This window comes from Arthrobacter sp. B6 (assembly GCF_001663775.1).
Taxonomy (GTDB): Bacteria; Actinomycetota; Actinomycetes; order Actinomycetales; family Micrococcaceae; genus Arthrobacter.
This window is the reverse complement of the sequence record NZ_KV467168.1, coordinates 2,434,007-2,545,835: the sequence shown is the minus strand read 5'-3', so window position 1 is coordinate 2,545,835 and position 111,829 is coordinate 2,434,007. Positions and strand designations below refer to the sequence as shown.

General features: G+C 63.6%; 88 protein-coding genes, 3 tRNA genes and 3 pseudogenes (1 of these 94 only partly in view). 46 read left to right on the top strand and 48 right to left on the bottom strand.

Annotation, left to right across the window (positions count from 1 at the left end; translation table 11 throughout):
- From AU175_RS11190 to AU175_RS11130, 14 genes and pseudogenes are all read left to right on the top strand, one after another.
- Window positions 1–543, top strand: a pseudogene (locus tag AU175_RS11190) (gfo/Idh/MocA family oxidoreductase); the annotation flags it as partial.
- Complete coding sequence (locus AU175_RS11185) at window positions 540–1,535, top strand: NAD-dependent epimerase/dehydratase family protein (protein ID WP_066288667.1); 996 nt, start codon at window positions 540–542, stop codon at window positions 1,533–1,535. The pseudogene AU175_RS11190 and the gene AU175_RS11185, both read left to right, overlap by 4 nt.
- The gene (locus AU175_RS11180; protein WP_066288664.1) at window positions 1,532–2,698 is read left to right on the top strand and encodes a DegT/DnrJ/EryC1/StrS family aminotransferase; all 1,167 of its coding nucleotides are present in this window, start codon (window positions 1,532–1,534) and stop codon (window positions 2,696–2,698) included. The genes AU175_RS11185 and AU175_RS11180 overlap by 4 nt, the downstream gene beginning before the upstream one ends.
- Window positions 2,695–3,354 (top strand): acetyltransferase, encoded by a 660-nt coding sequence (locus AU175_RS11175; protein WP_066288663.1) that lies wholly within the window; start codon window positions 2,695–2,697, stop codon window positions 3,352–3,354. The genes AU175_RS11180 and AU175_RS11175 overlap by 4 nt, the downstream gene beginning before the upstream one ends.
- A 91-nt stretch (window positions 3,355–3,445) precedes the next feature.
- Complete coding sequence (locus AU175_RS11170) at window positions 3,446–4,639, top strand: glycosyltransferase (protein WP_082979225.1); 1,194 nt, start codon at window positions 3,446–3,448, stop codon at window positions 4,637–4,639.
- Window position 4,640: 1 nt separating this feature from the next.
- Window positions 4,641–6,143 carry a lipopolysaccharide biosynthesis protein gene (locus AU175_RS11165; protein WP_066288656.1) on the top strand — a complete coding sequence of 501 codons (1,503 nt, stop codon included), beginning with the start codon at window positions 4,641–4,643 and terminating at the stop codon, window positions 6,141–6,143.
- Window positions 6,140–7,249, top strand: a complete 1,110-nt coding sequence (locus tag AU175_RS11160; protein WP_066288651.1) for a DegT/DnrJ/EryC1/StrS family aminotransferase — start codon at window positions 6,140–6,142, stop codon at window positions 7,247–7,249. Before AU175_RS11165 ends, AU175_RS11160 begins: the two co-directional genes overlap by 4 nt.
- Window positions 7,250–7,254: 5 nt before the next feature.
- Window positions 7,255–8,355: a glycosyltransferase family 2 protein gene (locus AU175_RS11155; RefSeq protein WP_197497081.1), complete on the top strand. Its 1,101-nt coding sequence runs from the start codon at window positions 7,255–7,257 to the stop codon at window positions 8,353–8,355.
- 57 nt (window positions 8,356–8,412) lie between these two features.
- A pseudogene (locus AU175_RS22615) lies at window positions 8,413–9,009 on the top strand (glycosyltransferase family 1 protein); the annotation flags it as partial.
- 18 nt (window positions 9,010–9,027) lie between these two features.
- Window positions 9,028–9,669: a rhamnosyltransferase WsaF family glycosyltransferase gene (locus AU175_RS22385; protein WP_231938530.1), complete on the top strand. Its 642-nt coding sequence runs from the start codon at window positions 9,028–9,030 to the stop codon at window positions 9,667–9,669.
- Complete coding sequence (locus AU175_RS22795) at window positions 9,666–10,592, top strand: DUF6492 family protein (protein ID WP_066288646.1); 927 nt, start codon at window positions 9,666–9,668, stop codon at window positions 10,590–10,592. The genes AU175_RS22385 and AU175_RS22795 overlap by 4 nt, the downstream gene beginning before the upstream one ends.
- Window positions 10,593–10,681: 89 nt before the next feature.
- Complete coding sequence (locus tag AU175_RS11140) at window positions 10,682–11,962, top strand: O-antigen ligase family protein (protein ID WP_231938529.1); 1,281 nt, start codon at window positions 10,682–10,684, stop codon at window positions 11,960–11,962.
- A complete protein-coding gene (locus AU175_RS11135; protein WP_066288642.1) occupies window positions 11,950–12,855 on the top strand; it encodes a hypothetical protein in 906 nt (301 codons plus the stop codon). The genes AU175_RS11140 and AU175_RS11135 overlap by 13 nt, the downstream gene beginning before the upstream one ends.
- A gap of 32 nt (window positions 12,856–12,887) precedes the next feature.
- Window positions 12,888–14,216 carry a hypothetical protein gene (locus AU175_RS11130; RefSeq protein ID WP_066288636.1) on the top strand — a complete coding sequence of 443 codons (1,329 nt, stop codon included), beginning with the start codon at window positions 12,888–12,890 and terminating at the stop codon, window positions 14,214–14,216.
- Window positions 14,217–14,474: 258 nt separating this feature from the next.
- On the opposite strand, the gene AU175_RS21375 is transcribed toward AU175_RS11130, so the two are convergent.
- The 15 genes from AU175_RS21375 to AU175_RS11055 form a co-directional block, all read right to left on the bottom strand.
- Window positions 14,475–17,195, bottom strand: a complete 2,721-nt coding sequence (locus AU175_RS21375) for a WecB/TagA/CpsF family glycosyltransferase (protein ID WP_082979119.1) — start codon at window positions 17,193–17,195, stop codon at window positions 14,475–14,477.
- 55 nt (window positions 17,196–17,250) lie between these two features.
- A complete protein-coding gene (locus tag AU175_RS11120) occupies window positions 17,251–23,388 on the bottom strand; it encodes a DUF4082 domain-containing protein (RefSeq protein WP_082979118.1) in 6,138 nt (2,045 codons plus the stop codon).
- Between the two features lie 309 nt (window positions 23,389–23,697).
- Window positions 23,698–25,011 carry a M18 family aminopeptidase gene (locus AU175_RS11115; RefSeq protein WP_066288632.1) on the bottom strand — a complete coding sequence of 438 codons (1,314 nt, stop codon included), beginning with the start codon at window positions 25,009–25,011 and terminating at the stop codon, window positions 23,698–23,700.
- A gap of 29 nt (window positions 25,012–25,040) precedes the next feature.
- Window positions 25,041–25,931, bottom strand: a complete 891-nt coding sequence (locus AU175_RS11110) for an intradiol ring-cleavage dioxygenase (protein ID WP_066290973.1) — start codon at window positions 25,929–25,931, stop codon at window positions 25,041–25,043.
- A gap of 62 nt (window positions 25,932–25,993) precedes the next feature.
- Window positions 25,994–26,629 (bottom strand): response regulator transcription factor, encoded by a 636-nt coding sequence (locus AU175_RS11105; RefSeq protein WP_066290970.1) that lies wholly within the window; start codon window positions 26,627–26,629, stop codon window positions 25,994–25,996.
- 53 nt (window positions 26,630–26,682) lie between these two features.
- Window positions 26,683–28,038 (bottom strand): sensor histidine kinase, encoded by a 1,356-nt coding sequence (locus tag AU175_RS11100; RefSeq protein WP_066288630.1) that lies wholly within the window; start codon window positions 28,036–28,038, stop codon window positions 26,683–26,685.
- Window positions 28,039–28,058: 20 nt separating this feature from the next.
- The gene (locus AU175_RS11095) at window positions 28,059–28,961 is read right to left on the bottom strand and encodes an ABC transporter permease (protein WP_197497080.1); all 903 of its coding nucleotides are present in this window, start codon (window positions 28,959–28,961) and stop codon (window positions 28,059–28,061) included.
- A 3-nt stretch (window positions 28,962–28,964) separates the two neighbouring features.
- Window positions 28,965–29,909 carry an ABC transporter ATP-binding protein gene (locus AU175_RS11090; protein ID WP_066288629.1) on the bottom strand — a complete coding sequence of 315 codons (945 nt, stop codon included), beginning with the start codon at window positions 29,907–29,909 and terminating at the stop codon, window positions 28,965–28,967.
- Window positions 29,910–30,095: 186 nt separating this feature from the next.
- Window positions 30,096–31,592, bottom strand: coding sequence for a bifunctional phosphatase PAP2/diacylglycerol kinase family protein (locus AU175_RS11085; protein ID WP_066288624.1), 1,497 nt, complete (start codon window positions 31,590–31,592; stop codon window positions 30,096–30,098).
- A 50-nt stretch (window positions 31,593–31,642) separates the two neighbouring features.
- A complete protein-coding gene (locus AU175_RS11080; protein ID WP_066288621.1) occupies window positions 31,643–32,839 on the bottom strand; it encodes an MFS transporter in 1,197 nt (398 codons plus the stop codon).
- A complete protein-coding gene (locus AU175_RS11075; protein WP_066288616.1) occupies window positions 32,836–33,609 on the bottom strand; it encodes a DeoR/GlpR family DNA-binding transcription regulator in 774 nt (257 codons plus the stop codon). Before AU175_RS11075 ends, AU175_RS11080 begins: the two co-directional genes overlap by 4 nt.
- Window positions 33,610–33,771: 162 nt before the next feature.
- Entirely contained in the window at window positions 33,772–35,511 is a 1,740-nt protein-coding gene (locus AU175_RS11070) for an ABC-F family ATP-binding cassette domain-containing protein (protein WP_066288613.1), read from the bottom strand.
- A gap of 99 nt (window positions 35,512–35,610) precedes the next feature.
- Entirely contained in the window at window positions 35,611–37,599 is a 1,989-nt protein-coding gene (locus AU175_RS11065; RefSeq protein WP_066290966.1) for a penicillin-binding transpeptidase domain-containing protein, read from the bottom strand.
- Between the two features lie 115 nt (window positions 37,600–37,714).
- A complete protein-coding gene (locus AU175_RS11060; RefSeq protein WP_066288612.1) occupies window positions 37,715–39,163 on the bottom strand; it encodes a phytoene desaturase family protein in 1,449 nt (482 codons plus the stop codon).
- Window positions 39,156–40,622 (bottom strand): glycosyltransferase family 87 protein, encoded by a 1,467-nt coding sequence (locus tag AU175_RS11055; RefSeq protein ID WP_066288610.1) that lies wholly within the window; start codon window positions 40,620–40,622, stop codon window positions 39,156–39,158. The genes AU175_RS11060 and AU175_RS11055 overlap by 8 nt, the downstream gene beginning before the upstream one ends.
- Window positions 40,623–40,793: 171 nt before the next feature.
- Here AU175_RS11055 and AU175_RS11050 point away from each other — a divergent pair, with 171 nt between their 5' ends.
- Entirely contained in the window at window positions 40,794–42,323 is a 1,530-nt protein-coding gene (locus tag AU175_RS11050) for a glycosyltransferase family 39 protein (RefSeq protein WP_156642284.1), read from the top strand.
- Window positions 42,324–42,419: 96 nt separating this feature from the next.
- Here the strand turns inward: AU175_RS11050 and AU175_RS11045 are convergent, their stop codons facing one another.
- The 3 genes from AU175_RS11045 to AU175_RS11035 form a co-directional block, all read right to left on the bottom strand.
- Window positions 42,420–42,638, bottom strand: coding sequence for a hypothetical protein (locus tag AU175_RS11045; protein WP_066288604.1), 219 nt, complete (start codon window positions 42,636–42,638; stop codon window positions 42,420–42,422).
- Between the two features lie 577 nt (window positions 42,639–43,215).
- On the bottom strand, window positions 43,216–43,800 hold the full coding sequence (locus AU175_RS11040; protein WP_066288602.1) for a histidine phosphatase family protein: 585 nt from the start codon (window positions 43,798–43,800) through the stop codon (window positions 43,216–43,218).
- Window positions 43,797–45,305 (bottom strand): CCA tRNA nucleotidyltransferase, encoded by a 1,509-nt coding sequence (locus AU175_RS11035; RefSeq protein WP_066288599.1) that lies wholly within the window; start codon window positions 45,303–45,305, stop codon window positions 43,797–43,799. The genes AU175_RS11040 and AU175_RS11035 overlap by 4 nt, the downstream gene beginning before the upstream one ends.
- 207 nt (window positions 45,306–45,512) lie before the next feature.
- Here AU175_RS11035 and AU175_RS11030 point away from each other — a divergent pair, with 207 nt between their 5' ends.
- From AU175_RS11030 to trxA, 5 genes are all read left to right on the top strand, one after another.
- The gene (locus tag AU175_RS11030) at window positions 45,513–46,013 is read left to right on the top strand and encodes an NUDIX hydrolase (RefSeq protein WP_066288597.1); all 501 of its coding nucleotides are present in this window, start codon (window positions 45,513–45,515) and stop codon (window positions 46,011–46,013) included.
- 81 nt (window positions 46,014–46,094) lie between these two features.
- Window positions 46,095–48,200 (top strand): murein biosynthesis integral membrane protein MurJ, encoded by a 2,106-nt coding sequence (gene murJ / locus AU175_RS11025; RefSeq protein WP_066288594.1) that lies wholly within the window; start codon window positions 46,095–46,097, stop codon window positions 48,198–48,200.
- Between the two features lie 173 nt (window positions 48,201–48,373).
- A complete protein-coding gene (locus AU175_RS11020) occupies window positions 48,374–49,927 on the top strand; it encodes an ABC transporter substrate-binding protein (protein ID WP_066288590.1) in 1,554 nt (517 codons plus the stop codon).
- 250 nt (window positions 49,928–50,177) lie between these two features.
- Window positions 50,178–51,134: a thioredoxin-disulfide reductase gene (gene trxB / locus AU175_RS11015; protein ID WP_066288588.1), complete on the top strand. Its 957-nt coding sequence runs from the start codon at window positions 50,178–50,180 to the stop codon at window positions 51,132–51,134.
- A gap of 36 nt (window positions 51,135–51,170) precedes the next feature.
- Entirely contained in the window at window positions 51,171–51,497 is a 327-nt protein-coding gene (gene trxA / locus AU175_RS11010) for a thioredoxin (protein ID WP_066288586.1), read from the top strand.
- Window positions 51,498–56,855: 5,358 nt separating this feature from the next.
- Here trxA and AU175_RS11005 read toward each other — a convergent pair.
- From AU175_RS11005 to rpmH, 8 genes are all read right to left on the bottom strand, one after another.
- Complete coding sequence (locus AU175_RS11005) at window positions 56,856–58,130, bottom strand: ParB/RepB/Spo0J family partition protein (RefSeq protein WP_066288585.1); 1,275 nt, start codon at window positions 58,128–58,130, stop codon at window positions 56,856–56,858.
- A gap of 66 nt (window positions 58,131–58,196) precedes the next feature.
- The gene (locus tag AU175_RS11000) at window positions 58,197–59,264 is read right to left on the bottom strand and encodes a ParA family protein (RefSeq protein WP_269449482.1); all 1,068 of its coding nucleotides are present in this window, start codon (window positions 59,262–59,264) and stop codon (window positions 58,197–58,199) included.
- An 88-nt stretch (window positions 59,265–59,352) separates the two neighbouring features.
- Window positions 59,353–60,003: a 16S rRNA (guanine(527)-N(7))-methyltransferase RsmG gene (rsmG, locus tag AU175_RS10995; RefSeq protein WP_066288583.1), complete on the bottom strand. Its 651-nt coding sequence runs from the start codon at window positions 60,001–60,003 to the stop codon at window positions 59,353–59,355.
- Window positions 60,004–60,024: 21 nt separating this feature from the next.
- Window positions 60,025–60,588 (bottom strand): Jag family protein, encoded by a 564-nt coding sequence (locus tag AU175_RS10990; RefSeq protein ID WP_066288580.1) that lies wholly within the window; start codon window positions 60,586–60,588, stop codon window positions 60,025–60,027.
- Entirely contained in the window at window positions 60,588–61,562 is a 975-nt protein-coding gene (yidC, locus tag AU175_RS10985) for a membrane protein insertase YidC (RefSeq protein WP_066288577.1), read from the bottom strand. The genes AU175_RS10990 and yidC overlap by 1 nt, the downstream gene beginning before the upstream one ends.
- Before the next feature lie 16 nt (window positions 61,563–61,578).
- On the bottom strand, window positions 61,579–61,974 hold the full coding sequence (gene yidD / locus AU175_RS10980) for a membrane protein insertion efficiency factor YidD (protein ID WP_066288575.1): 396 nt from the start codon (window positions 61,972–61,974) through the stop codon (window positions 61,579–61,581).
- A complete protein-coding gene (gene rnpA / locus AU175_RS10975) occupies window positions 61,967–62,377 on the bottom strand; it encodes a ribonuclease P protein component (protein WP_066288572.1) in 411 nt (136 codons plus the stop codon). The genes yidD and rnpA overlap by 8 nt, the downstream gene beginning before the upstream one ends.
- Window positions 62,378–62,417: 40 nt before the next feature.
- Window positions 62,418–62,555: a 50S ribosomal protein L34 gene (gene rpmH / locus AU175_RS21370; protein WP_003800212.1), complete on the bottom strand. Its 138-nt coding sequence runs from the start codon at window positions 62,553–62,555 to the stop codon at window positions 62,418–62,420.
- Window positions 62,556–63,021: 466 nt separating this feature from the next.
- Here rpmH and dnaA point away from each other — a divergent pair, with 466 nt between their 5' ends.
- The 12 genes from dnaA (at window position 63,022) to AU175_RS10920 (ending at window position 76,268) form a co-directional block, all read left to right on the top strand.
- A complete protein-coding gene (dnaA, locus tag AU175_RS10970; protein WP_066288570.1) occupies window positions 63,022–64,443 on the top strand; it encodes a chromosomal replication initiator protein DnaA in 1,422 nt (473 codons plus the stop codon).
- Window positions 64,444–64,968: 525 nt separating this feature from the next.
- Window positions 64,969–66,093, top strand: coding sequence for a DNA polymerase III subunit beta (gene dnaN / locus AU175_RS10965; protein ID WP_066288567.1), 1,125 nt, complete (start codon window positions 64,969–64,971; stop codon window positions 66,091–66,093).
- Window positions 66,094–66,198: 105 nt separating this feature from the next.
- A complete protein-coding gene (gene gnd / locus AU175_RS10960) occupies window positions 66,199–67,083 on the top strand; it encodes a phosphogluconate dehydrogenase (NAD(+)-dependent, decarboxylating) (RefSeq protein ID WP_066288564.1) in 885 nt (294 codons plus the stop codon).
- Between the two features lie 45 nt (window positions 67,084–67,128).
- Window positions 67,129–68,328, top strand: coding sequence for a DNA replication/repair protein RecF (recF, locus tag AU175_RS10955; protein ID WP_066288562.1), 1,200 nt, complete (start codon window positions 67,129–67,131; stop codon window positions 68,326–68,328).
- On the top strand, window positions 68,321–68,878 hold the full coding sequence (locus AU175_RS10950) for a DUF721 domain-containing protein (RefSeq protein ID WP_066288561.1): 558 nt from the start codon (window positions 68,321–68,323) through the stop codon (window positions 68,876–68,878). Before recF ends, AU175_RS10950 begins: the two co-directional genes overlap by 8 nt.
- Before the next feature lie 392 nt (window positions 68,879–69,270).
- Window positions 69,271–71,355, top strand: a complete 2,085-nt coding sequence (gene gyrB / locus AU175_RS10945; RefSeq protein ID WP_066288558.1) for a DNA topoisomerase (ATP-hydrolyzing) subunit B — start codon at window positions 69,271–69,273, stop codon at window positions 71,353–71,355.
- A 59-nt stretch (window positions 71,356–71,414) separates the two neighbouring features.
- On the top strand, window positions 71,415–74,093 hold the full coding sequence (gyrA, locus tag AU175_RS10940) for a DNA gyrase subunit A (protein ID WP_066288557.1): 2,679 nt from the start codon (window positions 71,415–71,417) through the stop codon (window positions 74,091–74,093).
- Window positions 74,090–74,752, top strand: a complete 663-nt coding sequence (locus tag AU175_RS10935) for a DUF3566 domain-containing protein (protein WP_066288552.1) — start codon at window positions 74,090–74,092, stop codon at window positions 74,750–74,752. The genes gyrA and AU175_RS10935 overlap by 4 nt, the downstream gene beginning before the upstream one ends.
- A gap of 98 nt (window positions 74,753–74,850) precedes the next feature.
- Window positions 74,851–74,924 (top strand) — tRNA-Ile (locus AU175_RS10930).
- Window positions 74,925–74,975: 51 nt separating this feature from the next.
- Complete coding sequence (locus tag AU175_RS22380; RefSeq protein ID WP_442855295.1) at window positions 74,976–75,098, top strand: DLW-39 family protein; 123 nt, start codon at window positions 74,976–74,978, stop codon at window positions 75,096–75,098.
- A gap of 72 nt (window positions 75,099–75,170) precedes the next feature.
- Window positions 75,171–75,246: transfer RNA gene (locus tag AU175_RS10925), tRNA-Ala, on the top strand.
- Window positions 75,247–75,317: 71 nt separating this feature from the next.
- Window positions 75,318–76,268, top strand: a complete 951-nt coding sequence (locus AU175_RS10920; protein ID WP_066288549.1) for a DMT family transporter — start codon at window positions 75,318–75,320, stop codon at window positions 76,266–76,268.
- A gap of 66 nt (window positions 76,269–76,334) precedes the next feature.
- On the opposite strand, the gene AU175_RS10915 is transcribed toward AU175_RS10920, so the two are convergent.
- Together AU175_RS10915 and AU175_RS10910 are read right to left on the bottom strand one after the other, a co-directional pair.
- Window positions 76,335–77,210, bottom strand: a complete 876-nt coding sequence (locus tag AU175_RS10915; RefSeq protein ID WP_066288546.1) for a glycosyltransferase — start codon at window positions 77,208–77,210, stop codon at window positions 76,335–76,337.
- 137 nt (window positions 77,211–77,347) lie between these two features.
- Window positions 77,348–78,331, bottom strand: coding sequence for a hypothetical protein (locus tag AU175_RS10910; protein ID WP_066288544.1), 984 nt, complete (start codon window positions 78,329–78,331; stop codon window positions 77,348–77,350).
- A 155-nt stretch (window positions 78,332–78,486) separates the two neighbouring features.
- Here AU175_RS10910 and AU175_RS10905 point away from each other — a divergent pair, with 155 nt between their 5' ends.
- The 3 genes from AU175_RS10905 to AU175_RS10895 all read left to right on the top strand — a co-directional run bounded on the left by AU175_RS10905 (window position 78,487) and on the right by AU175_RS10895 (window position 80,936).
- Entirely contained in the window at window positions 78,487–79,032 is a 546-nt protein-coding gene (locus AU175_RS10905) for a peptidylprolyl isomerase (RefSeq protein ID WP_066288542.1), read from the top strand.
- 9 nt (window positions 79,033–79,041) lie between these two features.
- Window positions 79,042–79,923 (top strand): rhomboid family intramembrane serine protease, encoded by an 882-nt coding sequence (locus tag AU175_RS10900; protein WP_066288541.1) that lies wholly within the window; start codon window positions 79,042–79,044, stop codon window positions 79,921–79,923.
- 545 nt (window positions 79,924–80,468) lie between these two features.
- Window positions 80,469–80,936, top strand: coding sequence for a carboxymuconolactone decarboxylase family protein (locus AU175_RS10895; RefSeq protein ID WP_066288537.1), 468 nt, complete (start codon window positions 80,469–80,471; stop codon window positions 80,934–80,936).
- A 242-nt stretch (window positions 80,937–81,178) separates the two neighbouring features.
- Here the strand turns inward: AU175_RS10895 and AU175_RS10890 are convergent, their stop codons facing one another.
- Complete coding sequence (locus AU175_RS10890) at window positions 81,179–81,793, bottom strand: DNA-3-methyladenine glycosylase I (RefSeq protein WP_066288534.1); 615 nt, start codon at window positions 81,791–81,793, stop codon at window positions 81,179–81,181.
- A gap of 9 nt (window positions 81,794–81,802) precedes the next feature.
- Window positions 81,803–82,057 carry a cell division protein CrgA gene (locus tag AU175_RS10885; protein WP_066290961.1) on the bottom strand — a complete coding sequence of 85 codons (255 nt, stop codon included), beginning with the start codon at window positions 82,055–82,057 and terminating at the stop codon, window positions 81,803–81,805.
- 176 nt (window positions 82,058–82,233) lie between these two features.
- On the opposite strand from AU175_RS10885, the gene AU175_RS10880 reads away from it, so the two are divergent.
- From AU175_RS10880 to AU175_RS10875, 3 genes are read left to right on the top strand one after another with little or no spacing between them, the layout of a single operon-like run.
- Window positions 82,234–83,028, top strand: coding sequence for a class E sortase (locus AU175_RS10880; protein ID WP_066288531.1), 795 nt, complete (start codon window positions 82,234–82,236; stop codon window positions 83,026–83,028).
- A 2-nt stretch (window positions 83,029–83,030) separates the two neighbouring features.
- Window positions 83,031–83,201 carry a hypothetical protein gene (locus tag AU175_RS22005; RefSeq protein ID WP_197497079.1) on the top strand — a complete coding sequence of 57 codons (171 nt, stop codon included), beginning with the start codon at window positions 83,031–83,033 and terminating at the stop codon, window positions 83,199–83,201.
- Complete coding sequence (locus AU175_RS10875) at window positions 83,198–83,839, top strand: anthranilate synthase component II (RefSeq protein WP_066288529.1); 642 nt, start codon at window positions 83,198–83,200, stop codon at window positions 83,837–83,839. The genes AU175_RS22005 and AU175_RS10875 overlap by 4 nt, the downstream gene beginning before the upstream one ends.
- Before the next feature lie 41 nt (window positions 83,840–83,880).
- On the opposite strand, the gene pknB is transcribed toward AU175_RS10875, so the two are convergent.
- From pknB to AU175_RS10840, 7 genes are read right to left on the bottom strand one after another with little or no spacing between them, the layout of a single operon-like run.
- Window positions 83,881–85,830 (bottom strand): Stk1 family PASTA domain-containing Ser/Thr kinase, encoded by a 1,950-nt coding sequence (gene pknB / locus AU175_RS10870; RefSeq protein ID WP_066288527.1) that lies wholly within the window; start codon window positions 85,828–85,830, stop codon window positions 83,881–83,883.
- A gap of 15 nt (window positions 85,831–85,845) precedes the next feature.
- Complete coding sequence (locus AU175_RS10865) at window positions 85,846–87,546, bottom strand: protein kinase domain-containing protein (RefSeq protein WP_066288524.1); 1,701 nt, start codon at window positions 87,544–87,546, stop codon at window positions 85,846–85,848.
- Entirely contained in the window at window positions 87,543–88,997 is a 1,455-nt protein-coding gene (locus tag AU175_RS10860) for a peptidoglycan D,D-transpeptidase FtsI family protein (protein ID WP_066288521.1), read from the bottom strand. The genes AU175_RS10865 and AU175_RS10860 overlap by 4 nt, the downstream gene beginning before the upstream one ends.
- Window positions 88,994–90,391, bottom strand: a complete 1,398-nt coding sequence (locus AU175_RS10855) for an FtsW/RodA/SpoVE family cell cycle protein (RefSeq protein WP_066288518.1) — start codon at window positions 90,389–90,391, stop codon at window positions 88,994–88,996. The genes AU175_RS10860 and AU175_RS10855 overlap by 4 nt, the downstream gene beginning before the upstream one ends.
- On the bottom strand, window positions 90,388–92,124 hold the full coding sequence (locus tag AU175_RS10850; protein ID WP_066288516.1) for a PP2C family protein-serine/threonine phosphatase: 1,737 nt from the start codon (window positions 92,122–92,124) through the stop codon (window positions 90,388–90,390). The genes AU175_RS10855 and AU175_RS10850 overlap by 4 nt, the downstream gene beginning before the upstream one ends.
- A gap of 2 nt (window positions 92,125–92,126) precedes the next feature.
- Window positions 92,127–92,609, bottom strand: coding sequence for an FHA domain-containing protein FhaB/FipA (locus AU175_RS10845; RefSeq protein ID WP_066288513.1), 483 nt, complete (start codon window positions 92,607–92,609; stop codon window positions 92,127–92,129).
- A complete protein-coding gene (locus AU175_RS10840) occupies window positions 92,606–93,349 on the bottom strand; it encodes an FhaA domain-containing protein (protein ID WP_066288511.1) in 744 nt (247 codons plus the stop codon). Before AU175_RS10840 ends, AU175_RS10845 begins: the two co-directional genes overlap by 4 nt.
- Window positions 93,350–93,725: 376 nt before the next feature.
- Between AU175_RS10840 and AU175_RS10835 the strand changes: the two genes are divergently transcribed.
- Window positions 93,726–93,808: transfer RNA gene (locus tag AU175_RS10835), tRNA-Leu, on the top strand.
- 163 nt (window positions 93,809–93,971) lie between these two features.
- Here AU175_RS10835 and AU175_RS10830 read toward each other — a convergent pair.
- Entirely contained in the window at window positions 93,972–94,364 is a 393-nt protein-coding gene (locus AU175_RS10830) for a universal stress protein (protein ID WP_066288506.1), read from the bottom strand.
- Window positions 94,361–95,311 carry a 2-hydroxyacid dehydrogenase gene (locus AU175_RS10825; protein ID WP_066288505.1) on the bottom strand — a complete coding sequence of 317 codons (951 nt, stop codon included), beginning with the start codon at window positions 95,309–95,311 and terminating at the stop codon, window positions 94,361–94,363. Before AU175_RS10825 ends, AU175_RS10830 begins: the two co-directional genes overlap by 4 nt.
- Before the next feature lie 309 nt (window positions 95,312–95,620).
- Here AU175_RS10825 and AU175_RS10820 point away from each other — a divergent pair, with 309 nt between their 5' ends.
- From AU175_RS10820 to AU175_RS10795, 6 genes are read left to right on the top strand one after another with little or no spacing between them, the layout of a single operon-like run.
- A complete protein-coding gene (locus AU175_RS10820; RefSeq protein WP_066288504.1) occupies window positions 95,621–97,180 on the top strand; it encodes an ABC transporter substrate-binding protein in 1,560 nt (519 codons plus the stop codon).
- A gap of 28 nt (window positions 97,181–97,208) precedes the next feature.
- Entirely contained in the window at window positions 97,209–98,138 is a 930-nt protein-coding gene (locus tag AU175_RS10815; RefSeq protein ID WP_066288499.1) for an ABC transporter permease, read from the top strand.
- 8 nt (window positions 98,139–98,146) lie between these two features.
- A complete protein-coding gene (locus AU175_RS10810; RefSeq protein ID WP_082979115.1) occupies window positions 98,147–99,142 on the top strand; it encodes an ABC transporter permease in 996 nt (331 codons plus the stop codon).
- A complete protein-coding gene (locus AU175_RS10805) occupies window positions 99,139–100,236 on the top strand; it encodes an ABC transporter ATP-binding protein (protein WP_082979114.1) in 1,098 nt (365 codons plus the stop codon). The genes AU175_RS10810 and AU175_RS10805 overlap by 4 nt, the downstream gene beginning before the upstream one ends.
- Complete coding sequence (locus AU175_RS10800; protein ID WP_066288496.1) at window positions 100,229–101,254, top strand: ABC transporter ATP-binding protein; 1,026 nt, start codon at window positions 100,229–100,231, stop codon at window positions 101,252–101,254. Before AU175_RS10805 ends, AU175_RS10800 begins: the two co-directional genes overlap by 8 nt.
- Before the next feature lie 20 nt (window positions 101,255–101,274).
- Window positions 101,275–101,982 (top strand): sulfite exporter TauE/SafE family protein, encoded by a 708-nt coding sequence (locus tag AU175_RS10795; RefSeq protein ID WP_231938525.1) that lies wholly within the window; start codon window positions 101,275–101,277, stop codon window positions 101,980–101,982.
- On the opposite strand, the gene AU175_RS10790 is transcribed toward AU175_RS10795, so the two are convergent.
- Window positions 101,957–102,949: a 2-hydroxyacid dehydrogenase gene (locus tag AU175_RS10790; RefSeq protein WP_231938524.1), complete on the bottom strand. Its 993-nt coding sequence runs from the start codon at window positions 102,947–102,949 to the stop codon at window positions 101,957–101,959. The two genes, AU175_RS10795 and AU175_RS10790, sit on opposite strands and share 26 nt — an antisense overlap.
- 56 nt (window positions 102,950–103,005) lie before the next feature.
- The gene (locus AU175_RS10785; RefSeq protein ID WP_066288483.1) at window positions 103,006–104,307 is read right to left on the bottom strand and encodes a glucarate dehydratase family protein; all 1,302 of its coding nucleotides are present in this window, start codon (window positions 104,305–104,307) and stop codon (window positions 103,006–103,008) included.
- A gap of 125 nt (window positions 104,308–104,432) precedes the next feature.
- On the opposite strand from AU175_RS10785, the gene AU175_RS10780 reads away from it, so the two are divergent.
- Window positions 104,433–105,344 (top strand): LysR family transcriptional regulator, encoded by a 912-nt coding sequence (locus AU175_RS10780; RefSeq protein ID WP_066288481.1) that lies wholly within the window; start codon window positions 104,433–104,435, stop codon window positions 105,342–105,344.
- Between the two features lie 101 nt (window positions 105,345–105,445).
- On the opposite strand, the gene AU175_RS10775 is transcribed toward AU175_RS10780, so the two are convergent.
- The 7 genes and pseudogenes from AU175_RS10775 to kdgD form a co-directional block, all read right to left on the bottom strand.
- The gene (locus AU175_RS10775; protein WP_066288478.1) at window positions 105,446–106,141 is read right to left on the bottom strand and encodes a FadR/GntR family transcriptional regulator; all 696 of its coding nucleotides are present in this window, start codon (window positions 106,139–106,141) and stop codon (window positions 105,446–105,448) included.
- 10 nt (window positions 106,142–106,151) lie between these two features.
- On the bottom strand, window positions 106,152–107,279 hold the full coding sequence (locus AU175_RS10770; RefSeq protein ID WP_066288475.1) for an L-talarate/galactarate dehydratase: 1,128 nt from the start codon (window positions 107,277–107,279) through the stop codon (window positions 106,152–106,154).
- A 131-nt stretch (window positions 107,280–107,410) separates the two neighbouring features.
- A pseudogene (locus AU175_RS22790) lies at window positions 107,411–107,597 on the bottom strand (HNH endonuclease signature motif containing protein); the annotation flags it as partial.
- Between the two features lie 44 nt (window positions 107,598–107,641).
- A complete protein-coding gene (locus tag AU175_RS10765) occupies window positions 107,642–108,559 on the bottom strand; it encodes an AEC family transporter (RefSeq protein ID WP_066288471.1) in 918 nt (305 codons plus the stop codon).
- 90 nt (window positions 108,560–108,649) lie between these two features.
- Window positions 108,650–109,978: an enolase C-terminal domain-like protein gene (locus tag AU175_RS10760; protein ID WP_066288469.1), complete on the bottom strand. Its 1,329-nt coding sequence runs from the start codon at window positions 109,976–109,978 to the stop codon at window positions 108,650–108,652.
- A complete protein-coding gene (locus AU175_RS10755) occupies window positions 109,975–111,588 on the bottom strand; it encodes an aldehyde dehydrogenase (NADP(+)) (protein ID WP_066288462.1) in 1,614 nt (537 codons plus the stop codon). The genes AU175_RS10760 and AU175_RS10755 overlap by 4 nt, the downstream gene beginning before the upstream one ends.
- 28 nt (window positions 111,589–111,616) lie before the next feature.
- Window positions 111,617–111,829, bottom strand: the 3' end of a protein-coding gene (gene kdgD / locus AU175_RS10750; RefSeq protein WP_066288460.1) for a 5-dehydro-4-deoxyglucarate dehydratase. The gene runs 702 nt beyond the window's last position; the window shows 213 of its 915 coding nt (coding positions 703–915); the start codon falls outside the window, past its right edge; it ends in the stop codon at window positions 111,617–111,619.

The following is a 111,829-nucleotide window of genomic DNA, read 5'->3' as shown; positions in this document are numbered from 1 at the left end:
CTCGCAATCCTTGACTTTGTCCTTCCCGGCGGCCTTAACCCGACGGAGGTTTCGGCCTTCGGTGCCGACCCGCTGGGGACCGGCAGGGACTGCGTGGGGCACCTGAATTTCCGGCTGCCCAACGATGCCACCGCCCACGTCCACGTGAACTGGCTGAGCCCCACCAAGATCCGGCAAATGGTGATAGGCGGGTCCCTGCGCACCCTGGTGTGGGACGACCTCAATCCCCAGCAGCGGCTGAGCGTCTACGATCGCGGCGTCAGCCTCGACCGGCAGGCCAAATCGGCGGGTGAGAAGAAGACCTCCGCCGTGTCCTACCGGCTGGGGGATACCTGGTCCCCGGCACTTCCGGAACGTGAGGCACTGGGGCAGGTGGTGGAGGAACTGGCCTATTGCATCCACAACAAACGCGAGGCGCGCACAGGCGGTGCGTCCGGACTGCGTGTCCTCTCCGTGTTGGAGGCGGTCACCCGCAGCCTGAGCATGGACGGCCAGGCCGCGCCGGTAGCTGGCTCGGCCGTGCAGCTCGAAGGTGCGCTGTGAGCGAGCTGGAGGGTGCCAACGTCCTGGTGACCGGCGGGGCGGGGACCATCGGCTCAACCCTCGTGGATGCCCTGCTGGTGGCAGGAGTGAACCGTGTCGAAGTGCTGGACAACATGGTCCGCGGCCGGCTGGCCAACCTCGACGGAGCGTTGGAAAGTGGCCAGGTTGAGCTGATCGCGGGGAGCATCAGCAACCGTGACCTGGTGCACGACCTGACAAAGGGCAAGGACCTGGTTTTCCATCAGGCAGCCATCCGGATCACCCAGTGCGCCGAGGAGCCGCGGCTGGCGCTTGAGGTCCTGGTGGACGGGACGTTCAACATCCTGGAAGCCGCGGCCGAGCATCGGGTGGACAAACTGATTGCGGCATCCAGCGCCTCGGTGTACGGCATGGCGGAGGAATTTCCCACCACGGAACGCCACCACCACGCCAACAACGACACGTTCTATGGGGCGGCCAAGTCGTTCAACGAAGGCATGGCCCGCAGTTTCCACGCCACGACGGGCCTGGACTACGTGATGCTGCGCTATTTCAACGTCTACGGTCCCCGGATGGACGTCCACGGGCTGTACACCGAGGTCCTGGTGCGGTGGATGGAAAGGATCATGGACGGCCAGCCGCCGCTGATCTTCGGCGACGGCCTGCAGACCATGGACTTCGTCTACACCTCCGATGTTGCCAGGGCCAACGTGCTGGCAGCCGCCAGCGATGTGAGCCATGGCATTTACAACATCGCCAGCGGTACCGAGACGAGCCTGCTGGAAATGGCCCGCGCGCTGCTCCGCGTCATGGACTCGGACCTGGAAGTTGAGCACGGACCGGCCCGGCTGGTCAACGGCGTGGTCCGCCGGCTGGCTGACACCTCGGCCGCACGGCAGGACCTGGGATTCAAGGCTGAAGTGGAACTGGAAGAGGGACTCCGCGAACTCGTCAGCTGGTGGAAGCCGCTGCGCGACGAGATCGCCGCGACAAGGAAAGTTGGTGCCCGATGAATGCGGAGGCAGTCCTTGCCCGGATCAACGTCATGAAACCTTGGCTCGGTGATGAAGAAGCACAGGCACTGGCCGAGGTTGTTGCCTCCGGCTGGGTGGCGCAAGGGCCGAAGGTCAAGGAGTTCGAGTCTGACTTCAGCGTCTCCCAGGAGGTGCGTCACTCCGTCGCGACCTCCAGCTGTACCACCGCGCTGCACCTGGCCCTGATCGTGGCCGGCATCGGCCCCGGGGACGACGTGGTGGTCCCGTCGCTGTCCTTCATCGCCACCGCCAACGCCGTGACCTACGTCGGGGCGCGTCCGGTGTTCTGCGACGTGGACCCGGCCACCGGCAACGTGACCGCCGAGTCGATCCACGCGGCGCTGACCCTGGACACACGGGCGGTGATTGTGGTTGACCAGGGCGGCGTGCCCGTGGACCTGGACCCCATCCGCGAACTCTGCGACCGGCACGAAATCACCGTGATCGAGGACGCCGCCTGCGGGGTTGGCTCCCAATACAAGGGCCGGCCGGTCGGCACCGGGGCGGACGTGGCTGTTTGGTCGTTCCATCCGCGCAAGGTCCTCACCACCGGCGAAGGCGGGATGCTGACGACGCAGCGGGCGGATTGGGCGGCGCGGGCGCGGACGCTCCGGGAGCATTCCATGAGTGTCTCAGCTACCGACCGGCACGGATCATTGCTGGCCCCGCCGGAGGTCTACCTCGAGATCGGGTTCAACTACCGGATGACAGACCTGCAGGCCGCCGTCGGCATTGTGCAGTTGCGGCGGCTTGCGGCAGTGGTGGAACGGCGCCGGGAAATCGCGGCGGCCTACGTCGCCGGGCTGGCAGGCCTGAAGGGCCTCCGGTTCGTGGCAGATCCGCCGTACGGAACCACTAACTTCCAGTCCTTCTGGGTTGAGGTCCTGCCAGGGTTCCCCGTCAGCCGCGAGGAGTTGCTGGCCCGCCTCGCTGATGCGGGAATCTCTGCGCGGCGGGGAATCATGGCGGCTCACCGCCAGCCGGCCTACCGCTGGCGGGACACCGGCAACGCGGGGCTGCAGCACACTGAGAGGCTGACCGACCGGACACTTATCCTGCCTGTCTTCCACGAGCTGGACGCCGTCAGCATGAACCGCGTGATGAACACGATCCATGCCGCCGCCAACGGGGTGGGCAGGTGAGCGAGCTGATACTGATTGCCGCGAGCGGGCTGGCCCGCGAGGTCCTGGCGATGGTACGCAGCAGCGGCCAGTACGACGTCGTGGGGCTGCTTGATGATGACAAGGAGATGGCAGGCGTCACCGTGGACGGGGCGCCTGTCCTCGGGACCATCGACGACGCACCCAGGTACACCCACGCGTTTGTGCTGGTGTGTCTTGGCTCTGGAAAGTCGCGGGAAGCGGTGGTGGAGCGGCTCAGGGCCATGGGGTTGCATGAGGCGCGGTACGCCACCGCGATCGACCCGTCCGTCCAGTGCCCGGAGGGGTGCCGGGTCGGCCGCGGCAGCATCCTGCTGCGCAACGTGACGCTTACGGCGTCGGTCACCCTGGGCTCACACGTGGTGGCCATGCCGTCTGTAACGTTCACGCACGACGACGACGTGGCGGACTTCGCGACGTTCGCAGCGGGTGTGTCGCTGGGCGGCGGGGTCCGGGTTGGCCGGGCCGCGTACCTCGGCATGAATTCCAGCGTCCGGGAACGGACGTCTGTGGGTGCCTACGCCACAGTGGGCATGGGTGCCGCGGTGCTCAGCAACGTGCCCGACGGCGAGACCTGGGTGGGCGTGCCGGCCCACGAAATCGACCGCGAGACTTTCTCCTTCGGGAACGGGCGATGAGCGCGGCGGTGGAGGTCCGGGCGGACGCCCCCGTACCGCTGCCCGCGCCTGCGGCGCCGCAGGCTGAAGCGGCGAAATGGTGGCCAGACGCATGAGGATTCTTGTCTACCCGCACGAACTGGGCATGGGCGGAAGCCAGATCAACGCCCTCGAACTTGCCGGCGCAGTCCGCGACCTCGGCCATGACGTCTTTGTCTTTGCAACGCGCGGGGTGTTGCTGGACAAGGTTCAGGACCTTCGGCTCCCGTTCATTGAAGCTCCATCCCGCAAGTACGCAGTTGATTTCCGAACTATGCGCATCCTGAATGAAACGGTCCGGGAGCTCAACATCGACCTGGTCCATCCGTACGAGTGGACGTCCATCGTCAATACCGCTTTTGGCCCTGCGCTCCGCTACGGCACGCCTGCCGTGATGACGGTCCTGTCCATGGACGTTCCCGATTTTCTGCCCCGGTACATTCCCATCATTGTGGGCACGCATGGCCTCGCCCGTGATGAAGCAGCGCGACGAGGCCATATTCACGTCATTGAGCCGCCAATCGACACGCAGTTCAACAAAACGGGCGGAATGCACTCCGCCCGCGAACGCCTCGGCCTTGCCGATGAAGACCAAGTCGTCAGTATCGTCGGACGCCTGACCAACGATCTTGGAAAGCTGGACGGAGTTAGATCCGCCATCCGTGTCGCTGACCGCATATCCGATCGCCTGCCCGTCACCCTCCTGGTCGCCGGCAGCGGTGAGGGATCCACGGAAGTGGAGGCCATGGCCAGGGCTGTCAACAGCCGGCACGGTCGGCCGGTTGTCCGCGTGGAAGGTAACGTCCTTGATCCCCGGCCCATCTACGACGCCGCGGACGTGGTACTGGGAATGGGCAGCTCTGCGCTACGGGGAATGGCCTACGCCAAGCCCGTGATAGTCCAAGGTGAATCCGGGTACTGGCGGATCGCCAGCCCCGAGACCGAGCATCAGTTCCTCCACGAGGGATGGTTCGGCAGAGGCGGTCAAGGCGATGCCGACCTCGAACCGGTCCTGGCCACTCTGCTCTCGGACCCCGCACTCCGCACAGCATTGGGGGCATTCGGACGAAGCCTGGTTGAAGAAAGGTTTGGCCTGGCCGGCGCTGCTGACCAGCTTGTTTCCATATACCGGAATCAGATCCAAGCCCCTCCCACCACCATCGCACGGACGCGTTCGCTGGTCCGCTCGGGGTATGAAGTCGCGAAATTCCGCTTTGTTGTCCAACTGCGCGGCAGGTCCACTCCGAGGCCGGCAGCAGGTGGTTAACGTGGAAAAGCCTCAGCCCAGTCTCGTCACGCAGATCGGCCACGGTCTGGCGTGGAGCAGCATCAACAGCCTGCTTCTGAAGCTCGGCACCCTTGCCATTGGCATTGTCCTGGCACGGCTGCTGGCGCCGGAGCAGTTCGGCGTGTTCGCGGTGGCCCTGACAGTCCAGCTTGTCCTTATGTCCTTGGCTGATCTGGGAATGACTGCGGATCTGGTCCGTTCGGCAGATCCAGCCCGGCTGGCCCCAACAGTGGGGACGCTGGGACTGGCGACCGGAGCGATGCTGACGACGACGCTGGCTCTCTCAGCCCAGGGCCTTGCTGACCTGTTAGGCAGCCCGGAGGCCGGGCCAGTCATTCAAGTGATGTCATTTTCGCTTCTCATGGCGGGCGCAGGCGTGGTCCCATACGCTGCCCTCCAGCGACGCTTCGCACAGAAGGAGCTTTTTGGCATTGCGCTGGCTGATTTCACAGTCAGTTCAACCCTTACCCTGATGCTGGTCCTGTCCGGATACGGGGTCATGGGTCTGGCCATCGGACGGCTGGCAGCACAGCTTGTCACGCTCGTGCTGCAGTTTGTCCTCTCGGGCGAGCGAATCCGGTTTGGATTCAACAGGACAGTGGCACCGGGGGTTCTCGCCTTCGGCCTGCCGGTAGCTGGAGCCAACGTGCTGTCGTGGGCCCTCCTCAACGTGGACAACGTAGTCATCTCGCGGCTGGCCGGACCGGTGGCCCTGGGCTTCTACTTCCTCGCGTTTAACGTTTCAAACTGGCCGATGAGCGCCCTTGGGCAGGTTGTGCGTTCCATCTCGATCCCCGCTTTTGCGAGGGTGGCTTCGGGGCGTTCCGATCGAAGCATCGCCGCGGTCATAGGACCGGTGTGGGCAGTGTCGCTGCTGGCAGGGCTGATGCTCGCAGTTCTGTCTGCTCCCCTTGTCGAACTTGTCTACGGCAGCCGGTGGCTTCCCGCCGCCGCCATCCTTGCGTGGCTCGGCATCTTCGGCGCCCTGCGTACCCTGTTTGACCTTTCCGCCTCGTATCTACTGGCCCGGGGTGCGGCGAAGGCAACGCTGATCGTACAGATTGTGTGGATTGCCGGCCTGATTCCAGCTGTTCTCCTGGGGATGCAACTGTCCGGAACAACCGGCGTGGCCGTCGCCCACTTGCTGGCAGCCGTGCTGGTGGTCTGCCCGTCGTACGCGGTGGCACTGCACCACTGCGGTGCAGATCTTCGCTCCCTGGTGACCCGGCTCTGGCCGCCCTTGGCCGCCGCCATTCCTGCCGGTGCTTTGGCGGTGGGAAGCATGAGCCTCACGGCAACCCCATTGACAGCACTAATTGTCGGTGGCGTCTCGGGGACATGCATCTACTCCCTGCTGCTCTTCTCGTGGTTCCGCCGCCAAATCCGCGACACTCTCGCCTTTCTGCCTCGGGGCGACGCACGCCTCGACGTCCCAGACCATCCAGGCCCCAGCCTGGCTGCACCGTCAGGAGGAATGCCATGACCCAGCAACATGTGCCATTAGTTGACCTGTCGCACCAGCAGGCGCAGATCAACGACCTTATCCACGAGGGCTTTAACCGTGTAATTGCGGAATCGAGCTTCATCATGGGTCCGCAGGTCGGCGAATTCGAAGAAGCCTGGGCAAGCTACTGCGGAGTCCCTTTTGCGCTGGGGGTCGGAAACGGAACCGATGCCATTGAAATTGCGCTGCGTGCAGCAGGGGTTGGCCCAGGGCACGAAGTCATTCTTCCCGCCAACTCGTTCGTTGCAACCGCCGGAGCTGTCCAGCGGACGGGGGCAGTCCCCGTGCTCGCGGACTGCGACGAGGACTTCCTGCTGGATCCTGGGGAGGTTTCCGGGAAAGTTACGCCCCGGACCAAGGCTGTGATCGGCGTTCATCTCTACGGGCAGGCCGCCCCGATGGAAACCATTCGGCGTACAGTGCCGGAAGGGATCACACTCGTCGAGGACATGGCTCAGGCCCAGGGAGCGAAGAGGCAGGGCGTCCGAGCAGGCGCTCTGGGTCATGTTGCAGCCACGAGCTTCTATCCAGGTAAGAATCTCGGCGCGTACGGCGATGCAGGTGCCGTGATGAGTAAATCGGAGAAGATCGCTGACCGGGTCCGAAAGCTTCGGAACCACGGCGGCAACGTCCGGTACGAGCACATGGACGTGGGATTCAATTCACGTCTGGACACATTGCAGGCAGTAGTCCTCAATGCCAAGCTGGGCCTCCTGGATCAATGGAACGGTCAGCGCGTCGAGGCTGCGCAACGCTATCAAGAGCTGTTGGGAGACCTTGATGCGGTGAGGCTGCCAAGGGTTGTCCCGGACAATGATCACGTTTTCCACCTCTACGTGGTGCGTGTGCCGGAACGGGACAGGGTACTCCAGGAGCTCAACGCAGTTGGCATTGGAGCTGGAATCCACTATCCGAATCCCATCCATCTATTGCCCGCTTATGCACACCTCGGCCATCAGCGGGGTGCGTTCCCTGTCGCAGAGCGGCTCTCAACCGAGATTATGTCCCTTCCGCTGTATCCCGGAATCACAGCTCACCAGCAGGAACAAGTTGCTGCAGCCCTTCGCCAGGCCCTGGGGAGATGACCTCAGTGCAGAAGACCGCAGAAAGGGCTGAAAGGCGTTTCAAGGTAAAGCCGATGCTTACTCAGTCGAGTATCCCGACTGTATCGGTGGTCATCTCCTGCTTCAATTACGCCCGGTATCTTCCGCAGGCGGTGCAGAGCTGCATCGGGCAGCAGGGGGTAAGCGTGGACGTGATCATCGTGGATGATGCTTCCACGGACGACAGCCTTGCGGTTGCCCGGACGCTCGCCAAAGAGCATCCCAACGTTTCCGTCCTCAGCCACTCGGAGAATGCCGGCCCTGTGCGGGCATTCAACAACGGTGCCCGGACTGCTACGGGTGAGTTTTTGGTGCGCCTCGATGCGGACGATTTGCTGACGCCAGGCTCGCTCAAGCGCGCAACGCTGGTTGCCCAATCCTTCCCGTCCGTGGGACTCGTCTACGGGCATCCCCTTCATTTTTCCGGACAACCGCTCCCCAAGCCCCGGCTCGATGCTACTGCATGGACCATTTGGCCGGGCCTTGAGTGGCTGACCGACCGTTGCCGGACGGGTAAAAATGTCATCACGTCACCGGAAGTACTCATGCGCCGCTCCCTATTGGACGATTTGGGCTACCTCGCTCCGCTGGCGCACAGTCACGACATGGAACTGTGGCTGCGACTTTCGGCTTTCTCGGACGTCGCATACATTCACGGGGCAGACCAGGCCTGGCACCGGGAGCACGTAGCAAGCCTGTCGGCGAAATCAGTGAACGAACTTGTTGACCTTCGAGAGCGGGTTGCAGCTTTTGATGTTCTCTTTGCAGGTCCGGTGGCCGGCAGACTCGAAGCTAACGAACTCTTCGCCACAGCGAAAAAGACGCTGGCGAAGGAAGCCGTGAGGACCGCCCGACATGAACACGACATTGGCGCTCACGACGGGCCGTTCTATGCATATTGCCTGGAGCTCGCGAGGACTCTGGATCCGGGGATCGTCCATACCCATCTATGGAGCAGGCTCAATCGTTTGTCCACAGACCAGCCCATCTCTCCCTCGCTGCGGATAGGTTCGCTTGTCTCGCGCCTATACGGGCGAATCAGATCAGAACTGCAATGGCGCCGTTGGCACCGGAAGGGCGTCTACTGAAATGCAATCAGCATTTATCCTCACCGTGATGCCGTGTTCCCCGCGGGATCTGATCTGATGACTGTCCCTAGCGTGTGGGAGGTTGTCCGGAGAACCCGCGCCACCGGTCCGCGGGACGTCAGCCGTCGCGTTGCACGTCGCCTGGCCGGAAGCCTCACTGCCAAGTTTGACACTGCCGAGTTGGACTTCCCATTGCTGGCGCAGGATATTGCAGATTCCACAAGGCTGTTGTTGGAACCTCCGCTAACCGCAGTCGGGCCAGCGAGGGAGCTGGAATTGGCCGTGCTCTGCACACCTCCCGGACCGGGTTCCGGGGGGCACACGACACTCTTTCGGATGGTGTCTGGCCTGGAAGAACGTGGTCATAGGTGCGCGTTGCTTCTGTATGACCGCCACGGTTCCAATCTGGACGAAGCTACGGCGATTATTCGGCGGCATTGGCCAAAGGTACGCGCCGAAGTCCGTCCTGTACCACCTATCCTCGAGGGCTACGACGGGTGTATCGCAAGCTCTTGGGAGACTGCCCATGTGTTGGCTACGCGCGGGCGCACAGCAATGCACCGCTTCTACTTCATACAAGACTTCGAACCTTACTTCTACCCCCGGGGGAGCCTGTATAGCCTTGCGGAGGACACCTACCGATTCGGCTTGCGCAACATCGCTTTGGGTCACATGGTCGCATCAGCAATCCGTGACAACGTTGGCATTGACTCCGCTTTGGTGCCTTTCGGCTGTGACACCGAGGTGTATAGCCTTCGTAATCTGGGTAAGCGCCGAGGAGTGGTCTTCTACGCCCGGCAGACGGTGGACCGGCGAGGATTCCTGCTTGGCAAACTGGCACTGGAGGAATTCCACCAGAGACATCCTGAGCAGCCGGTCCACATCTATGGGGACCCTGTAACCCGATGGGATGTTCCCCACACCCACCACGGAAAACTTTCCCCCGATGACCTGAGTACGTTGTACAACTCCTGCCTGGCAGGACTGGCCATGTCCTTCACCAACATCTCACTCGTAGCCGAGGAAATGCTCGCCTGCGGAATGAGTCCTGTAGTCAACGACCACCCCTTCGCCCGAAGTGACCTGCCCGCCCAAGGAGTCATCTGGGCACAAGCAACTCCCGGAGCACTGGCTGATGCAATGTCTCGGGCAGTCGAACAGCCGCGATCCTCACGGCAGACCATTACCTTTGCCGGTGCCGCACGGAAGGGCTGGGCGACCACCCAAGAAGGGGTGGCCCGAATCATTGAGGCCGAGGTGGCAGGCCCATTTCGGGGCCCGCGTTCCACAGACAACTTTTTGGTAGGTGAATGATGAAGAGCATCGCCATCCTCACACCGTCATATCTCCCGGACCTTCAAAGCTTCGTTCGCCTGCATGAATCAGTCCTCAGATGCACGGAAGTAGAGACCAGGCACCATGTCATAGTGCCCAGGCGGGACCTGAAGGCATTCCGTGAGATCCGGTCACCGCGGCTGCAGGTGTGGGCAGAGTCGGACTTCCTTCCAGCCAGCTTCCGACCAACCGATCGGCTGGCTGCCCTTCGACGGCGACTCCCGATACTTCCGTCAACGATAAATTGCAGCGCCATCAACCTCCACAGGCCGTGGCCCCCCGTGCGCGGTTGGATACTTCAACAGATACTCAAGTTGTCAGCGGCCACTGAACTGCAGAGCGACGCGGTCGTTATCATCGATTCCGACGTTATCCTGTTACGCCCTATGCCGGCAGCCACTTACTTTCAGGATGATACGGTCCGCCTCTATGAAAAGCCTGGTGCTGTTACCTCCGACCTCGAGCGACACACACGGTGGACCCGGACCGCTTACGACTTGCTCGGAATCCCCTGGCAGGGCGAGTCGAGCTTTCCCGACTATGTCGGGGGCATCGTGTCCTGGGATCCCAACGTGGTTCGTGCCTGCCGCCAAAGGATTGAGTTCGTCACGGAATCCGATTGGGCCACCGCAGTAGCAGGATGCCTGCACTTCAGCGAGTTCATACTTTACGGAACGTACCTGCGGCATTTCGGAACGGAGGGCCAACTCTCGTTCCGTGGATCTTCGACGTTGTGTCATAGCTACTGGTCGCCCTCACCACTCGTAGGGCGCGGGGCGGACTCTTTCCTCTCCGCCTATGATCCTCGTGATCTCGCAGTGCATGTCCAGTCGAACTCCGGGACACCGCAGGACGTTATTGACCGTATAGTGGCGGAGCTCGTCAGTCGGCGTGCATCATGACTTTCCAACGGGCACTGGACAGTGACGCTCCTGGGCCTCCCGCCGTCCTGAAGGTCCTTATAGTCTCAATACTCGTCCTCCCCTCGTATATGGTCATTCCGGCCTTCGGGGCGAGTGGCAGCGTTGGGCAACTGCTCGCCGTCGCGGTGTTCTTGCTCTGGCTGGTCTCCTCGGGGTTTGGCCTGCACGACCCCCTCCCGCACGGACATCCAGGCCGCGCTGCCCTGCTCTTCTGGATCATCGCCTCGTGCGCAAGCTATGCGGCCATGTTCGCAGGGTTTAGCGGGGGTAATGACGACATTCAGCGTGCAGCTGCGGATCGATGGCTCATTTTGATAGTCGCCGGCGCCGGCGTAACTGCCCTGACCACCGAGACACTCAAAACCATCGACGGCGTGAAGTCGGTTGTTCGTTGGGCGATGGGCGGTGCGGTCTTTTGCTGCGTGGTCGCGATCATTCAGTTCACGCTAAGGGTCAACCCCATGGAGTGGATCGCCAGCATGATGGTCGGGTTCCAGGACAATGGCTCTGGCACGGCGTTCCAAAGCCGCGAGGCCTTCATGCGCGTTGCGGGAACGACCATGCATCCGATTGAACTCAGCGTCGTTTGCTCGATGCTGCTTCCCTTGTCGATCTGGTGGGGGCTGTTCGATGAACGAGCGCGCCTCTGGTTGCGCTTCGCCGTGCCACTTCTTCTCTTCGCCGGGAATGTCATCACGGTGTCACGTACCGGTCTTATCGGTCTGGCGATCGCGGCTGCAGTGATCATTCCGTATTTGCCGAAGCTTGCAAGGCAATGGGCTTTCGTGGCCGTGCCGGCGGGAGCGACAGCCCTGTTTCTTTTCGTCCCGGGAATGGTGACCACGTTCTTTTCCTCGGCAACGGCTGGGTCATCCGATTCCTCCATCACTTACCGTACGGACGACTACCCCCTGGCTTGGCAGCTTTTCTTCGAGCGACCCTGGCTGGGACTCGGCCCGGGGACGTGGATACCCACCGATGCAAAGAACATATTCGATAATCAATACCTGCTCACCGTAGCGACCATGGGCGGAATTGGTTTAGCGGCCTTGCTTGCGTACTTCTTGGCGCCATTGTTCGCCGCCCTTACCGCCGCTCACCATGCGGACATCCAAGAGATCCGCGTACTCGGCGGTGCGGTGGGAGCGGCCATGCTTATTGCCGCGGTTTCCGCAGGAACCTTCGATGCCATGTCCTTTCAGACGTTCGCGTTAATTTGCCCGTTCTTTGTGGGGCTCAGCGGGGTCGTCTGGATCCTGGTCAAAAACCAACTATCCGCGCCTCCGCCGGCGGGATCGTCGCCCTCACGGGCAAAAGTGAAAGGTAAGGAAGAACCATGGACCCGTTAACAGTCCTGGCCACTGTCTGGCGCCATAAATGGGTGGCCTTGCCCGTGATCGTCCTGACATGTGTGGCATGCGTCTACGTGTACCTGTTTGCGCCACGAACCTACGAAGCATCAGTATCATATGCGCTGGCCGCACCTGACACGCCCACTGCCATGGAATTGGAGCAAGACTCGGCGCTGGCGAAGTTAAACTCGGATAATCCCTACCTGAGAAGCAACGACAGTTCCTTGTTGGCGCAGGTGGTGATCACCAAACTCACCGATCCAGCGTACGTCGACCAACTCAAGGAAGCCGGGTTCGCGACTAACTACAAGATTGCCCCTGTTGCCAGCCTCGGCATGGGCTTGGTCACGGTCAGCGCTTCCTCTGACGTGGAAACCGAGGCCGTAGCGACGGCCAAACTGGTAGGCGATCAATTCACATCCACCCTGAACTCTGTTCAGAAGATCAATGGCGCAGATGATCGTTACCTCTATACCACCATCCTTGTTCGCGGCCCTGGTCCTGCAAAGGAACTGTTCTCCAATCGGCTGCGCTCCCTCATCATGGTCGGAATCGCCGGCAGCGTCCTACTGTTCGGCGCTGTCTCGGTGGCGCGGTCGGTGAAGATAAGGCGTCAAGGTCGGCGTCCGGATAATCCATCAGGAGAAACGGCCGCTTCCGGGCCCGGTGAGGCACCTGCGCGCGGCAAGCCCGACCCTGAGCCCGAACCTGACCGCACTCTTCAGCCCATGTCACGCCGTTCGACGCGGAAGAGCCAAGCCAGTCCGCCGGTAGAACCAAGCGTTGTTCCGGCTCCAGCAATCGTTAGCGGAGCGGGCGCGGCTGATGGGGCCCGGTCGGGCGAAGCTAGTGAGTTAGTTTCATTTCGCGAAGACGCGCGTGTCAGGTGACGCGTTCTCAGGGGCTATCGGGGAGCAAGATAATGCGAACACGACGAAACCATATTGAACTTATTGTTGCTTTGGCTGTTACGGCAGTCCTCGTTTCTGGCTGCCTGGGGAGTGGTGCTAACGAGCCCGGCAAACTTGCAACTGAAAGAAACGAAGCTGCCGGTCCACGAACATTGCGCCCCATAGACGGGGGTCCGGGCTACTATGGCCAGTTCGACAATCCCTTGCCAACCGCGGCTGATTACTTTCCTACAGGGGTCTGGCTGGAGAGCGTGAAATCCCGGGAGGAAATCAACGTAGACAAGGCCGTCGGAATCAACCTCTACGTTGATCTCACCGCTGACTCGAATCTCGAAATACTGGGCCAGGACGATCCGCATGTCTTGTCGAGCTATCCCTCCGATAAAGACAACGGGGCTGTGCTGGCCGATGAGCCTGATATGTGGGCTGGCCCAGGTGACGCTTTATGGACCGGCAACTGGCCGGGTCAGGGGCCCGCCTGCACTCCCGATGGCACCAAATGTGGATATACCCTGCAGCGCCAGCTTTCAGATGCAGTGGACAGTTCCAAGATGACTTACGCAAACTATGGCAAGGGCGTCACATTTTGGGAGTCGGACGATGAAGCTGCCGTCTTCGTCAATGAATTCCAGGACGTCGTGTCTGCCGACAACTATTGGTTCACCGATCCCAACATTTGCGGGCAGAGTGAAGGCGGCGCGCTGCTCGAAGGGGATCGGGGCTTGGCAGAAAATGAATGCAGGCTCGCAGCGAATTACGGCTGGACTGTTGACCGGGTTCGATCCCTTGTGCGGCCGGCAGGCACCAAACCTGTCTGGGCGTTTATCGAAGTTGGCCAACCGTTCGAAAATTCCATCGAACCGGTGACAAGCGCACAAATTCGTGCGGCGGTTTGGAGCAGTATCATTCACGGGGCAAGGGGAATTGTTTACTTTAACCACAGCTTCGGCGGGGACTGTCGGTCGTTTCACGTACTTCGGGATCCGTGTGGTGAAAAGGTCAGGACGGCGGTCGGTGAATTGAATCGCCAATTGGCTGGGCTTGCACCCGTACTAAATGCGCCCTTCCTCGATGATGCCGTGACACACACGGATGATGTCGACACCGCCGTCAAAGTCCATGATGGCTCTCTCTTCATATTCGCTGGCTCCGCACAAGCATCCGGCCACGAGACACTCTTTGAACTGCCGTGCCTGGCAAAGGGCGGAGGGACCGTCAGTGTGGTTGACGAAGACCGAACGATCATGATGGAGAAAGGATCGTTCCAGGATTCCTTTGAAGACGGAAACTCTGTCCATATATACAAGATCGAAGGAGCCGCAGGGCTTTGCATGCCCTAGCTGGCTTATAGGTCGCGTCAGGGTGTGTGCAGGCGTCGGTGGCGGACGCACTGTGTGGGCAGCGGCGGCGGACGTATATGACGGCTGGCGGTTTGATGGCAGGATCGGAGCACTGTTCCGGGTGGCGCCCACGATGACTTATCCGACCACAGGTAATCCGCCCATCATCTGGCGTCGCTCATCTGCCGTCATTCCAAGAGCATAACCAGCACGTGTGCCGCTGAACGCCGGCCTGTGCGACATGCCGCATGTATTGCTTCAGCCTCGGCTGGAGTCGTCGCGCTCCCAAACGTCGCGGTGACGCGGAGACAAGCGTCCTAGCAGCGCAAAGGCTGTATAGGCGGCCGCATCAATAGCGGAGAAGGGTCCGTGAACGGTCCTGGTGAGTTCGCGCACCGTCTGGCGCGTGTGCGACCCTTCCATCCCGCGCAATTCCGCATTGCCGCGGTACACCCTTTTCAGGGTGGCCAGCAGCGCCCTCGCCGATCGCGGCGTCCTGACTGTCACAGGGGCGCCTTCAAGGATCGCTTTCTCCGTCTCGCTAAAGAGCCGGTCTATGAAGCAGTCATCGGCCGTCACGGCTGGAAAATGTCCAAGTTTGTCATGGCCGGCCCGATTGAGGCCGTAGACACCTGCACCCCATATCGATTGCGAAGTCAGCGGCAGGCGCTGCCGCGCACGGTAATATGCGCGAACGGGCCAGGTCGCGCCGTCGGTGTCATAGACGAAGGTAGGCCTGGCGCATAGTACGGTGCCGCCGCGGGACAACAGTTCGAGGGTGGTGTACAACGCTTCGACGGGTAGCTCGACGTCGGCATCCAGATAAAGCCTGGGCCACCGGGTGGCAGCTGCGTCTCCCGCGTTCAGGGCTGCGACCTTGGATGCCTCCGGCACGTCAATGACATGGACGCCAGGGAATGAGCGTGCAATGGCTGCTGTCGCGTCCTCGCAACCGTTACAGGCAACGATGACTTCCAGCGCACCCGCGGCAACAGAGCCCGAAAGCCCTTCAAGGGTCCGGCGGATCACCGAGGCCTCGTTATGGGCGGGGATGATCACCGCACCCGTTGGAATGCGGCTGTGACAGTCGGCGGGTTCCTCATAGCGGGCGGCGTGCGGAAGCCGGTCCCAACGCTTCTCGCGGGCCATGGCGGCGAGGATTTCCCCGCCGTGTGGCAACGGCGTGCGCAGCAGCGCAGAGAGCAGCACGGCTGCCCGGAATGCACGGGCGTAGCCCATTGGTCGGAACTTGCGGATGTACCTGATCCTGTTGGCGGCCAAAAGCGCGTCCAACGCGGGAGAAGATCCTGACGCTCCCCGGCAGTGGACCATGCGGGCATGGGGCTCAAACCATACTTCAGAGCCCGTTGCGCGCACTCGGTGGAGAAAGTCCGTTTCCTCCGAGTAGAGGAAGTACTCTTCGTCCCAGTTGCCCACCTTCTCCGCGACATCTGCCCTAATCAGCAGAGCGGCCCCTGTTGCCCAATCCACCTTGTGCGGGTGGGCATAACTTTCGGTGTCGAAGTCAATCTCGGACATCCACCCTGGACGCCCAGGCAGCTTGCTCCCCATGACGGCGTCGCCAATTGCCCGGGATACGCTGGGCTCCCGCCGCAGCGACGGGTACACGGTTCCGTCGTCGTCGAGTAATAGTGGAACCACCACGCCCGCTCCGGAGGAAGACATTCGTCCCCTAAGCGCAGCGACCGAGCCAGGTCGAACCCGCATGTCGGGATTGAGCACGAGGTACGCATCTGCCGTGCCCGCCTCGGTCATGGCCGCGTTGATGGCGCCGGCGTAACCCAGGTTTCCGCCAGTGGGGAACGCAAAAACATCAGTCTCGTCGGCCAGCATCCGCAGTGTCGCTGGTGTCGGTGAGTTGTCGGCCACAATCACCTTTATGGACTGGTCTGTGGTTTCTGTCCGCAGGCTCTTAAGCAGCCCGGGAATGTCTTTTTCGCTGTTGTAGGTCACAACAAGCACAGCGACATCGGTATGTTGCGAAACAGGTAGGAAGCTTCCACTGGTTCCAGGAGCTGCGCGAACCCCTGCTTTGAAGGGCCCCGCTGCCGCGATAGGGATGCTGGCATTGCCGTCACTGCGAACGGCTCCGCTGAACCGCCGGAGCCTGACGTAGGCCTCGGGACCATCCACAAGGTAGCGGTTAGCAAGGCGGCGGGGCTCGAGAGCCAGCCTCCACGCCCATTCCATGCCCAGGCGGCGCACAGTGCTTGGTGCCCTCCGGACCCTTCCAGCGAGGAAATCCACAACCGCGCCAAAGGCGAGCATCACCTTGGCACCGGTCAAGTGTCCATATTCAGAGATCCAAAGCTCCTGGCGGGGCTTGCCGAGGCAGACCACCAGGATGTCAGGCCCTGATTCCCGAATCTCGGCTGCCAAGGCTTCCGAGGCCTCGGCATCCGAGAGGGAACTGCGCTCCGGTGCCCACCAGCCGGCTACCTTCAGTTCATGATGAGCGGTCGCGAACCTATCCCTAATCTGTGCATGCACTTCCGGTGTCCCACCCACGAAGCCAACGGTGAGTCCCTTGGCTTCTGCTACGTCAAGGACCGGCCAGATGAGGTCACTGCCAGCAAGCCGGGGCCATGGCCGTCCCGTGATGTTTTCCGCCTGGGTCACCAACGGAGCACCATCGAGGAGCGTCAACCATTCAACCGACGTTTGGCGTTCCAGGGTGTCCTCCCACCGGCTGCCCTGACCAAAGTGCTTTATATGGTCGAGGTTGGCCGAAGCAATGCCGAGGGGCCGTAATCCTTCGTTGACTGCCCTCTCAATGATCAGGTCCACGGCTTCATCGAACTCCAGGAGCTTAACTGGGACGCCCCCAAGCGTCACCCCCTCACCGGCGCCACGCCGTGCTTCACGTTCGTCGGTCTGGCGGGTCAGAGCCGGACGCTGGCGCACCGGCCGCAGCAATGCCGCGTGCTGGAGTCCCCGGAGGGAACCTGACAGGGTCATGTTGCTTCGCCTTTCGTTGGGACTGGGCTAAGAAACGGTGATGCAGTCCGCAGCTCTAGGACCGGTTGAAAACGACATCAACCCAGTAGTTGGTGCTCCTGAAGCTGTCCGTGGGGAAGCCGGTTGTGCCATAGCGGTAGACACCGTTGGCCCCATCAACACCGCTCGCCAAGCCATGAAGGGGAGGGCTGTCGGCGGCGCTGGTGAAGTAGTCCCTGGTTGATGAATAGGAGCCCACGGGCGCGTAGTAGGACACGACGTAGGTGGTGTTGGCCGAGATTGCAACAGGCGAGGAGAACATGGCCTGCTGCCAGCCTGAGCCTGTTTCGCCGGTAAAGGTGACGGAGGCCAACAGAGTCCCCGTGCGTGACCAAAGGTGGCCGACGTGCGTCCCCGTATTGGTGCTGCCCTTGAAGAACCGGACGCCCGTGACCGTTCCGGCTACGTCGGAGCGGAACTTCATGCCCACTTCCACGGCACGTTTATCGTTCGTGTTTGCCGTGGCGGGTACCGACGTCGGACTGAAGACGCTGCAGGGGCATGCTGCGGGCGCTGCCCTGGTGGTGAAACTCCAGGAGAAGGGGGTACTCATGGACGCACCGTCAGCGTTGCTGGCACCACTGACGGTTGCGGTGTAGGCGGTGCTGAACGCCAGCACACTGGCGGGAGTGAACGTGGACGTATTCGTCGCAGCGTCGTGTGCCACCGAACCCGCCACGGCCGTCCCGGCAGCATCCTTGAGCGTAAACACCACGGAGGAACCGGTGACAGCCTGGTTGAACGTTGCCGCCGGCTTCACTCCCTCCGCTACCGCAGTGGCGTTGTTGGCAGGCGAGACTGCCGCCACGGCGGGAGCGGCGCCATCCGGGCTCGTGCTGAACACAACATCCACCCAGTAATTGGTGTTGTTGTAGCTGTCGGTGGGGAAGGCGGAAGCCCCATAGCGGTAGACGCCATTGGCTCCGTCAATGCCTGCGGCCAGTCCATGCAGCGGCGCCCTGTCCGCAGAAGTGCCAAAGTAGCCGCTGTTCGAGGAGTAGAAGCCTTCCGGCGCGTAGTACGACACGACGTAAGTGGTGTTCGCGGCTATGGGGATCGGTGCTGAGAACAGCGCCTCTTGCCAGCCGGACGCTGTCTCATCAACGAAGGTGACGGATGCCAAAAGACTTCCGGTCGCTGACCAAAGATGACCCGTATGCGTCCCGGTGTTTGAACTGCCCTTGTAGAAACGCACGCCATTGACAGTGCCTGGCACATCGGACCGGAACTTCATCCCGAGCTCGACGTCGTTGGCATCATCATTCACGACAGTTGCCGGGACAGCGCTCGGGCTGAAGACCGAGCAGGGGCATGCAGCCGGAGCTGCGGCGGTTGTGAACGTCCAGGAGTGCGGCGCGCTCATGGTCTGGCCGCTCGCGTTGGTGGCCCCGCTGACCGTCGCCGTGTACGTGGTGCTGTAGGAAAGTGCCGCCGCCGGCGTGAACGTAGACGTGTTGGTCGCCGCGTCGTAGGCCAGGGAACCGGTAACCGCGGCATTGGCGGCGTCCCTCACGGAGAACACCACAGACGATGGCGTCACCGCCTGGTTGAACGTCGCCGCGGGCTTCACGCCCACCGCCACGGATGTGGCGTTATTCGCCGGCACCACCGAGGAAACAGCAGGCAGCACGGCCGCCGCGGCGGTTGTGAACGTCCAGGAGAATGGCTGACTCATAGACTGCCCGGCGGCGTTGGTGGCCCCGCTGACCGTCGCCGTGTACGTGGTGCTGTGAGAAAGTGCCGCCGCCGGCGTGAACGTAGAGGTGTTGGTCGCCGCGTCGTAGGCCAGGGAACCGGCAACCGCGGCATTGGCGGCGTCCCTCACGGAGAACACCACAGACGATGGCGTCACCGCCTGGTTGAACGTCGCCGCGGGCTTCACGCCCACCGCCACGGATGTGGCGTTATTCGCCGGCACCACCGAGGAAACAGCAGGCAGCACGGCCGCCGCGGCGGTTGTGAACGTCCAGGAGTATGGCTGACTCATAGACTGCCCGGCGGCGTTGGTGGCCCCGCTGACCGTCGCCGTGTACGTGGTGCTGTGAGAAAGTGCCGCCGCCGGCGTGAACGTAGACGTGTTGGTCGCCGCGTCGTAGGCCAGGGAACCGGTAACCGCGGCATTGGCGGCGTCCCTCACGGAGAACACCACAGACGATGGCGTCACCGCCTGGTTGAACGTCGCCGCGGGCTTCACGCCCACCGCCACGGATGTGGCGTTATTCGCCGGCACCACCGAGGAAACAGCAGGCAGCACGGCCGCCGCGGCGGTTGTGAACGTCCAGGAGTATGGCTGACTCATAGACTGCCCGGCGGCGTTGGTGGCCCCGCTGACCGTCGCCGTGTACGTGGTGCTGTGAGAAAGTGCCGCCGCCGGCGTGAACGTAGAGGTGTTGGTCGCCGCGTCGTAGGCCAGGGAACCGGCAACCGCGGCATTGGCGGCATCCCTCACGGAGAACACCACAGACGAGGGGGTCACGGCCTGGTTGAAGGAGACAGTGGGTTTGACCTCAACCGGAACGCCCGTTGCGGCGTTCGCTGGCGTCACCGAGGTGACGGCGGGTGCCGGGCTGGACGGTGTGTTGTTGAAGACCACGTCCACCCAGTAGTTCGTGTTGTTGTAGCTCTGGTTGGGAAAACCTGAAGCGCCGTAGCGGTAAACTCCGTTTGGCCCGTCCGTTCCACTGGCCAGGCCATGGAGCGGGCCCCTGTCCGTGGACGTACTGAAGAATCCGCTGTTGGCTGCGTAGCGGCCAACGGGCGCGTGGTAGGAAACCACGTAAGTGGTATTCGCCGCGATATTCACGGGGCTGGAGAAGTTCGCCTGTTGCCAGCCGGAAGCACTCTCGCCGGTGAATGTGACGGACGCAAGCAGCGTCCCGGTCCCGGACCACAGGTGACCGGTATGGGTTCCGGTGTTGGCCGTTCCCTTGTAGAAACGCACCCCGGTGACATTGCCCGCGACGTCCGAGCGGAATTTCATGCCCAGTTCGACGCCATTGGTGTCGTTTTCTGACGCGACAGCCGGAACGGCCGTTGGGCTGAAGACAGAGCACGGGCAGGCAGCAGGTGCGGCGGCCGTGGTGAAGCTCCAGGAATGCGGTGACGTCATGACCTGCCCCGCCGCGTTGGCAGCACCGCTGACTGTGGCTGTGTAGGCAGTGCCGTGCGCGAGGACCGCTGCGGGAGTGAAGGTCGACGTGTTGGTCGCTGCGTCATGGACCACACTGCCGGCAACCGTGCTGCCGTTTGGACCCTTGACCCCGAAGACAACCGAGGAGCCCGTTACGGCCTGGTTGAACGTCGCTGTTGGCTTGACGTCCACAGCAACGCCGGTTGCATTGTTCGCCGGCGACACCGACGACACTGAGGGCGCCGCCGGAGGCGGGGCCGTTGTAAATGTCCACGTGTAGGGGGCAGCCATGGTCTGGCCGGCAGAATTACGCGCCCCACTGACAGTGGCCGTGTAGGCGGTGCTGTATTCCAGGACATTTGTGGGAGTAAACGTGGAAGTGTTCGTTGCCGCATCGTGCGCCAGCGAACCGCCCACTGTGGCACCGGCTGCATTCTTCAGCGTGAAGGCCACGGAGCCGGCAGTCACTGCCTGGTTGAACGTGACAGCTGGCTTGGTGCTTACGGCCACACCCGAGGCATTGTTCACGGGTGACACCGACGAGACCGCGGGCGCCACGGTTCCCGAAGGGGTGAACACTACATCCACCCAGTAGTACTCGGCGTCATACATCAGATCCGGGAAACTCGACGTTGAGGCGTACCGGTAGAAACCGTTGGGGGCTCCGGGAAGGCTTCGCGTAAAATGCAGGGGCGCGCTGTCGAGTGAGTTGCTCCCGCCTGTGGGGGACGGGTTGTTGTAGAAGTACCCGAGATCCTGGGCGTAGTGGCCTGACGGCGCGAAGTACGACACCACATAATGCGTGTTGGCCGTGATGGCCAGCGGGGGCGACAATGTGGCGGTCTGCCAGCCGGTGGCAGATTCACCCGTGAACGTTGCGCTGGCCAGCCTTTGGCCAGCAGCACTCCACACGCTGCCAACGTGCGTGCCGGTATTTTTCGCAGATTTGAAGAACCGGACTGAACTGATCGTGCCGGCAACGTCGGAGTAGAATTTCGCGCCGACTTCTATGGAGCCGGTGTCCCCGGAGTCAGGTGCTGCAGGCGCGAAGTTCAATCCGGAAAGGGAACAGGGACACGCAACGTTGACCGGCACTCCGGGTGATCCCGACTCCAGGTTGCCGCTGTCGTCGACTGCCCTGGAGCGCAGGACCGACGTCGGGCTCCCGTGGGCATTCCAGCTGTAGGACCAGTTAGTGGTGCCGTTCGCGCGGCGCCAGGTTGTTCCGCCGTCGGTGGACACCTCCACGCCGGCTACTACGCCACCCGTGTCGGAGGCTGTCCCGGACACTGTAAGGATCGTGCTGTCGGCCACCGTAGCACCGGCAGCCGGGGACGTCACGGCTGAAGTCGGTGCCACCGTGTCTGCTGAAGGTTGGGCGGCCACAAGGCCGGATGTCAGTGTGGCGGGCTGTGACCCCATGTCCGCAAAGAGATTGACGGTGGCCTGCTGCATGTTCCGGTCCACGGCTTTGCCTGTGGTGTAGGAGTCCAGACCCCAGGACCACTGGATTGTTCCGGCGCCAAAGACGAGAGCGCCGCTGGTGGCCTTGTACATTGTCAGGTTGTGGGTGGCCGTTCCCCCGTGTTGAGTGCTGGACCCATAGTCGGTGAAGACCTCCGCCGTTGTGCTGGTGGTATGCGACAACCTGAACTGGCCAGGCGGCCTGAAGCCGTTGTCAGCATCGATGTCCCACTCGTAGCCCAATGTGCCGGACCCGGCCCCCAGCGTTGCTGAGGCCCCGTTTGCGAGGCTGGGGATCGAAGTGTTCCTCCACAGCCTGAGCTGCTTGAAGGCAGCAGGGACTTCGATATCGGTTGTCCCGGAGTTCACCACGAAGTACTGCCCGGTCAACGCATTTTCGGGGTTTCCGCCGCCGGTGGCTGTACCGTAGCGTGGATCGCGCCAGGTACCGGTCCAGGAGACAGGGTCGGTAGGGCCGTTGAAGTGCGTGTCCTTGTACGAGGCAATGGTGCGCCCCGCCGTTGCGGTCCCCGCCGAGCTGGGCTCCCAACGTGTCCTCCAGAACATCTCGTTGCCGCTGAAGAATGCCAGGTGCACGCCGGCGTCACGGGCGGCCTCAACATTTGCCCGTTGCTCCGCGGTCCAGTATTCATCGTGGCCGACTGAAAGGAAGGCCTTGTGGTTCAACAGCAAGGGGGCCTTGGTGGACACGTCCAACCCGCTCATGTAGCTGACGTCGTAGCCGTTGGCCTCGATAAAGCGGATCATGGGGTATTCGGCATACATCAGCCAGTTCTGGCCCTGGGCTTCCCCAGCCGTGGTGAACGGCCTGTTGTAGGACACCTTGAAGGCAGCCTTGTAGGCCTGTGGATTGCCCGGCGGGCAGGCCACCGTGCAGCCGTAGAGGCTGTTTCCGCCGTAGGTGTTATATGCCTGCCAGGTGGAGTCTGAGGTCTGGAACAGCAGATCGGAGTGAGCCGCGTCGTCGCGCACCACAAACGGAATGACGCTGGCAGCGCTCACGTCGGTGCGCACCAGGCGCGCAAGGTAAACGCCGGAAACGGCCGACGCCGGCACTTGCCATGAGGCGGACACCGCCCAGTTTCCGCAATCAATCAGGCCGGTCGCAGAGTAGGTGAGGCAGTTGGGCTGGGATTGCGGCAGCGGCACTGACGGAAGAATATTGGCGGCGACTTTGCGGGCCCCCAGCCCCTGGTAGTAACCCAGACGGTAAATGTCGACGCGGTAGGCCGAGGCTGTGGTCTTGACCTTGAAGGTCACCGTTTGCCCAACGTTGACGCTCATCGACGTCGCGTAGCCCTGGATGGTGCTGCTGCCCGCTCCCGCGACCTGCCATTCGGACGCCGGACTGCCGGGCTGCGTGTTCTCGCAGGCAACCTTGCTGACCACCGGCGCATCGCACGGACCTGCGGCCCGGGCAGGAGCCAACAGCGACGGATCGGCTGCGATGGAGAGTGTGGAGACGATCAACGCGAGGATCAGCGCAGGGACGCCCTGCTTGAGGATCCGCCGGGGGAACAATCCGGGTGCAGACTTCATTTTTCGGCTCCATAGTCGCGGCACAACCACGCAGCGGCAGGATCCGGGGGTCTGCACTCCCCTGTCCTGCCAGTGGCACCGGCTTCCCGGTACCTGACTGTCGCGTTCAGTTAGTTGTTACCGGTGCCCTGCGGGTGGCGAGACAGTCGGGTCTCTCCGCCATGCGGCCCGGAACCATGGACCGCATGCCCATAGGGCATCCGTATTTTTCAACCGTAGGCTCGGCCGCTCTCAACCACTAGCCAAGCCGAGCGACTATGTGGGAACCCGCACCAGCTTTGTGGTGAGGATTCAAGGAGATTCGAGCCTTTACATCGCCGTCGCGAAAAACAGCTCCGTTACCGCAGCCAGCCGCCGCGGGTCCTCCACGCCGCAGAGCTCACGGGCGGAGTGCATGGACAGCAGCGGAACCCCGACGTCGACTGTCCGGATGCCCAAGCGCGTTGCGGTCAGCGGGCCGATGGTGGAGCCGCACGGCATCACGTTGTTGGACACGAACTCCTGGTAGGGCACGTCAGCCTCGGCGCACAGCCGGGCCCAGAAGGCAGCGCCGTTGGCGTCCGTGGCGTACCGCTGGTTGGCGTTGATTTTCAGCAGCGGCCCGCCGTTGAGCACCGGCTGGTTGGCGGGATCGTGCCGCTCGGCGTAGTTGGGGTGGACGGCGTGCCCGGCGTCCGCGGAAACACAGAACGACGCCGCCAGCGCCTGCCGCCGCTGGCTCACCGTTGCGCCGAGGCCCTCGGAGATGCGGACCAGCACGTCCTCGAGGACCGGCCCGCACGCCCCGGACCGGGAATTGGAGCCGATTTCCTCATGGTCGAATGCCGCAAGGACGGCAATGGGTCCCCCGGAGGCAGCGCCGGCGGAAGCAGACGAAGCGTGCGCGGCCAGCGCCACCAGCCCCGCATGCGTGGCCGAAAGGTTGTCCAGGCGGCCGGAGGCGAAGAACTCTCCGTGGGCACCGAAAACCGCGGGCGGCTGCGTGTCCGCCATAACGACGTCGTACCCGCCAATCTGCGCAGGGTCAACCGACACATCAGGCACATGGGATGCCAAGACAGCCAGCAGGTCCACCTCAGCCGGGTTGCCCAGCCCCCACACCGGGTTCATGTGCCGCTGCTTATCCAGCGTGAGGCCGTCGTTTACGTTTCGGTCCAGGTGGATGGCCAGCTGCGGGAACCGGAGCATCGGACCGGTGGCCGTAAGGTGCTGGGTGCCGTCCAGCATGACCAGCCGGCCGGCCAACTGCAGTTCGCGGTCAAGCCAGGAGTTCAGCAGCGGCCCGCCGTAGATTTCGACGCCGGCCTGCAGCCACCCGTGGGCTCCGGTGGTCGGCTTGGGCTTGAGTTTGAAGGAGGGGGAGTCGGTGTGCGCGCCCAGGATGTTGAATCCTGTTGCGGGCCCGGCGCCTTCGGGCACCACCCACGCGATGAGCGCGCCGTCACGGACTGTGTAGAACGAGCCCGTCCCGCCTTCCCACGGCAGCAGTTCGTCCAGGCCGGTGAACCCGGCGTCATCCAGCCGCCGCGCGGCCTCCCGTACGGCGTGGAAGCTCGACGGCGATGCGCTGACATACGCGCCCAGGTCCTGGATGTGGTCTGCAGCGGCAGAAGGTGAAGGCATGGTTCCGAGTCTAACGCCGCGCCTGGTGCCTACAGGGTGACGTTCAGGCCCGCCGTGTAGCCCGTGGCGGCGGAGCCGGTCATAGTCGCCAGCTGGTGGACGCCGCCGTCGTTCCGGAAGACGTTGTCCGACTGCAGCGTGGTCCGTCTCATGTTCGCGGCGCTGTCCTCGTAGCCCGGGGTGGCGTAGACGTCGTCGCAGGCGGCCTTGGTCAGCGCAATCTGCGACACAGCAAGCACCTGTCCGGCCGCCGTGGCATTGCTCATGGACTCGAACACCTCGAAGTGGATGTGCGGCCAGCGTCCGGAGTAGGCGCCGGGAAAGACGGAGCTGAACGTGACCTGGCCGTTGGCGTCGGCTTCCTGAACACCGCGGAGGTAGTTTTCGTTGGACAGGCCTGAATCGTAGAGGGAATACCTGCCCTCCCGGTCGCAGTGCCAGGCGTAGACGGCGGCCCCGGCAAGGGGAACGCAGCCGTTGGCGTTGTCCAGCAGTGTCAGGGTAAAGGTCAACGGCACACCTTCGGCCGTGGCGCTGCCGGTCCCGAAGCTTGCGGTGATGTCCTGCCGCACCACTCCCGAGGCTGCCAGGACGTTGGGTCCGTTCGAGCCGTCACCCGGGAACGGACCGGCCGTCTCCTCGGGGATTTCCGCGCCGCACTCGGCGATCGCGCGGGTGAGCGTTGGGGAAGCGGACGGCGGGGCGGAGGCCGTCGCCGCGGGGGTCGTCGCGGCACTTTCCGTGGCGGCCGGCGTCGTCGTCCCCGCCGTGCTGCCTGATCCGCCGGGAGTGCATGCCGCCAGGGCGGCTGCGGCGCCTCCGGCGCCGAAGAACATGCCGAGTGAGCGGCGGCTCATCATGGTGGAAAGGTCGAATTCGAGGCCGCGGTCGTGGTTGGGGTGGGGAACGTGGTTGGTCATGGATCCATGGAACGACATCCGCCTGTTGCCTGCATAGGGTGCTCCTGTGCGCTGCCTGTGCCTCAGTAGTCCGGGTTGCTCGGAACCACCAGGCCGGTCTCGTAGGCGTAGACCACGGCCTGGACGCGGTCCCGCAGGTGCAGCTTCGTGAGGATGCGGCGGACGTGGGTCTTCACGGTGGCTTCAGAGAGGAAATACCTGTGCGCTATCTCGGCGTTGGACAGACCCTCCGCCATGGCCTCCAGCATCTCGGTTTCGCGGGGCGTCAGGTCCTCCAGCAGCGGATCACGCGGCGCCGCGGCGGGAGCAGGCCGGGCAGCACCACGGACGTACGTCTCCAGCAGCCGCTGCGTGACTCTCGGGGCCACCACCGCATCCCCGCTGGCCACCACGCGCACGGCCTGGATCAGTTCCGACGGCGCCACGTCCTTCAGGAGGAAAGCGGACGCGCCTGCCTGGAGCCCCGCAAACGCGTATTCGTCCACATCGAAGGTGGTGAGGATGATGATTCGGGCACCCGATCCGGATGTGGTGATGGCGCGCGTGGCCTCGATGCCGTCCAGTACGGGCATCCGGACGTCCATGAGCACTACGTCCGGGTTGAGTTCGCGGACCTGACGGATGGCGTCGGCACCGTCGGACGCCTCGCCCACGATGTGGAGGTCGTCCTCACCCTCCAGGATGAGGCGGAAGCCCATCCTCAGCAGGGGCTGGTCATCCACCAGCAGGACTGATGTCGGTTGGTTCTGGGTCACGATTTGCCTTGCAGTTGGGGTGGACGGTTGAGCGGCTCCGTGGGCTCGTCGCCTGGACAATCAAGGACGGCGCGGACGCGCCAGCCCCGGCTGCTCCACCCGGCTTCCACCGTGCCGGAGTAGATGCGGGCCCGCTCCGCCATTCCGGCAAGCCCCTGGCCGGAACCGGGAAGGCCCCCGGCAGTGCTGGAACCCGGCCCGCCGTCGGAGGTTCCCTGGCCTGCTGCCCCCGTGCCGTCGTCGAGCACTTCAATGGTGACGGTGGAACCGGCCCGGATAATGTCCACGTCCACGCGGCCCAGCGACCTCCCGTAGCGCAGGACGTTGGTGAGCGATTCCTGGACGATCCGGTACACGGTCAGCTGGAACGCAGCATCGTCGGGCAGCGCAGGCCCCGTATGGGAGTAGTGCAGCGGCAGCCCTGCCGTGCGGAATCCTTCGAGGAGTGTCCTCAGGCTGTCACCGGAAGCCAGCGGCTGCCGCGGTGCCGTCAATCCTGCATCGTCCCGCAACACGCCCAGCACCCTCCGCATGTCGGCCAGGGCGGTCCGGCCCGTCCGGGAGAGTTCACCGAGCACCTCACCGGCGCGATCGGGACTTTTCCGGACCACGACGGCGGCACCGTCCGACAAGCTGATCATCACCGTCAGCGAGTGCGCGACGACGTCGTGCATTTCCCGGGCGATCCGGTTCCGTTCGTTCACGGAGGCGAGGCTGGCCGTCCGCGCCGCCCAGGCTGCGATTTCCTGTTCGTGTTCCCGCCGCTGCCGCACGGAGATGCCGATTCCGGTGGCGATCACGTTGGACAGGGCAATGGTGGCCCCGGTGGCGATGCTGGTCAGGAGGTGGAAGTCGCCGGGGTTGCCGCCGGTGTGGTGGACGAAGGAGTTCTCCATGGGACCGACGGCGGCCAGCAGGTACAGCAGTGCCAGCGGCGCCGTGGCCACCGCCATGGTCATCAGGGCGAACCGTCGCGTGTGCACCACCGCCACCGAGTAAAGCGAGAACCACAGTCCGGCAGAGACATTGGAACCCCACGGATGGAGCAGCGTCACCGCTACCTCGACCACGGCTATGAAGGCCACGAGCGCCACGGGGTAGAAACGCCGGAAGAAGAGCGCTGCTGCCACCGCCAGGAGGAGCACGGCCGCGAACCAGGCGCCTGACAAGACGGCGTCAACCACGGTGGGAGCCACCAGCAGCGCATAGCTGAGGGCCACCACACCGTCCATCACCCAGGGATGCTGGTACAGGTACCGGCGCAGCAGACCTCGCCGTTTAGCCGTGATTTCGGCAAAGGACGCGTCGGCCAGTCCGGCCGGCGCGTCCTTAACTGGTGCCGCTTCGTTCATGGTCTGAGCCTAGCTGCAGACTAGACGTCGCGTTTCTTCAGCACAACCGCGGCGAGAACCACCGGGACGACTACCCAGGCACCGAGGACAAGGGCGGCCTGCCACGCCTCCAGGGTGTCAGGCATGTGCTGCACGGCCGTCATTGGCTCCACCGTATTCCCCGGAAGGTATTTACGGGTCTGCACGAAAAAGTCTCCTGGGATCAGCTGGAAGGCAATCGGTGCCACGAAGAACAGCCCGACGAGGCTCATGATGCCGCCCGCCGAGTTCCGGAGCAGTGATCCCAGTGCCATGCCAATGGCCGCTACGGCAGCGACGTAGACGCTGTTGACGAGCAGCATCTTGACTGACTGCGAGCTGGCGAGGTCCAGCTTGAGGTCGTAGTTGCCCAGGATCGGCAGCGAGAGCAGGCCGGCCAGATACACCGAGACCACGGTGACAACGAACGCCGTCAGCATCACCACCAGCAGTTTAGCCACGAAAGCGGGCGTCCGTTTCGGTACGGCTGCGAAGGTTGAGCGGGCCATTCCCGTGGAGAACTCGGAACTCATCAGGAGCACGCCGAGCGAGCCCAGGATGAGTTGGGCGAAGGCAATGCCGGAGGTCGGGACCCCGACGGCGAGGTCCCCGCCCTGGGCGGCAAACGAGGCGGCCGCCTGGGGGTCGCGCAGTGCTTCCTCGGCGAACTGGCCGGTACCCCAGGCTGACAGGGCGCCAAAGCCAACCACTACCAGGACGGTGCAGGCGAGGAGGATCAGCGTGGACAGCAGGGTGCGGAACTTGATGAATTCCGAGTTCAGCACGCGGAGGAAGGACGGGCCCGGGCCGGTACTGATGGCGTCGCCGGGCAGCTTGCCGGAAGACGCCGAGCCGGCGTGCGCCCCGCGGCGGGACGGGTTGGGTTCGAGGGTGGTTGAGCTCATGGCTTAGTTGCCTCCGGACTGGACGGGAGCCGAGGGGCCCGTGGTGATCAGTGAGTGGTATTCGACCTCATCCTTGGTCAGCTCCATGTAGGCCTCCTCAAGGCTGGCCTGAAGCGGCGTCAGTTCGTAGATCATGACGCGGCTGTCCAGGGCGGCGCGGGCGATCTGGCGGGGATCAAGGCCCGTGACCTCGAGCAGTTCGTTTTCCTGCACCTCAACGGAGACGCCGTCGCCGGCAAGCAGCTGCATCAGCTGGTCCGGCTGGTCGGTGCGCACCCGCGTGCGGATCCGGCCCTTGCCGTTGATGATGTCCCGGATGGGCGCGTCGGCGATGATCCGGCCGCGGCCGATCACAATCAGGTGATCCGCCGTGACAGCCATCTCGCTCATCAGGTGGCTGGACAGAAATACGGTGCGTCCCTCGGAGGCAAGATACTTGACGAGGTTCCGGACCCAGACCACGCCCTCCGGGTCCAGGCCGTTCACGGGTTCGTCCAGGATGACGGTCTGCGGGTCGCCGAGCAGTGCGGCGGCAATGCCCAGCCGCTGACCCATGCCCAGCGAAAAGCCGCCGACCTTCTTTTTGGCCACATCGGCCAGTCCGGTCATCTCGATGACTTCATGGACGCGCTTTTTGGGAATGCTGTGCGTCGCGGCCATGGCCCGCAGATGGTTGTAGGCCGTGCGGCTCGTGTGGACGGCCTTGGCGTCCAGCAGAGCGCCAACGTCACGCAGGGGAGCTGCGTGACTGGCGAACGGTGCACCGTTGACGGTCACCGTGCCTGACGTGGGCCGGTCCAGGCCCATGATCATGCGCATCGTGGTGGATTTGCCGGCACCGTTGGGTCCGAGGAAGCCGGTCACGCGGCCGGCTTCGACGGTGAAGTTGACGCCGGAGACGGCCGTCTTTTCGCCGTATACCTTGGTCAGGCCTTTTGCCTCGATCATGGATTGTTCCTTCGAACAGCAGCCCGTGGCTGCGGGAATGTTTCGGAGAGTGGTGTACCCACCACGCTACAGACGCAGCCCGTGGATTTCGCCGGTCTCAGGGATGATTCAGGGATGAATCAGGGTAGTCCCGATGGATGACCGGATCGCCCGGAGGGGGCTGGTGGATCCGACTCCGCGCAGGCCTCAGGACTGGGGCGAGTAGTATGCCAGGCCACGGTTCGCCACGCGGAACTCTGCCGTGCGCACCCCGGCCAGGGCCTCGCCGTCGACGGCCAGAACCATCGGTGACCCGTCCGATTCGATGCGGATCGTGGAGGCTTCGGTAAGGTGCGTGATCCGGGAAGTGGCCACTGTTCCGGTCAGGACGGACCAGAGCAGGCGGAGCCGTGCGAAGGATTCATCGGCCGTGATCATGCGGATATCCAGGACGCCGTCATCCAGGACAGGCCGCACCAGGGGCGCGTGGTCACGGGGGTAGTAGCGGCCGCGGCCAATGTAGGCGATCCAGAGTTTGTGCCGGACGCCGTCCACGATCAGGGTGGAAGGGGTTCCTCCGGCGAAGGTCCGGAACATGGCCACTACTCCGGCCAGCGGCTTACCCAGGGCGGGCTGCAGCATCTCCCGGCGCCTGACCATGTTGGGATACAGTCCTATGCTCGCGGTGTTCAGCATGATCAGCTCTGCCGTCTCGGGATTGCCCGCCATACCCCGCTCCACGGTTACCAGGCCTACGTCTGCGAGGGCTGCCTCGCCCCGGTTGGCCGCGATAACGGCGTCCTTCAGGCTGCCTGTACCCGCGTCACGGGCGAAGTGGTTGAGTGTGCCACCCGGCAGGACCAGCAGCGGCAGGGAATGTCCGACGGCGGCAGCCGCCGCAGCGCCGACAGTACCGTCCCCGCCCCAGACGCCGAGCGCAACCGTCCCCGGGAACGTGGCAGTTGCCTGGATCTGGGCGGCGAGGTCTTCCCCGGCGTCCACGGTATTGATATGCGCTTGAGGGAATACTTCCTGGAGGGCACCGGCGGTCTCCTCGGTGAACGATCCGCCGAGGGTGTTCACGACAATGCTGAGCCCCAAGCCGCCGGGCAGTTCGGGAGCCGGCGTTGGCGTGCGGCTGACCTCGGGAAACGGAGGACGCACGGGCCACCATGTCCTGGTCACCAAGGCGGCTCCCGCACCGATTGCCGAACCAAAGAACACGTCTGATGGCCAGTGCGCCCCGGTGTGGACCCGGGAATAGGCAACTGCAGCGGCCACGGGCGCCAAGGCTGCCCCGACTGCCGGCTTCACCAGTCCTGCTCCCACCGCGAAGGCGATGGCGGAGGCCGAATGCCCTGACGGCATGGATGAACTGGTGGGTTGCGGATGGACGAACCGGAAGACCGGAAGGTGCTCCGGCAAGGGCCTGGCGCGGGGAAGGAGGGTCTTGAAGCCCACGTTGGTCACGGTGGAAGCCACGGCCTGGGCGATCAGTCCGTGCAGGGCGGCACGGCGGGGTTTTCCCGGGAAGGCGGCCATTACGGCTGCCGCGGCCATCCAGAGCTTTCCGTGGTTGGCCGACGCGGACAAGCGGCGAAAGAAGGCATCGTGGTTTCCGCCCGGGAATGCCGAAACGCCCCGGACCAGATGCCGGTCTAAGCGGCCGATCCAGCCGGAACCTCTGCGCCACCTGATCTGCATGCCACCACCCTACCGCCGGGAACATTTCCTCCGGGCAGGCCGGCTCGGACCTATTTGGCGGGCAACGGCTTGGCGGCGCCCGCCAGCAGGAGTGCAAGGAGGATTGGAGCCAGGATGGCCAGCAGTGCCAGGTGGATGCCGGTGAGGTCGCCGAGGTACCCGAGCAGCGGGGGACCAGCGAGGAATGAGATATACCCCAGAGTGGATACAACCGAGACGCGGGCCGCGGCATGTTTGGGATCATCGGCGGCCGCCGACATTCCCATGGGGAAGGCCAGGGCAGCGCCCATGCCCCAAAGTGCGGCGCCCACCGCCGCGAGCCAGACGTTGCCGGCCAGGACGAAGAGCAGCAGTCCGGCGGCGGCCGCAGCCATGCTGGCCCGGAGCACAGCGGCCCGGCCGTACGCGTCGATGACCCTGCCTCCGACGAAGCGCATGGCTGTCATGGCCAGGACAAACAGGGCAAACATGAGGGCGCCGGTGGACTCTGCAGTGCCCAGCCCGTCCACGGAGGCCTTGGCGATCCAGTCATTTCCTGCCCCCTCGGTCAGCGTCGCACCGAGCACCACAACGCCGATCAGCAGGGTGCGTCCGTCCCGCCACGCAGAGGGTCCCTTGGCCACCTTGGGCTCGCCCTCCGCGGGTGCTGCGGCAGCGAGGTGGGGCAGGAAGTACCGCGGCGTCACCAGCACTACGACGGCAACCAGCCCGGCGATGACCAGGAGGTGGACCGGCAACCCGATGCCGAGGGTGGAGAGGCCGGCGCCGATCAGGGCACCTACGAAGGCCCCGCCACTGAAGGCTGCGTGGAACTGGGGCATGATGGTGCGGCGCATCTTGTGCTCAACGTCGGCTCCTTCGATGTTCTGGGACACGTCCCAGAGGCCGATGCCGATGCCAAAGAGGAACAGGCACACGGCAGTGCCAGGGACGGATTCGGCGGAGAGGCTCAACGCAATGCCCACGCCCGCCAACGCCACCAGCACCCCGGCTGCCCGCACGGTATTAGCGGTTCCCAGCCTGCCCACCACGAGGCCCGCCGTCGGAAGCGCCAGCAGCGAACCGACGGCGGTGCAGAGCAGGAGTGTCCCCATCTGGCCGGATGTCAGGTTCAGGGTCTCGGTGACGGCAGGGATGCGTGCCGCCCAGCTCGCGAAGACCAGGCCGTTGATTCCGAAGACTATGAATGTGGCGGCCGCCGCCGCCTTGAGGGACGGGCTGGCCTTGATTCGGGTGTTGGTGCTCATGCTTTTACTACTTCCACCGAGAGCTTGTTCAGGGGTGCGAGTTCTTCCGCACTCAGGTCTTTGTCTGTCACGATCACGTTCACCGAATCAAGCGGGGCCACAAGCGCCACAGCGTTGGCATCCCATTTGGAACCGGCGCAGGCAACGATCACGCGGGCGGCCGATTCGAGGCCTGCCCTTTTGACAGCGGCGTCTTCAAGGTCGTGTGCCAGGAGTCCGTCTTTGAGGTTGAGCGCACATGGTGTGACCACAGCCGTGTCGAAGCGCAGGGACCGGATGTTGGCTTCCGCGAGCGGACCCCGGAAGCACAACTCGCCAGGAACCAGGCTGCCGCCGGGGAGGAGCAGGGCAGGCCGCTGGCCGGGATTCGGGTCGTCGCCGGTCACCGCAGTCAGCGAGCGGACGGACATGGGCATCAGAGTCAGCTCACGGCCGCGCAGCGTCCTGGCGACTTCCGTCGCGGTGGTTCCGCTGTCCAGCCAGACGTGCTCACGGTCCCGGAGCAGCCCCGCCACCGCAGCCGCAATCCGAATTTTGACGGCCTGGTCCTCGAGTTCCCGCTGGCCGTACCCGGGGTTTTCGCCACGGACGATCAGGCTCCTGGCACCTCCGTGGACGCGCCGGAGGACACCATGGGACGCGAGCACTTCCAGGTCCCTGCGGATGGTGGCCCCTGACGCCTCGCAGGCTCCCGTGAGCTCTTCCACCGAAACCTCGGCCCGGCGGCGCAGCAACTCACCGATCAGGCGGTGGCGCTCCTCGGTCTTCATGCTCAAATGCTAACAAGATCTGATTATTTAATCATTTCTGTGTTCACTTGCGGATCTACCCGGCCACGACGCTCTCTCACTTCCTGCAAGAAAACCGCCAACGCTCTCTCACTGGGTGAGAGAGCGTCGGCCAAAAATGCGCAGAAAGTGAGAGAGGGTCCCCTAGCGGACGCGTTCCACCCGCTTCTCGTCCCACACCGGCTCAGCGGATTCATAGACCTTGCCGTCCGAGCCGAACACCAGGAAGCGGTCAAATGTCCGCGCGAACCAGCGGTCGTGCGTGACGGCCAGGACGCTTCCCTCGAAGTGGTCGATGGCCCGTTCCAGTGCCTCTGCCGAGTGCAGGTCCAGGTTGTCGGTGGGCTCGTCAAGGAGCAGCAGTGTGGCTCCGGAGAGCTGAAGCAGCAGGATCTGGAACCGCGCCTGCTGGCCGCCGGAGAGGGACTCGTACTTCTGTTCAGACTGCCCAACCAGGCCATAGCCGTCCAGCGCGCCGGCAGCTGCCTCACGCCCAAGCCCGGACCGGTGCTCGTCGCCGCGGTGCAGGATCTCCAGCAGCGTTTTGCCAAGGAGGTCGGGGCGGATATGCGTCTGCGCGAAGAAGCCGGGGCGGATGCGGGCGCCGAGTTTCACGGTGCCCTCGTGGGGCACATCGGCGATGAGACTAAGCGGCTGCGGCGAGGGACCCGCCCCGAGCGTGCGAGGGGTGGGAGCCGCAGGCAGCGCGGACACGGGGAGGTGCTCACGCTCCGGATCGGTGCCTCCCGTGGCGAGGAGGCGCAGGAAGTGGCTCTTGCCGGAGCCGTTGGAGCCCAGCACACCCACGCGGTCCCCGAACCACACCTCGGTGGAGAACGGCTTCATCAGGCCGGTCAGTTCGAGCTTCTCTGCCACGATGGCGCGTTTGGCGGTCCGGCCGCCCTTAAGCCGCATCTGCACGTTCTGCTCGATGGGCAGGGCCTCGGGCGGGCCGGCCTCGAGGAACTTTGCCAACCGGGTCTGCGCAGCGTGGTAGCGGTTGGCCATGTCGGAACGGAACGCTGCCTTGTTCTTGTACATGTTGACGAGTTCCTTCAGCTTCACGTGCTCCTCGTCCCAGCGCTTGCGAAGCTCCTCGAAGCGGGCGTTCCGGTCCGCGCGGGCGTCCACGTAGGAGCCGAAGCCGCCGCCATGGATCCACGCCCCCGCACCGTTGATGCCCGGCTCAAGAGTGACGATCCGGCCCGCGGCGTTGTTCAGCAGCTCGCGGTCGTGGCTGATGAAGAAGACCGTCTTCTTGGACTCGTTGAGCTTGTCCTCGAGCCAGCGTTTGCCGGGCACGTCCAGGTAGTTGTCCGGCTCGTCCAGCAGGAGGAGCTCGTCGGGGCCCGCAAACAGGGCTTCAAGCACCAGGCGTTTCTGCTCGCCGCCGGAAAGGCTCGACGCCGGGCGGTGCTGCGCGCGGTCAAAAGGCAGTCCCAGGGCGGCCATGCAGACCTCGTCCCAGACGGTCTCGACGTCGTAGCCCCCTGCGTCGCCCCAGTCCACGATCGCCTGGGCATACCGCATCTGGCTGGGTTCGTCGTCCTGCTCCACCATTGCGAGCTCGGCTTCGTCCACTTCCCGGGCAGCTGCCGCCAGCGCGGGCGGTGCCGCGGAAACCAGCAGGTCGCGGACGGTGGAATCATCCCGGACCTGGCCCACGAACTGGCGCATGATGCCCATGTTCCCGGAACGCCCGATCACGCCTTCATCCGGAACGAGGTCGCCGGAAATGATCCGGAAAAGTGTGGTCTTTCCCGTGCCGTTGGGGCCGATCAGGGCCGTTTTGGTGCCGTCCGGGACCTTGAAAGTCACGCCGTTGAGCAGCTGGGTGCCGTCGGAGAGGAAGTAGTCAATACCGGAAACGTCTATGTGGGCCACGCCAACAATCTTCCCACGCCCACCGGGTGGGAGTTTTTGTCCACTTGTGGCGACGTTGCCGCCCTTTATCCCGCCGTATGTGGACAAAAACTCCTAGGGTTAGCCGGCGGCGGTGAGGAACTCCTTGAGGAGGGGCCCGGAGGTGGTGGCACCGAGCCCGCCTTCCTCCACAAAAACGGCAACGGCGAGGTCACCGTGCACAGCCACGATCCAGGCGTGTGTCTTCGGCGGGTTCTCATTGCCGAACTCCGCGGTGCCCGTCTTGGCACCGACGGGCGGGCCCGGAACGGTCGACAGGAAGCCCGCATGGCCGGAGGTGACCACCGCACGCATCATGTCGGCGAGAGCCGCTGCCTCAGCCGCTGTAATCGGCTTGTCGGAGGCTTGGGACGGTGCCTCGGGTGTGACGGTCGACGACGGCGCCCCGGGCTCCGCGGTCGGTTCCCCCGAAGTGTCTGCCGAGGCAGCGCCGGCCTCGGGATTCAGGACCAGCTGCGGTGAGAGGGGCGCGCCCTTCGCCACCGAGCCGGCCATGACGGCCGCCGCCAGCGGTGAGAGGAGCACCTTGCCCTGTCCGATCATGGAGGCCGCGTGTTCGGTGCCCGCAGCCTCCCCGGGGACCGAACCCAGGAACGCCGCGGCGCCAAGGGCCGGTGCTTCCACTGCCACTCCCATCGCCATGGCGGCAGCTTCAAGCTGGGCCTGGGACACGGTGTCGCGTGCCGCGATGAAGGCTGTGTTGCAGGAGTGGGCGAAGGCATCGCGGAGCGTCACGGATCCCAGTGACTCGGCGGGGTAACCTTCGGCATTCTTGAAGGTCCGGCCATCCACCGTGAGGTCGGGAGTGCACTCGACCTTGGAATCCGGGGTCAGCCCGTTGCGGAGCATTGCGAGCGAATCGACCATTTTGAAGGTGGAACCGGGAGCGTACTGGCCCAGCATGGCGGTGTTGTAGCCATTGCTTCCCGGCCCTGATGCGGCCGCCAGCACAGCACCGGTGGAGGGCCGTAGCGCCACGATCGCCGAAGCCGGGCCAACGCCGGCGAGCGTACTCTCGGCCAAGGACTGCAGGGTGGGGTCAAGCGTTGTTTTCAGCGGCGTGCCCGGCGTCGGTGCCACCTCAAACACGACCCGGCGGGGATCCGTTGCGGCCGCCTGGATCTGCTCGGTGGTGAGGTCGGCCCGGTGGGCGCGGATCACCACGGCGTCCGTGCCGCGGAGCTGGGCGTCATACTGCTGCTGCAGGCCGCCGATGCCGGTGACATCGCCGGCTGTCAGGGCACCTGCTGAGGCTTCGATCTGTTCGGCGGTGGCTTCGCCGACGGAACCGAGGACGGCGCGGGCGAAGGTGCGGCTGGGTGCCAGCGGGAGGGTGGCGGAAATGCTGCGGGCGCCCGGGATCTCAGCGATCTGCTGATCAGTGATGGTGCGTCCCTCCTCACGGAGGGTGATGGCCAGGACAAACGCTTCAGCGCCGGCGGCGGCAACCTGCTGGGCGTACCCTGCCGGATCCACGCCCACCAGCTGGGCCAGCTTGGTGGCAGAAGCGGCGGCATCGGCACTGCCGAGGCGGGGCTTGTCGATGCCCACGTTGACCACTGGCCTATAGGTCACCAGCTTGGCGTCACCGGCACCGAGGATGTCAGCCCGCTGTGGTGACTGCGTACCTTTGCTGAGGATCTCACCTTCGGCGAGGTCAGGGACCAGGTCTGCCGGATCCCACACTGCCAGCCAGTCGCCGTCGGACTTCTTGAGTTCCGCCGAAACGGTATATTTCCACTCGGCTGCCGCGATTTTCCAGGTGTAGTTCAGCGGAAAGCTGGCTGTATCGCCGTCCAGGGTGAGTTCCCCGGCTTCCACGGTGGGCTTGTCCGGTTCGAGGGCCCTGAACACTTCCTTGAGCTGCTCATTCACAGCGGCTGAGTCGCGGCCGTCAAAGGCAACGGAGCCGACGTCCAGGGCGGCAACGGCCGAGGCAAGGTGCTTCGCCGCGGCTTCCGCCTCCCCCCGCCCGTCGTCGCAGGCGGCCAGCGACGCGCCGAGAATAATTCCAACCAAGGCAAGTGACAGTTTTTTTGAGTTCCCCACGGCGCCATTATGCCGCGTTTTGGCCATCAAGCTGCGCGAACGTACAGTTGTGGCCCATCCGGGCGGGGCCACAACTGTACGTTCGCGCAGGAAAAGATGTGGGAGCCGCCGTGACCTAGTGAGTCCCCAGCCCCAAGGGAGGGACCTTCATTCCGAATATGTCCTTCAAGGCATATTTTGCGGCGTAATAGCCCGGCATACCCGTAACGCCGGGGCCCGGAGGCGTGGAGGAAGAGCAAAGGTAAACGCCGGGGAGCGGTGTGCGCCACGGAACCGGCGAGACAACGGGCCTCTGGACCAGTCCGCGCACATCCATCAGGCCGGCACTGAAGTCTCCGCCAATGTAGTTCCGGTTGTAGGCGGCCAGTTCCTCGGCGGTGGTCACGTGGGTCTGCACTATAAGGTCGCGGAATCCCGGCGCGAAACGCTCCAGTTGGGCAGTGACGGCATGGCCCATATCCCGCGTGGAACCGGCGGGGACGTGGCAATAGGCCCACAGCACGTGGTGCCCCGCCGGCGCGCGGCTGCCGTCGAAGCGCGACGGCTGCGCCACCAGCACATACGGGCGCTCCGGATGCTTCCCGGCGCTGACCTCATTTTCGGCGCGTGCCAATTCCGCACGTGTGCCGCCCACATGCACCGTTCCGGCGTCCACCAGTTCCTTGGCCGCCCAGGGAACTGGCCCTGAGAGGATGTAGTCAACCTTGCAGGAGCCGTTCCCGTAGCGGAACGACTCCAGCGAGTTCCGGTATTTCGCCGGCAGGTCATCGCCCGCGATGTCCAGCAGGCCCCGGGGTGCCACGTCCAGCAGCGTTGCACGGGCGCCGCCAAGCTCCCTGAGGGTTTCCACCGGCCTGTTGGTGTGGAGCACGCCACCGTGGCCGCGGATGTCATCCGCCAGTGCGGCAGCGATCGACGCCGAACCCCCCATCGGGATCGGCCAGCCCTGGGCATGGGCCAGGGCATTCAGCATCAGGCCGGCGCCTGCGGCGGCCAGGGACGGCAAGTGCGACACCGCATGGGCTGCGACACCGCTAAGCAGCGCGGGAACCAGGTCTTCCCTGAACCGCAGGTTCCACAGCCGCGTGCCCTGTTCCAGGGTCCGAAGTCCGAAGAGCGCCGCCGCAGCTGGATCCCCGGGGATCCGGAGGAGCTGGTGCTGGGTCAGGTCCATCACCCCGTCGATGCGGCTGACAATCGGGGCCATCAGTTTCCGATAGGCTGAACCGTCCCGGCCCAGCCCTTGAACCGTCCGGTCCAGCGAATGGTAGGCCAAGGCCGAGCGCCCGCCGTCCAGTGGGGACCCGAACGACAGTTCCGGGACCACAAGTTCCACCCTGCGTGCCAGTTCAAAGGAGCGGAAGAACGGCGAAGCCAGCGCCATCGGATGGACCGCCGAGCAGATATCGTGGACGTGCCCGGGCAGCATCAGCTCTGAAGTCCGGGTACCGCCCCCGATTGTCCCGGCCGCTTCAAAGACTTCCACGTGCAGTCCAGCCCGAGCCAAAACGGCCGCGGCTGCCAGCCCGTTGGGTCCGGATCCGACGACGGCGACGTCAGGCATGGCTCTTGGCCCGCCAGGGAAAGACGGACTCAGCCGGGCGGAGGATATTGAGCCTCAACCGGTCGGATGCGCCTTCAAAGGGGCCACCGTGGGGATCGTCAAGATCATGCCGGCGGATGGGGTCGTAGCCGGGGTCGTAGATGTCCCACACAACGCGGCCCATGAGATATGCCGTTGCAAGCATATGGCCGGCGACAGCAAGGACGTAGTAGGGCATATCAATATTGTGCTGTGTTGAGCCCCCGCTGGTCACCTGTCCCAGGTACATCCAGATGGCGGCCCAGTGCAGCCCCTCGATTCCCTGCCACACGAGGAAGTCCCGCCACCGCGGCCTCGCCAGGGCAAGGAGGGGGATCAGCCAGATCACAAACTGCGGGGAATAGACCTTGTTCGTCAGGATGAAGGCAGCCACGATGAGGAAAGCAAGCTGCGCCAGGCGGGGCCGGCTCGCTGAAGTCAGTGCCACAAGCGCAATGCCGACGCACGCAAGCACAAACAGGTTGAGGGCCAGCGCATTGATGATTGCAGCGTCCAGGACCATCCAGCGCAGCCTGGTTGCCACCAGGTTGTACGCGAACCAGGGGGAGCTGTAACCGGCCGGGCGGTCCTCCGTGAACTGGTAGAAATACTGCCAGCCTGAGGGATTCATAAGCGCGACCGGTAGGTTAACGGCCAGCCAAGCTACCAGGGCGGCACCCGCCGTGACCAGGAACGTCCGGATCTTGCCGGTCCGGAGCGCCAGGAGCAGAATGGCACCGAAAACAAGCACGGGGTAGAGCTTGGTGGCTGTGCCCAGGCCGATAAGGATACCGGCCAGCACCAGCCTTCCCCGCGAAAAACACAGCATGCCCAGCGCCAGCAGGCCCACGGCCCACATGTCCCAGTTGATGGTCCCGGCAAGCACGATGCCGGGCGCCAGCGCCACCATGGCTGCGTCCCACGGCCGCCGGCGTGACATCCGTGCAGTGGCCAGCACCGTAACGATCCACACAGCAGCGATCAGCGTGGCATTAAAGTCGAAGTAGCCGAGGATCCTGGCGTCACTCACGCCCTGGCCGGGTACCAACCACGCGGTGGCACCGGCAATGAGTCCCATCAGGACCGGGTATTCGAACAGGCTTCCCTGGCTGAAAAACGGGAAGGTGCCGTCCCCCAGGCCCCTGTTCCGGAAGAGTTCCGGAAAGTCGGAGTAACACGTGGAGTAGAACTGGCCGGGGGACTCCCACCCGTTGGCGCGGCAGTAGCCCTTGATCAGAACGCCTGCAAGGGCCGCGAGCACTGTCAGGATGATCAGGACCCGTTCAACGGTAAAAACGCCGGGGGAGACAAGGCCTGGCGCAGAGCGGGAGCCCATCGGCCCGCCAATCAGTTCCGTGAAGTTCCTCAGCAACAGGTCACTGCGGCTGGGAACAACCAGGCGGGCGCGGTGCGCGGGCGCCGGCGGCTTCGTGTCCTGCATGCCTTCGAGCTTACCGGGGTGATGCCCCGCGCCCGCAGGCGGCCCTCACTCACCCGTGTATCGTCGATTCGTACGCCGAGTACTGTTCCGGCGGCCTTTGCGAGACCTTACATTGGGGAGCGGACCTGGGGTCGGCCTGTTCCACGACACGACTGACCTCAAGGAAACACAGTGTTGAATCAGCCGCCGGACGCTCAGGAACTACAGCAGCGGGACCGCGTTGCGCAGCCCGAGGAACGACCCATGCAGCTAAGCGGCGTGCGCTGGACCGGGCCGGCGAGGGTCGGGCTGTTGGCCTTCTGCGTCGCATTCGTTGGTTTGTGGATTCCCTCTTTCTGGGATGACGAGATTGCCACCATCTCCGCGGTCGACAGGTCTCCTGCGCAGCTCCTGGTCCTCCTTCAGTCCGTGGACGCGGTCCACGGACTGTACTACTTCATGATGCACGCCTGGACCTCCGTTTTCGGGTTCTCTGAGATCGCCCTGCGAACACCGTCCGCGCTGGCCGTCGGCCTTGCGTGCGCCGGGACGGTGGTGATTGGTCGGAAGCTGGGATCCACTGCCCTCGGCGTTTCCTCCGGTCTGGTCCTGGCAGTTCTTCCCCGCATGGTGTGGGCAGGGACTGAAGCGCGGCAGTCGGCGTTTACGGCCCTTTTGGCCGTCATCCTCACCCTTTTGCTACTGCGTGCCTGGAAATCCAACCGAGTACTCGACTGGGTCCTCTACGCCCTCTGCGCGGTAATAGGCGTCTGGACGTTCATGTTCTTTGTGTTGGCGGTGGCGGCCCACGCTTTCGCTGCCATCCTGCTTCGGCGCCGGCCCATCGCGACCGCCGCTGCCTGCGCTGCCGTCGGCGCGGGTGTCCTGCCATTCCTGCTGTTCGCCATGGGCCAGAAAGCCCAGGTTTCGTGGATCGAGAACAGGTCCCTGGCGCAAACACTGAGCACTGCAGCTGTTAAGCAATTCTTCTATGGAGAAGACCGCCCCACCGGAAACCTTCCGCCGCAGTGGATCCTGGCGTTTGTGGCGCTTCTAGGTGTCGTTGAGGTGGGCCTGGTGGTCTGGGGGCTATGGACCTCACGGAGGATGCAGCAGGCGCGGACCTTGCTGGTCCTGTGCCTCACCGGAGTTGTCCTCCCCATCGCAGGCCTCGTGCTGGTGAGTGTTGTTGCCCAGCCGGTATATGTAGCCCGGTACCTCACGTTTACCGCGCCCGCCTTCGCCCTCCTGGTGGGCCTGGGAATCGTCAGCATTCCCGCCCGGCGGGCCTGGCTGCGGTACGCGGCCGTCGCTGTCGTGGTCGCAGTAAGCCTGGTTCCACAACTTACGCTGAAGAGTTTGGTGAATGAACCGCCGGACACGGAGCGGAAGATAGGGGACCATGTAGCCGCGGATGCCAATGCACCGGCAGCCATGGTGTTCGAGCATGCCTACCTCCGGGACATGACCCTTGCCTATCCGGACGATTTCAGGAATGTGCAGGACCTGTCGCTCGCCGTGAGCCCCGCAGAATCCGGGACCCTGTGGGGTGAAAACGCTGCGGTCACGCCGGCGCAGCTGTCCGGCAAGGGAAACGTGTGGTTCATCGGAGACGCAAGCGACGCCCCCGACGATCTTTCGGCCTTCGCTTCAGCGGGCTGCACGGAAACTCAAAGTCTCATGTACGCGCGGATGCACATAGTGGCCTTCGCCTGCAGTTGAGCGCTGGAGCCCACGCGTTGCCGCGCAGGCTCCAGCCGGGATGCCGACCATGGTAGCCGTCAGCTCCTCCAGGGCGAGCGAAGAGCGACCGCTGCATCAGTTCATGCCGCGCATTTGCTGGTGCATCAGTAGGTAAACGTCCTCACGGTGCCGTTCCAGCAGCTGCTCGTTGAACGGACGGCGGTCGCGGTCCGGCCGGCGCCGGGAGAACAATGCCTTGGTGATCCTCTTGATCATGGTGGTCACCCCCTTTCGGTGTCGGCTGGTTGCCAGGCTGGACTGCCTCGTCTGCGGTTTCGCCGCTGTAGCGGTCATTAGCTTTTTCCTTGCTTTCGACGGAATGAAATTGGGCATGCCAAATAGAGCCCGGTAAAGGCGCGACAATACCGGCACTAAATAGGCATAAAAATGCCCGGTACTAATTAGTGATTCGCGAATGCGAAATAGGCCCCTGAAACAACGGTGCTGCAGACCCCAACAAGAAGCCAGGTTCCGAATTATGGGGATGCTGCGTCACCGCGTGGTTCCGCCTTGACAGTGTGCCGACATGAGCCGCCCGAAATGCGGGCAGTTATGAGGAACTTCGAACTCCACTGACCCCGCCGGTGGCGGCATCAGGAGCAGGAAGGCTTAGGAGTCGGACGCTCCGTTAAAATGGCGCGCGTGAGCAACAGGGGCCGGGGACGCGGTGATGGTCATCTTCCATCCGCTAGTCAAAGTAATCATTTTTCCCAACCTCCTTTTCTGCTCTGCCGTTGCTCCAGCTGACTGGCCTGGCAACGCGCGCCGTACCCCGGCAAGCCGCTCTGGGGTCAGAAATAAAATTACACTACGAATGCGGCTGTGCGCCATCTATTTCTGGAAGTTTTTCGAAGAAGTTTATGAATTGCGTTTAGAGGCCCCAGCGGACAATTGCAGGGGTCTTCTTATCCCAGCCCAAGGTGCAGACTTTTGCGGTCCCGAGAATGAAGTGGCGCCCTTCGGTGGGGGCCAATTCAAGCCATCGCGCTGTAAGGATCCGGGAAAAGTGCCCGTGGGCGACGATCAGCACATTATCCAAACCCGATTCGAGGACCCTGGCCACAATCTTGTCCGCACGGGCAGCAACCTCGTCCAGGGTCTCCCCATTGGGTACTCCGTGTGTCCAGATCAGGTAGTCGGGGTTGTCCTTACGGATCAGGTCCGAGCTGATGCCTTCATAGTCCCCGTAGTTCCACTCCACTGCGAGCGGCTCATGCTGCGCGTCCGGGAATCCTGCCAGTTCAGCGGTCCGGCGGGCACGTCGCAGGGGCGAGGTCAGGACGAGGTCGAAGTCCACCTGGTCCAGCACTTTGCGGGCTTCAACTGCCTGCTGCTCGCCTTCCACGGTCAGCGGCAGATCGGTAAGGCCCGTGTACTGGCCGCTCTTGGACCATTCTGTCTCGCCGTGGCGCAGGATCCAGAGCTGGGGCCGGGGGGTCATGGCAGAAATGTTCATTTGGGCTCCTCAGTAGCGGAAAGTTCGACGTCGGCGGGGGACTCATCGGCCTCCGGAACCGGAGGTGCTGCTTCAGGCTGCTGGGCCCACCAGGCGAGCAGCCTGGCCTCGGCATCGGCCGGCTGCAGCGGGCCGTGCTCCATCCGTTCCTCCAGGAGGAACTTGTATGCCCGCCCCACAACCGGCCCTGGCTTGAGGCCCAGGACGGCCATGATCCGGGCGCCGTCGAGGTCGGGCCGCACGGCATCCAGTGATTCCTGCTCCCGCAGGGCGGCAATGCGGCTTTCCAGGTCGTCGTAGGCGAAGGCGAGGCGTTCGGCCTTGCGCTGGTTCCGGGTGGTGACGTCCGAGCGTGTCAGCCGGTGCAGGCGCTCCAGCAGCGGGCCGGCGTCCGTGACGTAGCGCCGGACGGCCGAATCGCTCCAGCCTGCATCCCCGTAGCCGTAGAAGCGCATGTGCAGTTCCACCAGGCGGGCCACGGCTTTGATGGTGTCATTGTCGAAGCGCAGTGTCTTCATCCGCTTCGCCGTGAGCTTCGATCCCACCATGTCGTGATGGCGGAAGCTGACCGCACCGCCCGGCTCGAAACGCCGCGTAGCCGGCTTGCCGACGTCGTGCATGAGCGCCGCAAACCGCAGCACAAAGTCCGGAGCCGGCACGTCGCCGTCGGCATCGGTTTCCAGGGCAGCCGCCTGCTCCAGTACCTGCAACGAATGCTGGTACACGTCCTTATGACGGTGGTGCTCGTCCGATTCAAGCCGCAAGGCGGACACTTCCGGCAGCACGAACTCGGCGAGGCCGGTGTCCACCAGCAGGTCCACACCGGTCCGGGGGTTGGCGCCGCAGATGAGCTTGACCAGTTCATCGCGAACACGTTCGGCGGAGATGATGGTGATCCGCTCGGCCATCTGGCTCATGGCCAGGCGAACGTCGTCGTGCACGGAAATCCCCAGCTGCGAGGCAAACCGGGCAGCGCGCATCATGCGGAGGGGATCGTCGGAGAAGGAGTCTTCGGGTGAACCGGGCGTCGCCAGGACGGAGCCATGGAGGTCCCGGACGCCGCCGAACGGGTCAATGAGTTCCAGCGAGGGCAGCCGCAGCGCCATGGCGTTGATGGTGAAGTCCCGGCGCAGCAAATCATCGGTGAGCGAGGACCCGAAGGCCACCACCGGCTTCCGCGACTCGGGATCGTAGGCCTCGGCCCGGTACGTGGTGACCTCGATCTGGAAACCGGCCTTGCGCATGCCGATGGTTCCGAAGGCGCGGCCGATCTCCCAGTAGTTGTCCGCCCATTTCTTGATGAGGGCCACCGTCTGGTCAGGCGTGGCGTCCGTCGTGAAGTCCAGGTCCGGCGACGTCCGCCCCAGGAAAAGGTCACGGACCGGCCCGCCCACCAGCGAGAGTTCATGGCCGGCGTCGACAAACCGCTGGCCGAGCTCCAGGACCACCGGGTCAACCTGGAAATCGACGGTGTGGGATTCAGTCTTGTGATGTACGTGCGCCATAGTTACTTAAGCTTGGCAGAAACCAGAGCGTTGGCAGGCCAAAATCGCGTGAAGATCATGCCTAATCGTCCCTGCGCCGGCAAAGTGCGTCATACGCAGTCCATCTTGATGTCATGTTCCGGTCATCAGGAACGGGCAAGAGTCGTTAGAGTGGACTTCATGGCCCATCCCGTACCGAGCGCTCCCGGCAGGAGGACAAATCCACCGTTGCCATCGGCAATCGGTGCCCACGTCGCGCCCGCCCAGCACTCGGCCCCGGCCTCTCTCCCCACCGTTGAGGAAATCAGCGCCGGTGGCGTGGTGGTGGACACGTCCGACGGCGAACTCAGGGTTGCAATCATTGCCCGCCTTAACAGGGGCGGACGGCTGGAGTGGTGCCTGCCGAAGGGGCATCCGGAAGGCAAAGAGAACAACGAGCAGGCGGCAGTTCGCGAGATTGCCGAGGAAACCGGCATCGAAGGAAACATCCTGGCGCCGCTTGGCAGCATCGACTACTGGTTCACTGTCAGCGGGCACCGCGTGCACAAGACCGTGCACCATTACCTGCTGCGCGCCACGGGCGGCGAACTCACCATCGAGAACGATCCCGACCAGGAAGCAGTGGACGTCGCCTGGGTGCCCATCCAGGAACTCGCACGGAAGCTCTCCTTTCCCAACGAGCGGCGCATCGCCGACCTCGCGCGGGAAGTCCTGCCCGAACATCTTTAGTGGTACACCCAGCGCCCCCGCGACCCCCGGCCGGCCGCCGCGTTGCGGCATTAACGGCGTCCGGGTGAGACGATGAAGTCGATGTCAGCTACCAACTTCCCTTCCGATGAAGCGCGCGGCGCCGGTGAAACCCCGCCAAACGCTGCCCAGCCCGGCGAAACGCGTTCCAGTGCCATCATGGCCGCCGGGACGCTCATTTCACGGTTCCTGGGCTTCGGCAAGACGTGGATGCTGGCGGCTGCCCTGGGGCTGAGCTCCACGGTCAATGACACATTCATCAACGCCAACAACCTCCCCAACCTGATATTCCTGCTGGTGGCCGGCGGTGTTTTCAACGCCGTGCTGGTCCCGCAGATCATCAAAGCGAGCAAAGCCCCGGACAGGGGAGCGGACTACATCAGCCGACTCCTCACCCTCGCCGTCCTGCTGCTTTTGGGCCTCACCGCCCTGGTCACGCTGGCGGCGCCCTGGATCATCGACCTGACCACCCAGGGATACTCGTCCCAACAAAAGGCCCTGGCCATTGCGTTCGCCTTTTGGTGCCTGCCCCAGATCTTCTTCTATGGCCTCTATGCACTCCTCACGCAGGTGCTCAACGCCAACGGCGCCTTTGGCCCGGCCATGTGGGCGCCCATCCTGAACAACCTTGTGGGCATCGGTGGCCTGGGCATGTTCATCTGGATCTACGGCGCCAACGAGGTCAATCCGCACACCCTGGACAACTGGGGACCCTCGCAGACATTGCTCGTGGCAGGTTTCTCCACCATCGGCGTGGTGGCCCAGACGGCCATCCTGCTCATCCCGGTGTTCCGGCTGAAACTTGGCCTCCGTCCCCGGTTCGGGTGGCGCGGGGTTGGACTTGGCCAGGCAGCAAGGCTGGGCGTCTGGACGCTGCTGACGGCCGCCGTCGGGCAGCTTGCCTTCCTCTACGTCATGCGGATCGCTACCATCCCGGGCGCCGAACGGCTCCGCCTGGAACGCGCGGGGGATCCAGCCGCAGACTTCCTGCCCGGAAACGCGGTGCTGGAAGTGGCCAGCCAGCTCTATCTGCTGCCACACTCCGTCATTGCGCTGTCCCTTGCCACGGTCCTTTTCAACCGGATGACCCGGGCCTCCCAGGACGGTAACAAGGAAGAACTCAGGGACGCCCTGTCCCATGGCCTGCGCACCATGGCCGTGGCCACGGTCTTCGGTGCGCTTGCCCTGTTTGCCCTGGCCGGGCCGCTGGGCATGTTCTTCTCGGGCGGGGAAAGACAGGACGGCGTCATGCTCGCGCAGACCCTGACCATCCTAGCCCTGAGCACACCGTTCATGAGTGCCAACTTCATGATGTCCCGGGTGTTCTATGCCAACGAGGATGCGCGGACCCCGTTCTATATCCAGCTCCTCCTGGCCGTGGTCTACGTGGCCGGTGCCTTCACCATCCAGTTCCTGCCGGTGGGGCAGATCATCTACGCCATCGCCATCCTGTACATGGTGGGCAATATCCTCTCGGTGGTGATCAGTGCCTTCTTCCTGCGCCGGCTCCTGGGCCACCTGGATGGGCCGCGGATTGCCAACTCCTACATCCGGATGGGGTATGCCGGACTCGGTTCAGCAATCGCCGGGGCCGGGGCCCTGTGGCTGCTGGGCAGCTACAGCCCGGACGGCTTTGCCTGGAGCGACCGGCTCGCAGCCCTGGTGACCATCATCGTCGTCGGGCCCGTGATGCTGGTGGCCTATCTTTTCCTGCTGAAGATCTTCCACGTCTCTGAACTGCGTGATCTGATGCGCCCCCTGATGGGACGGCTGGGGCGCGCCGCGCCCGCCGGTCCTGCAGATTCGGAGCCGGCAGCGCCGCCGTCGTCCGGTTCCGGGGGAGCCTCCTCTGCATCGCAAAGTACGACGCCGGAACGCGCCACAGTCTCGGTGGACACCGGCCTGGTCCCCCGCATCTCCGGCGAGTTTGACGCCGTCTCCTTCCGGGCCGGGCCAATCCCGGAAGCCACACGGAAACATGCCCCCGGGCCCGTTGTTCCAGCTGACTCCGATAACGGCGGCGGAGGATACCTTCCGGCGGAGGACGTGCCCGGCACGGCAAAGCGCGGCCTGCTGCGGGACGAGATTCCGCTGCCTGGACGGCGGACCTTCCAAGGGCCAGCCGGGAAGAACCCCCATTTCAGGCCGCGACGGCCCCGAAAAAAGTGATATAGCCGGAGTTTCCGGCTGCCTGCCTTCACCGACCGCCACAGCCCATCGGCTAGGATCGAAAGTGAACAAGGGTTGTTGCAGTCAAGCGTCAGCCGGCCCGCCGGCAGGCGCTCGACAGCGGTGGCGCCACCCATACGCCGGCAATTTCCCGGACAGTCTAGGAGGAACACGTGTCCCACCCGATCGATGTTGGATCAGTACTCGGCGGCCGCTATAAGGTCACAGCCACGGTATTGACCTCACACGACCAGGATCTGGTGCTGGACGGGGTGGACCAGGTTCTGAACCGTCCGGTCAGCATTCTGGTTGCTGGCCCGGAAAATACTGAGCAGGTTGCCCAGAGCGCCCGCGAAGTTGCCACCGGTGAACGGCCCGGCACCGTCCAGGTCCTTGACCTGGGCGTCACCGAAGCGGCCACCTACCTGATCACGAACCACACCTCCGCCGCTGACCTGCTGGACCTTGTGGTTGCCTCCAACCCGCCGTACGTCGAACCGTTCTTCACGGATACGCTCGGAAGTGAAATTTTCGGCCAGGCGCGGTCTCACGAACCCGAACCGTACGACGACGAAGAGAACGTCGACGCCGGCTACATCAACTATGCGGGCGAGCACCCGCGCCAGGTTGACCCCTACCGCGCCAACCAGCCAGTGGTACCGCCCAGGCCGCCCGCCCGTCCAGCAGCGTCTCCTGCTGCCGGAGCGGCTGCTGGCGGTGCTGCGGCCTCAGGCGCAGCCGCAGCGAGTGCAGCCTCGCAGCAGGCGACGGCTCCCCACCAGGTGCGGCCCGGCGTCCGGCAGCCCGAGGTCCCGGCTTCAGGACCGTCCGGTTCAAGGGAAGACACCGGCGCTGCTTCGCCTAAAGTTTCATTGTGGAACGAAGAGGACTACAGCTACGGCGGCCACGATCAGGAGGCCGCCCATGATGAATCCGCTAAGCCCGCCGCATCCCGTGGGACTGACCGTTCCGGAGGAAAGTTCCCAGGCTTCGCCCGTTCCGCTGCGTCCGCAGGGACGGCTACGTCTACGGCTTCCACGGATGACCCGGGCGACTACTACGACGACGACGAACCCGAACGCGAGCCCCGGTCGATGCGTTGGCTGGTTGGTGGTCTGCTGGCGGTGGTCCTGGTTGTGGGCCTCGTTTTCGCCGTTACCAACCTGGGCAGCCTGTTCCGCTCTGATCCGCAGGCAAACACTACGGCCACTGGCTCAACCACCGCCCCAACAGATCCCGGTACGGCCAGCCCGACGGCGACCGCCCCTGCACCGGCCGCACCCCCCGCCATCGAGGAAATTACCCGCCAGGGTAATTTCGACTTCGCTGCGACATACGACGTGGATCTGGTCAAGGCGTTTGACGGCAATGCTGCCAGTTACTGGTCGGACATGGAGTTCGCAACTGAGGGATGGGGAGGGCTTGCCGCTGACGGTGTTCCGCTGTTCATCAAGCTAAAGGAAACGGCCACCGTTTCCTCCATCACGCTGACCCAGCTGGGCGCTTCCGGCGGCAACATCAGCGTGTTCACGAACGACCGCCCGTCGTTGGATGGCGCGAAGCAGGTGGGGACCAACAGCTTCACCTCCACTGACCTGACCCTGCCCCTTGCCGAGCCTGTCCAGGCGGACTACGTCATTGTTTCCATCAAGACTTTGCCCAAGCTGGCAGCACCGAAGACCCGTTACGGATTCGGTATCCGCCTGGCCGAAGTCAAGATCCAGTAGTTAGTACGGCCAGCGCCGCCGTCAGGCCGCGCCCCATTCCCTGCAGGAGTCATTCCCGCGGTAACAGGGCGCGGCCCTTCTGTCTCCAGACGGTAATCTGGTATGGCGTCGTTCTTGAGGTGGCCCTGCACCGTCCCTGTACGGTTCCTTCGTTTGCCGGCGCCCGGAATATCCAGCATCACGATTCAGTTGTGCCATGTGGCCGCCTCCACGGGCTGGCGCATCGATTAAGGAAGAGGTTCACCGTTCAGTGACCAACGCAGAAAACACCGCGTCCGAAGTACGTGATGTCATCATCGTCGGCTCGGGGCCGGCTGGCTACACGGCTGCCGTGTACACGGCTCGTGCAAACCTCAAGCCCCTGCTTCTGGCTGGCTCCGTCACCGCCGGCGGCGAACTGATGAACACCACCGACGTCGAAAATTACCCTGGTTTCCCCGAAGGCATCATGGGGCCGGACCTTATGGAAAACTTCGAGAAGCAGGCGGCGCGGTTCGGCACGGAAATCCAGTTTGAGGATGTCACTGCTCTGCAGCTCGAGGGAGACGTCAAGTCCGTCACCATCGCCACCGGTGAAACATTCCAGGCACGCGCGATCATTCTCTCGACGGGATCGGCTTACCGCGAGCTGGGGCTCCCCAACGAAAAGCGCCTCTCCGGCCACGGCGTCAGCTGGTGTGCAACCTGTGACGGTTTCTTTTTCAAGAATCAGGACATAGCCGTCATCGGTGGGGGAGACTCTGCCATGGAGGAAGCACTGTTCCTGACCAAGTTCGCCAAGTCAGTCACAGTGGTCCACCGCCGCGATTCACTGAAGGCGTCGAAGATCATGGCTGACCGCGCCCTGGCGCACGAAAAGATCAACTTCGTCTGGAACAGCACGGTGGACGATGTGGTTGGTGAGAACAAGGTTACGGGCTTGAAGATCAAGAACCTGCTGGACGGATCCGTTTCCGCCCTCGCCGTCACCGGCGTTTTCGTGGCAATTGGCAACGATCCCCGCACTGAGTTGGTGAAGGATGCGCTGGAGATTACGCCTGCCGGCACAATCGCCGTTGAGGGCCGCAGTTCCAAGACCAGCATCCCCGGTGTCTTTGCCGCCGGAGACGTCGTAGACCCCACCTACCGTCAAGCCATCACGGCTTCCGGTTCGGGCTGCGTAGCCGCCATTGACGTGGAGCACTACCTCGCAGATCTTCACGCGTAATCCGCGTACCAACCCTTCGAAGAAAGAGACAAAATTATGAGCAACGCAAAAGACGTAACTGATGAAAGTTTCGGCGCGGATGTTTTGTCCGCGGACAAGCCGGTCATCGTGGACTTCTGGGCAGAGTGGTGCGGTCCCTGCCGCAAGCTGGGTCCCATCCTCGACGAGATCTCGGTCGAATACAGCGAGAAGGTGAACGTCGTCAAGCTCAACGTTGATGACAACCCCGCCATCGCCGCTGAATACGGCATCACATCGATTCCCGCCGTCTACCTTTTCCAGGACGGACAGGTAAAGAGCACGGTCATCGGCGCAAAGCCTAAGCAGTTCTTTGAAAAGGAATTCGCAGACGTCCTGTCCTAGACAACTTCAGGGGACTGGGCTCCGATCAGCGATCCAGCGAGTGGCCACCGGCTTCGAACGGTGGCCACTCGCTTTTAAGGTATCGGACCGAACAGCTATGTTCTGTTGCGCCGTGCTGACTCGGCCAGAATAGACCGGATTTGGTTCATTCAATGGCTAGTCTGCCACAGAAGCCCCTCTGAGACGCCGCGGAGAAGATTCTGGAGTTTCCGTGGAGCTGGACCGGGCGGAGTACTCACCGAGGGTAGTGGAGTAACCTCCCGTCCGCGTGTTTCACGTGAAACACTCCGCAGCCGCACCTCCGGAACCAGTCCCTCAGCAGGGCCCCGTCAACGGATGCCTGCGGCGTTCACATCGGACCCACATGGGGACGCGCTGCGCGGGTACGGCACCCAGCCCTGAAAAAGTCTCTAACATCGCCTGTACGGGAGCGGTCTGATTGTCAAAAAGGGCAGGTCAAGATACTCAGCGGACCATAACGAGTGGCTGGAATGCCCGACCGTGTCCGTTGTTCTGCGAACCGGCCTTCTTTGTCTGGCGCTTCGTCCCCTGCGCGTCGGTTACGTCCGAGTGTCCCGTCCCATCAGGCCCAGCTCCTGTACACCCTCCGGAGTCTTCTTTTGGCAAATCAGGGGCCGGACAGCGGCGTCAGATGGCGCTGGCGACTAGCGCGGCCCTGATGCACTCCAAGAATAATTCAGGAATGTCCCTGACACGGCACAGCCAGCACACGGAGCGATCCGAGACGCCCCTGCTCTGGCGTGTTCCGTTTCACGTGAAACATGAGCAGCAAGATCTTCTATTGAAGGAGGATGCATGAGTTGCCCCTGACGTATTGCCAAGCAGTGCTCGTTTTGCAGCGGAGATAACTGGAAGGAAAGCTCAGCACAAGCTTCAGTCAGCAGTCGCACCTGCCTAGGGGGAGAATCGGTAGCTGGATGGCTGTGCGGCTCGGCTCCCACCAGCTCCGGTTGAAATCTTAGCTGCAGTAGGACTGGCCACGAGGCTATCCGCTCGAGTATCTGCGCGCTAGCCCAGCCACTACGAATAAATCAACCTTCAAAACAGACCGCGGACCTTGGTAACCGACGCCGGATCCGTACCACCGAACTTTCGCGGTTGCGGCCTGGGGCAAGAATGCAGCGGTATCGGGGGAGCCGTTCGGTGCGACGGCTTCACTCCGCCGGATTTTCCGGTGGTGTCAGCGGGACAGTCGGCTAGGCCCCTGCAGCGCAGTTATCGTCCTCCACCGCCTCTCTTTGGATGGGGCAAGGCGATTCCCCATCCATGGTGGAGCGTAGACGCACGAGGCTGTAGCCGCTGGCCAGCGCCAAAGGGCCCAAAGCTGCATATTCGGAGTTGGCGTACGAGCTGGACGGACCAAGTCTTGGGGGCGGGGTACCTGGTGCGCTCAAGCAGTTGAGTTCCAGTGCAACTAGAGCATCCTCCGATTACTCGGAAAGTACCCTCCGCCGTGGTGCCCGCGCGCCGGCATCCCCGGCATCCGGGTAGCGCCGGAGCTCAGGATGACCACCACGCAGACGTGGGGCTCCTCCTTCCCAAAGCGCGATGTTCAGCACCAATGAACGGGTAATCATCAGTTCTCCCGACCCACACCTAGGCCCTTCTGGAGGGCTCACATGGAGGCGCTGGCTCACGTTTCACGTGAAACATTAGCCCCTGATGCGCGCTGACTCCTGCACGAGAAATTGCTATGAAGATTCAGGGCTGGGCCTTGCTCGATAACCACGTCATGGACATGTCTCGATGTAGCCAGCCCTACGGTACGCGCCCTTCCCAGGCCAACGGGAGCCAACGTACGCAAACAAGGGGCCCGGTTGGGCAGTGTGGGGCCACGCCGTCAAAACATCTACACGTCGACGCAGATCCGGCCGCACAGCGTGGAAGCCGGCGTCTACCCTTCGCTCCCAGCAGAAAACAGCAAGACGACAACAGAGCGTCGGGCGCTTGGCCATCAGTTTCACGTGAAACGATCACAAACGTGTGCCCATGGTCGGTGAATTCAGCGGCACGCGGCATCCGCCATCTGCACCGCCTTATGCGGTAACACCCACGGACGGAAGGCAGTGCCCGGCGTCTGGAATCGCCCTGCCAGCAGTCCTGGCCGAACGGATTCAGGAACTAAGGATTGCGTCTCACCTGATTCGCGCCGTGAACGCGTATCCAGCCTGCGGAAGCTCTTACTGCCGAAAAGGTCCTCTGCTCCGCACGCGAGTCGCGCTGCCATCGATGGACACATGTCGCGGCGGCTTTGTAGCGACACAGTCGATGAACCCCGCGGTCCTGATTCGGAGACAAAGCCAGACGCGACAAAGCGCACACTCCCGCAGGTCAGCACAAACTCTTGTACCAGGCTGTGAGGGTACCGGATTTCCAGCACGCTTGATGCGGCCCTTGTGAGAGCACACATTGAGTGGGCTGCCCAGGCCACGTTCCGGCCGTGCCGAGCAGTCTCGGCCACACCGGGGGCTTGGCTGTATGTCTCGCCACAGCCTGGGATTGCCATCCCAAAGCAGCGGCGTTTGTCCGCGGGGTCGGCGACGAGGTGCTCTGGCCCTGTGACAAGTGGACCGTCTGTCTACACCCTGGCAACTTATCCCCAGGACTTATCCACAAGAGTATCCACAGGCTTATGCACAGCCTTCCTGGTGAGAACTTAATCACAGGAATGACGGCTACCGGCACTGAGCCTGGAAGCGAGTCCGCTGCCTCAGAGGGACTGTCTCCCGCAGTGTTTTGTTACCACTTCCTATTCCCACAAACCCGCGTTCTGCTGGCGAAAATCAACTGGAATAAAGCAATCCGGGGCTTCCGAGAACCCTGGCGCGCCCTTCGTGCTTCGTTTCACGTGAAACAGGCCAACACCATTCGCGCTGGCGCCGCCGCACCACTACCTTAGATGACATTACGGAGACTGGCTTTGATGAGGAACGAGCGACCAAGCAAGGTGTTCTCCACAAAGTTATCCACAGGGATATCCACCGGCTAATACACAGGTATTCCCCAGCCCGGTTTGATCCCGAGCGCGTGGGCCAACTGGTCCACCGACCCTCCATCCAAGTCCTGGACGACCAAAGCTGGGGCCACATACGCAGGAATGCTGGAGTTCCGTCTTCGTTGCACTAACGCCGACGCGGCAGGGCGGATGTGCCGACGAATACTGACGGTTCTGACGACTGGGCTGTCCGATAGCGGGATCGAACCGTAGTGCACTCTGGTCCGCGGCGAGCGTGGTGGCGGCCATATTATCCGCAAATGACACCACGCCCTCTTGTTGGAAATTGCTTTCGGAGAGTTCCCACAATCCTGTCCATGTACCCGTGATTGGCACCGGCGTCGGGGAAGTCCGAGGTAGTCAGCTCTCCGCTATTCCGGGACGGCAATGACCACTCCGGTTGGCAAGCCAAACGATCCGCAGCGTCCCGGCTCGTAGACTAGGGCTCGAGTCCTAAGTGCAGTGATGGCCTGAAACAGCCTTCTTGAGGCAGCGTTGTGCGGCGCCGGGCCGCGTCCCTCTGACCTGGATGCTGACTGCGGTCCCGACGGGGCAGTGCCGGCGAAAGCGATGCCATCCCCGGAATGCCTGAGACCCGTCCAGGCTCCACAGCGGGTGATCAAGAAATCCTGACTCGGCGGAGCGACTACTCACCTCGCTATATTCCAATGCCTCCCCTTCCATACTCCTGTGCAGAGGTGACGCCGCTTCCGGCCAGGCTGCCGGACAACGTACCAGGCAGTGACGGTCCATATGGCATATGCCCCAGCCAAGCCAGTCCTTCTCTCCGTGAACCGAGCCTGTGGGCTCGTCACTTGTTTGCGCCTGTGTACCCTAGGCGGAGATTGTGAAACCCGTGGTGTCCAGTACCTCCGGGTTTCGTGGAAGCCTCCTGCCCTCGGTCCAGTACTCCCGGGCCTGCCAAAACTCCTGCCCTCGGTCCAGTACTCCCGTCCTTGGTGCGGTAGGTACTCCAGGTAGGGCGCGTGGCCGGTGCAGTGTGCAGAGCACCGCCAGCCCACCCTGACATAGCGATTAAGGTTCCGGCGGAACGAGGTACCCATTCTCGGAGGATGGTTTCATGATCTCTTGCCTCTCACTTGACCCAGATGACCCTAGCGGTCGGAAGAGAATGTCCCTGAGGACCCACTGGCCGCCAGCCCGGACTTGAAATCAGGTGAATGTCGTCTTTCCCGCCTCCTAGGCGCCTGCCTCCGCTTGCGCCGGAGTGCAATTGCTGCTGCCAATGAGTGTCGTCGCAGGTCGCTTTGGACGCCGCTCTAAAGCCGCATTAGGTCATCGAGGAGGGATAACTAGGGCGAGTACTGTCCTTGGCTGTGCATCTATTCTTCGGCTGTATCAGCGAACTCAGCATGTCGGGATTGAATCTGTTTCACGTGAAACAGAACTTCCGGTCACCCGGCCCATTCCGCCACCAAGTAGGCTGGCGTGGAAGCACGCTGTCTCGCCCTCGGAGCGGTCAACTCGGTACGTGCTCGTGACCATTGCTCGGTGTTTAAGCTGTGCTTCGCCCACCAATCCGGCCCGTAGGGCTTTGACAATTTTGTTCATGCCATCGACGCGCAGCAGCCGCCTCGCGAGCCCTGGTACCGGCCCTGTTTACGCATCTACAGAATCAAGGAATTTCTCCCGAAACTCTCCAGCGAGAACATCGAGGCTTGTTTCACGTGAAACAGTACTGCAGCTACACAACAACCTGGAAGCAAGGAAGATGCTCCCGGGCCTACCCACGCCCGGCGCTGCCAACAGGCGAGAGCATTGCCCGGACGTAAATGCCGCTTGATCGCTATCTGCTCACTCTCCATAGCTGGTGTCGACCCCTAAGCTCGCGGCTGATTGATCGATATGGTTCAAACACTGGACGCCCACCCGCAGTTCCCTGGCATTTACCATGGTCTCAGATGAAGTGCCTGTGGCATCCGCCCTGCGCTCTCCCGGGATGAAGCGGTCCGGGAGTAGCCAGCGCCATTCAGCCCGTTGCACTGGCGGGGCAAGCAAGAACCCCATTTGCCGATCCAGCTGACGATTGTCCACTAAAAGGACGGGAGCAACGGGTCCCCTGGGTATAGGCGGAAAGGAGGACGCGTCGTCGCCTCCCGCGGGACGGCGCGTGACAGGGCAACAGGGGACTCGCGCGCACCTTTGCTTCCGCGGCACAGTCGCCTGATCGCCCCTCAAACCCTCCAAAGGTGGCTCAATCTACCGCATTCCGATGAGGCCGGCTCGAAGCGAACTTCACTCCTTTCGCAAGTACTCACGATCAGAGGGCAACAAAAAGGGAGCCTGTTTCACGTGAAACAGGCCCCCTCCGTAGAGTCCTCTTAATTGTCCTGCCCAGGGGCCAGGACCTCCATGATCCTGTTCAGGTCCTCGACGCTCGCAAACTCGATACTAACCCGGCCTTTGCGTAGCCCGAGCGAAATCTTGACGTTCGTATCAAGACGGTCGGAGAGCGAAGAAGCTAGGTAGTCCAGCCGCTCGTGGCGTGCCCCGGGGCGCGGTATGTTGTTCTTTGCCGGCTTCGCGGGATCCTGGTAAAGCGTCACCGCTTCCTCGGTGGCACGCACGGACATGCCCTCTGCCACGATCTTCTGAGCCAGGCGTTCCATTGCGGCCGCATCGGGGAGCCCGAGCAAAGCACGAGCGTGGCCCGCCGAGAGGACGCTCGCGGCCACGCGCCGCTGGACCAGTGGCGGCAGCTTCAAGAGTCGCAGCGTATTGGACACCTGGGGCCGGGACCTGCCAATGCGGTCTGCAAGCTGCTCGTGGGTGGTCCCGAAGTCTTCGAGGAGTTGTTGGTAAGCCGCTGCCTCTTCCAGTGGATTCAGTTGGCTGCGGTGCAAGTTCTCCAGCAGCGCGTCGCGGAGAAGGTCGTCATCTGTGGTGTCACGGACGATGGCGGGGATCGTTTCCAGGCCGGCTGCCTGGACAGCCCGCCATCTGCGCTCACCCATCACCAGTTCGTAGGGTTCACGACCGGATTCGGTTGATGTACGCACCACAATTGGCTGGAGGACGCCAATTTCCCGGACTGAGTGGATCAGCTCCGCCATGTCGTCTTCATCGAAGACAGAACGAGGCTGTTTTCGGTTGGGGTGGATGTCTCCGACGGGTATCTCGGCGAACCGCGCTCCGGGAACTTCCACAAGGTCAACACCATTGTCGGCCTCGGGGGTGTCCCCGGAAACCGCAGCTGGCCTCTCATCGGCGACAATGCTCTCGGGGACCTCGGGGGACGTACCGTTCGTCGCGGGCGTCCGCGGCTTTGCCGGTGCTGTCGGAGCCGCAGCGTCGTCCGCATTCTTGGATGTGGCCGGCGCTGTCGTCTTCGGCGCGGACTTGGTTGCTGCCGCCTTCTTCGCAGTGGGTGTGGGCTGCTCATTTTTGGACGATGTACCAGCAGTCGGAACTTCGTCTACAGCCGACGCGGTCCGGTCCGACTCATCCTCAACGGAGCTGACTTTCTTGCGGCCTTCCGGAAAGAAGAGATCCACGGGACGGGATACTGCAGCCCCGTTGCCCGAGGCGCTGCCAGAGGCGGAACTTGGAATGAGTGCGCCAAGACCGCGGCCTAAGCCCCGTCGCTTTTCGCTCATGGATAAATCCCTCCAGTGGTAGAGCCTGGCATAGCCCGGCTCCGGTTGTTGCAGTTTTCGAAGATTCTAGCGTTCAGCAATTTCAGCTGCGGCTTCCAGGTAAGACAGGGCTCCACTGGAGGAAGGATCGTAAGTCATTACAGTCTGCTGGTAGCTTGGCGCTTCCGAAATCCGCACAGAGCGTGGCACCACAGCACCAAGTACCTGGTCCGGGAAGTGCTGGCGCACCTCGGCCGCCACCTGGGCCGCGAGGTTGGTCCGGCCGTCGTACATGGTCAGAAGAATGGTGGAGACTTCCAGATCAGCATTCAAGTGCTTCTGGATCATCTCGATGTTCTTGAGCAGTTGGCTCAGGCCCTCGAGGGCGTAGTACTCACACTGAATAGGGATCAGGACCTCGCCGGCAGCGCAGAACGCATTCACCGTCAGCAATCCCAGGCTCGGCGGGCAGTCAATGAAAATGTAGTCCAGGCGTTCTTCGCCGTTCTTCGCCCGGGCCTTGGCATAAACATCTATAGCCCGGCGGAGCCGCTGTTCGCGGGCCACAAGGGAGACGAGCTCAATTTCCGCGCCTGCGAGGTGAATGGTGGCGGGTGCACAGATCAAATTGTTGATGTCGGGGCACGGCGCCACAACGTCCGCAAGAGGGAAATCGTTGATCAGGACGTCATAGATGCTGTCCACATCGGCGTGGTGTTCAACGCCCAGCGCGGTGGAGGCATTGCCCTGCGGATCGATGTCAATAACCAGGACATTCAAGCCCGCGGCAGCCAGCGCAGCTGCGATGTTGACGGTAGTGGTGGTCTTGCCAACGCCACCCTTTTGGTTGGACACCGTGAAGACCCGTGTCTTCTCGGGCTTTGGCAGCTCGCGACCCAGGAGGCGTTCCCTCCGCTTGGTTTCATGAGCGAGTTCCCGTGCGATCGGGCTGGAATCGTCCATGGAGTCGAACACGTTTGTTTTACCGGGAACGGTTGTTTCACGTGAAACGGCTGCCGATGCGGCAAGTTCAGCAACCGGATTCGGGTGCGTTCCTCCTCGACCCGGCGCGAATCCTGGCCCAGCAGCTGATCGTGCTGACCCCAAAGACACAAACGGGGGGATCCGTTGTGTGGAGGCTTCGCTACTGGTCACTGGGACACACTCACTCTCGTTCAGCTTTTGCTGCCGTGGTCTAGCCTAACCGCTTCGCCCTGTAGACCAAGGTTACCGGGGCCTGGGGCTAGGCAATCTTTTGGGACTTATTTACAACGATGCGGACGACGGTGGTGGGCTCTTCCAGAAGATGCTCACCCACCGTGACCACGGAAGTCTGGACGCCGCCGAGTTTCCTGATGACCTTGGCGGCTTTTTCAATTTCCTCGCCGGCGCTGCGGCCCTTAATAGCCACAACTTCACCCTTGCCGCCAAGAAGGGGGATGGTGAGTCCTGCCAGGTTACTCAACGCCGAAACCGCTCGGGCGGTCACCACATCAGCGTTCACGTGCCCCACGGCGAGCTCTGCCCGCGACCGCATAACCGTCACGTTGGCCAAGTCAAGGTCATCCACCACCTCCTGGAGCCAGATCACCCTGCGTTCCAGGGGCTCAATCAGGGTAAGTTCCAAGTCTGGGCGGGCAATGGCCAGGCACAGCCCAGGGAGGCCAGCACCGCTTCCGACGTCGGCAACGTGGCTTCCGTGCGCAATTTCGCTCTCAATAACGGCACAGTTCAGGACGTGTCGGCTCCACAACCGTGGAATCTCACGTGGGCCGATCAGCCCACGCTCCGTTCCGGAGGTGGCGAGGTGCTCAACATAGCGCTTGGCGAGGTCCAGACGGTCGCCAAAGATTTTCTCTGCGGCCAGCAGTTCAGCGGCCGTGATGTCAACCATGATTAGCCGTTCAGCAATTCTCTAGTCAGCGGATACAACGATGTGGCGGCCGGCGCCTTCACCTTCGGATTCACTGACCATACCGAGGTCAGCAACGGCGTCGTGCACAATTTTGCGTTCGTAGGCGCTCATCGGCTCCAGGGCGACGGCTTTGCCGGTCTCTTTGACCGAAGCGGCGGCATCCTCGGCGATTTTCTGAAGGTGACCGGCACGCTCGTGACGGTAGCCGTTAATGTCCAGCACCAGGCGCGAGCGGTTCTCCGTCGCGGACAGGACAGCCAGGCGGGTGAGTTCCTGAAGAGCCTCCAGCACCTCGCCGTCTTCACCCACAAGGCTGTCAAGACTGTCCGATTCTTCTTCGGCAACGATCGAAATGTAGGTGCGCCCGTTGCGGACCTCAATGTCAATGTCGCCGTCGATATCGGCGATATCCAGAAGCTCTTCCAGGTAGTCGGCAGCAACATCGCCTTCTTCCTCCAGGCGGCTGGCAGCCGAGCCCTTCGTGGAAGTGGCATCACTCACGGACTCGTCGCGGTCTTCAATGACCTCGTCGGAAAGGGCGTGTTCGGTGCTCTCGGCTGACATTACTTCTTCTTCCTGTTCTTACGTTGTGGCTGAATGCGCTGGCCCTTGGCCTCGACGATGGCAGCTGCTGCGGCTGCCTCTGCTTCGGCGTCGGCCTTTTTCCCGCCCAGAATAGGCAGGGCCGGCAGGCCCTTGGCGGCACGGCGCTCGGCGAGTGCCTTGGCGGCGGGGGATCCCGGCGTCGGCATGCGGCGAATGACGAAGAACTGCTGCGCCATGGTCCAAAGGTTCGTGGTGGTCCAGTAGATCAGGACACCGATGGGGAAGTTGATGCCACCCACGCCGAAGACAACGGGCAGGATGTAGAGCATCATCTTCTGCTGGCGCATGAACGGGCTGGCCATGGCCTCTTCAGACATGTTCTTTGCCATGATCTGCTTCTGCGTGATGAACTGCGAAGCCGTCATGGCCAGGATCATGATGATCGAAAGGATCCAGACGGCGACCTGGTTTCCTTCCCCGCCGTGCAACAGGGAAGCAGAAAGCGTGGCCCCAAAGATGGTGGAATCGTCGAACTGCACCACCTGCTCGTGGCTCATTGCACCGATGCCCTCGCCCTCGTCACGGGCGAAACTGATGCCGGAGAGCACCTGGAACAGCGCAAAGAAGAACGGCATCTGGATCAGCATGGGCAGGCAGGCGGAGAACGGGTTGGTCCCGTGCTTCTTGTACATGGCCATCTGCTCCTGTGCCATGGCCTGGCGGGACAGCTGGTCAGTCTTGCCCTTGTACTTGTCCTGGAGCTTCTTCAGATCCGGCTGCAGCAGCTGCATGCCGCGCTGCGCCTTGATCTGCTTAACAAAAACGGGGATCAGGGCGGCACGGATCACCAGCACCAAGCCGATGATGGACAGAGTCCAGGTCCAGCCGGATGCTTCCGGCATCCCGATGGTGCTCAGGCCCTCGTGGAAGCCCACCATGATGATGGACACAAGCCACTTGAACGGAAACATGATTGTTTCAAAGAAGTCCATACGATATCCCTATTCGTCAGGCCGCAACGCGGCCTTCTCCATCAGTCTGAGCAGCCAGGTACTTGTCCGGATTGTTCAGCACAACAATTGTGGGGGTCCGGTTTTCAGGCCATTCCCGGTGGCCGGCGGGGACGTGGTCCACACCGCCGGCGTTCCATGGGTGGCAGCGGGCAAGGCGGCGGACGGCAAGCCAGCTGCCCTTGACGGCACCATGGACGGTGATTGCTTCAAGGGCGTACGCCGAACATGAAGGGAAGAAACGGCAGACCTGGCCGTACAAGGGGGAAATCACCTTGCGGTAGGCCTTAAGCAGCAGAATAAGGAAATTGCGGGGAAGGTTCCAGACGACCTTGCCCAGGGCCACGGCAACAGGCTGCAGGAAACGGACGACGGCGGCAGTCACGTTACGCACGCTGTGTCCCTTCCTGTGTTGTATCGGTTGAACCGTTAACAGCAGCCCGCGGAAGGCGGCTGCCCAACCGGCTCACCGTCGATTCAAGCGCGGCGTTATAGTCGGCCAGCAACTGATCCCAGCTGGCGGCCGCGGACGCAGGCAGAGCCCGGACCACTATGGCGAACCCGGTACCGTACTCGCGCAGCGAGGCAGCACCGGCTTCCCTCAGTCTCCTCTTAACGAGGTTCCTGACCACAGCGTTCCCGACTCCTTTGGAAACAATGAACCCGATCCTGCTGGGTTCGTCGGCAGCAATAGCTGCCGTATATAACACTACGTTCCGGCGTCCATTGCGGACACCGGAACGTACGGTTGTTGAAAAATCGGTTGCAGTCCTCAAACGGTTGCGGGTGGCCAGCACCTTAAACTCGCAAAGAAATGTAAACCGACGAGTCAGTTATTTAGGCCGACAGTTCGGTGCGGCCCTTGCCACGACGGGCTGCCAGGATGGCACGGCCGGCACGGGTACGCATACGAAGGCGGAAGCCGTGCTTCTTGGCTCGACGGCGGTTATTCGGCTGAAAAGTCCGCTTGCTCACGTTAGTTACTCCAGTGGATCAAAGGTGCGCCCACCCGATCAGTATGGGGAAGAACTGGCCGACGCTAAGTTTTGTAATGCACGCTTCCCCCGGCTGCTCGAACGCGGTGCGTCTGAGAGATTCAGATAGGGCAAAAAAGCGGACACAAAGGACTTCACAACGTTAGGGCAAATTGCTCACCGGAGTCAAACCGGCACGGCACAAGGTCCCTGTCCCCAGCTGTGGTTAACCGGCCACACCAGCCTGTGGATGAAGTGGCTCACAAGCCCCTTTTCAGAACCACAACCGTGTAATTATCCACAAGCTACTTCCCAGCTATCTTCTGGCGTTTTGATCCCCTAGAGTGGCTCAGTAGCCGATTATCCACGGACTGTGCATAACCCTGTGGATGAAGCTGGACCAGCATCCTGTTCCGGACTTGTGGCTGCAGGCAATGCAGGCAAAGCAAGTTTTGAGGAACTGATTGATGACAGTAGACGAAGCCAACCACGCCAATACTGTCGGAAGTTCCTGGCGGCGCGTGGTCACCCTGCTGGAGCAGGACGACCGCGTTTCACCACGGCAGCGTGGCTTTGTCATCCTGGCGCAGGCCCAGGGCCTGATCGGTTCAACGCTCTTGGTGGCCGTCCCCAACGAGCTCACCCGCGAGGTCCTGCAGACGCAGGTCAAGGATGCGCTGGACGACGCGCTGCATAACGTTTTCTCCGAGGACATCCGCTGCGCCATCGATGTGGACACCGATCTGGTGCCCATCCATGAAGAGCCTGAACTCGTCGTCGAACCGTCTTTCACGTCCGACCAGCTGATCGAACAGAAGCCGCAGCCCATGCTGCCGAGCACCTCACACGAATTTGGCCGGCTGAATCCCAAGTACGTTTTCGATACCTTCGTCATCGGCTCATCCAACCGTTTTGCCCACGCTGCGGCGGTGGCAGTGGCCGAAGCGCCGGCCAAGGCCTACAACCCGCTCTTCATCTATGGCGATTCGGGACTGGGCAAGACCCACCTCCTGCACGCCATCGGCCACTATGCCCGCCGCCTCTACAGCGGCATCCGCGTCAGGTACGTGAACTCAGAGGAGTTCACCAACGACTTCATCAACTCCATCCGCGATGACGAGGGCGCGAGCTTCAAGACCACGTACCGCAATGTTGATGTGCTGCTGATCGACGACATCCAGTTCCTGGCAGGCAAGGACCGGACCCTGGAGGAGTTCTTCCACACGTTCAATTCCCTGCACAACAACAACAAGCAGGTAGTCATCACCTCGGACCAGCCGCCCAAGCTCCTGGCAGGATTCGAGGACCGCATGAAATCCCGCTTCGAGTGGGGCCTGCTCACTGACATCCAGCCGCCGGAACTCGAGACCCGAATCGCGATTCTCCGGAAGAAGGCGCTCAGCGAGGGACTCTCCGCGCCGGACGACGCCCTTGAGTACATCGCGTCCAAAATCTCCAGCAACATCCGCGAACTCGAAGGCGCACTCATCCGGGTCACTGCCTTTGCCAGCCTGAACCGCCAGCCAGTGGACGTGGCCTTGGCCGAGATGGTCCTGAAGGACCTCATCACCGACGACGGCGCGCAGGAAATCACTTCCAGCCAGATCCTCACGCAGACGGCCGAGTACTTCAAGCTCAGCATGGAGGAACTCTGCAGCAAATCCCGCACCAGGACCCTGGTGACAGCCCGCCAGATCGCCATGTACCTCTGCCGTGAACTCACGGACATGTCCCTGCCCAAGATCGGCCAGGAACTCGGCGGCCGCGACCACACCACGGTGATCCACGCCGACCGCAAGATCCGTGAACTGATGGCCGAGCGCCGTGTGATCTACAACCAGGTCACCGAACTCACGAACAGGATCAAACAGCAGCAGCGCGATTCCTGACCCTCGCCTCCATACCTTATTAACAGGTGCATGTGGATAACCCTGTGGACAGTTAAGGGGACAAGTGCGGTTAATGGGCTTAAAACCCTTAAGCCACCTGTGGATCGAGGAATCCACCAAAATTCTTATCCCCATCCACACCCTGTTTAAAACCTCCGTCACCCACAGTCCATGAACAGGGCTTAACCGCCGGATCCTGCGGCTGGACCGAGTTATCCACAGTTTCCACAGCAGTTATTAACACTACTCATCCCAAAAAATTGAATTCCCTCAAACAACAATCTCGATCTCTCCGGCGAACCTGCCAGGGCCTGGGGGCCCGGGACAGTCAGGAACGTTGCCGGGGATGGGTTAATCGCTGATCTTCCGGCTAAGCTGTCAGCAGCGCTCCCATCCTTGGGTTTCTTTGTGGTTCAGCAAGCGCGGACCATGCAGGTTCAGGAGTTTGGGGCACCCACTTTTGGAACTCCACAACGGGGTTCCCGCAACGCACCAGGCAGCAGCAATGAAAGGCGGCACCCTTCCGTGAAGTTCAGAGTCGATCGGGACGTCCTGGCAGAAGCCGTCACCTGGACAGCCCGGTCGTTGTCTCCGCGGCCGCCCGTACCGGTCCTTTCGGGTCTGCTCCTCAAGGCAGAAGCCGGCACCGTCAGCCTTTCGAGTTTTGACTACGAAACCTCGGCACGGCTTGAGATCCCTGCCGACATCGCGGTAGAAGGCACCATCCTGGTATCGGGCCGTCTCCTTGCGGACATCTGCCGCAGCCTGCCTTCGGCCCCTGTGGAAGTGGAAACAGACGGCAACAAAGTCACACTCACCTGCCGCCGCAGCAGCTTCCACCTGGCCACAATGCCCGAAGCCGAGTACCCGCCCCTTCCGGCGTTGCCCACCATCAGTGGGACGGTCCCCGGCGATGCCTTCGCCCAGGCGGTCTCCCAGGTGATCATCGCCGCCAGCAAGGACGACACCCTGCCCATCCTGACCGGAGTCAGGATGGAAATTGAGGATGACCTGATCACCCTCCTGGCCACCGACAGGTACCGGCTGGCCATGCGTGAAGTTCCGTGGAAACCTGTCACCCCGGGAATTTCCACCAGTGCCCTGGTGAAGGCAAAGACCCTGAATGAAGTTGCCAAGACGCTGGGCAACAGCGGTGACATCCATCTCGCCCTGGCGAACGACGACAGCCGGCTCATCGGTTTCGAAAGTGGCGGCCGCACCACCACATCGCTGCTGGTGGACGGCGACTACCCCAAGATCCGTTCACTTTTCCCCGACACGACCCCCATCCACGCCACCGTTCAGACCCAGGAGCTGGTTGAGGCGGTACGGCGTGTGTCCCTCGTAGCCGAGCGCAACACCCCGGTGCGCCTCGCCTTCACCGACGGACAGCTGCACCTCGACGCCGGCACCGGTGAAGATGCGCAAGCCTCCGAGGAGCTTGAAGCACAGCTGTCCGGCGAGGACATCACCGTTGCGTTCAACCCGCACTACCTGGTGGAAGGACTGAGCGTCATTGAAACCAAGTACGTCCGGTTCTCCTTCACCACCGCACCCAAACCAGCGATGATCACCGCCCAGGCGGACGCCGATGGCGAAGACCAGGACGACTACCGTTACCTGGTCATGCCCGTCCGCCTCCCCAACTAAGTCGCAGTTAATGTCGTTATGGGCGCCCATAACGACATCTGCTGCTACCTAGTTGGGAGGACGTTTGCCCGCAGCCACACCACCAGCGCAGAAAAGAGTTCCACCGTGCACATCGGACTGATCGGCCTTGGCAAGATGGGTTTCAACATGCGCGAACGCCTGCGCAAGGGTGGACTTGAAGTCACCGGGTTCGACCGCAATCCGGACGTCACTGACGTCTCCTCGCTGGATGAACTTATTGCCGCCGTCCCGTCACCCCGCCTCATCTGGGTCATGGTCCCGGCCGGGGAAATCACTGATGCAGTCATCACCGAACTCGGTGACAAGCTCGACGTCGGCGACCTGGTGATCGACGGCGGCAACTCGCGGTTCACCGAGGACCAGAAACATGGTGCCGCGCTGGACGAAAAAGGCATCCGGTTCGTCGACTGCGGCGTTTCCGGCGGTGTGTGGGGTCTCCGGAACGGCTACGGCCTGATGGCCGGCGGCGACGCGGCCGACATTGAACGTGCCCTTCCGGTGTTTGATGCGCTCCGTCCGGAGGGCGAACGCGCCGACAGTTTTGTCCACGTCGGCGGAGTTGGTGCCGGACACTACGCGAAGATGGTCCACAACGGCATCGAATACGGCCTCATGCAGGCCTACGCCGAAGGCTACGAACTGCTCGCCGCCAAGGACATCGTCACTGATCTTCCCGGAACCTTCCGCGCGTGGCAAAAAGGAACGGTCGTCCGGTCCTGGCTCCTGGACCTCATGGTGAAGGCACTGGATGAAGATCCGGGACTGGCCTCCATCGACGATTACGTCGAGGATTCGGGCGAAGGCCGGTGGACCGTGGAAGAGGCCATCGCCAACGCGGTGCCCGCCCCTGCCATTACGGCGGCACTTTTTGCCCGTTTCTCCTCGCGCGAAGACAATTCCCCTGCCATGAAGATGGTTTCCGCGCTGCGCCACCAGTTCGGCGGGCATGCCACCCGCCCCGCCAAGTAGCATCAATCCCCGGGACCTGCGGGCCCCGAGAAACCTGAAGACCGCGTGTACCTAGAACACCTCTCGCTGACTGACTTCCGCAGTTACGCCCAGGTTGACCTTGCCCTGGAACCGGGCGTCACGGTGCTGGTGGGATCAAACGGGATCGGCAAGACCAACCTGATGGAGGCCATCGGCTACCTCGCCACGCTCAGTTCGCACCGTGTCAGTGCGGACGGTCCGCTGCTCCGGTTCGGCACCGACCGTGCGCTGGTGCGGGCGCGGCTGGTACGGGGCGGCCAGATCACGGTACTCGAACTGGAGATCAATGCCAGCCGGGCCAACCGAGGGCGCATCAACCGCAGCAATCCGGTTCGTGCCCGGGACCTCCTGGGGATCTGCCAGACGGTGCTGTTCGCCCCCGAAGACCTGTCGCTGGTCAAGGGTGATCCGTCAAACAGGCGGCGGTTCCTGGATGAGCTGCTGGTCAGCCTGATTCCGCGCCATGCGGCAACCCGCAGCGATTACGACCGGGTCCTGAAGCAGCGCAATGCCCTGCTGAAGTCTGCCCGGACCGGAAAATTCACCGCCGGCCATGAAGCCACCCTGGACGTCTGGGACCAGCACATGGCCCGTGCCGGTGCCGAGCTGCTGCACGCGCGGTTGGAACTGGTGGAGCGGCTGCGGCCGCACCTGGCCAGTGCGTATGCCCAGCTCACTGACGGATCCAAGGCGGCCGATGCGGCCTACCGCTCGAGCCTGCAGAACATGATGGACGACGACGGCGGCGCGGCACCAGGTGCGGCACTCCCGTCCTCCGAGGGCGAACCAGGCTACGACGACCTCCGGAAACTCACCGTGGAGGAGCTCACGGAAGCGTATGTCCGGGCTTTCGCCGCGTCCCGGCGCAAAGAACTGGAACGGGGCATATCCCTGGTGGGCCCGCACCGGGACGAGCTGGAACTCGTGCTTGGCGAGGCACCGGCCAAGGGGTACGCCTCACACGGGGAAACGTGGTCCATGTGCCTGTCCCTCCGGCTGGCGTCCTACTACGTGATGCTCGACGACGCCCGGACCGGCGGATCCGCACCCATCCTGATCCTGGATGACGTTTTTGCCGAACTCGACGTCCAGCGTCGGCGTAAACTGGCGGCAATAGTCTCCGGCGCGGAACAGGTCCTGGTGACCGCCGCCGTCGACGCCGATATTCCGGAGGAACTCTCCGGCCGGCGGGTGAAGGTCATCCCGGGAGGAATCGATGAATAAGGATAAGGACGGCGGCCTCCAGCCCGGCCGGGATCCTGACAACATCGATGCGCCGCAGGCGGCACTGAACCGCATGCGGGAGGCAGCCGCGGCGCGCGGCGAGATCCGCCGCAAAGCACCGCCCGCCGCCGGCGCCGGCAAGACCAAACGCGGCATCAGGGACACCCGCGGCTTCAGCCAGTTCCACTCCACCGGCCGGGACCCCCTCGGCCTCGGCAAAGTTGTGGGACGCCTGGTGGCTGAACGCGGCTGGACTTCGCCTGTGGCCGTCGGGTCCGTGATGGCCGAATGGGCCACCCTGGTTGGCCCGGAGATCTCAGCCCACTGCACACCGGAGAGCTTTACCGACACCACCCTGCATGTCCGCTGCGACTCAACAGCATGGGCGACCCAGCTGCGCCTCCTCAGCATCAGCCTGCTGGAGAAGTTCCGCACGGAACTCGGCGACGGGGTGGTCACGAGCATCCAGGTGCTCGGTCCGTCAGCACCCAGCTGGCGCAAGGGCGGTCGCACCGTCAACGGCCGCGGCCCCCGCGATACGTACGGATAAGCGGCTTAGGCGGGCGCGCCGCCGTCGGCCTATTGAATATTCGCCTAAGGGCGTGTAGGGCGCTGCGACGCCCTTCGGGTGTATAGGAACCCAAAGACCGGACCGCGGGGGCGCCCTAGGCGGGGCCAACGGCCTGACAAAGGCACATTGCATGCCGCCTGGGCCCCTGGAATGCGGGAGAACGCCCCGATCCACGATAGAATCACATCAGATAACTGGGCGCCGGTGAAACGTTGACTGAGTCCGTTTTCCGCACGCTTCCCGCTGGCGGATCGCGGTTCCGCATGTCTTCCAACTCGCCAGCGCCATCAGTTTGTGCCTGTTGGCCGACGCCTTCCCTGGGGAGCGCACTCGGCCGGCCATCATCGAAAACAGAGGAGTCGACAGCGCCTGTGGCTAACGACAATACAGATATCCAGGCAGTGGAACCCGCAGTTGAGGATGCCCGTACCCCCGACACCCCGGCAGATGCTGTGACCCCCCGTGAATACGGTGCCAGCGACATCACTGTCCTTGAGGGCCTCGAAGCCGTGCGGAAGCGTCCCGGCATGTACATCGGCTCAACCGGACCGCGCGGCCTCCACCACCTGGTCTATGAAGTGGTGGACAACTCTGTTGATGAGGCCTTGGCCGGCTACTGCACACACATCGAAGTGGTCCTTCAGGCCGACGGCGGCGTCAAGGTGGTGGATGACGGCCGTGGAATCCCCGTGGACATGCACCCCACGGAGCACAAGCCGACGGTCGAGGTTGTCATGACCATCCTGCACGCAGGCGGCAAGTTCGGTGGCGGCGGCTACGCGGTGTCCGGTGGCCTGCACGGTGTGGGCATCTCTGTGGTGAACGCGCTCTCCAGCCGCGTTGACACCGAAGTCCGGCGCCAGGGACACGTCTGGCGGATGTCATTCGCCGACGGCGGCAAACCCCAGGGCGGCCTGGTCCAGGGCGAGGAGACGGACCGCACCGGAACCACGCAGACCTTCTACCCGGATGCCGGCATCTTCGAAAGCACCGAATTCGACTTTGAGACGCTTCGTGCCCGCTTCCAGCAGATGGCTTTCCTGAACAAGGGCCTGCGCATCACGCTGACGGACGAGCGCGCATCCGAAGAGGACAGCGACGATGACCTGGACCTGGACGCTGTGGTCACCGAAGGTGAAGTCACTGCCGAACACCGCACCGTGGTCTACCAGTACGACGACGGCCTGCTGGACTACGTCAAGCACCTGAACTCCGGCAAGAAGGTTGATGTGGTCCACGAGGACGTCATCGCCTTCGAAACGGAGGACAAGGACCGTAAGATCGCGCTGGAAATGGCGATGCAGTGGACCAACGCGTATTCCGAAAGCGTCCACACTTACGCCAACACCATCAACACCCACGAGGGCGGAACACACGAAGAGGGCTTCCGCGCCGCCATGACCTCGCTTATCAACCGCTACGCGCGGGAGAAGAGCATCATCAAGGAGAAGGACGACAACCTCACCGGTGATGACATCCGCGAAGGCCTTACCGCGGTTATCTCGGTCAAACTTGCTGAGCCGCAGTTCGAGGGCCAGACCAAAACGAAGCTGGGCAACTCGGAAGTCAAGGGCTTCGTTCAGCGGGTGGTCACTGACGGGCTCGGTGACTGGCTGGAGCGTAACCCCGGGCCCGCCCGTGACGTCATCCGCAAGGCCATATCCGCAGCCCAGGCGCGAATGGCGGCCCGCAAGGCCCGCGACAACGCCCGCCGCAAGAGCCCGCTGGAATCGTTCGGCATGCCGGGCAAGCTTTCAGACTGCTCCTCGAAGGACCCTTCCAGGTGCGAGGTCTACATCGTGGAGGGTGACTCGGCCGGCGGCTCCGCCAAGCGTGGCCGCAACCCCGAAACCCAGGCCATCCTGCCGCTTCGCGGCAAGATCCTGAACGTTGAGCGGGCACGCCTGGACAAGGCCCTCGGCAACACAGAGGTCCAGTCCATGATTACCGCGTTCGGTACCGGCATCGGCGAGGACTTCGACCTCAGCAAACTCCGCTACCACAAGATTGTGCTGATGGCCGATGCCGACGTTGACGGACAGCACATCACCACCCTGCTGATGACGCTGCTGTTCCGTTACATGCGCCCCCTCATCGAGAACGGCTATGTCTACCTGGCACAGCCACCCCTGTACCGGATCAAGTGGTCCAATGCGCCTCATGACTACGTCTTCAGTGACAAGCAGCGTGATGCCAAGCTCCTGAGCGGCCAGGCGGCCGGCCGCCGTATTCCGAAGGACAACGGCATCCAGCGCTATAAGGGCCTCGGTGAAATGGATTACACCGAGCTCTGGGACACCACGATGGACCCGGACAACCGGACGCTTCTGCAGGTCACCATGGACGACGCCCTTGCGGCGGACCAGATCTTCTCCACGCTGATGGGCGAGGACGTTGAATCCCGCCGCAACTTCATCCAGCAGAACGCCAAGGACGTCAGGTTCCTGGATATCTAGCCGGTTCTCCCGCCTAGCATTCCAGAACCGACATATACCTGAAACGGAAAATATAGACGATGAGTGACGAGACACCAGAGAACCAGGCGGAATCCGCCGATCTTCCGGAAACCGTGCTTGAAGGCGATGTGCTGATCGACCGGGTGGAACAGGTTGACCTGCAGACGGAAATGCAGCGGTCGTACCTGGACTACGCGATGGCCGTTATTGTGGGGCGCGCACTTCCGGACGTCAGGGACGGCCTGAAGCCCGTCCATCGCCGTGTGCTGTACGCGATGTTCGACGGCGGCTACCGTCCCGACCGTTCGTTCAACAAGTGTGCCCGCGTGGTGGGCGAAGTCATGGGCCAGTACCACCCGCATGGCGACACCGCCATCTACGACGCCTTGGTCCGCCTGATCCAGGACTGGACCATGCGGTACCCGCTGGCGTTGGGACAGGGAAACTTCGGTTCCCCAGGCAACGACGGCGCGGCCGCCCCCCGGTATACCGAAACCAAAATGGCGCCGTTGGCCATGGAGATGGTCCGCGACATCGACGAGGAAACCGTCGACTTCCAGGACAACTACGACGGGAAGAACCAGGAACCCACCATCCTGCCGGCGCGGTTCCCCAACCTGCTGGTCAATGGCTCCTCCGGCATCGCCGTCGGCATGGCCACCAACATACCGCCGCACAACCTCCGGGAAGTGGCCGACGGTGTCCAGTGGTACCTGGCCAACCCGACGGCCACCCGCGAGGAACTGCTGGAGGAACTGCTCCTGCGCATCAAGGGGCCCGATTTCCCTACCGGAGCAACCATCCTGGGCCACAAGGGCATCGAGGACGCGTACCGGACCGGCCGCGGCTCCGTCACCATGCGCGCGGTGGTCAACGTGGAGGAACTCCAGGGCCGCACCTGCCTCGTGGTCACCGAACTGCCCTACCAGGCCAACCCGGACAACCTGGCCATCAAAATCGCCGAGCTGGTCAAGGACGGCAAAATCTCCGGGATCGCGGACCTCCGCGATGAGACTTCCGGCCGAACGGGCCAGCGCCTGGTCATTGTGCTCAAGCGCGATGCCGTGGCCAAGGTGGTGCTGAACAACCTCTACAAGCACACCGAACTGCAGAGCAACTTCTCCGCCAACATGCTGGCCATCGTGGACGGTGTGCCGCGGACGCTGAGCCTGGACGCCTTCATCAGGCACTGGGTGACGCACCAGCTGGACGTTATCGCCCGGCGCACCCGGTACCGCCTGCGCAAGGCCGAAGAAGAAGCACACATCCTCAGGGCGCTGCTCAAGGCACTGGACATGCTGGACGAGGTCATTGCCCTCATCCGTGCATCCAACACCACTGAAGCGGCCCGCGACGGACTGATGCAGCTGCTGGACATCGACGAACTGCAGGCCAGGGCAATCCTGGACATGCAGCTGCGCCGCCTCGCTGCCCTGGAACGCCAGAAGATCCAGGACCGGCACGCCGAACTCGAGGCGCTGATTGCGGAATACAACTCGATCCTTGCCTCGGAGGAGCGCCAGCGCGAGATCATCAGCACCGAGCTTGCCGAGATCGTGGCCAAGCACGGAGATGACCGCCGGACCAAGATCCTGATGGGTTTCGACGGTGACATGTCCATGGAAGACCTGATCCCCGAAGAGGAAATGGTTGTCACCATCACCCGTGGCGGTTACGTCAAGCGGACCCGCAGCGACAACTACCGTTCGCAACAACGCGGCGGCAAGGGCATCAAGGGTGCCCAGCTGCGAGGCGACGACGTGGTGGAGCACTTCTTTGTCACCACCACCCACCACTGGCTGCTCTTCTTCACGAACCTGGGCCGGGTATACCGTGCGAAGGCTTACGAGCTGATGGAAGCCGGCCGTGATGCCAAGGGCCAGCACGTCGCGAACCTGATGGCCTTCCAGCCGGACGAGCACATCGCCCAGGTGCTGGACCTCAAGGACTACCAGCACGCCCCGTACCTTGTCCTGGCCACTAAGCGAGGCCTGGTCAAGAAGACCCGGCTGGAGGACTACGACACCAACCGTTCCGCCGGCGTCATTGCCATTAACCTCCGTGACGAGGATGAACTGGTGTCCGCCCAGCTGGTGTCAGAATCCGATGACCTGCTGCTCGTCTCCCGCAAGGGCCAGTCCATCCGCTTCACGGCCACCGATGACGCGCTGCGGCCCATGGGCCGGGCCACGTCCGGCGTAACCGGCATGAAGTTCCGGGAGGAGGACGAACTGCTGGCCGCCAATGTGGTCACGGACGGTTCGTTCGTGTTCATCGTGACGGAGGGCGGCTACGCCAAGCGCACGGCCGTGGAGGAATACCGGCTCCAGGGCCGCGGCGGCCTGGGAATCAAGGTTGCCAAGCTGGCCGAGGAACGCGGCGACCTGGTCGGAGCCCTGATTGTCCAGGAGGAAGACGAAGTCCTGGTGGTTATGGAAGGCGGCAAGGTGGTCCGTTCCTCCGTATCCGGCGTGCCCGCCAAGGGCCGCGACACCATGGGCGTCATCTTCGCGAAACCTGACAAGAATGACCGGATCATCGAGGTGGCACGGAACAGCGAACGCGGTCTCGAGGGAGAGGAATCCCTGGAGGATGACGTAACGTTGGCTGAAGAGGCCGGATCCCCCGAGGGGTCCGCAGGGTCAGCAGCAATGGCAGAGACAGCACCGGCCGTTGAGTCAGAGGACGCCTCCGGCGACGCTGAGCCGAACGAAGACTACACCGGAGGTAACGAGTGAGTAATCCCGACTCATATCCCAAGCAGAACAGCAATGTTCCCGGCGGAACGGGCCAGCCGGCTGCTGCTCCCCGCGTGAACGCTCCCGTACGTCCGCAGCAGCGCCCGGCCGCTCCAGCGGCTCCGGCGAGCCTGCCCGGCCAGCGCCCCGCTGCAGCCGGCCAGCGTCCGCAGGTCCAGCCAGGACAGGGCCAGCGGCCTGCCGAAGGCCAGCGTCCCGGCCAGCGTCCGGTCACGGCGGGGCAGCGTCCCGCACAGGGTGGCCCGGGGCTCGTCAAGCCGGCTCCCAAAGCCAAAGTCAGGCGCGCGCGCCTGCTGATCAGCAAAGTCGACCCCTGGTCGGTCCTGAAAATGGCGTTCCTGCTGTCCGTTGCCCTGGGAATCGTTACGGTCGTTGCGGCCATCGTGCTTTGGACCGTCCTGGATCTGACCGGCATCTTCGATCAGGTGGACAGCCTCCTGGGGACTCTCGCCGGGTCCGAGGGCGGCGGGTTTGAACTGAAGAAGGTGGCTTCGCTGGGACAGGTGGCATCCTTTGCCACCATCATCGCCGTAGTGAACGTGGTCCTCCTGACGGCTCTGTCCATGCTGTCTGCTGTACTGTACAACCTCTCGGCCACCCTGGTGGGCGGAATCGGCGTTACCCTCACGGACGACTGAAATCCCATAATTCCTGCGGATTTTTCCGTAGGAATGCCTCGATTTGAGATCGGGCCGGGATGTGCTGTAAAGTCATATCTCGGCCCGATGAGGCATCGGGGCGTATAGCTCAGGCGGTTAGAGCGCTTCGCTGATAACGAAGAGGTCCCAGGTTCAAGTCCTGGTACGCCCACGGAACCTGTGCAGGTTCCAGTAAAGGTCCAGCTCGCTGGACCGGAACGGGGTGCATGTGAAGAAGTTGCTGGTTCTTGCAGCTGCGATCGCAGGCGCCCTGCTCTACCGGAAAGCACAGGAATCCGAGGCCCGGAAAACGGTCTGGAGTGAGTCAACCGATACGGTTGATTAGCCCGGATTCCCGGACGGGGAGCTGGCAAGAGGCTCTCCGGTTCTAGGGTATGATTGACGGGTTGCTTCTTATGGGGGCATGGCGCAATTGGTAGCGCACCTGCTTTGCAAGCAGGGGGTTCGGGGTTCGAGTCCCCGTGCCTCCACCATAAGGAAAGTCCCGGACAGCGGAAACGCTGTCCGGGACTTTTTTGTTATGCCGGAAAAGTAGGGTTGGACAGTGAACTTCTTCCTTGCGGCACTCGGTGTGCTGGGTGTCGCCTCATCCGGACCGCTGATCGCCGCCACCCTCGGTGCGACCACCGTCAGCGCCCTGGCCATTGCGTTCTGGCGCAACGCCATCGGCGCTGCGGTGATGGCCACGCCCACCCTCGTGCGGGAGCCGCGGCAGTTTGGAAGGATCACCGGGCGGGAATTCCGCTGGTCCTTGCTCGCCGCCGTCGCCCTGGCCTTGCACTTCGCCTGCTTCATCACTTCACTGCAGCTGACGTCCGTAGCCGCCGCCACTGCCCTCGTCTGCCTCCAGTCCGGTTGGATCGCCGTCTTCCAGCTCTTTCGCGGCACGAAACACCGCTGGCCAGTGCTGGCCGGCCTCGGTATTGCGTTCGGCGGCGTCGTGGCCATCACCGGGTTTGATATGGGCAGTTCCTCGGAGGCGCTCCTGGGCGACTTGCTGGCGGTGGCGGGCGGAGCGCTGGCGGGTCTCTACACCCTGGCGGGCGGCAAGGCGCGGCAAAGCATGACCACGGGGACCTACACCACCCTCTGTTACGGGATGTGCGCGGCCCTCGTGGCGCTCCTGGCGGTGTTCAGCGGACAGCCACTGACAGGGTTCGACGCCGGCGGCTGGCTGGGCATCATTGCCATCACCGTCTGTGCCCAACTGGTCGGCCATACGGCCTTCAACCACCTGCTGGCGACAATGAGTCCGTTGCTGGTCTCGATGATCATCCTGCTGGAGATCCCGGGCGCGGCGCTGCTGGCCGCCGTGTTCCTGCACGAAACGCTCCCGGCCGGAACCTACGCCGGACTGGCGCTGATCCTGGTGGGACTCGCCGTTGTGGTCCTGGGACAGCGGTCCCGCACTGCCAGGCGGCAGCGTTTGGACCCCGCCGGGACACGGGACGGCGAACCGCCCTCGGAGCGGCTTGCGGAGCTGGGAACAGACTGAGCCGCGGGCCTGGACGGCGGGGCAGCCAGTGGGAGATGCTGGCGCCGGTCGCCACCGGGTTGGGCGCTACTGGCCGCCGCGCCGGACCGGTTGGGCCGTGTTGACCGTGTGGATCGCCCGCAGCAGCTTGGCCGGGAAATATACGGAGAAGAAGACCACCATGGGGGCCTTGAGCGCCATCTTCTTCACGTTGTGGGCTTTGTACGTGCGGTCGAAGCGCGTCACGTAGTAGCGGTAGTCCCGGGGTGAGTCCTCCAGCCGGCGGGCGGACATTCCGGACACCATCTGGGGCCAGTACTGCACTTTGAGTTCGTGGTCGGCAAGATGAAGGGACAGGTCGATGTCCTCATGCATCTCATCCTTTTCGTCACGGCAGGTCTCGGCCCGGATGGTTTCCCAGGCGGACGCACGCAGGGCCATGTTGGAGCCGAAGAGGAAATGGTACTGGTGTTTGGCCAGCTTGAGCATCAGCTGGCGCATCTTGTCGTCGGCCTTGAGGCCGAAGCGGCGCATAGGCATGTCGTAATAGACCACTGGGCCGGTGGCCGCCTGGACTGACTGGTCCACAAACGCCTTCTGGACCTGTTCCACCCAGTCGGGCTCCACCACCGAATCAGCGTCTATCCGGCCGAGGATATCGCCGGTGGCGTGGTCCAGGCCAAAATTGCGGGTGGGGATGAGCCCCTGGTCACGGTCCTGGCTCAGCAGGATGATGGGGCTTTCCGGATATTCCAACTGCATCTGCTGCACGATGGCGGCGGTGCGGTCCGTGGAGAGGTTGTCCACCACGATGATTTCGTGGGCCGGGACCGATTGGTAGACGGCAGCGATGAGGCACTGCCGGATCACACTTTCCTCGTTGTACGCCGGGATGACAATGGACACACGGGGCAGCTGTGCTGCGTCGTTCAAGGCATCCCCAGAGGATTTATCGGCTGACATCAGTTCAAATTTAGCACCGATCGGGATTCGCACCGCGGGTGGCGGGTACGAGTCCGGACAAACACTGGGAAAACACTGAAGGGGCCCCGCAAACCGCGGGACCCCTTCAGCTGACGGCGCAACAGCGCCTGGAACTGCTAGACGCTGCCCTTGTCCGCGGATCCATTCATGTTCGACGCGATGTTCTTCATGGCCGTTTTGGCATCGGCAGCTGCCTTGGCTGCCGCGTCCGCCGAATCGTCGGCCACATGCTTGGCCTTGTCGGCTGCATCATCGGTGGCATCTTTTGTACCCTCGGCGAGGTCGTCGGACTTGCCCGCAACAGGGCCGGCGGTGGCCGCCGAAGCTGCGGCACCCTTGCTGGTTGAATCTTCTGCAGTTGCCGCGGCGTCGTTCACGGCCGCGGCAGGAACCGGAGCCGGGGTGGGGGTAACGGGCGAGGGCGTCTTCCAAGGATCTTCCACCGGCTTGGAGGCCTTCCAGGCTGCCACACCGGCTGCCACTGCGGCTGCGATGATGCCAAAGACCAGCCAGCCGCGCTTCTTGGGCTTCTCCGGTTCCGCGAGCTGGATGCCCACAGCCCGTCCGGCTTCCGTGGCCGCCGCCCTGAGCTGCGTTCCTGCAGTGTGCGCCTGGTCCTGAAGGGCGTGGACGATGCCAACATCGCCAAGCTTCTGGGCGACGGCATCCACGTGCGCCGGCGCGCTCTCCAGGGTGCGGTGCACGGCGTCGGATGCCTGGCCGATCTGGTCCGAAAGGCGTGGCAGGTACTCCACCACAACGCGGTCACGGGCGTTCAGGATTACCGGTGTGGCCTTGTCCAGTGCTTCGTGGAGGCGCGGAGTGGTGCCTTCAACGGCATCGTGGATCCTGGGGGCAAGGTGGGCCAGCCCGTCCTGGATGCGGGGTGTTACCGTTGCGACGCCGTCGGCGAGGTTGTGGGCTGCGGTTTTCAGGCCTTCCTGGATCTTGGGAGATGCGGTATCCAGGCCATGCTGCAGCCGGGGAACTGCCCAGTCCACTGCTGCTTCCACGCGGGGGGATGCCCAGTCCTTGGCGTTCTCTACCGCGCTGTTGACTGACTGCTCAAGGTCACGGGCAATACGATCCGATTTCTTCACAACTACCTCCCGATTAATGTGACGGTTCTGTTGTTAGCCTACGTGGATTGACCTTCACCGGCTATTCTTAGCCCGGAATTCAGGCCGATTTCACCCAGCGCGGAACTGTCGTCCACACCCGTTCCGCTTTGGCCGGTCGTGAAAGAATGGGCGGTATGACTGCCATAGCAACTGCAAAAGCAACCATCCATACCAGCCTCGGCGACATCGTCGTGAACCTCTTCGGGAACCACGCGCCCAAGACGGTCAAGAACTTCATCGGCCTCGCCACCGGTGAGCAGGCCTGGACCCACCCGGAGACGGGTGAGGACAAGACCGGTACCCCGCTGTACAACGGCACGATCTTCCACCGCATCATCAAAGACTTCATGATCCAGGCCGGCGATCCCCTGGGCCGCGGTGTCGGCGGTCCGGGCTACAAGTTCGACGACGAAATCCACCCCGAGCTCAGCTTCAACCAGCCCTACAAGCTGGCCATGGCCAACGCCGGCATCCAGATGGGCAAGGGCACCAACGGCTCGCAGTTCTTCATCACCACCATCCCCACCGACTGGCTGCAGGGCAAGCACAGCATCTTCGGCGAGGTGGCTGACGAGGACTCCAAGAAGGTTGTCGACGCCATCGAGGGTGTCCGCACCGGCATGGGCGACCGCCCGGTCGAGGACGTCACCATCAACAGCATCGACATCGAACAGCTCTAACCACCACGCATGAGCTACGGAATCCCGGCGGCGGAGCCGTCAGCGCAAGTCCCGGTCTGCCCCCGGCACCCGGACCGGCCCTCCTATGTGCGGTGCCAGCGCTGCGGGCGCCCCGCATGCCCTGACTGCCAGCGGGCAGCCGCCGTCGGGTTCCAGTGCATCGACTGTGTCAACGAAGCGGCGCGTTCGACGCCGACAGTCAGGACCGTCTACGGCGGGGCCGTGGCTACCGGCAAGCCTCTCGTGACGTTCGGCATCATTGCGCTCTGTGGACTGATGTACGTCCTGCAATGGGTTGTTCCGAATGACGGTATTTACCAGAACTTGGCGTTCGCCACCTATTACGCCACACCCGCGTATGGGGAGTTCGAACCTTGGCGGATGCTGACCGCGGCCTTCCTCCACTCGCAGGGGTTCATCCTGCACATTGTGCTGAACATGTACATGCTGTGGATCTTCGGCCAAGCGCTGGAACCGCTGCTGGGACGCATCCGGTTCCTGGCCTTGTACCTCCTCTCGGCAATAGGCGGGTCAGTAGGCTACCTGCTGCTGACTCCCGGGTACGTGCCCGGCCAGCAATTGGCTGGAGTGGTTGGGGCATCCGGCGCCATCTTTGGACTCTTCGGAGCGATGCTCCTGGTCCAGCGGCACCGCGGCGGGGAGACCCGCCAGTTGTGGGTCCTGATAGCTATCAACGGCGTGATCGGATTCCTGATCCCCCAGATTGCCTGGCAGGCCCACCTCGGCGGCCTCGTCGCCGGTGCCTTGTGTGCCGCGGTAGTGGCCTACACGCCACGTGGGCCGCGGCAGGCCCTGCTCCAGGCAGTCGGCCTGGCCGCCGTGTTTGCCCTGCTGGTCCTGGTGAGCTGGATAAAGGTCACCGCCGGCTGAGCCCGGCTCTGCAGCCGCCCTGAAACCGAAGACCCCGGTGTCCCTACGGACACCGGGGTCTTTCGCATCCGGACCACGAAAAGTTTTCCACAGGGGTTATCCACATTGTTGGTAACTTACATGGCTGTAGTTATGGCCCGAACCAGGCCACGGCCCTGTCCCCGCGCAAGATGTGGCCGGGACAGTCCTGCGCTGTCCACAACTGTGGACAACTTCTGGGGATGTCCCTGTGGTTAAGTGGACAAGAACGCCGGTTTGCCCCGCTCCTGTGGATATCTTCGGCTTTGGGCGGTCGCGGGCCGTTTCGCCGACCTGCCCGCAGGCGATTTCAACATGCTTATTCACAGTGTTAATAACTTACAAGCATGTAGTTACTGTGGCCCTGGAAGCCTTGGGCCGCCTGTTTGGGCGACATTTCCTGAATGTTGGCACAGGTTGTGCACATCTGTGGATAAGTTGTGGGTAGCCGTGTGTTAGCAAGTGGATAACTACGCGGATCGGCGACCGGAGGCCTACTCCGCCGAAGTCTGAACGCAGGAGGACCATTGAGCGCCACCAACGAAAACATCTTCCTTGACAAGCAGCACCCGGCCTTATGGCGGTCATTGAACGGACTGGGCCTCAAGGCACGCGAAGCCGCGGCGGCTGCCGGAGTGGACGGGACGATCATTGAGCTGATGTACGTTCGCATCTCCCAAGTCAACGGGTGCGCGTACTGCCTCGACCTGCACGTGGGCGACGCTGTGGAAAGCGGCGAATCGCCCCAACGGCTGGCGGTGCTCCCCGCGTGGCGGGACACAGCACTTTTCACGGACAGGGAGCGTGCAGCGTTGGCGCTGGCCGAGAGCATCACGGAACTGCCGGACCAACGCGCACGGGAGCATGAGGAGGGCTATGCCCGGAGGCACCTCACCGCCGACGAGTTCTCCGCTGTCAGCTGGCTGGCGATCACCATGAACGCCTTCAACCGCGTTTCCATCACGAGTCACCATCCGGTGCACCGCCGGGACTGACGGGAAGGCGCCTGGCCGGGGCGGGAGCCATGGTCGATACCGGCCTTGCAAGGGTCCGCTGGCCAGCTTCGGCTTTATCCACAGGTAATCCACACTGTTAATAACCGGGGCCCATACAGCGGACTCCACATCCACCCTGTTTGCGGGCATCTCGGTGTCCATTCCGGCCACTCGCGGGACCGCGGTTATGCACACTGTGGATAACTTTAAGAACAGCTGGGGAGAACTTGGGGGCAGCCGGTTCAGGCTCCTGCAGCCCGCCACACCCCGGATGATCCGCGGCGGTGGCTGTCAACCAAGTGTGTATCCACCATGCCGATCGCTTCCATGAGCGCGAACATCGTAGTGGGACCCACGAATGAGAAGCCCTTTTGGCGCAGGGCCTTGGACAGGGCCACCGATTCCGGGGACTGGGTGGGGATATCGGCGTGCGTGAGTGGCCGAGGGGTCTCAGGAGGCTGGAAACTCCAGACAAAGTCCACGAGCCCGCCTTCACTGCGAAGAGCTATGACAGCCTCAGCGTTCGTGATCGCGGCACGGATTTTGAGCCTGTTGCGGATGATCCCGGGATCCTTCAGCAGCCGCTCAACATCGTCTTCGGTGAAGGCGGCAACGACGTCCGGATTGAAGTCATGGAAGGCAGCGCGGAAGGCAGGGCGTTTCCGCAGGATGGTGGCCCAGGACAGGCCGGCCTGGAACCCCTCGAGGCAGATGCGTTCGTAAAGGCCGTTTTCGTCCCGCACCGGCAGGCCCCACTCGGTGTCGTAATAGTCGCGCAGGAGGGGATCAATGGAGGCCCATGGCGGGCGGGCGAGTCCGTCGACCCCAAGAACGGTTCCGTTACCGCCGGGGACCATGCTCCGCGGCTAGGAACGCCAGCGGGTGGTCATCAGGAAGCCGACGATGGCGATGCCGAAACCGGCAACGATGTTCCATGATTCCCAGGCCTGGACAGGAAGCTGGCCTTCGCTGATGTAGAACGTAATGATCCACAGCAGGCCGATGATCATGAGCCCGAACATGACAGGCTTGAACCAGATGGGATTGGGCTTGTAGGCCTGCGTTGACGAAGCCGGCTGGGCTGAGCTGGAAGTCTTCTTGCGTGGCTTGGACTCGGGCACGTGCTCTCCTTGGCGGGCTGAGGCAAGCTCGGCGACCCGGGCTTGATATCCTGCAAGAAGGAAATTGCCAGCGGTCTGCGCGATCTTGGTCAAATCTTGATTCTTACTAGCAGCCAATTCTAGCCGTAGTTCAGGGCCAACCAGTGCCCATGGTGACCGCCCCCGGAGGAGAACGCGTGGTATTGCAGGAGAAGGCGAGGACCGGCACTGTGCCTGGACCCGGCGTCGCGATTCTGCGTGGAACTGCCCAGGTACTTGGTGAGCTTCTCATCACGGCGGGCATCATCCTGCTGCTTTTTGTGGGCTGGCAGCTGTGGTGGACCAACGTGGAATCGGATGCCAGGCAAAGCGCCATCATCAAGGAATTTGCCCAGGACCTCGGCGCGGTGGCACCCAGTCCGGAGCCCTCTGGTAGCCCGGCGGCGCCAGGGGCGGCCGTGGACTACGGCGCACCCGTGGTGTCCGCAGCCCCCGGACACGCCGGCACCATCGGCATCATGTACATACCGCGGTTCGGCGCAAACTACACCCGGCCCATAGTGCAGGGAACCACCGGTGATGTGCTGGATACCCTGGGACTGGGCCACTACAGCAACACCGCCATGCCCGGCGCTGTGGGGAATTTTGCTGTGGCCGGCCACCGGCAGACCCACGGTGCCGTCCTGGACAACATCCACACACTGGTGCCGGGCGACCGGATCTACGTCCAGACCAGGGATGGCTACTACGTCTACGTTTTCCGAAACAACCAGATTGTGCTGCCGTCCCGGACCGATGTTCTGGAACCGGTGCCCACCCGGCCTGGCGTCACCCCCACGGAAAGCTTCCTCACCATGACCAGCTGCAACCCGCGCTTCGGTACCCAGGAACGCATCATCGCGTATGCGCTGCTGGAAAGCTGGCAGCCTGCCTCCGCCGGTCCGCCTGCTGAAATAGCGGCCCAGGTGGCCGCCGCGATCGGGGAGGGCTGACCATGTACGGCTGGATTTTCCGGCACCTGCCGGGTCCCCTGTGGCTGCGGATCTTCACCTCTGTGGTGCTGGTCTGCGCCGCCCTGGTCCTGATGGTCCAGTTCCTTTTCCCCTGGATGTCCACCTTCACCCAACTCACCGACTCAACGATTGGTTCCGCAACCCAGCCATGACCACAACCAAGATCCTGGTCGTAGACAACTACGACAGCTTTGTATACACACTGGTGGGATACCTCCAGGAGCTCGGCGCCGAGACCACCGTAGTGCGCAATGACGATGTCACCCTGGCAGAAGCCATCGAAATGGCCGGAACGCGCGACGGCGTACTCATCTCGCCCGGGCCTGGCAACCCCGCGGAAGCCGGCGTCTGCATCGAACTCATCAAGTGGTGCGGGGACAACACCATGCCCATGTTCGGCGTCTGCCTGGGGCACCAGGCGTTGGCCGAGGCATACGGCGGCAAGGTGACCCACGCCCCCGAACTGATGCACGGCAAGACGTCGTTGGTGGAGCACCACGGAACCAGTGTTTTCGAAGGCCTCCCCTCCCCCGTCACCGCTACGCGGTACCACTCACTGGCCGCAGTCCGCGACACTATCCCGGACGTCCTGGAGATCACCGCGGAGACCTCCACCGGCGTGGTGATGGGCCTGCAGCACCGGACGGCCCCGCTGTGCGGCGTGCAGTTCCACCCCGAGTCCGTGCTGACGGAAGGCGGTTACCAGATGCTGGGCAACTGGCTCGAATCACTGGGAATGGCCGGTGCCGCGTCCCGGGCTGCCAAGCTGAGCCCGCTGATCCAGCACTGACCGTCAGGTACCCCTGACCTGTGTTCCTTGCTGAACCCGGGTCAGCCCTTCTTGGTCGCTGTCGGCGTGGGCGTGGGCGTCGGCGTTGGGGTCACCGGCGGGGGCGGCTCCTTGGCCACCACGATGGTGATGGTCTTGCCCTGTTCGACGGCTGCGTTGACGGGATCACTCTGGTCCGTTACCCGGCCTGGCTCCACCTGGGAGTTCACCACTTCCTGGACGTTCGGAACGAGGCCCAGATCCTTCAGGGCGGCCTCGGCCTCGGCGCGAGTGCGGGCCCGCAGCTCCGGCATGGCCACTTTTCCGGTGGACACCACGATTTCCACAGTGCTGCCGACTGCCACCGACTGGCCGGGCGCAGGGCTGGTAGTGATCACAATGCCGGCCGGTACGGTTGCGCTGTTGGCCATGGTGGTGGTCGGGGCACCCACGAGGCCGCTTTGGCGCAGGACGTCACGGGCGGCAGCTTCAGTCTTGCCAGGCAGGTTTTCCGGTATCTTGACTGCGCTGGGGCCGTCGGAGATGTTCAGGACCACGGCGGAATCGGGGTCCAGTGACGTTCCGGCAGCCGGGTCGGTTCCGATAGCTGTCCCCTTGGGAACGGTATCGTGCTGGCTGCGCTTGATCTGCGGGCGCAGGTTCGCACCGTAGAGTTCCTGCAGGGCCGCTGACTCCGTCATGCTGGCCACCGCCGGAATCTCCACCTTGGGAGTCACTGGCGCGGGTTTGTTCACAATGTTATAGAGCCACAGCCCGCCGCCTGCCAGCACCACCAGCGTGACGATCACCAAAGTGGCGATCCAGGCACGACGGCGGGACTTCTGCCGGGCGCTCCGTTCCCGTTCCGGCTGGAGCCCCAGGGGAAGCTCGTCCGCCTCCTGCGGCTCGTAAACGGCGGCCGCCTCAGCAGGCAGCGCATTGTGGTTGGAATGGTTGTTGGACGAGGCCCGCAGCCGCCCTGTAGGGGCATCATCCAGGAAACTGGCACCCGTGAAAGCGAACGCCTCGGTGGCGGGGGTCCGTTTCGGCGTCGGCACGTGGTCGTTAGGATCAGTGGGCGCCTCTGTGGCCGGAACGTCCGGGACAGGCACTCCGGCCCGGGCCGCGCGAAGTGCACGGCGGAAGGCCGCCGCGTCCTGGAAACGATCATCCCGGTTCTTCAGCAGGGCCTTGGCCAGGACACTGTCCAACGCAGGCGAGACCTCGGGGTTCACACTGCTGGCAGGCTCAGGGATCTCCCGGACGTGCTGGTACGCGACCGAGACGGGGCTGTCGCCAATGAAGGGAGGCCGGGCCGTGAGCATTTCGTACAGCAGGCAGCCGGCGGAATACAGATCGCTGCGGGCATCCACGGTTTCGCCCCGGGCCTGCTCCGGGGAAAGGTACTGGGCCGTGCCCACCACAGCCTGGGTCTGCGTCATGGTGGCTGACGAATCGGCGATGGCGCGCGCGATGCCGAAATCCATGACCTTCACGGAGTTGGAGCCCTCGCAGTACATCACGTTGGCCGGTTTGATGTCCCGGTGGACGATGCCGGCTTTGTGGCTGTATTCCAGGGCCGCGAGCACGCCCAGACAGAACTCGATGGCCTGGTCAATGCTGACTTCCTTGGCCCTGATGAGGTCGCGGATGGTCTTGCCTTCCACGAACTCCATCACAATGTACGGGACCCGGACGCTGTCCTGGGACCCGTCCGGTACCGTGTGCTCGCCGGTGTCGTAGATGGCGACAATGGACGGATGGTTCAGGGCGGCTACGGCCTGGGCCTCCCGTTTGAACCGAGCCTGGAACTGCGGATCACGGGCGAGGTCGGGGCGGAGCAGTTTGATGGCAACGGTCCGTCCAAGCCTGGTGTCCACGCCGCGGTGGACGTCTGCCATGCCGCCGCGGCCGATGAGGCCGCCCAACTCGTAGCGGCCGCTCAGGACACGCTGGTTATCCACCGGGAGGCTGTCCTCACGGTGCGACGGTGTGCGGGGCGTGTCAGTCACTGGGTGTCCTGGCGGCTACGGCTTGCAGGTGGGGGGTACGCCCGGCAGCTGGCCAGTCGTGCAGTCGGGCAGCGAATCTGAGTCTGTCGTGGCTGGCGGACTGGTTGGAGATGCCGGCGGTGCGGTTGTGGTTGGCGCCGGCATGGGGACTGCATAGATGACTGTCACCAGTGTTCCCTTGGGGACGGTTCCCGTGGGGTTGACTTGCAGCACGGTGCCTGGAGCCTCGGCACTCTGTTGGGGCAGGACCGTAACGGAGAGCCCCAACTGCTCCAGGGATGACTGGACCTGGCGGTAATCCTTGCCCAAGTACGCCGTGGAAATGATGTTGACCGTTTCAGGCGTCGGTGTCGGTGTTGGCGTAGGGGGTGGCGTGGTCCTGGTGGCGGTGGGCGACGCGGAGGTGGTTGTCGGACTGGCGCTGGTGGCAGCCGGGCTGCTGGGCGCGGAGCTGGTGGGGTTGCTCGAGGGGAACAGAATTCCCTGCTGGGTGAGGAAGAAGCCAATCAGGGCGAACAGCACCAGCAGGATCAAGGCGATAAGCGGCCAAGTCCAGGGACTCCGGCCCCGGCGTTCGGGCTCATCGGCCGGCTCGTCGTCGTACGCTTCCTCTTCGTGGACCCAGGTGCGTTCCGCGGCCAGGGCATCGGCCCGGGACAGCGTACTCGCGGCTCCAGTGCCGCCGTCGGCGGCCGCAGCGCCGCCGGCAACCCCGGCTGCCGCGCCCGCGGCACCGGCGCCGAGGACCGGCAGCGCCGATGTGGAGGCGGTGGAGCTGTCCGTTTGCCCGCTGATGATGCCAGTGGGCGCTGTGGCGACATTGACCGGGGCCGTGATCGGACCGGTGGCAGCTTCGAACAGCAGCATTCCGGGTACGGCGGCGTGCGCGGCGTTGATGTCGCCGTTGCGGATGGCCTCGGCGGCCTCCGACAGCTTGATGGCGTTGGCTGGCCGGTTCTTGGGATCCTTGGCCAGCATGGACATCAGGAGCGCGCGGACAGGCTTGGGAAGTGATTCTGGCAGGGGCGGCGGGGCATCGTTGACCTGTGCCAGGGCGATGGCGATTTGGGATTCACCGGAGAAAGGCCGGTGCCCGGTGAGGCATTCGTAGCCGATCACGCCGAGGGAGTAGATGTCCGAGACGCCGGTGGCCGTCTGGCCGGTTGCCTGCTCCGGGGCAAGGTACTGGGCCGTTCCCATCACCTGCCCCGTCTGGGTCAGCGGCACCTGGTCCGCCAGGCGGGCGATGCCGAAGTCGGTGACCTTGACCCGGCCGTCGGGGGTGATCAGCAGGTTGCCCGGCTTGATGTCGCGGTGGACCAGCCCCTGGGCGTGGGCAACGGACAGCGCCCGCGCGGTCTGCGCGATCATGGAAAGGGTCCGGTCCGGGGACAGTACCTGCTCGTGCTCGATGATGCTGCTCAGCGGCTGGCCGGGGACGAGTTCCATCACCAGGTAGGCGGAGCCCTCCTCCTCGCCGTAGTCAAAGACGTTGGCGATGCCCACGTGGTTCAGGAGCGCGGTGTGGCGGGCCTCGGCGCGGAACCTTTGGAGGAAGCCGGGGTCGCCGGTGTATTCCTCCTTGAGCACCTTGATAGCGACGATGCGGCCCAGGACCTGGTCCTTTGCCTTCCAGACCTCTCCCATGCCGCCGATCGCAATCCGCGTGGTCAGCTGGAATCTGCCGCCGAGGGTGATTCCTGTTGTAGGCCTCACTTATTCAACACCGCCTCAAAAATCTTCTTCGCGTTCGGACTGGTTAGCTGTGCGCCGGTGGTGATGTCTACGCCTTCCATGACGATCGTGACACCCACCTGCGGGTTGTTCGCGGGGGCAAAGCCCGTGAACCATGAGTTGTTCAGGCCGTTGCCCAGTTCTGCAGTACCCGTCTTGCCGGCCACCTGGACGCCGGGGACGGCGGCGCCGCGGGCAATGCCCTCGCTCACCGCACTGGTCATCCATTCAGTGATTTGGTTGGCGATCTCCGGCGTCGTGGACGTGCGGAGGGCAGTGGGCTCAGGCTCATCGAGGACGCGGAGGTCCGGTGAGCGGAGCGTCTTGACCAGGCTGGGGCTCATCTGGACGCCGTCATTGGCAATGGCTGCCGTCATCAGGGCAATTTGAAGCGGAGTGGCCCGCACATCCTTCTGGCCGATCGCGGACTGTGCCAGCCCCGGTTCGTCCAGGTCATCCGGGAAGCCCTGCACGGCGTATTCGAGCTTCAGCTGGTCTCCCAGGTTTTCACCAAAGCCGAATTTCTTCGCCTGATCCGCGATGGCATCGCGTCCCAGGTCCAGGGCGATGCTGGCGAAGGGCGTATTGCAGGACTGCTGCAGGGCGAATGCGAAGCTGGCCGTGTCCCTGGTGTAGCAGTTGCCACCGGCGTAGTTGGGGAGCTTGTACTGGATTCCGGTAAAAGGCATCTCTGCCGGGTTGGGGAGTTGGCTGTCCTTGTTGTACTTGCCCGAACTCAGGGCCGCCGCGGTGTCAACGAGCTTGAACACGGAGCCGGGGGCGAGGAGCTCCCCGGTTGGGCCGCTGACCGACTGGTTCAGGTTGATACCGGGGACCTTCACGAGCTCGTTGATGTTCGTGCTCTCGGCCGTAGGGTCCTGGGTGGCGATGAGATTGGGGTCGTAGGAGGGCTTCGACACCATGGCCAGGATGGCGCCCGTCTTGGGATTGGTCACCACGATGGAGCCGCGCTGCCCGTCCGGAATGAGATCGTAGGCGAGCTGCTGGATCTGTGGATCGATGGTGAGTTCCACCGACGCGCCCTTGGGCTGGTTGCCGAGGAACAACTGGCCTATCCGGTCCAGGAACTGCTGGTCGGAGCTGCCGGCCAGCTGGTCATTCATGGCCACTTCCAGGCCTGCGGCGCCGTAGTTCTGCGAGAAGTAGCCCGTGATGCCAGCGTAGAGCTCCGGCTGGGAGTAGGTCCGCTGGAACTTGCACGTGTCTGAACCTTCGACGGATTCGGCTATGGGGGTGCCGGCCACAATGATGGCGCCCCGGTCGTTGCAATAGTCCTGCAGGATGGCGCGCTTGTTCCATGCGTTGGCCTTGAGCTCGTCCGCGCCCAACACCTGCACGTAGCTGAGGGCGCCGAAAATCAGCGCGAACATGGCGATCGCTGCGACCCATGAGTTTCGTATGGCCTGGTTCACAGGTGCTTCACCGCCTCGGTTGGTGTGTCAATGCCCTTGAATTCCGCGCCCTTTGCAGGAGGCATCGGGGTGGTGTCCACCGGACCCCTGGCTGTGTGCGAAATCATCAACAGCAGGCCGACGATGATCCAGTTGGCGAGCAGCGACGAACCGCCGGCTGCCAGGAAGGGCGTGGTCAGGCCGGTCAGTGGAATGAGCCTCGTGACGCCCCCAATCACGACAAAGCACTGGAGTGCGATGGCAAAGGACAGTCCGCAGGCCAGGAGCTTGCCGAACGCGTCGCGGGTGCCGAGGGCGGCCCGGAAACCGCGTGTGAAGAGCAACAGGAACATCATGACGATGGCGAACAGCCCGATGAGTCCCAGTTCTTCGCCGAACGAGGCGATGATCATGTCGCTGTTGGAAAAGGGCACCAGGTTGGGCCGGCCCTGTCCGAGTCCTGTCCCCACCAGTCCGCCGTTGGCCATGCCGAACAGGCCCTCCACGATCTGGAAGCTGCCGCCGAACTGGCGGCCGTAAACCTCGTCAGTGAAGGCGTTGAGCCAGCCATCGATGCGCAGGCCCACGTGGGAGAAGACCCGGGAGGCCACAAAGCCGCCACCCAGGATGAGCGCCACGCCGATAACTACCCAGCTGATCCGGCTGGTGGCCACATAGATCATCACGATGAACAGCCCGAAGAACAGGACTGAGGAACCAAGGTCCCGCTGGAAGATCAGCACGCCGATGCTGACCAGCCAGGCCGTGATCATAGGGCCCATGTCCTTGAACCGTGGGAACTGCAGCGGACCGATCTTCCGGCCTGCCAGGAGGATGAGGTCCCTGTTGGACGAGAGATACCCGGCAAAGAATATAGCCAGGGTGATCTTGGCGACTTCACCCGGCTGGAATGTCATGGGGCCGAGCCGGATCCAGACACGGGCGCCCAGGATTTCACCGGCCGAAATGCCCGGTATCAGCGGGAGGACCAGCAGGACGGCACTGGCAGCCAGGGAAATATAGGTGAAGCGACGCAGGATCCTGTGGTCCTTGAGGAACCAGATGACCGCGATGGCCACAGCCATGGCGATCAGGGTCCAGCGGAGCTGGTTGTTGCCGGTGTCGTCGCCGGGCGCGTCCAGCCGGTGGATCATGGCGAGGCCCAGGCCGTTGAGCGCCACGACGAGCGGAAGTATTACCGGATCAGCATACTTCGCCCGGATGCGCAGGACGGCGTGGAAAGCGAGGGCCGCAAGTGCAAGCAGGCTCGACTGGAACCAGAAGTCAGTGTCAAAGGCCTTTTCCTGGTCCACGCCGACCAGCATGTTGGCCCCGATGCCTACCGCCAGGGCAAGCAGCAGCAACAGCAGTTCGATGTTCCGCCGGGGTTTGGGTGTGGAGCTTAGCTGGCTCATGGGGCCCCCTCGCAGGTGACGGTGGGACTTGGTGTGGGCGACGACGGCGTGGGGGCCGCGGCCGGATCCGATGGAGCGGGTGCAGGCGCCGCGGCCGCGTCAGTTGGTGGCGTCGCAGCCGGGGTTGTCGCTGCAGGAGACGGCGACGGTGTCACGCACTCGTTGGCCGGGGAAGTGGTGCCCGTTTGTTCCAGGTTCTTGACGATCCGCTGGGCATCGTAGAGGTCACGCGCCGGAACCGTCTGCCGGACCCGCTGCTGCGAGAACGGCGGGAGCGCGTCCATGCGGATTTCGGTCACCGTTTCAAGGCTGGAAAGCTGGATGGGGCCCAGACGCTGGGAAACGCCGTTGTAGATGGCGACCCGGGAATCATATTCTCCGATGTAGTAGCGCGTCTGTGTCCACGCGTAACCGAGCCAGAGCCCTACCGTAAGGACCACCAGGACGGAGGCCGCGATGGACCAGGTGACCCACCGGCGCGGCGCCGGCGGGAGCAGGGAATCATCCGCTTCGAGGTTCGGCTGGTCTGCCTTGTGCGTAAGGACCGTGGCGGCGCGCCGGGCCACGGTGCGGCCTGCGATGGTCGGAATGGAGCCGGACTTGGCCGCGGAGGCTGCGGCACCGACGAGTTCGTGCGGGCGGGATGCCAGCTCCTCCCTAAGGACTTCGGCGGAGAGGTGTTCGCCGAGGTGCGGGTCGGTGGAGTCGGCCGTTTCGTCCTGACCGGCCTGTTCAGAGTCGGTCTTGTTGTCGTCCGTATTGCTGTCGCCCGTTTTTTCGGCGCCAGCCTTTCCCGCGTCAGTTTTTTTCGCGGGGGGTGCCGCTGCCGCTGCCTCTGATTCGGCCGCGGGCACGGCTGCGGCAGGCTGCTGCGCGGGGGGACCAACTGACTCGCCGGACGCGACGACTGCGGTGACCGGCGAGCCCGGGATGATTTCGACCGCGGCGGTGCTGACGTCGTCGCGCGTTTCCTCCGCTATTTCGACCATCACCACGGTGACGTTGTCAGGCGAGCCGGCTTCCAGGGTCAGGTCAACAAGCGTTTCGACGCACTCCCGCAGGTCCTTCGTCTCCCGTACGGTCCGCTCCACCACGTGGCCGGCGACGTAGTTCAGACCGTCCGAGCAGAGCAGCCAGCGCTCCCCGGGCTTGACGTCCAGGGCATCGAGGTCGAGTTCCGGGCTGGCGTCAACATCGCCGAGGACGCGCATCAGGACGTTTTTGTGCGGGTGTGTTTCGGCTTCCTCCGGCCGGAGCCGGCCTTCATCGATGAGCCGCTGCACAAACGTGTGGTCGACGCTGATCTGCTCGAAGACACCGTCGCGAAGGCGGTAGGCGCGGGAGTCGCCGATATGGGCGAAGTGCAGTTTGCCTTCGGCCAACAGCAGGGCGGTGACAGTGGTGCCCATGCCCGCGAGTTTGGGATTGATATGCACCAGTTCGGACAGGAGGGAGTTGGCCGTCTGGATCTCATCTGCGAGAACGGTGCCGGCGTCGCCGTCGTAATCCCCGTGGTCCAGGTGGAGCATGTCCAGCACGGTTGCGGCGGAGGCCACATCACCGCCGGCATGCCCACCCATGCCGTCGGCAACCACTGCCAGGTGGCGGCCTACGTAGGCAGAGTCGTCATTTTTGGCGCGGATACGGCCAACATCGGAGCGCGCTGCATAGCGCATGATGAGGGGCCGCTCCGCGGGCTGGGCCTCGTCTGCGGGAAATTCCGGGGCGGCCATGGCTATGGCCTCAATTCGATGACCGTCTTGCCGATCCTCACGGGTACGCCAGGCTCAACGGGCAGGGCGCGGGTAAGTTGCTGGTCCGCCAGGTAGGTGCCGTTGGTGGAGCCCAGGTCTTCAATGAACCATCTGCTGCCCTGCGGGAAAAGCCGGGCGTGGCGGCCGGAGGCGTAATCGTCTTCGAGCACCAGGGTGGCTTCCTGGGCGCGGCCGAGCAGGATGGGGCTGGCTGCCAGTGGAATGGTGGTGCCTTTGAGGGGCCCTTCGGTGACCACGAGCTGGTGGGCCTGCTGCTTGACGGGCTGCGGCGGTGCTTCGGCCAATCCCGGATTCTTCCGGACCTGGCGTGCAGTTGGTGTTCCGGCGGCGGCCTTCCGGCCTACCATCAGGTCCCGGCGCATGGCAGACACGATACTGAAAATCAGCACCCAGAGCAGGAGCAGGAAACCGAAACGCAGTGCTGTAATGGTCAGTTCGCTCATGGGCGGCCACCGGTGTTGGCGGGAAGCAGGCGGAAGATGATCTTTGTCCGTCCCATCGTGATGGTGGAGCCGTCGGTAAGGTCGGTGCTGCCGGAGACCTTGTGCCCGTTGACATAGCTGCCGTTGGTGGAGCCCATGTCCACGGCGCTGGTAACCCCGTTCGCCGTGCGGATCTCGAGGTGGCGGCGGGAAACGCCGGTGTCGTCAACCAGGATGTCGGCCTCGGAGGACCTGCCCAGGATGATGGATGCGGCATTGAGGGAGTAGCGCTGGCCGTCGATGTCCAGGACAGGCTGCAGGCGGGTGGGCTGGCGGCTGGGGGCAGCCGGGAGATTCGGGCGGGGTGCCGCTCCTGCCGGTGATCCACTCGATTTCTCCGTGGAGGATTTGATCTCGAAGTCGCCGGCGCGCAGCTCTTCGGAGCGGCGGAATGAGATCCGCACGGAGCCCTGGAGGGTGTAGCCCTGGCTCCGGACGTGGTTGATGACCACATCACACAGTTCCTCGGCCAGCGGAGTGCCCCACTCCTGTGCCCGTTTGAAGTCGTCGTCGCTGAGCAGGACGTCGAAAACGTTGGGGGCCAGTGTCCGGCCTGCGGCGATGGTGATGGCCTTGTGGTCAACCTCGCGTCGAAGCCGGCTTGCGATCTCAACCGGCTCCACCTGCGCCCGGGAACCGGTGGAGAAGACACCGCGGACGGCCTTTTCGATGCCGCGCTCGACCTTGTCCAGCAAACCCATAGTCCTTCTCCTTTCCCCCCGGTGGCGGGGCAGTTGTCGTTCCGGAACTCGACCAGCAATACAGTTCACTGCGGATCGGCAGGCCGGCCGATGGCAGGCACTACTACATCAGATACTACTGGGCGGGCCTGTGAATGACCTTAATTCACAACGGCCGGCCCCGTCGAAAAGTTCGCGTCGGGCTGTCTGCGGGCGGTCAGGCGAGGTTCCTTTTGGCCCTCTTCGTCTCCGCTGAGAAGTGCTGCCGGCGACCGTGCGAATGGTGCTGCCGCCCTCGATTGGTGTTTTGCCGCCGGTGTCCGTTATGCTTGATCTCGCTGCTTTTACGTAGTTGCGGAACCGGGAAGCCGGCCGTGATTCATGGAAAAGAAGTTGCGCGCGAGTGGCGGAACGGCAGACGCGCTGGCTTCAGGTGCCAGTGTCCGAAAGGGCGTGGGGGTTCAAATCCCCCCTCGCGCACGCAAATGGAAAGAGCCCCGGTCTTAGGACCGGGGCTCTTTTGCGTCCAGGCAACGGCACCTGGGGCCCGCCCGTCAGGGGCTTGTTCGCAGATCCTCGCCTTGAGGGTTAGGTCCCGCGAACAAGCCTGGGATGCGAGGACCTTTTCTAGCGGGCTTCGCCTCTAAGTGGCGGGTCCGACGTCGGCCTTGACCGCCGTGACAGGACACCCTGCCTCCAGGATCACCCGCTGGGCCGTGCTGCCCAAGAACAGCTTTCCAACAGGGGAGCGCCGGCGCACGCCTATGACGATCAGCTCAACATCTTCCTCGTAGGACGCATCGATCATGATGTCCCCCGGGTCAAGGCCCTCATTGGGGCGCAGATTGGCTTTGACGCCGAGAGCCGCTGCCGCTTCTATCGCGGCTTCCATGTGCCGGTCTGCTTCCGAAGATTGTTCTGCAGTGTCCGGGCCCATGATCTCGAGCGTCGTCGCCCTGAGAGCCGCTTCATGGATGGCGGCCTGGAGTGCCGCGCGCGCTTCTCTGCTGGACCCGTAGCCAACCGCGACGCTCATGCGCCGACAGCTGTCAGGACGGATCCTGTGGCCAGGAAGGACCGAAGGTTTGCAAGGGTCAGTTCGGCCATGTCCGCCCTCGTTTCGTGCGTGCCGCTCCCCAAATGCGGCAGCAGGACGACATTGTCGAGGGCAAAGAGGTCCTCCGGGACTTTCGGCTCGTCGGCGAAGACATCAAGTCCTGCACCGGCAAGCCGCCCCTTCAGCAGGGCGGCAACGAGTGCAGCTTCATCCACCACTGAACCCCGCGCGATGTTGATGAGGTAGCCGGTGGGGCCGATCGCCTCAATAACGGCCGCGTCCACGAGCCTGACGGATTCCGGTCCGCCAGCGGCCGCAACGATCAGCACATCACAACCCGCCGCGAGTTCCGCCGGGGACGCGGCATATTCATAGCTCACTCCGGTGACCCTGTTGCGGCTGTGGTAGCTGATGATGCAGTCAAAGCCTTCAAGCCGCCGCGCAATTGCTTTGCCGATCCGGCCCAGCCCCAGAATGCCCACTCGCTTGCCGCTGGCCTTGGTGGCCAGGGGGAAGTTTCCCGTAGTGACCCAATCGCCGCGGCGCACGTACCGGTCCGCCGCGCTGGTTTTACGCAGAACATCGAGGTAAAGCGCGATCGCTGTATCGGCCACGCAGTCATTGAGGACGTCGGGGGTGTTGCTGACGGTGATGCCCCGCTCTGCGGCCTGGGAGAAATCGGTGGTGTCATAGCCGACGCCGAAATTGATCACTGCGCGAAGGTTGGGCAGTGCGCGCATCAGGTCCGTGCCAACCCCAACCTTTCCGGAAGTCACCGCCACCTCGAAAGACTCTGCGTGCCTGAGCAGGAAGTCGTCTTGACCGGACGGCGAATCGGGGAGCCGCAGCGCTCCGTAGTCGCCAACGATGGCGTCTTGGACCATGGGCATCAGGGGCCCTACCTGCAGGACAGTTGTGTTGTTCATACCTGCACCCTAGGTTTGCGGATTGATACGCGTCCAACATGCAATTGGCATTGATCGATTCCTGACGCGCATTGATTCCTCTTCTGCGGCGGAACGGCGCGGTTTTAGGAGCGGCGTGGTGGCCGTCACATCGGCCCAGGGCTCTGCGGGACAACTCTTCCCCCGTCTATAACCATTCGCCAGCCTTGTGAAGCATTTGGAGCTCAACTAGCTTGAGTCCAGCGCGGCCCCTCAGCTCCCTTGTCCAAGCCCCGGCTTGGCAGTCCAGGAGTTGCCGCCGGCCGCAAGCATCCGATCCGGAGGAATCCAATGACGTCTTCTTCAAAGCATCCCTTTCATCCCGCCCTGCTCACATGGCCGGCCCTGGCATCTGCAGGGCTTCTGGCTCTCAGCGGCTGCTCTGTGGCCAATTCCGACGGCGACCCGGGCAATGCAAGCACCGTTCGCGTGGTGCTTGGCCAGGAACCCCCGACCCTGGAAGCATGTGAGTCCAACCTGACCTCCACGGGTGTTGTGGTGCGTTCCAACGTCACCGAACCGCTCATCGAGCGAAACCCCCAGACAGGCGAACTCGAACCCAAGCTCGCCACCGAATGGGAAGCCACCTCTGACACGGAATGGACCCTGAAGCTCCGCGAAGGCGTTACGTTCCAGGACGGCAGCCCGTTCAATGCTGAAGCCGCAGCTTTCACCATCGACAGGGCGGTCAACTCCAAACTGGGCTGCAACGTTGAAGGCTACGTCTTCGGCGACGCAGACCTGGTGGTTGCAGCCGTGGATGCAACGACGCTGACGGTCACAACGCCCGAACCTGATCCGATCCTTCCGCTGCGCCTCTCGTTCCTGGAAGTAGTTCCGCCCTCAACAAGCACCACCGAGAAAGTCCGCGAACCAATCGGCACCGGACCTTACAAAATCGAGAAGTGGGACGCGGGCCAAAAGATCTCCCTGGCCAGCTGGGACGGCTACTGGGGAGACAAGCCGGCATACGCCAAAGCCGAATACCAGTGGCGCTCCGAAAGCTCCGTGCGGGCTGCCATGGTCACCAGCGGGGAGGCCGACGTGGCGATGGGCCTGAGCCCGGACGACAACATGGGCGACCTTGGCATCGACTACCCGAACAATGAAACTGTGGCGCTGCGGCTCGATGCCAACGAGGCTCCGTTGAACGACATCCGGGTCCGGCAGGCCATCAACTTTGCCATCGACAAGGAGGGAATCGTCAACTCCCTCTACCAGGGTAAGCACCAGGTGGCTGCCCAGTTGGTCCCGGAAGGCATTGTGGGGCATAACCCTGAGCTGAAGGGCTGGGCCTTCGACCTGGATAAGGCCAAAGAGCTGGTTTCCCAGGCCAAGGCAGACGGCGTGGATACATCTGCCCAGATCTCCCTCGTGGTCCGCAGCGCACAGTTCCCCAAGATCACCGAGTTGGCACAGGTCCTGCAGGAGCAGCTGAGTCAGGCCGGCCTAAACGTCAAGCTGAAGATGCTTGAAACAAGCCAGCACCTGACGTACCAGGTCCGGCCCTTCGCAGCAGACGAAGGCGCGGTTGCGCTGATGACCCAGCACGGCAACCAGGCCGGCGATGCAGCCTTCACGGTGGACCAGTACATGCTGTCCACCGGCGCCCAAAGTTACTTCGGCACTCCCGAGTTTGACGCCATGATCAAGAAGGCCGACGCGGCATCGGGTGACGCTCGGAAGAAGGACTTCGAGGAGATCTTCGCCTACCAGAACGACAAGGTTGTCCAGTTCGCCCACATCTCCCACCAGACCGGGATCATCGGCAAGGCCAAATCCGTGAACTACACGCCGAACTCCTCAAGCGGCGACGAACTGCGCGTTTCGGAAATGACCCCGGCCAGCTAGCCCGGACCTCCGGAGAAGAAGGACACCCATGCTGATCTACTTGAGAAAGCGGATTCTCTCCAGCGCACTTCCGTTGGTGGTGGTAATCGTCGGTGTATTTGCACTGGCCAGGATGACGGGAAACCCCGCCAGCCTGTACCTGCCGCTGAACGCAACCCAGCAGATGAGGGACGAGTTCACCGCACGCAACGGTTTCGACCAACCGCTGCTGGTGCAGATGGCCGACTACTTTGGCGGTGTGCTCCGCCTGGACTTCGGACAGTCCCTGCGCACCGGACAGGATGCAGCAGCCATGGCGTTGCGCGCGTTCCCTGCCACCTTGCAGCTCGCCGCCACCACCATGGTTCTGGCCGTCCTGCTGGCGCTGGTAGTGGGATGCTGGGCAGCGCTCAAGCCGAACGGCATCGCGGACCGCATCTCAAGTTTTGTCTCGATGGCGGCCGCTTCGATCCCCGACTTCTGGCTGGCGATCGTGGGCATCTGGGTCTTCGCCATTAGCCTGGGCTGGCTTCCGACATCAGGTGTGTCGGGAGCCAGCGCCTGGGTACTGCCCATTGCGACGTTGCTGTTGCGGCCTTTCGGGGTGCTGGTCCAAATAGTCCGTGGTTCCATGGTGTCCGCATTGTCGGAGCCGTACATCAAGCTGGCCCGCAGCCGCGGGGCAGGCGAGCTGCGGGTGGTGACGCATCACGCGCTCCGGAACGCCGCTGCCCCGGCCCTCACCGTGGCTGGCGATCTGACTGTTGGCCTGGTCAACGGCGCCGTTGTGGTGGAGACCATCTTCGGCTGGCCCGGGATCGGAAAGCTGATGATCGATTCCATCCTGCAGCGCGACTTCGCCGTCCTACAGGCAGCGGTGCTGCTCACCGCCGTCGCAATTTTCGCCCTGAATATCCTCATCGATATGGGCTACGCGCTGTTGGACGCGCGCGTGCGTCCTGTCACGGCAAGGGCATAGGAGTAGCCATGAACAGTCCATTGACTGAACCAGCAGCAAATCAGCTGGCATCAGCAGATCACCCCGGCACCGGAAAGAACAACGACAAGCGGGAAGGAAAGCTCAGTCTCTTTCGTCTCCTGCTGAAGGACCGCTTTGCCACCGTATCCGCGGTTCTCCTGGTCCTGATCGGCCTGACCGCCCTGATTGGCCCGGCACTGATGGGTGATCTGGCCACAAAACAGAACCTGCTATTCGCGAACAAGGCTCCTTTTAGCTTCGCCTACGGCTGGGAGTACGTCCTGGGCAGCGATTCGCTGGGCCGGAGCATGCTGGCCCGGTTGGTTGTGGCCAGCCGTACCACGTTCTCCGTGGCCCTGCCGGCCGTGGCGGTGGCCCTTGTGATTGGCTCTTTGTGGGGGGTCTGGGCGGGCTATCACCGCGGTTGGCGCGAGAACGTGTCCATGCGGATCGCCGATGTCATTATGAGCTTCCCCTCCTTGCTGCTCGCCGTTGTTGTCCTTTACGTCTTCAGCCCCAGTGCCGGCAACATCGTGCTGATCCTGGCCCTCACCCGCATCCCTATTTATCTCCGCACCGCGCGAGCCGAGTCTGCGGAACTGCAGAGCAGGACATTCGTGGACGCGGCCCGGACCTTTGGCGCCAGGCCCAACGCAATCATTGGCCGGCACGTCATCCCCGTCGTGTTGCCGACTCTGCTGACGCTGGCCACCCTTGAGTTCTGCTACGTCATGCTTGCTGAATCGTCCCTGAGTTTCCTGGGCATCGGCATCCAACCGCCTGACGTGAGTTGGGGGCTTATGGTGTCGCAGGGACGGCAATACCTGCAGACCGCCTGGTGGCTATCAATCTTTCCCGGCGTCGCCATCGTTGTTACCACCATCGCCGCCAACGTCCTGGCTGCCTGGCTGCGGATAGCGACTGATCCGGCCCAGCGCTGGCGGCTGTCCCTGCCACGCAAGCGGATGATTGCCCGCATTCCAGTCAAGGAGGCAAAGCCGTGAAAACAGCTGCAGAACAAGCTCCCGCCCCACGCTCCGGCACCGCAGGCATTCCGCCTGGACCGGCAAGGGCCCATGACGTTGTCCTCCAGGTCAAGGACCTGGCCGTGGATATCCGCACCCACCGGGGCACCGTGCGCGCGGTCAACAGCGTCGCCTTCGAGGCCCGTGCAGGCGAAACCCTCGCACTGCTCGGTGAATCGGGCTGCGGGAAGTCCATGACAGCCAAGGCCCTGGCCGGAATCATGGACCCCGTCTGTGACCTGGCTGAGGGACAGATCATCCTGAATGGAACGGACCTCGCCGTGCTGACGCCCAAGGAGCGGTTGAAGTTTGCCGGACCCGAATTGGGCATCGTCTTCCAGGACGCACTCACAGCCCTGAACCCCGTCTACACCGTGGGCACCCAGCTGGGGGAGGCTTTCCGGATCCACCGCCGCCTCAACGCAAAGCAGGCCAAGGCTGAGGCCATCGACCTGATGAAGCGTGTGGGAATTCCGGAGCCGGAATCCAGGATCAATTCGTATCCCCACCAGTTTTCCGGGGGGATGCGGCAGCGCATCCTGATCGCCATGGCTGTGGCACTTAATCCGCGGCTCCTGATCGCCGATGAACCCACTACCGCCCTGGACGTGACAGTCCAGGCGCAGATCATGCAGCTGCTCCGCAAACTCCGTGAGGAGGGCCAGATGGCGGTGGTCCTGATCACCCATGACCTGGCCGTGGTGGCGGAGGAAGCCGATTCAGTGGCGGTGATGTATGCGGGCAATGTGGTGGAGAGCGGTCCCGTCTCCGAAGTTTTCTCCGATCCCCGCCACCCTTACACCAAAGGCCTGCTGGAGTCGGTTCCTGCGCATTTGGAACGCGGAGCCCAGCTGAAGTCCATCGCGGGCAGCCCGCCGGAACTTCACGACATCCCTTCCGGTTGCGTCTACCAGTCCCGCTGCCCGCTGGTGCAGGACATTTGCCGGGCGGAGCGTCCCGCGCTGCGTCCCGTGGGCCCTCCTGTGGCCCAGTCTGACATCCAGCCCGAAACCCAGCCGCGGCCGGCACGCGCCGCAGCCTGCCACTTCAGCGAGGAGTTGAACAATGTCTGAGCCCCTGCTGAAAATCAACGGCCTGTCCAAGACGTTCCACGTAGCCAAGAGCGCCAGCGGCAACACCCAGCTCAGGGCGCTGGACGGAATCAGCCTGACCGTGGGCAGCGGAGAGACCCTGGGACTCGTGGGTGAGTCAGGTTGTGGAAAATCCACCCTGGCCAGGACCCTGATGATGCTTGAGACGCCGGACGAAGGGACTGTGAGCTTTGAAGGCACCAATCCCTTCGGACTCCGCGGGAAGGAACTGCTGAACTGGCGGCGACGCGTCCAGATGGTGTTCCAGGACCCCTTTGCCTCCTTGAACGCCCGAATGAGCGCCGGCGACATCGTGTCCGAGCCGTGGGCCACCCACCGGAGCCTCTACCCCTCATCGAAGGAACGCGAGGCCAGGGTTCGCGAATTGCTCCACATGGTGGGACTTCGTCCCTCAGACGCCCGCAAATCGCCGCAGGAGTTCTCCGGCGGCCAGCGGCAGCGTCTTGGCATTGCCCGTGCCCTGGCCCTGAACCCTGATGTCATCATCCTCGACGAACCGGTCTCCGCCCTGGACCTCTCCGTGCAGGCGCAGGTCCTGAACCTGCTCAACGACCTGCAAAAGGAGCTGGGGGTGTCCTACATCTTTATCTCCCATGACCTGACGGTGGTCAGGCACGTGGCGGACAGGGTGGCAGTCATGTATCTGGGAAGGATCATCGAGACGGGAGCCACGGAAGAGGTCTTTGACCACCCCCGGCACCCCTATACCGCGGCCCTGATGTCGGCGTCCCCGAAGCTGGACGTCAGCGGGGTGAAGCGGGACAGGATTGTCCTGAAGGGGGAGCTGCCCTCTCCGCTGGATCCGCCGTCGGGCTGCCGCTTCCGTACCCGGTGCTGGAAGGCGCAGGACATCTGCGCCAAAGAGGCACCTGAACCGCAGGTGCTGGCAGCGGCAGACGGCACACGGCACGTGGCCGAATGCCACTTTCCACTGGACGGCATCAAGGGTCTGGCAGGCGCCGCGGCTTCGGCCAGGTGACGGGCGCTGAGTATGCCGTCATGGCAGGCGTGATCTTCCTGGCGGCGTGCCTGCAGGCCTCGACCGGTTTCGGCATGGGCATGCTGGCTGCCCCGGTGATCGCCATGGTGGATCCGGAGCTGCTGCCAGCGACGCTGATTCTCCTTGCGCTGCTGGTCACCATCCTCGTGACGGTACGGGAGCGCCAAAGCCTGGACCTGCGGGGCACAGGATGGGCGCTGGTGGGCCGGGTCCCCGGGAGCATCGTGGGGGCTTTCCTGGTGGTGGCGCTGTCCAAGGAGGGTCTGGCCTGGGCCGTTGCCATAGTGGTCTTTACGGGCCTGGTGCTGGCTGTCCGGGGCTGGGCGCCGAAACCGGTTAGGGTAAACCTGATCGCCGCGGGGGCGGCCTCGGGGATCATGGGCACGGCCACGTCCATCGGCGGGCCGCCCATGGCACTGATCTGGCAGGGGCACCACGGACCGCAGCTTCGGGGCACCATGAGCGCGTTCTTTATGGTCGGCTCCTCGATTTCCATGGTGTCGCTGGGGCTCGCAGGTGCCGTCACGTCCGAGATGCTGACGCTCGCGCTGTGGATGGTGCCCGCCGTTGTGGCTGGCTATGCGGCGTCGAGGATGGTGAACCGCTTCCTCAACGCCGCACGCCTGAAGCTGTTGGCGCTCGGCGCCTCGGCGTTGGGAAGCGCCCTGCTGGTCTTCCAACTCACGATGGCGGCAATGGCGTCCTGACCGTCCTGTGCACCACATTAACCAGCTCCAGGCCCTGGGAGAGCCGCCGGATATTGGCCGCGATATCGTCAGCCCGGCGCTCGAAGGTGATGCGGGCATGTCCCGAATGGTGCGGCGTCAGCACGGTGTTGTCCAGCGATGCGAAAGGAAGCGCAGCGGGCGGAATAACGCCGTCGGCCGGTGACCCCCACCAGACGTCGATCCCGGCACCGGCGATCCGCCGGTCTTTGAGGGCGGAAAACAGCGCAGCCTGATCCACCACCGGGCCTCGGGCCACGTTAATAAGGAGCGCCGACTGCTTCATGGCAGCGAATTCAGCAGCCCCTATGAGGCCCTTTGTCGAGGAATCCAGCGGAACGGTGACTACAACAACGTCGGACGCTGCCAAGAGTAGGGGTAGCTCGTCGTTCCCGCCCACCCAGTCGAGTTTGATGCCGTTGGGAAGGGGAGCGGAGGGGTTCCGGCGGACAGCACGGACTTTCATTCCCAGCTGCCCGGCCATGCGTGCCACCTCTGTTCCGATTGAACCGAATCCCACCAGCCCCATCGTCAGGTCGCCAAGCGAGGGATGGAAGGGCACACCACCGTCCGTGGCGATGGTCCGCCACTGCCCGAGCCTGACGGATTGGTCGGCGGCGATGACGTTCCGGGAGAGAATCAGGGTGACCATCAGGACGTGTTCGGCGATGGGACGCGCATGGTGGAACGTGTTGGCGACTGCGGCCGCCGGCGCCACCTCCGGGAACGATATTTTGTCGTAGCCGGCACCGGTGACGTGCACCAGCCGGAGCTGGCCGGCGGCGGCCGCCTGCACGGGGTTGAGGGAAGAGCAGACGACGACGTCGGCACCCGCAAGCGCCTCCAACTGGCGTTCAGGAGTCCAACCCGCTGCCATGTCCCAATGGTGGGCGCCGCCGTCGTGCTTCAAGCGGTTCTCGAAACGGCTGATAATGGGGTCGGTGACCACGATCCTTAGTGGCTCCTGGTGGGAATCTGAACGGCGGCGCGAAGCCGTGGAGGCCCTCACCAGCGCGGGCTCTGTAGTTCATAGGAGGGGTGCAGGCGTTTCATGTACCCCGTGTCATCCCGGCTCCTCAGTCCACAGTCGAGGTACTGGCGGTGGAGGCGCGCCAGGGCGTCACGGTCCAGTTCGATCCCCAGCCCAGGACCGGTGGGGACTTTGACGGCGCCGCCTTCGAAATTGAACAGTCCCGGGACGATGACGTCTTCTGCCGGGTCCTTCCACGGCCAGTGTGTGTCGCAGGCGTAGTCGAGATTGGGTGTGGCGGCTGCGAGGTGGACCATGGCAGACAGGCTGATGCCCAAATGGGAATTGGAGTGCATGGACAGGCCCAGGCCAAAGGTTTCGGTGATGCCCGCCAGGAACTGGGTACGGCGCAGGCCGCCCCAGAAGTGGTGGTCCGAGAGAATGACGTCGACGGCGCCGGCGGCCACAGCGGGGGCAACGTCGGCAAAGCTGACCACGCACATGTTGGTGGCCAGCGGCATCCGTACCTCACGGCGGACGGCTGCCATTCCCTCGATGCCGGGCGTCGGGTCCTCCAGGTACTCCAGGACGCCGTCCAGGTCCTTACCCACTCGGATGGAGGTATCCACGCTCCAGGCGGCATTGGGGTCGATGCGCAGCGGCATACCAGGGAATTCCGTGGAAAGGGCTTTGATGGCCGCCACCTCTTCCTCAGGAGGGAACACCCCTGCCTTGAGCTTGAGTGCCGCGAAGCCGTATTGGTCCACCATCTTCCGCGCCTGTCGGACAATCCCTGCCGGGTCCAGGGCAGCGCCCCAGGCGTCATCCTGGTGGCCGGGGTGGCCGGCCCACTTGTAGAACAGATAGCCGCTGAACTGCACGGAGTCCCTGACGGCGCCGCCGAGAAGGTCACTCACAGGACGGCCCAGGAGCCTTCCCTGGATGTCCAGGGCGGCGACGTCGAACGCGGAAAGGACCCGGTCAGTGGTGCTGGATCCGATGACCATCCCGCTCATGCCGTGGCCACCCTGGATGGTGTCCTGCTGCAGGGAGATGGCTATCCGGCTGCGCAGCTCGTTGATGTTGAAGACATCCGCACCGGGCAGTGCGCGCGCCGCCAGCTCAAGCCGCGCGATGTGGCCGGCGTCGCCGTAAGTTTCGCCCAACCCGGTGACACCGGAGTCTGTGTGCACCTCGACGATGGCGCGCAGGGCGAACGGTTCATGAACACCCACGGTGTTCAGCAGCGGCGGGTCCTTGAAAGCAACCGGCGTGATGCTAACGTCCGTAATTCTGACCTGGTTGAGATGGTGTGCCGGGTGGTAGGCCTGGTTCACGTCGCTGGGCTCCTTGGTGTGGCGCGGGTGAGGTTGTTTCCCCTTCCCCTTTCACCGACCATAATGGGAGCAATTGATCCAAGTCCAAGCTAATTATTGCACTTAACAATCCAGTAAAGGTATGAATGTTTTCCTTACCCCAGCTTGAGGCCTTTGTTGCCGTCGCCGAGGAACTGCACTTTGGTGCGGCGGCGGTGAGGCTCAACATGACGCAGCCTCCGCTCAGCCGGCAGATCCAGATGCTCGAGAAAAAGCTCGGGACGCAGCTCTTTGGCCGCACCAGCAGGAAGGTGGAGTTGACCGCCGCCGGCGCCACCCTGCTGCCACGGGCACGGCAAATCCTGGACATGTGCATCAAGACGGATTTGGATGTCCGGCGGGTCTCCTCCGGCGAAGCGGGCGCCATCACCGTGGGCTACACCGCCATCGCCGGCCAGAGCGCACTGCCTTTGATGTTGCGCCACGCCGCAGAGAGCATGCCCGGCGTCTCCTTTGTGCTGCGGGAACTGGTGTCCACTGACCAGATGGATGGCTTGGTTAAGGGCAGCGTCGATATCGGCCTACTGCGGCCCATCGTGGCCCGGCCCGGGGTGGTGTCACGGCCACTTATGAAGGACCGCCTGGTGGTGGCGCTGCCGGAAGGCAGCTCCCTTCTGGGCAACATGGCGGCACCGCAGGGAGCCCCGCTCCCGCTCGGATCCCTGGACAGGCTGCCCCTGCTCATGTATTCCACCAAGGAGGCGCGGTACTTCCACGACCTGGTGCTCCGCCTGTTCGCCAGCGCCGGGGCGCACGCGAACATCACCCAGTACGCCAGCCAGGTACCCGCCCTGCTGGCCTTCGTCCAGGCCGGCTTGGGCGTTACCCTCGTTCCCGCCTCAGCCATGGCTTTTGCCCCCGCAGGAGTGGAGTTCCACGAGATCGACGGGCGGCACGGCATCCAGGAACTGAACCGGGTTGACCTTGAACTGGCATGGAATGAGGAGACGGCCAACCCTGCCGTGCTCAGGCTGCTTGACCTGATCGAATCTCCCTGAGGCCCACCCAGCCCAAATTTTTGTCCACATATGGCGACTTCCGAGGCCGCCAAGTCGCCAGACGTGGACAAAAACTCCAGGGAAGGGGTGGGCGGCCCCGGCTATTGGCGTGAGGCGCGCAGCCGGCGTCGGGAGTTTGCCAGGTGGCTGCGCATCGCGGCAGCTGCGGCGGTTTCATCACCATCCGCAATGGCTGCAGCGATGGACCGGTGTTCGTGGATCACCTGGTCGAAGTGGTCGCGGGCGTAGTGCTCGACGCCGGTCATGAGCCGGGTGCGCGGCATCGCGATCATGGTCTGGCCCAGGGCGGCCACGCAGTCCGAGTAGAACGGGTTCCCGGAGGCGGCCGCAATGGCGCGGTGGAACTCAAAATCGAACTTCATGGCATGGCCGGGGTGGTCTGGGCTGGCGGTGAACTGCTCCAGCGCTGCATTGACGGCCCGGAGCTGGCGTTCTGTGTGGTTCCGGGCGGCCAGTGCTGCAGCCTCGGCCTCCACCCCCATCCGGAATTCCAGCAGGTGGAGGCGGTCCTCAATGCTGGCAACCGGCCGGCCGCCCGGTACTGGCAGGGGGCCGTTGTCGGGCGGGGTCAGCGCGAAGCTGCCCCGCCCTCGTTCGGTTTCCACGAGCCCTTCAGCCTGGAGGCGGGTCAGGGCCGAGCGCACTACTGTGCGGCTGACGCCAAATTCGCCCATCAGCGCGTTCTCGCTCGGGAGCTTCTCCCCGGGCTGGATCACGCCGTCCACAATGCGGTTGCGAAGGTCGGCGGCGAGGTCCGCGGTCAGGTTCCGGCTCATGCGTTCAAGGTTACGCGCCGAACTCCACGGACTCGGTGGTCCAGGCGCGCGCCTGGTCACTCAGGGTCACGCCGAGGCCCGGGCGGTCCGGAACGATCATGCGGCCGTTCTTGGTTTCGAGGCGTTCGTTGAACAGCGGATCGAGCCAGTCGAAGTGCTCCACCCATGGCTCCCGCGGGTAGGCGGCTGCGAGGTGCAGGTGGATCTCCATCGCAAAGTGAGGGGCCAGACCCAGCCCGCGCTCGTCGGCAAGGGCGGCAAGGCGCAGGAACTGGGTGATGCCGCCGACGCGAGGTGCATCAGGTTGGATGATGTCGCAGCCGTTGGCGCTGATCAGGCCCTTGTGCTCGGCAACGGACGCCAGCATCTCACCGGTGGCGATGGGCGTATCCAGCACATTGGCCAGATGGGCGTGGCCCTCAAAGTCGTAAGCATCCAGCGGCTCCTCGATCCAGATGAGGTTGAACTCCTCCAGCTGGCGGCCCATCCGCAGTGCGGTGGCGCGGTCCCACTGCTGGTTGGCGTCCACCATCAGCGGGACGTCCCAGCCGATGTGCTCACGGATGCCGGCGACCCGGCGCAGGTCTTCTTTGCTGTCGGGCAGGCCCACTTTGATCTTGATGCCGCCGATTCCCTCGTCCAGGAGGACGGTTGCCCTGGCTTTGACCTCTTCCAGGGAGGCGTTGAGGAATCCACCGGAGGTGTTATAGGTCTGCACGGAATCGCGGTAGGAGCCAAGGAATTTGGCCAGGGGAAGTCCGGCACGCTTGGCTTTGAGGTCATAGAGGGCAATGTCGATGGCAGCCAATGCCTGCGTGGCAACGCCGGAGCGGCCCACCGAGGCGCCGGCCCAGAGGAGCTTGGTGTAGAGCTTGCCGATGTCATTGGGGTCCTCGCCGACAATTCCTTCGGCGACCTCCTTGGCGTGGGCGTACTGGGCGGGGCCACCGGCGCGCTTGGAGTAACTGAAGCCGACGCCGCTGTGGCCCTGCTCCGTGGTGATTTCGGCAAAGAGGAAGACCACCTCGGTCATGGGCTTCTGGCGACCGGTGAACACCTTGGCGTCACTGATGGGAACGGCGAGCGGAAGTCTCGCAGTGGAAAGTCTTACGTGGCGGATGAGGTCTACGGTGCTCATGGTGCTCCTCGAAAGCAGGCTGTCCGGGCTGCATTGCCCTCCTGCTTAGAGTACAAGTATAAGACTTGTGATACAAGTCTTTAGATAAGGCTGCACCGCTTTTCGCTGTCCTACCGAGCCTGGGGAGTGGCCTACTTTTGGTGGTGGTTTCGTTGGGGTTTTGGTGGGGGTCGATGTGGGGTGGCGGGATGAACCAGGGCACACCTTTGTTGACTTGGATTTGCCATTGTCCTTGTGGATGAGGTGGTCGTGATGGGTGCACAGGAGGGCGCCGTTGTCGGTGCTGGTTGTTCCGCCGTGTGACCAGTAGGTGACGTGGCAACCCGGAACACCGGACAAGCGGGCGGCGGGCAGGCAGGCAGCTAGACAAGCCAGGCGACAACCAGGAGCGCGCCGATGCTCAACACCGTGGTGCACAGGATGACGTCCCGGGCCACGCTCATTCCGCGGCAGTAAGGGGAGGCAAAGAGAAAGACATTCTGGGCAGTGGGCAGCGCTGCCATGATCACGCTGGCGAGGAGGTGCTGCCCGTCCAGTCCGAAAACGAAGCGGCCCAAGGCCCATACAACGAGCGGCATCCCGGCAGTCTTGAGGAACGTGGCCACGAGGGTTTCCACCCGGCCGTCGCCCTTCTGCAGCGGTGCACGGCCCGCGAGGGAGAGGCCGAAGGCCAGCAGCACCATGGGCACGGCACCTCCGGCCAGCATGTCGATGGGCTTTTGCAGAAGGTCCGGTGCGGTCCAGCCCGTGAGGGCGACGACGACCCCCAGCCCCGACGCGATGATCATGGGACTGGCCAACGGCTGGAGCAGCACCTTTTTCCACGAGACTTTGGAGCCTGACGCCAGGCCAAGGACGGTGAGGTAGAACGGCGCCAGCACCAGGAGCTGGACCAGCAGCACGGGTGCCACGTGCTGCGCCGTCCCCACCGCGTAGAGGGACACCGGGATGCCGATGTTGTTGGCGTTGACGTAGCTGCTGGCCATGGCCCCGACGGCTGTCTCAGCCACCGGACGCCGGAAGAACAGGAAACTCGCCAGGCAATAGAGAAGCCCCACTATCGCTGCCGAGAGCAGCGCGAGCGGGGCATCGGTTCCCAGGGCGGCGCGGATGTCGCTTCCGGCCACGACCGTAAACAGCAGCGCCGGGTTGGTGATGTGGAAGGCCGTCCGGGTCAGGGCGCCCTGGACTTCCGGCCCCAGGATCCGCAGCCGGGCGGCGAAATAGCCCACGGCAATGACAGCGCAGACGATCAGTATTCCGGAGACAACGCCGCCCAAAGTGCGCCCTTCTGGCTTTTAGGCTCCGCACGGCCGATTCCCGTTGCGAAGGAGGGCCGGCCGTGCGGAAACTTGGTTGGTCGAGCGCCCTTAGCGGACCAGGCAGGGCCGCTTCGGGTCGAAGGACCAGCCGTCGATGTAGTACTGCATTCCGATGCTGTCGTCACGTGCATCGAGGCCATGCTGAAGGTACAGCTCATGCGCCTTGTTTAGGGCGTCGCGGTCCAGTTCGATGCCGAGGCCCGGAGCTGCCGGGACTTCGATGGCGCCGTCGCGGATTTGCAGCGGGTTTTTGGTCAGCCCCTGCCCGTCCTGCCAGATCCAGTGCGTGTCCAGGGCAGTGATTTCGCCCGGGGCGGCGGCGCCGGTGTGCGTGAACATGGCCAGCGAGATATCGAAGTGGTTGTTCGAGTGTGATCCCCAGGTGAGCCCGAACTCGTTGCACAGCTGCGCCACCCGGACGGAGCCGGACATGGTCCAGAAGTGCGGATCGGCCAGCGGGATGTCCACGGCGTTGCTCCGGATGGCGTGGGACATTTCCCGCCAGTCCGTGGCGATCATGTTGGTGGCCGTCTTCAGGCCGGTGGCGCGGCGGAATTCCGCCATGACTTCCCGGCCGGAGAAGCGGCCTTCCGCACCGCACGGGTCCTCGGCGTAGGCAACGACGCCCTGCATCCGCTTGCCGAGGCGGATGGCCTCCTCCAGGAGCCATCCGCCGTTGGGGTCAAGGGTCACCCTTGCCTCGGGGAAGCGCTTGGCCAGCGCTGTCACAACGTCAACTTCATCGTCGCCGGAAAGCACGCCGCCCTTGAGCTTGAAGTCGCTGAAGCCGTAGCGTTCCTGGGCGGCTTCCGCCAAGGCGACGACGGCTTCCGGCGTCATGGCCTCCTGGCGCCGGAGCTTCTCCCAGCGGTCCGACGGCGCGTCCTCCACCAGATAGGGAAGGTCGGTCCGGGCGTGGTCGCCAACAAAGAAGAGGTAACCGAGCATCGGAACCGAGGTGCGCTGCTGCCCATCGCCGAGCAGTTCAGCGACGGGGACGCCGAGGAACTGGCCGTGCAGGTCCAGCAGGGCGGATTCGACGGCGGTGACGGCGTGGACGGTGGTACGCAGGTCGAACGTCTGCAGCCCGCGGCCCCCGGCGTCACGGTCGGCGAACTCTGCCGCAATCCCGCGCAGCAGGGAACGGTAGCGGGCTACAGGCTGGCCGGTGATGAGCGTCCCGGCTTCCTCGATGGTGCCCTTGATCTTCTCACCGCCGGGAACCTCGCCGAGACCGGTGCGGCCGTCCGAGTCGGTAACGATAACCACGTTGCGGGTGAAGAAGGGGCCGTGCGCGCCGCTGAGGTTCATCAGCATGCTGTCGTGGCCGGCAACGGGCACCACTTGGACGCGGGCGATGGTTGGCTGAGTGCTCATGCGTTGATCTCGTCCTTTACATCGGCTGCGTCAACGGTGCCGTCGATCCGGCGGTTCAGGTGCCAGGGGTTGCTGTCCTGCAGCGGGGCCGGGAGGAGTTCCTGGGGGAGGTTCTGGTAGGCGACCGGGCGCAGGAAGCGGTTGATTGCGAGGGTGCCCACCGACGTGGTGCGGGTGTCTGAAGTGGCCGGGAACGGTCCGCCGTGGACCATGGCATGGCCGACTTCTACGCCGGTCGGCCAGCCGTTGACGATGATGCGTCCCACTTTCTGCTCCAGTGCCGGGATCAGCAGTGCCGCCGTCGGGTAGTCCTCTTCGGTGAGCTGCAGCGACGCGGTGAGCTGGCCGTCGAGCCGATTGATGGCTGCGATGAGTTCCTCGGTGGAGGCGTAGCGGATGACCAGGCTGGCGGCGCCGAAGATCTCCGCGTGCAGTACGTTGTTGGACACGAACTCACTGATGCGGGTGCCGAAGATGGTGGGGGCGGGCGCGTTTTCGGTGGGTCCGGCAGTGCCCTGCCCCACGACGTCCACGCCGGAGGCGGAGCCGAGTGCCTCGGCTCCCTGGTTCCAGGACGAGGCGATGCCCCCGGTGAGCATGGTCTGCCCGGCGCAGGCGGAAACGGCGCGTCCGACGGCGGCAGCAAGTTTGTCACCGAGTTCACCTTCGGGGGCGAACAGGAGTCCGGGAGACGTGCAGAGCTGGCCGGAACTTCCCGTGACGGCGGTGACGTACTGCTGTGCCAGTGCCTTTATTTGTTCGGCGGAGCGGTTGAGGGCGCCTTCGAAGACAAAGACCGGGTTTAGTGAGGACATCTCGGCGTAGACGGGGATTGGTTCGGGGCGGGCTGCAGCGGTGCGCATCAGCGCGATGCCCGCGGTCTGGGAGCCCGTGAAGCCAACGGCCTTGATGGCCGGGTCCGCGACGAGGGCCTGGCCGATGCTGCTGCCTGGTCCGTAGACCAGGGAGAACACGCCGGGGTGCAGGCCAAAGTCTTTGACGGCCTTGACCACTGCCTGGCCCACCAGTTCACCCGTGCCCGGATGGGCGTTGTGGGCCTTGAAGACGACGGGGCAGCCGGCGGCGAGGGCCGAGGCGGTGTCTCCGCCCGCCGTCGAGAACGCGAGGGGGAAGTTGCTGGCACCGAAGACGGCGACGGGTCCCAGCGGGATCTGGCGCTGGCGGATGTCCGCGCGGGGGAGGGGGGTCCGGTCCGGCAAGGCGGGATCAATCCGGACACCGCGGAAGTCACCCTGGCGGACAACCTTCGCGAAGAGGCGCAGCTGGCCGGTGGTGCGGGCACGTTCGCCCTGCAGCCGGGCGGCGGGCAGGCCGGTTTCCTGGCCAGCGCGGATGATCAGGTCATCGCCGATGGCTTCGATGTTCTGCGCGATGGCGTCCAGGAAGGCGGCGTGTGTCTCCGGGTCCAGGGTACTGAAGGACGCGAAGGCCTCGGCGGCGGCGGAGGTGGCCGTCGTCAGCTGCTCGTCGGTGATCAGTGTGTAAGCGGGTTCGAGCACCTCGTTGGTGGCGGGGTTGAAGCCGAAGGCGGTCTTGCCGTCCCCGACGACGGGCTGCCCCGCGATCAGGGAATGTCCGGTGAGTGTCATTGTGCTGACTCCTTAGGAGAGACGTTGATCAGGAGACGGTGGCGATTAGGGCTTCGAGGTCTGCGAAATCCTGCGGTGCCAGGTTCTGCAGCGGGGGGCGGACGCCGCCGGCCGGGCGGCCGATGGCCTCCAGGCCGCCCTTGACGATGGAAACGGAGTACCCCTTCACGCGGTCGCGGATGTCCAGGTACGGAATCACGAAGTCGTTGAGCTTCTTGTTCACGGCCACGCGGTCGTTGTT

Coding starts and splice junctions, on each gene's coding strand:
- AU175_RS10770 (WP_066288475.1), bottom strand. CDS start 107,279: ATGAGCACCGTAGACCTCATCCGCCACGTAAGACTTTCCACTGCGAGA.
- AU175_RS10900 (WP_066288541.1), top strand. CDS start 79,042: ATGAGCTACGGAATCCCGGCGGCGGAGCCGTCAGCGCAAGTCCCGGTC.
- AU175_RS10990 (WP_066288580.1), bottom strand. CDS start 60,588: ATGTCAGCCGAGAGCACCGAACACGCCCTTTCCGACGAGGTCATTGAA.
- AU175_RS11110 (WP_066290973.1), bottom strand. CDS start 25,931: ATGACCAACCACGTTCCCCACCCCAACCACGACCGCGGCCTCGAATTC.
- AU175_RS11180 (WP_066288664.1), top strand. CDS start 1,532: ATGAATGCGGAGGCAGTCCTTGCCCGGATCAACGTCATGAAACCTTGG.
- AU175_RS10950 (WP_066288561.1), top strand. CDS start 68,321: ATGAATAAGGATAAGGACGGCGGCCTCCAGCCCGGCCGGGATCCTGAC.
- AU175_RS11105 (WP_066290970.1), bottom strand. CDS start 26,629: ATGGGCTTCCGCCTCATCCTGGAGGGTGAGGACGACCTCCACATCGTG.
- AU175_RS22005 (WP_197497079.1), top strand. CDS start 83,031: ATGTACGGCTGGATTTTCCGGCACCTGCCGGGTCCCCTGTGGCTGCGG.
- AU175_RS10825 (WP_066288505.1), bottom strand. CDS start 95,311: ATGAACAACACAACTGTCCTGCAGGTAGGGCCCCTGATGCCCATGGTC.
- AU175_RS11085 (WP_066288624.1), bottom strand. CDS start 31,592: ATGCAGATCAGGTGGCGCAGAGGTTCCGGCTGGATCGGCCGCTTAGAC.
- rsmG (WP_066288583.1), bottom strand. CDS start 60,003: ATGGTTGACATCACGGCCGCTGAACTGCTGGCCGCAGAGAAAATCTTT.
- AU175_RS10755 (WP_066288462.1), bottom strand. CDS start 111,588: ATGACACTCACCGGACATTCCCTGATCGCGGGGCAGCCCGTCGTCGGG.
- AU175_RS11160 (WP_066288651.1), top strand. CDS start 6,140: ATGACCCAGCAACATGTGCCATTAGTTGACCTGTCGCACCAGCAGGCG.
- AU175_RS10915 (WP_066288546.1), bottom strand. CDS start 77,210: ATGTCAGCCGATAAATCCTCTGGGGATGCCTTGAACGACGCAGCACAG.
- AU175_RS11090 (WP_066288629.1), bottom strand. CDS start 29,909: ATGATCGAGGCAAAAGGCCTGACCAAGGTATACGGCGAAAAGACGGCC.
- AU175_RS11040 (WP_066288602.1), bottom strand. CDS start 43,800: ATGAACATTTCTGCCATGACCCCCCGGCCCCAGCTCTGGATCCTGCGC.
- AU175_RS10820 (WP_066288504.1), top strand. CDS start 95,621: ATGACGTCTTCTTCAAAGCATCCCTTTCATCCCGCCCTGCTCACATGG.
- AU175_RS10855 (WP_066288518.1), bottom strand. CDS start 90,391: ATGAGCCAGCTAAGCTCCACACCCAAACCCCGGCGGAACATCGAACTG.
- AU175_RS11080 (WP_066288621.1), bottom strand. CDS start 32,839: ATGAGCACCAACACCCGAATCAAGGCCAGCCCGTCCCTCAAGGCGGCG.
- AU175_RS10830 (WP_066288506.1), bottom strand. CDS start 94,364: ATGAGCGTCGCGGTTGGCTACGGGTCCAGCAGAGAAGCGCGCGCGGCA.
- AU175_RS10875 (WP_066288529.1), top strand. CDS start 83,198: ATGACCACAACCAAGATCCTGGTCGTAGACAACTACGACAGCTTTGTA.
- AU175_RS10760 (WP_066288469.1), bottom strand. CDS start 109,978: ATGAGCACTCAGCCAACCATCGCCCGCGTCCAAGTGGTGCCCGTTGCC.
- AU175_RS11075 (WP_066288616.1), bottom strand. CDS start 33,609: ATGAAGACCGAGGAGCGCCACCGCCTGATCGGTGAGTTGCTGCGCCGC.
- AU175_RS11140 (WP_231938529.1), top strand. CDS start 10,682: ATGGTCATTCCGGCCTTCGGGGCGAGTGGCAGCGTTGGGCAACTGCTC.
- AU175_RS22795 (WP_066288646.1), top strand. CDS start 9,666: ATGATGAAGAGCATCGCCATCCTCACACCGTCATATCTCCCGGACCTT.
- AU175_RS10775 (WP_066288478.1), bottom strand. CDS start 106,141: ATGAGCCGGAACCTGACCGCGGACCTCGCCGCCGACCTTCGCAACCGC.
- AU175_RS11060 (WP_066288612.1), bottom strand. CDS start 39,163: ATGCCTGACGTCGCCGTCGTCGGATCCGGACCCAACGGGCTGGCAGCC.
- AU175_RS10810 (WP_082979115.1), top strand. CDS start 98,147: ATGAACAGTCCATTGACTGAACCAGCAGCAAATCAGCTGGCATCAGCA.
- AU175_RS10845 (WP_066288513.1), bottom strand. CDS start 92,609: ATGAGCGAACTGACCATTACAGCACTGCGTTTCGGTTTCCTGCTCCTG.
- trxA (WP_066288586.1), top strand. CDS start 51,171: ATGAGCAACGCAAAAGACGTAACTGATGAAAGTTTCGGCGCGGATGTT.
- dnaA (WP_066288570.1), top strand. CDS start 63,022: ATGACAGTAGACGAAGCCAACCACGCCAATACTGTCGGAAGTTCCTGG.
- AU175_RS10780 (WP_066288481.1), top strand. CDS start 104,433: ATGTTTTCCTTACCCCAGCTTGAGGCCTTTGTTGCCGTCGCCGAGGAA.
- AU175_RS10890 (WP_066288534.1), bottom strand. CDS start 81,793: ATGGTCCCCGGCGGTAACGGAACCGTTCTTGGGGTCGACGGACTCGCC.
- AU175_RS10840 (WP_066288511.1), bottom strand. CDS start 93,349: ATGGGTTTGCTGGACAAGGTCGAGCGCGGCATCGAAAAGGCCGTCCGC.
- gyrA (WP_066288557.1), top strand. CDS start 71,415: ATGAGTGACGAGACACCAGAGAACCAGGCGGAATCCGCCGATCTTCCG.
- AU175_RS11115 (WP_066288632.1), bottom strand. CDS start 25,011: ATGCCTTCACCTTCTGCCGCTGCAGACCACATCCAGGACCTGGGCGCG.
- AU175_RS11135 (WP_066288642.1), top strand. CDS start 11,950: ATGGACCCGTTAACAGTCCTGGCCACTGTCTGGCGCCATAAATGGGTG.
- AU175_RS10815 (WP_066288499.1), top strand. CDS start 97,209: ATGCTGATCTACTTGAGAAAGCGGATTCTCTCCAGCGCACTTCCGTTG.
- murJ (WP_066288594.1), top strand. CDS start 46,095: ATGTCAGCTACCAACTTCCCTTCCGATGAAGCGCGCGGCGCCGGTGAA.
- AU175_RS22385 (WP_231938530.1), top strand. CDS start 9,028: ATGGTCGCATCAGCAATCCGTGACAACGTTGGCATTGACTCCGCTTTG.
- AU175_RS10800 (WP_066288496.1), top strand. CDS start 100,229: ATGTCTGAGCCCCTGCTGAAAATCAACGGCCTGTCCAAGACGTTCCAC.
- AU175_RS11055 (WP_066288610.1), bottom strand. CDS start 40,622: ATGCAGGACACGAAGCCGCCGGCGCCCGCGCACCGCGCCCGCCTGGTT.
- AU175_RS11035 (WP_066288599.1), bottom strand. CDS start 45,305: ATGGCGCACGTACATCACAAGACTGAATCCCACACCGTCGATTTCCAG.
- AU175_RS10850 (WP_066288516.1), bottom strand. CDS start 92,124: ATGGCCGCCCCGGAATTTCCCGCAGACGAGGCCCAGCCCGCGGAGCGG.
- AU175_RS11045 (WP_066288604.1), bottom strand. CDS start 42,638: ATGACCGCTACAGCGGCGAAACCGCAGACGAGGCAGTCCAGCCTGGCA.
- AU175_RS21375 (WP_082979119.1), bottom strand. CDS start 17,195: ATGACCCTGTCAGGTTCCCTCCGGGGACTCCAGCACGCGGCATTGCTG.
- AU175_RS11005 (WP_066288585.1), bottom strand. CDS start 58,130: ATGAGCGAAAAGCGACGGGGCTTAGGCCGCGGTCTTGGCGCACTCATT.
- AU175_RS11100 (WP_066288630.1), bottom strand. CDS start 28,038: ATGAACGAAGCGGCACCAGTTAAGGACGCGCCGGCCGGACTGGCCGAC.
- AU175_RS10795 (WP_231938525.1), top strand. CDS start 101,275: ATGGCAGGCGTGATCTTCCTGGCGGCGTGCCTGCAGGCCTCGACCGGT.
- AU175_RS11130 (WP_066288636.1), top strand. CDS start 12,888: ATGCGAACACGACGAAACCATATTGAACTTATTGTTGCTTTGGCTGTT.
- AU175_RS11170 (WP_082979225.1), top strand. CDS start 3,446: ATGAGGATTCTTGTCTACCCGCACGAACTGGGCATGGGCGGAAGCCAG.
- AU175_RS11095 (WP_197497080.1), bottom strand. CDS start 28,961: ATGAGCTCAACCACCCTCGAACCCAACCCGTCCCGCCGCGGGGCGCAC.
- AU175_RS11120 (WP_082979118.1), bottom strand. CDS start 23,388: ATGAAGTCTGCACCCGGATTGTTCCCCCGGCGGATCCTCAAGCAGGGC.
- yidC (WP_066288577.1), bottom strand. CDS start 61,562: ATGGACTTCTTTGAAACAATCATGTTTCCGTTCAAGTGGCTTGTGTCC.
- AU175_RS10905 (WP_066288542.1), top strand. CDS start 78,487: ATGACTGCCATAGCAACTGCAAAAGCAACCATCCATACCAGCCTCGGC.